Here is a 114,163-nt window from a genome sequence, read left to right on the forward strand (position 1 = left end):
ACCAGCCGCCGGATCAGAGCCCAATCCTCCACTGAGATCACCCATCCAATCTGTCTGGGTGGCCTCGTTTTCAAGCGTCGCTATGGCCTCGTTTTCGAGCGTCGTCGACACCCCGAGGCACGCCCTATCTGGGCGAAGTGCCGCACCGTGACCCCGGCAAGCACGGCGAGCAGCCACCAAGTCAAACGGCTCCATGGTGCTCCCATCGAGGCGTTACCTGCGCGACCGGTACTCGATTGGTAGGCACCGATGCCTGGGGAAAGGGTGGCAGTATCACCGATCCCGAGCATGGGGGAGGACCGCCTGCGCTTGGGGCGTGTGCCCCGGTTGTGCTCCCACGCTGGTACGGCCTGCAGTGGATGCAGTCAGGTCGCGCCGCGTGAAGCACGGCTCAACGAGTGCCAGGTCGCTATGGGCCCTTCGCAATGAGAAGGCCAGGGTTCGAATCCCCTCAGCTCCGCCAACGGGCACCTTGTCGGACCTGCGCAAGCGTTGCAGGGTGGACAGGGTGTCTTGCTATGTGACGTTCGGGCTTGTGCCCCCATGTGGCTCCCGCGCATGCGCGCACTCCATGCAGTGGTTTGCCCTTCTCACTCTGGGTCGACGCTCGGGATTCTGGGTGCGGTGATTTGTGCCTTGGAGTTGAGAGGAGTGGTCTTCGCCGGAGATGTCAGTCGCGCCGACCGCGGATCGAGTGACGGCAGGAGGGGCTGGATTGGGGTGAAGTCGATGTAGCGGAGGGTGAACGCGCTCTTCCATTCGTCGTGGCATGGCACGGTGCCAACAAGGTCGTCGATGGCGGCGTACATCAGCCTCTCCTGCTCGGACCCGTGCACGGCTACGGCCTTGGTGGCTCGTGCTGCCGCGTGATCAGAGCGGCAGCACGAGGACTACGCCCGTGCCCTCTGTGCAACTACCCCTCCCTCCATAGACCTCGAGCGAAAAGGCTGGCAAGCCGCCTTTCGGTGACGCTCCTAGGCTCCGCGCCTGCCGCTCCTGTGGAACGTCGGTTCCAGGGCTGCGGTCTACGTGGGACCGTCACTGGAGATTGATATCATGCTCCCTGCCCCGACAGCTTCGTTGCCGCGGCCTTCCTGGCCGGGGGCGTGACGGCCGTTGCTCTGGGCACCTCGCGCTTTCCGCACTTGAAAACAATGCCTGTTGCCTACCGCGGTCGGTGCGAGCTCGGGCTGCGATGTCCGGGTCGATCTTTCCTATCGGTGTTAAGGCGCCAGCCGAGCTGCGGGTCGGTGGGTTGGTCAGCCGCACAATGGGCACGCACCTCTTCGTCGTACTTGCCAAACTCGCCAAGGGGCTGGCCTGCGCGACGGGGTGAGCTGGCCCCAGTCCCCGACCGGCAACGGGGAGCTGCCGCGGACGGCGTCCATCGGACGCCGTCGGCCGTTGCCGGACCATAGCAGCGGGGTATCCGGCCCCGCATGCCTTGTTGCCCAGTCACCGACACCCAGACAATCAGGTACCGCACCCTGGGTTAGCGAGCGCCTGGGCTGGCGGTCACCGTGCGGTGCGCACCTGAACAGGCACGGGCGCGTCAACTTCGGTCGCGCCGAGCGTTCCGTGGAGCACGTCGACGACCGCTTTGATGGTTCCGTCCGCGTCCCGCTCGTGCCGGTAGGTGCCCCACCCGCGACCGTGAGCCCAAAAACACGAGAACTCCTCCGTGTCGAACTTCGGTTCAAACTTCACCCGGGCGCGGCCCAGGTCGGCGCTGAACCCGAGCATGCCTGTGATAAGACCCCAACTCGCCAAGGACCTGCTGTAGTGGTGCCCCGCCTCGTTCTCGCTCCACGGGTTTCGCCGGAATCCGTCCTGCCGGGAACGGACCGCGTCGACGATGGTGACTGCGTCGGTGACCTCCCCTTCGTAGATGAGGCTGGCCGCGACCTGGTACTCCACCCCCGTCCACACCTCGTCGCTGTATCCGAACGGGAACCGGGGCCGGCCGCCGTCGGGCCATGAGCACAGAACCAGGCCTGGTTCGTCGTTCAGGGCGTAGACCCGCTGCACCGTGTGCACGTCCTCCATCGCATCCACGAAGTTGTGTCGTCGGATCGTCCTCAGCGCCGCCCGCACGTGCTCCCGGGGAAGGATGTGCCCCAGACCGGCGACGTGGGCCATGAACTGGCCAAGGAGCTGGTCGGAGTGGATTCCCGGACCGAACTGATAGCGGTACTCGTCCGGGTCGTCGATGCGCTGCTCGTAGAACGAGCCATTCCAGCAAGTGCCGTCCAGGTTGGCCGCCGACGTCTCGGCCAGTTCCCGGTACTTCTGCGCAGCACTGTCGTCATCGACACCGTCAGCGATGTCCGCGCACGCGCGAAGGGCCGCCACCATCAGACTGCCCATCATCCCGTTCGGGCCGTAGAACTCGATGTCGTAGGTGTTGCTCTGCTGAGTGTCGGGGACAAGGTCACCGTTGGAGTCCCAGTAGTTCAGCGAGTACTGCATCGCCTTCTGCACGGCTGGCCACAACTCACGCACCCAAGCGGTGTCACCCGTCAGACGCCACTCTCGACAGACCCTGATGATGGCGCCGAGCTGCCCGTCGGCGGCCGGCACCATCTGCCAGCGCTCATCGTCCAGGGACTGCCGGGACCGGAACGGCAAGGATCCGTCGTCGCCGATCTCGGTCCTGAACTCTAGGTCGCGCATTGTCATCTCGAGCTGTGGGAACAGGAACGCAACGGTCTGCGCGTAGTTCCAGACGTGGTTGACGTTGCCGAGGCCGCAGCCGACGTAGTTCCGCACGCCCTCCCACCCGTAGAAGTTGCCATCCTCGAGCCAGAAGCAGGTGTGACTGCGCAACACGGTGATGTTGTCGGCCACCGCTTCTAGGACAGAGGCGGGCAAGCTTGACTCGTACAGCGCGTGCGTGAATGCGCGGCTCTTGGACTCCAACTGCGGAAGGTCGCCTACAAGGTGCTGGAGGACGTCCCACGCGTCCGTGTAGTGCGTGGCGTAGTGGTTCCGGATGAGGTCGTACCCTCCGGTCCGGTGACGCTCCAGGTCCGCGTCGACCTCGACCCAGCCCTTTGGCCGGTTCGGGTAGAACCACGTCAGGGCGAACTCGAACGTCTCGGTGCACCCGGCCGCTAGCACCTGGCGCGAGTCGACCGATCCGACCTTTTCGCGCAGCCGCAGGTAGCTGAAATCCAGATGGTTGGCTAGTTCCGAGCCGACGCCGGACTCGTCGACGGCGATCTCGGCGATACGCCCGCCGCTGGCCAAAGTGTTCCAGAAGTCCTGGGCGCTGTCCGTCCACTGACCCAGGACCCACGTGGGTCGGGCTGTGACGTCCTCGCCCGTCGCAGCGATAGCCATGCTGCCGAAGCCCTCATGGTTCTCGGGCAGATCGCTCGTGAAGTAGATCCCGGTTACACCGTCACCGTCTCGGCGTTCGTTGGTCACTTCACCGGCAAGCTTGAGGTTTCCGAAGACGTCCTCACCCTGGTACCCGGTGGCATTGGCGAAGGACCCGATCACCGAGACGTCAAGCTCCTCGTCGGTGAGATTGGTGACCCGATATCGAATGATTGCCCCAGGGATGGCGGAGGCGGGTGCATCTCCGGGAATGAAGGGAGTGAACGCCTCCATCGTTACCCTTAGCGGGAGGCCCGGCTCGGACAGTTCAACCGTCGCGAACGGGTAGGTCGCGCGCAGGCTTGAGTCGGTGAACCGGGGGAGGCCCGCGAGGTCACCGTTGAAGTACCCGTGCGACAGCGCGTGCGGTGCGGTCAGCTGGGACTCCAGGACGCGGATGACAGGGTCCGTGCCGGGGGCCTGGGCGCGCAGGGCGAAGAACGAGAACGGCAGACGGTTACCTTTGCCCGGCCAGTTGAAGATCTCCCAGTCGCGCAGTTCGGCCCTGGCGCCGACGGAGACATTTCCGGTGCCAATCCCGCCGAGCAGGAACGCGGCCTGCGCCGCCTCGCGCGAATAGGAGCGCGTGGGCTGTGGCAACGGCGAGTGCGTGGCGCCATCGTTGCTACGGATCGTCATGAGGTGTTCGCCTTTCGTCACGGAACGGAGCGTGCGGTGTCGGTGGTTCGCGGTTGCAGCTGCAGGGGCCGGACAACGGGTTCCGCTGTTGCGGGCCCGGTGAAGCGGAGCGTCCCGGCATGCCCTGGCGCGGTAGCGGGTACGCGGTAGGCGCCGTAGCCGGCCGCGGAGAAGACTTCGACGATGTCGCCGTCCAGCAGGACGGTGACATCTGCGCCGTCGGTGGGGACGGGTAAGGTTTCATCCTTGCCGAAACCTGGTCGCGAGATCACCAGGGCGCCCGAGTGGGCGTCGAGGTCGAGGAAGGCGCGCTCGTGGTCACCGTCCAGCATGCTGATGTGCCCGGACTCCGCCGTGGACATCTGCAGGTGGACGGCGGCGCCTTCCCAATCGTAGGAGGTGCCCTGCGGGGATGCGTGACCGGTCTGGACCGGTCCTCGTAGTGCGTCCACGTCCGGGTGTGGGCGCAGCACCAGATTCCCAGCCACGTCGAACTCAACGACGGCTGCCACCGAGTGCGCCCCGGCACGTTGCACGAGGCGTTCGTTGTTGCGCGGCTCCTCCCGAAGCCACGACATAACGCATCGCATGCCGTTGCGGTCTTGGAACGCTGCCATGGCGTATGCCGACTCTCCGTGCGTGAGCCGTTGCCAGCGTCGTGGGGTGAAGCGCGAGCCGTCGTAGTCCCCGGTGGCCGCGACGACGTGGTACAGCTCGTCGTCCTCCCAGACGGAGATCAGTAGCACCCACTGGTCATCCAGGCGAAACAGCTGCGGGCACTCCCACAGAGTTCCGGTCCAGACCTCGTCCGCTCGGGTGCTGCGTCGGGCGCACAGGATGCCGTCGTAGGTCCACTCACGAAGGTCGGCGGAGTGGTAGTGCAAAGCTGCGGCCGTTCCGTCAGCAAGGGCGGCGCCCATCAGCATGCCCCAATCACCTTCGTCGCGGCGGAAGATGAACGGGTCGCGATAGGAGGTCGCCTGCACCCCCGGCGGCGGGCCGGCAATGAGGACATCTGAGGGCAAGCTCTTCCATCGGCCCGGGCACGACTCATCGACGGTCGCGTGCGCGACCTGCCCGATAGCCCAGTTACCTCCGCCGACACGGGTGTAGAAAAGCTCAGGGGCATCGCCGTCGTAGACGACGCTGCCGGACCAGCACCCCACCTCGAACGGTTCGGGAACCAGGGCCATAGGCTGCTCCGTCCAGTGGACGAGGTCGGGAGAGGTGGCTCGTCCCCAGTGGCAGTTCGGTCCCCAGACAACCTGTCCAGGCACAGCCTGGTAGTACAGGTGGTAGGTGCCGTTGTGCCACCCGATGCCGAAGGGGTCGTTGATCCAGCCTTCCTGCGCGGTGAAGTGGACCGCGGGCCGGTTGCGCGCTCCTGGCACAGCGTCAGCGCCCGTCACTGGAACCGCCGGCGGATGTCAGCGGCATGCTCAGTGTTCGCCCGTGCCTCAGCTCTGGAGCGTTCAGCGCGTTGGTTGGCCCGGGCGCGCATGCGCTCCTGGTAGGTCTCGAAGCGGTCAGCGGCTGCGCGGGTTCGCTCCTGGACTTCGGCGGACATGTCCTGTGGTGCCGCAACTGGAGCCGGTGCCGGTGAGGTCGACGGTCGGTGCGGAAGCCGCTGAGCAAGCGGTGCGATGTCCTGCGGCGGTGACGGCAGGGTCTGGTACCAGTACGCGGTTGCAGCCCAGTCGTCGGAGAGGTGGTTGGCGTGCCCGTGTTCGATGGACACCTTGATCCGGGAGGAGAAGCGGACCGGGTCGACGACGTGTTGGCGGTAGGTGACGGAGTATCCGGGCACGTCACTCTCATGCACGATCGTGCCGTGGTAGGCGTAGGCGTTCTTCTGCATGCCCCACGCGTGGTTGAAGTAGTCCTCGGTTCCGGTGCCGTGCAGGCTCGGGGGCCACGTGTCGTCGTCGATGAAGATCATGTCGTCGCCCTCGCCCCACCAGCTGCCTTGTCGGTGGTGCACCGACAGGTTGCAGCCGATGTAGTGGCCCGAGCCGGTCGTCTCCAGGAGAACGAAGTTGCCCTCGTCGCTCAGGTGCGCCACGTTCGTCTCGGGGCTGTTCGTCTGCAGCTGCGGGCCCCACCCGTCGCAGGGGTCGCTGCGCGTCCACCGGGCATGGAAGTACACCGTGTGCTCGGGCAGTTGCTGCCGGAACAGCTCATAGTCGATGTAGAAGTACATCGTCAGGGGCAGGTCGTTCTCGTTGACGATCTCGACCTTGGCTCGTCGGTTGAACGGCATGGGGACCCAGCAGTTCAAGGCGGCGCTGCCACCGAAGATCAACGACTCCTCAGGCTTGGCGGAGACGGTGAACAGGGCGGAGCTGTAGCTGTTCGGCAGACAATGGCCGATGCCGAAGAAGTCGCCGAGGGGGACGAGTACGGCCGGGTTCGGCTCGTCGTCCCAGGTGATGCGCAGGAGCACCTTGCGGTAGTAGTCCGGGTCGGGCTGCTCCCAGTTCAGGCCGAGGGCGTTGTGGATCTCGAGCACGGGAGCCGTCTGCTCGGTGTCCTCGGGCTGCAGCAGCCCGGGCCCGAGCACTTGGCGGCAGAACTGCGTGGTCCAGATGTGGGTGAGCTGGCCCGGACCCTCGAGGTCGGCAAGGACCCGCGTCTCCCCAGGGCCGATCGTCCAGTTGTCCTGGTTGCGTCCGCGCTGGTCCCAACTGGAGACGCGGGCGGTCCGAGCGTCCTGTCGTCTGGTCAGGGATGACAGTGGTGAGTCCATTAGGTGAGCCTCCGTGGGCAGTGTGGGTGGGCATGGCAGAGGAACGCTTCACATGACGGGGGAACCGATGACATGCGTGTGAGGTGTGGCCAGGCTGGTGGGGGCCGCGCTATCCCTTCACGGCCGAGCTGGTAAGGCCGGCGATGATCCAGCGCTGGGCGATGAGGTACACGATGAAGGCCGGGACGACGGCAAAGGTGGTGGCGGCCATGATGACGTTGATCTGGCCGGTGCTGAACGGGCCGCGCATGAGCACCAGCGCAAGGGGCAGCGTGGCGGAGTCCTGACTGTTCAGGAAGATGGATGGTGCGAAGTAGGCGTTCCAACTCGTCAGAAAGGTCAAGATCCCCAGCGCGCTGAGTCCGTTCTTCACCAGGGGTAGGGCCACCGCTCGGTAGATCGTCCACTCGTTTGCGCCGTCGACCTTTGCGGCCTCGAAAAGTTCCCTAGGCACCGACAGGAAGAACTGGCGCATGAGGAAGACGCCGAACGCGCCGGTGACCTGGGGCAGGATCAGGCTCCATGGGGTGTTGATCAGGTGCAGGTTGCGCATGATGAGGAACAGCGGGATGACTGTCACCTGGATCGGGACCATGAGCGCCGCCAACAGCAGGACGAACAGACCGTTGCGTCCGGGGAAGCGCAGGTGCGCGAACGCGTACCCGGCCATGGGCGCTGTGATCAACATGCCAAGAGTCGTGATGGCTGCGATGAAGGCGCTGTTCCACAGGTTCCGAAGCAGCGGTAGCGGTCCATTGATCGCGTCGGTGAAGTTTTGCCAGTGGAACTCCTTGGGGTACCAGTCCGGCGGCAGGTCGTACGCGTGCTGTGCGCTCTTGAGCGCGGTCACGAGCATGTACGCGAACGGGGCGAGCATGCCGACGGTCCCCAGAGCCAAGAGGACGACGCACACCACAGTGGCAGTGGGCGGGCGACGGCGCCGGCGCAGCAGCCGCGCGGTGGGCATGGAGCGGTCGGTCCTGGTGAGGGTGGTCTCACTCATAGTGCACCCACGATCTTCTGAGACGGAACTGGATGAGCGTGGCCGTCAGAATCACGACGAACAGGGTCATCGCGATGGCGGAGGCATATCCGATCTGGAAGTCGGAGAACGCACGTTCGGCCAGGTACATCACGACGCTGCGCGTGGAATCTCCTGGTCCCCCGTTGGTCAGGACGATGACCGATTCGTAGATCTGGAACGCGCCGATGACGGTGATGGTGACGTTGAAGAAGATCGCCTGGGAGATCATCGGCATGATGATCTTGCGGAACGTGGTGATGGGGCCTGCCCCGTCGATCTGCGCGGCCTCCTCCAACTCGGCGGGCACGTCCTGCAAGGCCGCGACGAAGATGAGCATGGCCAGCCCCAGGTTCCTCCACACGTCGACGACGACGACCGTCCATCGCGACAGGGACGTGCTGTTCAGCCAGCTCTGCGGCCCGACCCCTACCTGTCCGAGGTAGTAGTTGACCAGCCCTGTGTCGTGCTGGAACAGGGCCTGCCAGATGAGGGAGATGTAGACCAGCGACACCAGGGAGGGGAAGAAGTAGACCGACCGGAAGATCAGGGTGAGGAAGTGAGGCATGCGCTGGTGCAGGAGCACCGCCAGCACGAGCGCGAACCCGTTGATGAGAACGACGGCGGCAACGACGTAGAGGACGGTGTTGAGGTAGACCGCGTGGAGTCGGGCGTCCGTCAGGAGGCGGCGGTAGTTCGCCAGTCCCGCGAACTGGGGCGAAGTCAGCACGTCGTAGCGGGTGAAGCTGAAGTACGCCACCGCGATCAGTGGGCCGAGGACGAAGACGATGAACCCGAGCAGCGAGGGAGCGACGAACAGGTATCCAGCGCGGGCCTCCCTGTGCCTGCGCCGGTCGCCCGCACCGGCGGCCACAGCGGCCGCCGGTGCGGTCAGTCGAGCGTCAGCCATTCTGCGAGGCCGTCGCTTTCACTTCGTCGTTGGCCTGCTTCAGCGCCTTTTCGACATCACCGCTGGCGTACACCGAGGTCATGGCCTTCTGGAACGCGGTGTCGAGCGCGGCGAAGAAGGTTGGCGCCGCAACGGGCTTGGCGTGGTCGATCTGGTTGTAGAACAGCTCAGCGTGCGGCTTGCCCTGGGTGAACGCTTCAGACTTCTGCGCCGTGTTCGTGGTCGGGTTGGATGACCCTCCGGCGGCCCAAAGCTTCTGGGTGTCCTGACTGGCGAGCTCCTTGAGCAGCTCCCATGCCAGGTCCTTGTTCTTGGAACCGGAGTACATGCCGAAGCCTGCGGCGCCGAACACGTTCGTCTGCGACTTGTTGCCCGGCATCGGCAGGACGTCGTACTTGAACGATGGGTTCTTGGCCAAGCTTGCGGCCAAGTTCGCCGGGGCTGCAGTCATCGCGATCTGGCCGGCCTGGAACAGCGACGTCGGGTCTCCACCGGTGGGGTTCGGCGCCACCTTCTCCTTGAACACCAGGTCCGAGATGAAGCGGATCGCATCAACGGTGCCTGGGTCATCGAGAGTGGGGCTCTTGAGGTCCGCCGATGCCGTCGAGGCGTTGTTGGAGTAGATCCAGGGCATGTACGCGAACGTGTACGTCGGGATGCCGAACCCGTAGACCTTCTTACCGCCCGAGGTCCTGGTCAGCTTCCTGGCGATGGTCAGGAAGTCCTCCCGGGTCCAGTTGTCGGCGGGCCTGTTGATGCCGGCCTGCTTGAACAGCTCGGGGTTGTAGTACACGAGCATCGTGTTCCAGTTGTTCGGGAGCAGGTAGGTCTGCCCGTCCTTGGAGAAGCCCTCGATCAGAGCAGGGCTGACGTCATCCAGGAGGCTTTTCACCGACGAGTCCTGGCTGGTGTAGTTGGTCAGCGGCTGAAACAGCTTCTTGTTGAGGCCGTACTCCACACCCTCAGTGGCGATGTTGATGATGTCCGGGGCGTCGCCTGAGGCGATCGAGGACTGGATCTTGTTGATGTAGTCGCCCCAGTTGACGACCTGGGACATGTTGTCCTTGACCTGCACGTTCGGATACTTCTTGTGGAAACGCGCGATCGCGTCGTTGTAGATCTTCTCGTCGCCGGGGTTGCCCCAGTTGGCGATCGACAGGGTTGCCTTGGTGTTCGAGGGCGGGGCCGAGTACTTGCCGCTCGCTCCGGAGGAGGCACCCTCGGTGCCGCTGTCGCAAGCAGCCAGCAGGACCGACACGGACGCGGCAACTGCCGCCGCGGTGACGCGGGAGGTGAGATGCACTTTCGTCTCCTTTGACGATGGTTCGGGGAGTGTCGACGCCCGCGTCCGGGCGACGTTGAAGAGGGGCGGCAGGGAAACTAAGGCTGGTGGGCCGGTCCTGTGCCAAATGCTTTTGTCTTATGCCGAGAGTGAAGCAGGCGCTTCGCCGAGACGTCAAGACCTTCGGCAAGATCGGGCGAGTCTGGCGTACACTATCGCTACCGTTACAGGCATTTACGAGCAACTAGATCCAAGGGCGGGCGCAGGTGGCGGTGCTGCCTCAGGTTGCCTTCACTGAGGGCTCTGTTGACAGCGCTAGCGGGACGGTTCTACGTTTGCCAAACAGTTTTGTCCCTCTGCGCGATGTGCGTCTGGAGGAGTCCCCGACGACAGGCATGCCATGCCCCCTAACAAGCCCACGATCCGCGATGTCGCCCACGAAGCCGGCGTTTCGGTGACGACTGTGTCCCATGCGCTGAACGGGGTGAAGACCGCGCGCATCAAGGACGAGACGCGCCAGCGGGTCGAAGCCGCCGCGCAGCGGTTGGGTTACTCGCCCAACGGCCTGGCACGTGGATTGCGGCGACAGCGCTCCCAGACCTTGGCATTCCTCAGCGACCGGATCGTGACCACCCCGTATGCGGGGCAGATCATTCTGGGCGCACAGGAGAAGGCGTCGGAGCTCGGGTGGGTCGTCACGCTGTACTCAACGGGAGAGAATCCTGATGTCGAGCGGCGTGAGGTGCGCACTCTGCTGAAGAACCAGGTCGACGGTGTCTTGTACGGCGCGTGGTACCACCGGCAGGTGACCATGCCCGCTGGCCTCTCCGTGCTGCCGGTCGTGCTCGTCGACTGCATCACAGCGGACGGTTCCTTGTCCTCAGTGGTCCCCGACGAGTACGGGAGCGGCCTGGGTGCTGTGCAGGAGCTCATCGACCATGGCCATCGCGAAATTGGGTTCGTGACCAATGTCGACGACATCCCTGCCACCCGCGGACGTTTGCAGGGCTATCGCGACGCCCTCCAGGCAGCTGGGATCCGATACCGACCGAGCCTGGTCGTGGCCGACGAGTCCGAGACTCTCGGCGGTTATCGCACCGGTCTCAGGCTCCTGACCCAGCGACGCCGCCCTACTGCCATATTCGCCTACAACGACCGCATGGCGATGGGTGTATACCGGGCCGCGTACGAGCTGAACATCAGCATCCCCCGGGAACTCTCCGTCGTGAGCATCGACAACCAGGACATCATCGCCGATGGGCTGTACCCAGGACTGACGACGCTTGCCCTGCCCCACTATGCGATGGGTGCGTGGGCCGTCCACCACTTGATCGGTCGACTGCTTGCCGGCGAGAAGGGTGAGCCTGAACCGCCGGTGGAGCACGTCATCCTGCCCTGTCCCATCGTGCGGCGCGGCTCCGTCGCTGCTCCAGTTTGCGGGAACTGATGGCAGGGGTCCGAAGTGCGTCCCAGCCGCCCTGCATCCCTGACGGGGAGCGCTGGCCGGGAACGTCTTCGCCGCGGTCGGCCACTATGAAAGATGTCGCCGAGCTCGCCGGGGTGAGTATCAAGACGGTCTCCCGCGTGGCCAACAGCGAGGGTCCAGTGACCCCTGCAACACGGGCCAAGGTCCAGTCCGTGATGGACGTGCTGGGCTTTGAGCGCAACGAGCATGCGGCGGCCCTGGGCAGAACGCGACGGAGGGGGTGAGTTGTCGGCGGTCGGCTGCTTGTGGTGTCGTGAGGCATTGATCACCGTCGTGGAGGAGCCCCGCCGGACAGCGCGTCGAGCACGTCCGCTGGAGCCCTGCCAACGTGGCCACCGGTCTGGCGCGTCTGCGTCGTTGAGGGAGACTTGCACTCGAGCGATATGCCCAGCGCGGCCCTGGTTGGCCCCGAACACGCGGCGCCCAATCTGGGCGGTACGACGCTCGTGCACCGTGACTTCGCATGGTGGCCGCGACCGGCGTAGTCCTCACCTTCAGGCAGATTCGAACTCGCGTTGACTAGTGAGCCTCAGCGGCGGCAACCGGGACTTCATCGGTGTTGTCCAGCGCCTGGCTGGAGGAGCGCAGCTGGTAGGGAACGGAGGTGACCATGACCCCGGGCTGGTACAGCAGACGGCCCTTGAGGCGCAGGGCGCTTTGGTTGTGGAGCAGGTGTTCCCACCAGTGCCCCACGACGTATTCGGGGATGAAGACGGTGATCACGTCTCGGGGGCTTTCTCGCCGGATGTGGCCGATGTACTCAAGGACGGGGCGGGTGACCTCCCGGAACGGGGAGGCGACGATCGTCAGCGGGATGTCCAACCCGCGGTAGTCCCAGTCGGCTCGCAGCTTCCGCTCGTCGTCCTGGTCAACGGCCACCGTCAACGCGATCAGGTGTGAGGGCCTGGTGGCCTTTGCGTACGCGAGGGCGCGAATGGTGGGTGCGTGCAGCTTGGAGACCAGGACAATGGCGTGGTTGCGGCTCGGAAGCATGACGCCGCCCGGTGCGGGTTGCAGTTCGAGCTCGACCGCGTCGTAGTGGCGGCGGATCGCCCGCATGAGCAGGAAGATGGCCACCATTGCCGCGATGGCCAGATAGGCACCGGCGAGGAACTTGTAGCGCACGACGATCACCAGGACCAGGGCCGTCACCGCCGCGCCGGTGCCGTTGATGAGCTGGGAGCGGTGGATGGCGCGCCGGCGTGCCGGGTCGCCGGTCCTGCCGAGCTCGCCTCGCCAGTGTCGGACCATGCCGGCCTGGGAGAGGGTGAAGGAGGTGAAGACGCCGACGATGTAGAGCTGGATGAGCTTGTCGATGTTGGCGTCGAAGCCGATGATCAGGACGATCGAGACTCCGGCCAGCAGGATGATGCCGTTGCTGAAAGCAAGGCGGTCTCCACGGTTGTGCAGCTGGTGGGGCAGGAAGCGGTCCTTCGCCAGGATCGAGGCCAAGGTCGGGAAGCCGTTGAAGGCGGTGTTCGCCGCCAGCACGAGGATCCCGGCCGTAGCCGTCTGAAAGGCATAGAACAAAACGCCCCGTCCCCAGATGGCATCGGCGATCTGGCTGATCACCGACGGATTCCCGTCATGGTACGCCCGGGCGTGCGTGGCCAGCGCCAGCGCTGTGATCCCGGAGAACATGGTGATTGCCAGGGCGCCCATGATCAGGAGGGTGGTGGCCGCATTCTTGCTCTTGGGCTTCTTGAAGGCGGGGACACCGTTGCTGATGGCTTCCACCCCGGTCAGTGCAGTACAGCCCGACGCGAACGCGCGCAGGCACAGTAGGAGCGTGAAGATCCCTCCGACCTGAGCGGTGTGCTTCAGCTGTAGGTGCGCGCTGGAGGCTTCAGGGATGGCGCTGTTTACCGCGCGGTAGGCGCCGGTGGCCAGCAGCAGCAGGGTCAGCCCCACGAACGCGTAGGTCGGGAACGCGAACGCGGTGCCCGACTCCTTCACGCCCCGCAGGTTGATCAGCGCCAGGAGGGCCACGAAGCCGACGGAGAGCTCCACGGCATACGGGGCCAGGGACGGTAGCGCGGAGATGATGGCCACCACGCCAGAGACGACTGATACCGCGACCGTCATCACGTAGTCGACCAACAGGGCGGCGGCCGCGGTCAGCGATGCGCTCTGTCCAAGATTCTCCTTGCTCACCACATAGGCGCCGCCGCCGTTGGGGTAGGCGTAGCAGGTCTGCCGGTAGGAGGCGACGACCACCGCCAGTAGCAGTGCCACGGCAACTGAGATCGGCGCCGCCAGGCCCAAGAAGGCTGCCGCGCCCGCCGTGCCAAGGACCAGCACGATCTGTTCGGTGGCGTACGCGACCGAGGAAATCGGATCCGAGCAGAAGACCGGCAGCGCAAGCTTCTTGGGCAGCAGCGTCTCCCCGAGCCGGTGGCTGGCCATCGCACGACCTATGAACAACCTCTTCAGAGACTCGGTAGTCCCAGACACGGTTTCCTCGGATCTGTCGCTGGCGCCTTGAGCTCGCCCGGGTGGTGGTCGTCACTACTGACTGGTCTGGACTCACGGGCCTGGCGCCAACCGAGTACGAGCTCGCTCGCGTCCGTCCACCAGCAGCACGGCGCTTCTGAAGACCCCTTCGGCATCGGCCACCCAACAGTCGAGGGCCAACCGCTGCACGGCGCACACGGCTGTCGTTGAGTGCCGCAGCGTGTCCGACTCAAACCGCACGTGGGCACCGGGGGCAAGGCTGCCCACCCCGAACGCCAAGCCCCAACATGTGGCGTGCAATCTCCCCAGGGCAGTGAGGGAGGAGATTCCCTCGACAACCGGGCGATGAGTCAGACTGAGCAAGAAAGACCGGGTCGAGTCGGAAGGGCTGTAGGCCTGCAAGAACACCATGTCGTGGTCCTCGACAGCCTGGACAACAAGTCCGGCCGACGTCAGGGCGACGCCGTGGCCAAGCCGCTGTGCCGCCTGAACCGAAACCCCGACGTGAATACGCTGACCGCTCACGGCGTCAGCCTGCCGCAGCCTGGACGCCTCGATAGGACCCTTAACGCATCCTTAGCGGCGCACCGTCGGATCTTGACGCCCCTCTAGCGACTGCTCCATGGGCTCGCGCACCGGGCCGGGCGCACCGGTGAGCCACACCCAGGGACGCGGATGGTCATCGATTGCGCCTGCATGGGAGGATCCTCGACTTGTGACTGAGAATCCCGACGACTCCCGCAGGGGATGGGTTCCGCTGGCTCTTGGCGCCCTCGGCGTGGTCTTCGGCGACATCGGCACAAGCCCGCTGTATGCGGTGCAGACCGTCTTCTCCATCGACCACAACATGGTCAAGCCCACGCCCGGCGACGTCTACGGCGTGATCTCGCTGGTCTTCTGGTCGATCACGCTCGTGGTGTCGGTGAAGTATGTGGTCTTCATCTTGAGGGCCGACAACGACGGCGAGGGCGGCGTCATGGCGTTGGCGGCTCTGGCGCGCGGGGCGGTCCGGCCTGGTGGCAGGCGGTTCGGGCTCGTCATGTTGCTCGGGGTCCTGGGGGCTTCCCTGTTCTACGGCGACAGCGTCATCACGCCGGCGATCTCCGTGATGTCAGCGATCGAGGGCCTCTCGGTCGCCACACCCGAACTGGACCACCTCGTGGTGCCGATCGGCGCCGTCATCATCGCGGTCCTGTTCGGCGTCCAGCGCTTCGGCACGCACCTGGTGGGCAGGTTCTTCGGCCCCATCATGGTGCTGTGGTTTGCCGTGCTCGCGGTACTGGGAGGCGCGCAGGTGGCGCGTGACCCGGCCATCGTGCGCGGGCTGTCACCCCACTACGCCGTGCTCTTCGTGGCGGAACACCGGGTCACCGCATTCGTCGCCATGGGCGCCGTCGTCCTGGCGATCACCGGGGCAGAGGCCCTGTACGCCGACATGGGGCACTTCGGAGCTGGGCCCATCCGGCGCGCCTGGTTCCTGATGGTGTTTCCTGCTCTGACGCTCAACTACCTAGGCCAGGGCGCACTCATCCTCAAGGACCCCGGCACGGCGGCGAACCCGTTCTTCCGCCTGGCCCCCGATGTCCTCGTGATCCCCCTGGTCGTGCTGGCGACGATTGCCACGGTCATCGCCTCCCAGGCGGTCATCTCCGGCGCCTACTCGGTCTCCCGTCAGGCCGAACGTCTGGGCTACCTACCGCGCTTGACGGTGCGCCACACCTCCACGCGTGAGCGTGGACAGATCTACATCGCGGCCGTCAACTGGTCCCTTTTCGTCGGCGTGATGCTGCTGCTCGTGCTGTTCCGTTCCGCCGAGCATCTGGCGACGGCCTACGGCCTGGCCGTGACGGGCACCTTCCTGATCACCACGACGCTCTTCCTCATCTATGCCGAGTCGGCATGGGGGTGGGGGCGGGGCCGGCTCGTACTGCTGGGCGTGCCCTTGGCAGTGCTGGAGCTGACCTACTTCGGCGCCAACCTCACCAAGGTCACCCACGGCGGCTGGTTGCCGCTGCTGATCGCCCTCGTCGTTGCGACGGTAATGCTCACCTGGCAGCGCGGCCGCACCCTCGTCACTGACCGACGCACCGACATGGAAGGCCCCTTGGAGCCCTTCGTTGACTGGCTGCACGGGGACCCGGTCGACAAGGTGACCGGGACGGCTGTCTTCCTGCACCCGAACAAGGACTCGACCCCGCTGGCGTTGCGGGAGAACGCAACGTTCAACCACGTCATCCACGAGAACGTGCTGATCGTGACCACCACGTCCGAGAACGTTCCCCACGTCCGTGACGAGGATCGCGTCGAGCTGGACCACCTCGGCGACCCCTACGACGCGATCACCCACCTGACCTTGCGGTTCGGCTTCCAGGAGGACCAGGACGTCCCCGCTGCACTCGGCGTGGCCCGCGACCAGGGCATCATCGACATCGACCCGGACACGGTCTACTACTTCCTCTCACGCATCAGCCTGCAGCGGGGGCCCGGCCGCGAGATGAGCCCCTGGCGCAAGCGGGTGTTCCTGGGCCTGGCGCACAATGCCGCCTCGCCGATCGAGTACTTCCGCCTGCCCGAGGACCGGACCGTTGCCATGGGCGCCGCCGTCGTCCTCTAGGGAGATGCTGCGGACGCTCTGGCCCGCCTCATGGCCAGGGCTGAGCCGACCTGGTCGGCGGGCGGCACCGCAACTCGCGGCTGTTTCGCTCCATTCGCGCGTCGCCCTCGCCGACGCCGCGCAGGCCTTGACCTTGACGCGGGGTCAGCCCTGCAGGCTAGGTCTGGAGGCAGCACAGCCTCCGCATGGAACGGGCCCGCGGGGGCTTCACCGGGAGGCAGGCTGAGATGGCCGAGAAGTGGGTCGAGCTGGTCACCGGATCGCTCGAGCAGAAGATGCAGGACCGTCAGTACGTCGCCCGGATCGATGCGCTCCTCGAGCCGTACGCCGGCGTCCTGGAGGCTCTGCAGCGGTCGTTGGTGTATTTCGGCGGCGTCACCGACGGCGAAACTGTTGTCAAGATGTTCGGCGACTTCACCGACGCGTGGGAGCAGCGAGCCGCAGCCGACCGGACGCCGATCCGTGCGATCGTCGGGGACGAACGGGTCGAGTTCGGCCAGAGGGTTGCCGACGGGTGGGGCGGCAAGCAGTGGATCGACAAGGGGCGCGCTCAGCTGACCGGGGCGATCGAGGGCGCGGAGCGGAAGGTGCGGTCATGACTCTTGACCCAGCCATCCACGTGCAGGGCGTGGAGAAGTCCTTCAAGGACGTGCACGTCCTGCGCGCGGTCGACTTCGATGTCGCGCGGGGCAGCATTTTCGCCCTCCTCGGCTCCAATGGCGCCGGCAAGACGACCCTCATCCGGATCCTCTCGACGCTGCTCAAGGCAGACGCCGGGTCGGCCGTGGTCCACGGCTACGACGTGGCGACGCAGGCCGCCGAGGTGCGCGAGTCGATCAGTCTCACCGGGCAGTTCGCCGCGGTCGACGAGATCCTCACCGGGCGGGAGAACCTGGTGCTCATTGCCAAGCTGCGGCACCTGGCGGACCGCGGCGGCACCGCCGACGCCCTCCTGGCCAGGGTCTCGCTAACCGACGGGGGGGGCCGCCGGGTGTCGACGTACTCGGGCGGGATGCGTCGCCGGCTGGACATCGCGATGAGCCTGATCGGCGGCCCCCCGGTGATCTTCCTCGACGAGCCGACCACTGGTCTGGACCCTCAGGCGCGGCTCCAGGTGTGGGCGGCCGTCCGGGAGCTAGCCGCCGGCGGCACGACGGTGCTGCTCACCACGCAGTACCTCGACGAGGCGGAGGCGCTGGCTGACCGCATCGCGATCCTCCACCAGGGCCGGATCCTGGTGAACGGCACGCTCACGGAGCTCAAACGGCTCCTCCCGCCCGCCAAGGTCGAGTACGTCGAGAAGCAGCCGACCCTCGAAGACGTCTTCCTCGCGGTGATCGGTCGGAGCGCTACGGCCGTCCCCGACGGCGCGGACCTGTGAGGAGCCAGTCATGAACAAGCACTTGTTCGGCGACACCGCCACCCTGTTGGGCCGGTCCCTGCGTCACATCCTGCGCAGCCCGGACACCATCATCACGACCGCGATCACGCCGATCGCCATGCTGCTGCTTTTCGTCTACGTCTTCGGCGGCGCGATCGACACCGGAGACGTCAAGTACGTGAACTACCTCTTGCCCGGGATCCTGCTCATCACGGTCGCGTCGGGGATCGCCTACACCGCGTACCGGTTGTTCCTGGACCTGCAGGGTGGCATCTTCGAGAGGTTCCAGTCGATGTCGATCGCACGCTCGGCGGTGCTGTGGGGGCACGTGCTGACCTCGGTGGTGGCTAACTTCGCCTCCCTCGCACTCGTCGTCCTGGTCGCCCTGCTGATGGGTTTCCGCTCTAGCGCCGGCGTGCTCACGTGGCTCGGGGTCGCCGGGATTCTCGCCCTCTTCACGCTAGCGCTCACCTGGCTCGCCGTGATCGCGGGCCTCGCGGCGAAGTCCACCGACGGTGCGGGCGGGTTCGCCTACCCGATCATCTTCCTGCCGTTCATCAGCTCTGCGTTCGTGCCGACCGACAGGATGCCGGGCCCGGTGCGCTGGTTCGCCGAGCACCAGCCCGTCACGTCGATCGTCAACACGATCCGCAACCTGTACGCCGAGCAGGCGGTCGGCAACGACATATGGGCCGCGCTGGCCTGGTGCGTCGGCGTCCTGGTCCTCGCCTATGGCATCGCGATGATGGTCTACCGCCGCAAGATCTCCTGACCATGCAGGCTGGAGGCATGCTCACCATTGGACAGCTGGCGTCGTACGCCGGAGTCACCATCCGGGCGGTCCGGCACTATCACGCCAAGGGACTGCTGCCGGAGCCGGGACGCGACAGCTCCGGCTATCGGTCGTACGACGCCGGCGCGGTCGTCCGGCTCATCCGGATCAGAACGCTGGCCGAGGCCGGCGTGCCCCTGGCCCGGGTACAGGCGCTGCTCGACGCCGACCCGGAGACCTTCGCGGCCGCGCTCCAGGAGATCGACCGGCGGCTGCGCAGCGAGATCCGCGAGCTGCAGGACCACCGCCGCCGGATCGCCCAGCTGGGCGGCGGCGACACGCTGGCGGTCCCGAAGGAGGTGACCGACTACCTCGAGCTCGTGCGTCGCATCGGTGCCCCGGACCAGTTGGTCGAGGCCGAGCGGGACGCCTGGATCCTCATCGCGGCCCGGTATCCGGAGCAGATCCCGTACTTCATGGCCGACAAGCGGGCACAGCTCGAGGACCCCAGGACCGTCCGGTTCTACCGGCTCATCGGCGGTCTGCTCAGCAGCCGCGCCGAGGACCACGAGCCACTCCTTCGAGAGATGGCCGACCTGCTCGTCGAACTCTTCGAGGAGGCGGACCAAAACGGCCAGCTCGACCGCCAGGACGAGCACATGGACGACCCGGCATTCGTGCAGCTGCTCGACTCGATGGCCGGCAACCACCCGGTTGTCCCCCGGCTGCGCGAACTGCTCGCCGAGCGTGGCTGGGCCGGCTGGACCCGGGTCGAGCGAGCGTGACCCCACCGTGGTGGGTTTCCCGGGCCCAGGTCCGGCCGGTCTAACCAACCCCGGCGCAAACCCACGGGGAACCCGACCCCGCGGTGGGCCGGGGACGCTCACATCTCCAAGTACATGCGTCGTGGACGCTTACCAAAAGCAGTAGCCTCCACTGCCGGATGGCCCGCGGATCGGGCCGCCGATCCGCGGCCTAACGACTCCACCCGTACAGCAGCTGGTCCAACCGCGTCGTGTAGGCCAGCGTGCGGTGGTCTGTGCGCATCTCCCGACGCCTAACGCTCACGGAGCCCAGCGACGCCACACCCGACCACGCGCTGGCCGTAGCGGCCGTGGACCGGCGCAAGGGCCTGGCAAAGCCATTCGGCCCGTTCGGTCGAGATGTCACGCCACCGGGCTAGTGCTGACCACTGCGAGCTTCGAGCACGGACTGGCGCGGCTGTCGCCGAACCGGTCATTGCGCGCCGCGATCCAGGACGTCCGGCGCGAGTGCTCGATACCAAGCCCGCCAGACTGGCTTACCGAGGAATAACCGCAACTGAGCTCTCGCAAGTGGAACGCGGTCGTGGTCGCAGTCAATTCGGGAGGACCTGTCAGCATCCTCGTCGTTGGCCGTTCGCCCAAGTTAACGATCGTCGTGCTAGCTCTAACGTCGACGGAGTCGCTGGCGAGATCGACCCTCTGGCGGGACTCGAACCTCGTGGAGGAGGGTGGTATGCCAACGGCGCCGGAATCGTTCAGTTTCTGCAGCGCCGTCCACAACCCATACAACGTTTCAGATCAGCAACGGGGAAGGACCGCCCATGGGCTGTGCGAATCCGGGACTTTGTGCTCTAGTCGGGCCCTGCCAGCCACGTACCGTGAAGGGATACCGCGCAGCGGTGCGCTCCAGGGAGGCGCCATGAACGTGAACCAGGTCGTGGCTGTGAGGCTCGGGGCGAGTCCTCCTCATTACCTCTCATGGGGTGTCGTCCAGATCTCCGTGGCGAACTTGGTGGTGATCGGGTTCATCATCGTGTTGTTCGTGGCCGCGATCCTCGTGCCATTCCCGATGTCGAGGCGTCGGCCATGAGCGGCATGGTGCCACGGCGGGACACGGTGGATCGCACATGGACCGGCCGCCTGCGCGAACGCGGGGTGCGGGCGTTCCCGCCGGAGGAGCTGATGCCCTCGGAACAACCGGAGTACGTGGTGTCCTGGATCTACGTGTTCGGGGTCGCGACGCTGGCCGCACTCGTGTTCATCATCGCCAGCGGCCTTGCCCTCACTGTCATGGGGCCGCAGTGGTACCACATGTCCTCGCTGGGACGGTTCGTCAACAGCGTTCACCTGTGGTCGGTGGAGCTGTTCTTCGTCTTCATGGTGGTGCACCTGTGGGGCAAGTTCTGGATGGCGGCCTGGCGGGGCGGGCGCGCTCTGACGTGGATGACCGGCGTGCTGTCGTTCCTCGCCTCGATCGGCGCCGCCTTCACCGGCTACCTCGTGCAGACCAACTTCGACTCCCAGTGGATCTCCTCGGAGGCCAAGGACGGCCTGAACTCGGTCGGCATCGGCGCCTGGTTCAACGTCACCAACGTCGGCCAGATGCTGCTGTGGCACGTCGCGCTCCTTCCCCTGGTCGTCGGCGTGATCGTGGTGCTGCACGTCCTGCTGGTGCGCAGGCGGGGGGTCGTACCCCCGATCGAGGCTTCCCCCGATGCCGTGGCCGCGGCCACAGACCCCGCGAACGAGGGGTCGTCATGACCGGCCGAGCCGACGAGCTCGCGGCCCAGCCCTGGGCCGGGCGCAAGCGCGAGTACGACCTCGTCAAGGAGTTCGTCATCGCCGTGGTCGTCGTAGGAGCCATGGTCCTGGCCCTGGCCGCGGTGTTCGGGTCACCCGACGAGCCAGGCCTGACGCTGCAGGGCTGGGCCAAGCAGGCGCCCAGCGACTTTGTCGCAACAGCGACAGCCGAGCTCGCCGGCACCAGCCCCAGCGCCGGCTACGGGCCGCCCTACAACTCCACGCCGGACGCAGCGCAGAAACTGGGTTCCCTCAGCCCCCAGCAAGCCGCAGGCGTGCGGATCCCCGTGGACTCCGCCAACGAGTTCGTGGTGACGCCGCTGTCAACCCTGCCAGCGAGCCCCGTGTTGTCCACGGCGCTGACCCGCTGGCGCGGAGCATCGCCCGGCCAGCGGGCCTCCTGGGCCACGGCATACGGGAACGCACTGGCCACGGCGGCCGACGGGAACCCGGCCAAGGTCACATCAGGTGATTACGGTCCCGTGCCGACGATGAGCGCGAGCCTGCTGGAGATGGCCAGTTCCGGCGCCCTCCAGGGCGTGATCCAGGGGGAGCCGGGCTTCTACGACACCGACTACACAGGGTCGATCCTCTTCCTCGGTGATGGCACCTACCTGGAGGACCACGCCGTGGCACAGCACCTCAGTGGCGACCAGTGGGGGATGATGAACGAGACCGGCAACTACCCAGGACAGTCCTGGCTGTGGCTGTACACGTTCTGGTACCAGATCGAGCCTTTCAAGTCCTCACCGAACGCCGACGCGCTGGTCTGGGCGCTGATGATGGTGCTGAGCCTGGGCTTCCTGCTCGTCCCCTTCCTGCCCGGCATCCGGTCGCTGCCCCGATGGATCCCCGTGCACCGGATCATCTGGCGCGACTACTACCGCACTCACTCCTCCCGGCGTTAGATCGAAAGGCTGGGCGGCACAAGGACTGGTCGAAGGCCCGACGGGCTACATCTTCACCGCCCCGAGGCAATGAACGGAGTCTGGTCATGACCTCACCACAGGAGCAGAAACCCTCCACTGGCAATCTGGCTGAGCTGTCAGAGACCGACTGCAGGGACCTCCTGGCACAACACACCGTCGGCCGGGTCGGTTTCGTGGCTGCCGAGGGCCCGCAGATCTTGCCAGTGACCTATCAATACCGCACCGGTAGCGTGATCTTCCGCACCTCCCGGTATGGCCCCCTGGCCGGGCTCGCCCGACGCACGCCTGTCGCCTTCGAGATCGACGGCATCGATGAGCAGGACAAGTCGGGCTGGAGTGTTCTCGTCCTCGGATTCGCTGAAGCGATCGCTCACGACCACTTGCTCACGTCGGCCTGGGAGACCGGACCGGTGCCCTGGGCGGACGGCGTTCGCAACCTTTTCATTGAGATCAAGCCGCGCAAGATCAGCGGCCGCTCGGTCCGGTCAGCCGCCCGCCACTGACACTCGCCGACACTGCGTGACCGTAGCCCGACCCCACCGCAGCCTCAATTGAAGGACCCTTGTGGTATCGCCACTGGACGCCGACGAAGAAAGCGTCGCTGGGGCCCTCGGCTAGCAATCGTTGGTCCTTGCGTTCGCGACCGACAGATCCGGGGGCATCCATGCTTGCATCATTCTGGGCGAAAAGCAGCGGCTTCCGGCATCGACCATCTGCACCACTGCCATGAAGGCGGGTGCCAACGCAGACCCTCGATGTCCATTCAGGTGCCCGTCTTCGCCACCGTGAGCAGGACCGCGGAGTCCTCAAGAGCCTCAAGGGAATGCCGGGCGGGCGGGATGATGAGCAGGTCGCCGGGGGATCCCTCCCACGAGTGTCCGTCGCCATTGAGGCGAACTCGCCCGAGCAGGACGTGCACCGTGGCTTCTCCGGGATTCTCGTGCCTACGGGTTGGCAAGCACCTGCGCTACGTCCCAGAAGACGTGCTCGCGTGGGTGGACAGCTGCAAGCAGTGCGCGTCCTGAGAACCCGATATGGCTAGACAACCGCTGCCCTGGCATCGTGGGTGCGGATCCGCTTCGTTCCCGGCCCCAACACCCGCAAAGGGAGACCGACGTCTTGGCGTGCTCGCGCCCAGTACCGCGACTTCGACGGAGTGACGCGCCTCGTCGAGACCCGAGCGAGAAGCAAGACCGAGGCGGAGGCCAACCTGCTTCAGAGACTGCGTGCACGTACGGCCGTCCGGCACGGCGGCACACTACGCTCGGTCGACCGGTTCTCCACGGCCGCGGACCTATGGATGGGTCGGGTCTCGGACATGGTGGCTGATGGCCGCAGATCCCCTGGGACCCTCGACACCTATCGTCGCCAGCTGGACAACCACGTGCTGCCCGCCTTGGGGGAGGTGCGCCTGGGAGAGATCTCGACCCCACTCGTGGACAGCGTGATCCGCACGATCAAGACCAAGGTCAGTCCCGCGACGGCCAAGTCGTCCCGCAGCGTCATCTCGGGCGTGCTTGGTCTCGCGGTGAGGCACGGTGCCATGGCGTCGAACCACGTCCGGGACGCGGAGCGCCTCGAGGTCAAGCCGCGGCGCCGGCCGCGGGCCCTTGACCGGTCGGAGCGCGACGCCTGCTTCGAGGCGTTGGCCGCCAACCCCAAGGCAGTCAGGGCAGATCTTCCGGACCTGACCTTGTTCATGCTCTCGACTGGCGTCCGGATCGGTGAGGCCCTGGGGGGCTGTGGCAGGAGGTGGACCTCGATCGCGGTGAGGTCGAGATCAGTCGACAGGTGATCCGCGTTAAGGGCAGGGGCCTTGTCTGGGCAGCCACCAAGTCAAGCGCGGGAGAGCGGGTGCTCAGGCTCCCGGAAACGTGCCTCGACATGCTGAGGGCACGTGCCGCACACGGTATACGCGACCACGAACCGATCTTCTGCGACGCGCTGGGCGGCCACCGCGACCCCAGCAATGTGCGACGCGAGCTCCGGGAGGCCCGCTTCGCCCGTCGGCAGCAGGCACGGCGAGACCTGGGGATCGAGCTGGCCAAGGCGCGCAGAGCCGTCCGCCTCACTCAGCGCGACGCCGCGTCCCAACTGGGCTGGCCGCGGACCCGGATCGGTCTGGTCGAGACGGGGCGTGTCCGCGTCGACCGGACCGACGTCGCCACGCTCTTGGACCACTACGCAGTCCCGGCAGTACGTCGGCAGGCCATCGTGGACCTCGCGGAGGTTGCGGCCGCCCCGGTCGACGCTGACGCGCTGTCCTGGATCACGTCCCACAACTTCCGCAAGACGACCGCCACCATCCTCGACGAGGCGGGCCAGTCGGCTCGGGCGATTGCCCACCAGCTCGGTCACGCTCGCCCCTCGATGACCCAGGACGTCTACATGGGCCGCGGCCCCACAAACCCGGGTGCGGCGGAGGCCATCCAGCGAGCCATGGGCGCAGGCCGCCGGCCCAAAACCGGGCCATAAACCGTGACTAATAGGCCTGAGCGAGAGCGACGAAACCGGTGACCTGGAGTTATGGTGCGCCATCAGGGACTCGAACCCCGAACCCGCTGATTAAGAGTCAGCTGCTCTGCCAATTGAGCTAATGGCGCGCGAGGGGAGAGATTAGCAGCAGGCGGCCAAGGGGGTGAAATCGGCCCGCCACCTCAGTCTTCTGTCCCATCTCCCGGGTCTCGCCCGCCTCGTGCCATCGCGACGAGCGCGGTGCCTGCCGCGAGGGCCAGCGCCGCCACCCCTACGGCCAGAGCCACCCGGGTGGTGGCGCCGTCGTTCGTCCCTGACGCACCCGCCACTTTCACCTGGCGCTGGCTGGTGGGCGCGGTGGTGGGCGCCGTGGTGGAAGGGTCGAGCGGCGTCATGGTGGGCGTTGCGGACCCCGAGGCGGAGCCGGCCGGCGCCGGGAGGGTGAGGGTGAAGTGCGAGGTGTCGGACACCGGGTGGCCGTCGTCGCTGACCACGTGGAAGGCCACGGTGTACTCGCCGGAGGGCAGGTTCGCCGTGAGGACCTGTGTCACCGTGTCCCCGACAACCTCCGGCCGACCGCTCTCGACCTGTCCCGAGGGGCCGGTGACCGTGACGGTGGCGAAGCTCTTGCTGACCGTCTCGTCGAAGACCAGGACCACCTGTCCTGGAGGTGCGTCCAGCTGCGCGCCATCCGCCGGGGTGACCTGCTTCAGCGCCGCGTGCGCGTCTGCGGTCGCGGCGGCCACGATGGTGGCGAGCACCCCCAGCACGAGGCCCAGGATGGCGACCCACACAGTGATGCGGATCGTCCTTCGCTTGGCTGTCGAGTCGATGAACACGCGTCAATCCTGCCCCAGCGCTGCAACGAAGGCGAAGGCCCCCGACCACGAGCGTTCGGAGGCCTTCTGCTGGGGTGAGTGACGGGACTCGAACCCGCGACATCCGCGACCACAACGCGGCGCTCTACCAGCTGAGCTACACCCACCATGCAACACGACCGGACGGTGCCGGTCGCGCGAGCGACGCCAATAGTACCTGCTCGGTCCCGGTGGTCGTGACCACCTCGCCGGTCAGGCGGGTCGACACGCTCACCACCGCGCCAGACTGAAAGAGACTCAGTCCGGGTCGATGACGTGTCGGGCGGCGATGCCCTTGGCAGTGTCGCTGTCCGGCCCTGGCGGCGGCACGAACACCGCCTCGCGGTAGTACCTCAGCTCCGCGATGGACTCGCGGATGTCCGCCAAGGCGCGGTGGCCACCGGACTTCTTGGGCGAGTTGAAGTACACCTTGGGGTACCACCGGCGGGACAGCTCCTTGATCGAGGAGACGTCGATGATCCGGTAGTGGAGGTGCGCCTCGAGCTCCGGCATGTCGCGGGCGAGGAACCCGCGGTCCGTGGCGACCGTGTTGCCGCCGAGCGGTGCCTTCCGCGCTTCGGGGACCCACTGCCGGATGTAGCTGAGCACCTGCTCCTGCGCCTCGGGCATCGTGGTGCCGTCTGCCAGCTCCTCGAGCAGGCCTGAGGTCGTGTGCATGCCGCGCACGAAGTCTTCCATCTGCCCAAGCGCCTCGTCCGACGGTTTGATGACGAGATCGACCCCGTCGCCGAGCTGGTTGAGCTCGAAGTCCGTCACGAGCGCCGCGACCTCGATGAGCGCGTCGCGCTCCAACGACAGGCCGGTCATCTCGCAGTCGATCCAGACGATTCGGTCGTTGAGGGAACGGTCGGTAGGCGTCTGGGTCACCGGGACACCCTATGCGTTGCCTCCGACACGCGGTCTGCCTGCGGCTCGACTAGCCTGCCGGTCATGACGTGGGCCCAGGACCAGCGGAACGTCGCAGGCGCAGGTCGGGCGAGGGTGCGCAGCTGGTTGCTCGGCGGGATGATCGTCGTGGGCTTCGGCCTCGCCGCGGTCATGCTCGCCGCCTACTACGGTGCCACGCTCGGCCTGGTCACGACCCTGCTGGCGCTCGTCCTCGCCGCTATCCCACTCGGCATCGTCATCCCGACCTTCCTGTGGCTCGACCGCTTCGAGGCGGAGCCGACGCGCTACCTCGTGGTCGCGTTCCTCTGGGGCGCCCTCGTGGCGGCCCTCCTGGCGGGCATCTTCAACACCGGAGCGAACATCGCCTTCCAGTCGGCGACGGGGGCCACCGACGCCGCGATGGCGGCGACCGCCGTCTTCTCGGCACCGCTGGTGGAGGAGTTCTGCAAGGGCCTGCTCGTCGTCCTGGTACTGCTGTTCCGCCGCCGAGAGTTCGACGGGATCATCGATGGGATGGTCTACGCCGGGATCGTGGCCGCCGGCTTCGCCTTCACCGAGAACATCCAGTACCTCGGGATGGCCTACTCGCAGGGTGGCGACCAGGCGCTGACGGGGACCTTCATCTCCCGCTGTCTGTTCACCCCGTTCGCACATCCGCTGTTCACCGTGCTGACGGGCATCGGGGTCGGCATCGCCGCGACCACCCGTAGCCGTGTGCTCAAGGTCCTGGCGCCGTTGTGCGGGTACCTGCTCGCGGCGATGTCGCATGCGGTCTGGAACCTCGGCGCCGTGACGGGAGGGGCCGGACTGCTCACCGTGTACGTCGTGGTGGAGCTGCCCGTCTTCATCGCCTTCGTGGCGTTCGTCGTCTGGGCCCGGCGTCGAGAGGGTCGGCTCATCGGCCGGTTCCTGAGCCCGTACGCAGACGCAGGCTGGCTGTCTCCGAACGAGGTCCGCATGCTCTCGACCATGGCCGGGCGCCGGTCGGCGCGCGTCTGGGCCCGGTCCGTCGGCGGCAGGCGGGCGCTGCGGTCCATGCGGCAGTTCCAGGACTGTGCGAGCGAGCTGGCTCTGCTCCGTGCGCGGATGCAGCACAGTGCCGGGGACGACCAGGCCCTGACGACCGAGCGGCAGCTCCTCGACTCGCTCAGCGCGGGCCGCCGCGAGCTGCTCGGCGTCTACTAGCGTGCAGCCGTGCGCACTCTCGATCTCGCCTCGTCGCTCGGTCCCGACCTCGTAGCCCTCAGACGGCGGCTGCACCAAGTCCCAGAGGTGGGCCTCGACCTCCCCCTGACTCAGGGACTGGTCCTCGACGCCCTCGCCGACCTCGACCTGGAGGTCATCCGGGGGGAGGGCCTGTCGTCCGTGGTGGCGGTGCTTCGGGGCCGGGGTGCCGACCGCTCCGTCGGGGACCCTCCGGTGGTGCTGTTGCGGGGAGACATGGATGCGCTGCCCGTGACCGAGGACCTCCCCCTGGACTTCGCCTCTCGTCACGAGGGGAGGATGCACGCCTGCGGGCATGACCTCCATGTCGCCGGGCTCGTCGGGGCAGCGCGGATCCTGCACGAGCTGCGCGACGAGCTGACCGGGGACGTCGTGTTCATGTTCCAGCCGGGGGAGGAGGGGCCGGGTGGGGCGGAGCCGATGATCGACGAAGGACTGCTCGAGGTCGCCGGCCGGCGGGTGGACGCGGCGTACGCCCTGCACGTGTACTCCGCCCAGCATCCGCTGGGCGTGTGGTTCGGTCGGCCCGGGCCTCTGATGGCGGCGGCCGACGAGGTGAAGGTCCGCGTGGTGGGGGCCGGAGGCCACGGCTCCCAGCCGTTCCGCGCCAAGGACCCCATCCCCGTGGCCTGCGAGATCGTCCTGGCGCTGCAGACCCTGGTGACCCGCGGCTTCGACGTGTTCGACCCCGTCGTGATCACGGTCGGGAAGTTCGTCGGCGGAACCAAGGACAACATCATCCCGGACGACGCCGTGTTCGAGGCGACGGTGCGCAGCCTGTCGGAGGAGTCGCGCGCCGAGGTGAGCCGGCGCATCGAGCTGCTCGCCACGCAGATCGCCGCAGGACACGGGCTGACGGCCGAGGTCGAACATCTGCGCGGGTACCCGGTGACCATGAACGACGAGGCGGAGTACGCCTTCGCCAAGGACACGATCGTCGACCTCTTCGGGGCGGAACGGTATGCGCACCAACGCGACCCGGAGATGGGGTCCGAGGACTTCTCCTTCGTCGGCCAGAAGGTGCCCAGCGCCTACGTCAACCTCAGCGCCTGCCCGGTCCCGGACTTCGAGACCGCTCCGGACAACCACTCGCCACGGGCTGACTTCGACGACTCCGTGGTGCCGGACGCCGCGGCCCTCCTGGCCGAGCTGGCGCTGCGCCGACTGCGCACGCTCGGTGGTGTGCCAGCGTCTGCCTAGAATTGCGCGGACGCCTCCATAGCTCAGCTGGATAGAGCAAGAGCCTTCTAATCTCTAGGTCGCAGGTTCGAGTCCTGCTGGGGGCACGCTGCTGCGGGCACGCGGCTGGGGCGCGCTGTTGGTGCGCCTTGCTGGGGGCACCCCCCGGGTATGGCTTCGCGCCTCACGTGGTGAAGCCCGGGGTCGATGCCGGACGACGCTGTCGGTCTCGACCCCGGGCCGTGAGGGCTCACCTGCAGAAGACCTCCACGCGGTACGTGGTGTCGTCGCCGGCGTTCCAGTCGGCCACGGTGACAGCGATGCTGTACCGGCCGTTACCGCTGCGGTAGCTCGTACCGTCCGGACCCGTGACGGAGTCGATGGTGCAGCCGGTCTGGTTGGCCACGTCGATGCTGTGCGTGCCCGGCTCCGCGGACTCGACGTGCGCCTCGTTGTAGGCCAGGACAGCCGGGTTGTACTCGGAGAACTTCACGTTGGAAGCGCCGACGGTGTCGGTCCAGCCGGCGGCCATGCCGAGGATCGCCTGCCCGTTCTTCCAGAACCGGGTGTCGATCTCCACGACGGCGTTGGCCTTGACCTTGAAGTTGTCCGTCTTGCTGTAGCGCGGGACGAAGCATCCGGTCTTGGCGGCGTTCTTGCAGTCGAGCCGCGACGTGGGCGTCACCCAGACCTTGTACACCCCGCCGGGGTTCGGCGTGTCGTTGAACGGATACAGCTGCACGGTGATGCCCAAGTCCTCGGCGTCCGTGCCCGTGGCGTGGCGGCAGGCGCCACTGGGGGCCACGCTCTGGATGACCCCTGAGGCGTCGACCGTGAACTGGCGGCAGGCCAGAGCGTCGGTGGACAGCAGGGTTCTCCCGTTCGGGTTCGTCACCTGGAACGTGTAGATGTCGGCAGGCAGGCCGGCCGCGCTGGCCGGTGCGTTGATGCCCGGACCGCCGTTGAGGTAGACGTCCTGCTTGTTCAGGTAGTGGTTGAGGTTGACGGGCGCGCCGGTGACGTCGGTGGTGAAGATGGCGCCCGAGAGCTGCCCCCCTGCGGGGCCCGCGTTGGCTGTCGGCGCGAGCACGACGAGGGCAAGCGGCAGCGCGGCTGCGGCTGCCAGAAGTTTGCGCATGGATGAGCCCCTTCTCGAGATGACATGCCCGCCGAGTGCCGAGCACATCAACGCTAGGAGCGGGCGCCCCCCAGTGGATCGCCTCATCCGACTAGGACGAACGGCCACCGTTCACCTCGCGTTGCCTCCCGCAAAGCGCGTATGGCGGTGCTTGCGACCGAAGGTCGGCGACACAGTCGCGCCCTTCACGTCAGTGCTTCGAGGCCCCCAGCTCCAGCACGGCCATCGGCTCGTAGCGCGCACGGCCGTGGCCGGGGCGGGTGTGCGAGGCGAAGAGCGTCACCTCGGAGGCGTCCCAGTCAGGCCCCTCGTAGGACTCGAGGACCCGCAGCCAGCGCGTCGCCTCGAACGGTCGGCGAGACCGGGCCAGGGTGAGATGGGGCACGAACGGGCCACCGGCCGGTGCGCCTCCCGCGCGCGCGCAGGCCAGCCGGACCGCACGCGACAGTGCGGCCAGGGACTGCAGCGACTCGGAATCCCCCTGGACGCCCACCCACGTCACCCGCGCCTCGTAGGGACTGGGGAAGGCACCGCCACCCTTGCACTGAAGGACCGCCGGCTCCCGGCCGGCGACGGCGCCGGCCACACCCTCGAGGACGTCCTCCACGGCGCCGTCCGGCACCTGTGCCATGAAGGCCAGCGTGACGTGCCACAGGGACGAGTCCGTCCAGCGCAGGTCGGGGCCGGCATCGCGACGCGGCTCGAGGAACGCCTCCAGGTCGTCCAGGGCGTCGGCCGGGGGGACCAGGGCGGCAAACATGCGCATCGGCCCATTGTCGACCGGTGCGCCGCTAGATTTGTCCCGAGCGAAGGGGGTCCCCATGCCGACACTCGGGCGGGAGTCGTCCGTGGGCCGGACGTGGTTCGTCACGGTGCGTCTCGTGGAGGTCGCCGCGGCTCTGATGCTGGCGGGTGCGATGTACGAGTCATGGCTGTTCACCTCCACCTACCCCGGCACGTACGACACCAACGGCGAGCTTGACACGAGCCCGTCGCTCGCCGAGCGCGCCACCATGTTTGCGGCGTACGGCTCCGGCGGCGCACCGTTGCGGCTGCTCGTGGTCGTCCTTCTCGTGTTCGTGGTCCTGGCCGTGCTGCACCTGGGCCACCCCGACAACCCGGGAGTGCTGCGCTGGGAGCTGGCGACCGTATGGGGCTCCACCGCGGCAGCAGACGCGGTACTGCTGGCAGCCAGCGCAGTGGGACTGCTGCGCGGCAACCCCAGCGACCCCGGCTCGTACGGTGGGGTGGGGCAGGGGCCAACTCTGGTCCAGCAGCTGCTGAGCACCCTGGCGACGCCACTCGCGACCGCGGTGCTCCTCGCCGCGGCCGGCCTGTGGTGGGCTCGGCTCCGGTCGGAGGGGGAGGCGACAGAGGAGGGGGAGGCGACAGGTGGGGCCGGAGAGGAGCCGTTGACCGAGCGTCCACGACAGGGGGCGGCCCAGCCGCCGGTCGCGGTGCCGGCGCACCGCCCCCGGCAGGTGGTCCTCGACGGCGTCCGAGTCGAAGACGTGGAGCACATCGAGGCGGTGGAGCGGCTGCGTCCTCGGGCGCAGGACGGCGACGACGGGGGCAGCTCGAGCGGCTATGACGACTACCTGAGGCGGTTCTAGCCTGCTCCGGTCCGTGGCGCTGCTGATCCTTGGGCCTTGGGGTTCGGAGGTTCCGTTCTCAGCTGCCGGTCGGGGTCTGTCGCGCGGGCTGCGCTGCATGTCTTTGGTTACGCTTGCCCCGTGATCTCGAGGGACGACGCCATGTCGATGCTGGGCGCCGTCACGACCCTTCGTGACCGGGTCGCCGAGACAGGTCTGCCGCTCGACGTCCCGGACGTGGGTGCCGGTCGTGCCACTCGCACCGCGCTGCTGACGCAGCTGGACGACTACGTCATCCCGCGGCTCCGGTCCTTGGACGCGCCGCTCCTGGCGGTGGTCGGCGGTTCCACCGGGGCCGGGAAGTCCACGTTGGTCAACTCGATCGTGGATGCTGAGGTGAGTCGCTCCGGCGTGTTGCGTCCGACCACGACGACCCCCGTGCTCGTCCATCACCCCGAGGACCTGCACTGGTTTCGCGACGACAGGGTGCTGCCAGGGCTGAGCCGGGTGAGCGGAGCGGCCTCCGGCGGGGACGGTGCGGCGTCCCTGCGCCTGGTGGCCTCGAGCTCGCTGCCTCCCGGCCTGGCCCTCCTGGACGCCCCGGACATCGACTCGGTGGTCTCCGCCAACAGAGCGCTCGCGGCGCAGCTGCTCTCGGCAGCAGACCTGTGGCTCTTCGTCACCACCGCAGCGCGCTACGCCGACGCCGTGCCGTGGGAGCTCCTCCGGCAGGCGTCGGACCGCGGTACCGCGGTCGCCATCGTCCTCGACCGGGTGCCCCCCGAGGTGCTGACCGAAATCCGGAACCACCTCGCGTCCATGCTGCGCGAGCAGGGACTGTCCACCGCGCCGATCTTCGCCGTACCCGAAGCAGCCCTCACCTCGGAGGGTCGGCTGCCCGAGCAGGACGTCGCGAGGCTTCGGTCCTGGCTGACCGCCTTGGCCAGCGACGCCCGAGCCCGTGCGGTGATCGTGCGACAGACCCTCGAGGGAGCGCTCGGCTCGCTGGAGGAGCGCGCCGACGTGCTGGTGACCTCGAGCAGGCAGCAGGCCGCCGCGCTCACCGCGCTGGGCGACGTGGCAGAGGTGGCGTACCGGGACGCCCTCCTGCACGTGGAGCACGGCATCACGGACGGCACCCTGCTGCGGGGCGAGGTTCTCGCCCGGTGGCAGGAGTATGTCGGGACGGGCGAGTTCTTCAAGCAGGTCGAGTCGGCGGTGTCCAAGGTGCGTGACCGCGTCACCGCCGCCATCAAGGGCACCCCGCCGCCGGCCACCGGGGACCTCGGCGAGGCGCTTCAGTCGGGGGTCGCAGCACTTCTCGCAGCGCAGGGCCAGGGGGCCGCTGCCACGGTCGCGAGGCAGTGGAGACAGCTGGCGGGGGGCGACGCCGTGCTTCAGGCGAACCCGGGTCTGGGGAAGGCGTCGCCCGACCTCACGGCGCGGATCGAACGTCTCGTTCGCGACTGGCAGACGGGGGTCCTCGACCTCGTCCGCAGCGAGGGCAAGGACCGGCGCACCACCGCCCGCGTCGCCGCCTACGGGCTCAACGGCATCGGCGTCATCCTCATGCTCGTCGCCTTCGCGCACACCGGCGGACTGATCGGGGCCGAGGTCGGGATCGCCGGTGGCACAGCGGTGCTCGCCCAGAAGGTTCTCGAGGCCATCTTCGGCGACCAGGCCGTCCGTGAGATGGCAGCCAAGGCTCGCACCCGTCTCCTGGAGCACGCCGCCGCGCTCTACGCCGAGGAGCAGCTCCGCTACGACGAGGCGCTCGACCGTGTGGCGGTCAAGGCGGAGCAGGCCGAGCGCTTGGCGCATGCCGCCGCAGCGGTGAAGGCGGCACGATGAGCCCGTTGAGGATGGGCAGCAAGCAGGTCAAGGCCCTCAGCGGGCAGGAGCTGGCCGAGCGGTCGGGGGCCCTCCGCGAGGCTCTGCGGCTCGGAGGAGCCCAGCTCGACCCTGCCTCTGTCCGCGCCGCCGGCGTAGTCATCGACAAGGTGGAGGAGCGCACGTCCAGGCTCGGAAGCCACACGGTGGTCGCGCTGGCAGGGGCAACCGGTTCCGGCAAGTCGAGCCTCTTCAACGCCCTGGTCGGGAGCCCGGTCGCCACTGTGGGAGCACGACGTCCGACGACGTCGCGCCCGGTGGCCGCCGTCTGGGGCGACCAGGATGCCACCGAGCTCCTGGACTGGTTGTCGGTGTCCCAGCGCCACCACGTGGACGGTGCGGCGGGTGGTGTCGACGGCGACGGCCCGGGGGCTGGCTCCGGCGTGGCTCCGGCTGCGCTGGGCGACGGGGCCGCGGGACGCCTTGACGGCCTCGTCCTCCTCGACCTCCCGGACTTCGACTCCCGCGTCGAGGCGAACCGGGTCGAGGCCCAGCGGATCCTGGAGCTGGTGGACGTGTTCGTCTGGGTCACCGACCCGCAGAAGTATGCCGACGCGCGGCTCCACGACGACTACCTGAAAGCCCTGTCGACGCACGACGCCGTCACCGTCGTCGTCCTGAACCAGGCCGACCGGCTGACCGATGGGGATGCCGCGCAGATCCGGCAGGACCTCGCCCGGCTGACCGCAGCCGACGGGATCCCCCGGGTGCAGGTCATCGCGACGTCCGCCGTCAGCGGACGGGGCGTCGAGGACCTGCGCTTCAGGCTGGCCACCGCCGTCTCCGCGCAGAACGCCGCGCAGCACCGCCTTGCAGCGGACATCCGGGCGACCGCGGCGCGGCTGCGCGGCGACGTCGCGCCGACGGAGCCGACTCTTTCCGAACGGGTGGACGCCGAGCTGGTCGAGGCTTTGTCGCGTGCTGCGGGCATCCCCACCGTCGTGGCGGCGGTGGAGCGCGACTACCGCAACCAGGCGTGGGGCCGGACCGGCTGGCCCTTCACGCGCTGGGTACGCGGTCTGCGCCCGGACCCCATGAAGCGACTGCGGCTCAACAGCGGCGACGCCGTCGCCGAGAAGCTCTCCCTGACGGCCGGCGATGTGCGGACCGTGCTCGGTAGGTCGTCGTTGCCGCCGCCCACCCCTGCCGCGCGGGCATCGGTCGACCTTGCCACCCGCAAGGTCGGAGACGAGGCCGCTGAAGGACTGCCTCCACGCTGGGCCGAGGCTGTCGCCGACGCGGCCACCCCGCCCGGCCCCGAGCTGGCCGACGCCCTCGACCAGGCGGTGGTCGGGACCTCGTTGAGGGTGCGGGCGCCGTTCTGGTGGCGCGCCTTCGGCCTGGTCCAGCTGGTCTTGGCGGCCGCCGCGGTCGGGGGGTTCCTCTGGCTCACGGTGCTGTTCGTCCTCGGCTGGATGTCACTGCACGTGGGAGACGCCCCGAGCGTGGGTCACGTACCCATCCCGCTGCTGCTGTTCGCCGGGGGGCTGCTCCTCGGACTGCTGCTGGCCTGGTTGGCACGCGCCCTCGCCCGCGTGGGGGCGCGCCGGCGGGGCCAGCGGATCCGTAAGCGCCTCGTCGGCGCGGTGACCGCCGTGGCGGTGGAGCAGATCGTCGAGCCGGTCGGTGCCGTGCTCGAGCGACACCGCTCCACGCGCAGCGCCCTCGACCGCGCCGCTGCCTGAGCCCGGGACCGAGCCGCTGCCTGGGCCCCGGACCGAGCCCGTAGGGGTCCCGGGGTGATCGCCGTGCTCCCACTTCTGTCCACAGCCTTCGCTGCGGTGCGCGGGTGCCCACAGCTGCGTGAGCCGATCGGTCGTGATGATGGTCGTCGCCTGCAGTCTGGCTGCTGTCCCACCCTGGGACCGAACAGATTGAGGTGAGCGATGTGAACGAGATCTACACGACGGTTCAAGGCCGGCTCGTGGCGCCGCCCGAGTCCCGGGTCACGCGCGGCGGGGTGCCCTTCACGGCCTTCCGCCTGGCGTCGACCGTCCGCCGGCCCAACCCGCAGACCAAGGAGTACGAGGACGGTCCGACCAACTTCTTCAGCGTCACGGCCTTCCGCAGCCTGGGAGCGAACGTGGCAGGTTCGCTGAAGAAGGGCGACCCGGTCATCGTGTACGGCCGGATGAGGGTGAACCAGTGGATGCGCAAGGACGACACCCCTGCGACCTCCGTCGAGATCGACGCGTACAGCGTCGGTCACGACCTCACGTGGGGGACCACCGAGCTGGTCAAGGTGTCGAGGGCGCAGACCGACCGGTCCGACCGGTTGTCGGACGACGCCGTGCAGTCCGTCCATGCCGGATTCGAAGAGTACGACGACCCCGATGGTCCGCAGGCCGAGCCTGACATCGCACCCCGCGGCACGGCGCGAGGTCGGCCGACCCGAGGTGGCCGCACCGGTGCCATGGACGCCGACACCGATGACTACACGGTGCTCTCCGAGCCCTCCGGTCTCGTGTCCGTGGAACAGGGCGAACAGGCGCCCATCGCGGTCTGACGCGGATTCGGGCCTGGGGGCGGTGGCCGTTAGCCTTGCCCCCATGCCCGAGTTCATCTACGTCATGTCGAAAGCCCGCAAGGCGCACGGCGACAAGGTCATCCTCGATGACGTCACCATCTCCTTCTACCCTGGCGCGAAGATCGGCGTGGTCGGTCCCAACGGGGCGGGCAAGTCCTCGGTGCTGAAGATCATGGCCGGGCTCGACCAGCCGTCGAACGGAGAAGCACGGCTCACCCCTGGCTACAGCGTCGGCATCCTCATGCAGGAGCCGGAGCTGAACGAGTCCAAGACCGTTCTGGGCAACGTCGAAGAGGGTGCGGGGGAGATCAAGGCGAAGCTGGACCGCTACAACGCCATCTCCGCCGAGATGGCGGAGCCGGACGCCGACTTCGAGGCCCTGATGGACGAGATGGGCAAGCTGCAGGAAGCCATCGACGCCGCCGACGCCTGGGACCTCGACTCGCAGCTGGAACAGGCCATGGACGCCCTGCGGTGCCCGCCCCCGGACGCCGACGTCACCGTGCTGTCCGGTGGTGAGCGTCGCCGCGTCGCCCTGTGCAAGCTCCTGCTGCAGAAGCCCGACCTGCTGCTCCTCGACGAGCCGACCAACCATCTGGACGCCGAGTCCGTCCTGTGGCTCGAGCAGCACCTCGCCGCGTACCACGGTGCCGTGGTCGCCGTGACCCACGACCGGTACTTCATGGACAACGTCGCCCAGTGGATCCTCGAGCTGGACCGTGGCCGCGCGTACCCGTACGAGGGCAACTACTCAACCTACCTGGAGAAGAAGCACGCGCGGCTGGAGGTCCAGGGCAAGAAGGACGCCAAGCTGGCCAAGCGGCTGGCCGAGGAGCTGGAGTGGGTGCGCTCCAACGCCAAGGGGCGGCAGGTCAAGTCGAAGGCGCGTCTCGCCCGGTACGAGGAGATGGCGGCTGAGGCCGAGCGCACCCGCAAGCTCGACTTCGACGAGATCGCCATCCCGCCCGGCCCACGACTGGGTGGCCAGGTCATCGAGGTCAAGGAGCTGCGCAAGGGCTTCGGTGACCGCGTGCTCATCGACAACCTCTCCTTCACCCTGCCCCGCAACGGCATCGTGGGCGTCATCGGCCCCAACGGCGTGGGCAAGACGACCCTGTTCAAGACGATCGTGGGGCTCGAGGAGCCGGACGCCGGGGTGGTCAAGGTGGGGGAGACCGTGAAGATCTCCTACGTGGACCAGAACCGCGGGGGCATCGACCCGAACAAGAACCTCTGGGAGGTCGTCTCCGACGGTCTGGACCACCTCCAGGTCGGCAACGTCGAGATTCCCTCACGCGCCTACGTCTCCCAGTTCGGCTTCAAGGGCCCGGACCAGCAGAAGAAGGCAGGGGTCCTCTCCGGCGGCGAGCGCAACCGGCTCAACCTCGCCCTGACGCTGAAGCAGGGAGGCAACCTCCTCCTGCTCGACGAGCCCACCAACGACCTGGACGTCGAGACCCTGGGCTCTCTGGAGAACGCGCTGCTGGCGTTCCCCGGCTGCGCCGTCGTCATCAGCCACGACCGCTGGTTCCTCGACCGGGTGGCCACGCACATCCTTGCGTACGAGGGGGACGAGCAGAACCCCAGCCGCTGGTACTGGTTCGAGGGCAACTTCGACAGCTACGAGGCCAACAAGCTGGAACGCCTCGGCGCGGACGCCGCACGCCCGCACCGCGTCACCTACCGGAAGCTGACGCGCGACTGACCTCGAAGCATCCGCGCCGGGCCAGAGGCGTCCTTGTGCATGGGCGAAGCTTCTGCGCACGATGGCCTCATGCGCCTCGGCCTGCAGGTCCCTTACTTCAGCTGGCCCGGTGCGCCGGAGTCCATCGGGCCGACGTTCGGGCGCATCGCCCGCAACGCCGAGGACGCGGGGTTGGCAAGCCTGTGGGTGATGGACCACTTCTTCCAGATCCACGTGATCGGGCCGCCGGAGCTCGACATGGTCGAGGGCTACACCGCCCTCGCCTTCGCCGCGGGACAGACGAGCCGTATCGAGCTCGGCACGCTGGTCACCGGGGTGACCTACCGGCATCCAGGCCTGCTGGCCAAGACGGTGACGAGCCTGGACGTGCTGTCGGGTGGCCGGGCCTGGCTGGGAATCGGGGCAGCGTGGAACGAGGAGGAGCACCGCGGTCTCGGGGTGCCCTATCCCTCCACCCGCGAGCGCTTCGAGCGCCTCGAGGAGACGCTGCAGATCTGCCTTCAGATGTGGGCCGGTGACCAGAGCCCGTACCGCGGCCAGCACTACCGGCTCGAGCGGCCGCTGAACGTGCCGCAGAGCCTGCGGCGGCCCCATCCGCCGATCCTCATCGGTGGGGGCGGGGAGAAGAGGACCCTGCGGCTGGTCGCCCAGTACGCCGACGCCTGCAACCTCTTCGACACCGGCGTGGGGCCCGAGGGCCTGCCCCGCAAGCTGGACGTGCTCCGCGAGCACTGCGAGGCAGTGGGCCGCGACTACCAGGAGATCGAGAAGACCGTGCTGGCCCGGGTCACCCTAGGCGCGTCAGGTGCCACGGCACCGTCCGGAGAGCCCACCGCCACGGTGACCGAGACGGTCGAGCGCTTCGGTCGCCTGAGCGACGCGGGCATCGACACCGTCATCCTCGGCATGGGCAACGACACGGACGACGCCGCGTACGAGCTGCTTGCCGACGTGGTCCGACAGGTCCGGGACCTCAAGGCCGCGGGTCGCTGAGAGACGGCGTGGGTCGCTGAGCGAGGCCGCGGGTCCCTGGGCGAGGCCCCGGGTCGTTGCGCACGCCCGCGGGCGCTGGTCAGCCCGCGCGCACCAGGCGAAGGCCGAGGTCCGCATACGCGGCGCCGATGGCGGCGGGTGTGCGCCGGATCTCGGGGTCGTACCACCGGGCGACGTCGACCGCCATCGACATCAGCGCAAGGGTGGTGTCCGGCACGTCCTCGACGCTGAACTCACCGCTTGCCACGCCGTCGGTGACCACCTGACGGACCACGCCGTCGATCTCCTTGCGCAGTGCCAGAACCGCGTCCCGGTGCTCGGGGGTCAGGTTGGCGAACTCGTACTGGACGATGCGTGCGACCCTGAAGTGCTCCGCGTGCCAGCGGGCGAAGGTCCCCATGATGGCCCGCAGGGCGTCGGTCGGGGTGCCGGCGCCGGCGGCCGCCCCCACCAGCAGGTCGCGGGCGACCTCGTGCCCCTCACGGCTGACCTGGTAGAGCAGCTCCTCCTTGGAGGAGAAGTGCACGTAGACCCCGGCCGGCGACAGTCCGGCTCGTGAGGCGATGTCTCGGGTGGTCGTCGCGTGGAAGCCGCGGTCGGCGAAGGCCTCCGCCGCCGCCTCCAGCAGACGGTGCGCGGTATCCGGGACGCCGCCGTCCGCCGGACTTGGCGTGGGGGAGTCCACCGGGCGCGCAGGGCTCGACATGGTTGACAGCATGCCCTATCCGTCGGAGACTAAGCAAGCGCTCACTTACCTGGAGGAAGCATGCCCCGCAACATCTACGGTCCCGACCACGAGGCCTTCCGTCGCTCCGTCCGGGAGTTCGTCGAGAGGTCCCTGAAGCCGCGTGCCGAGCAGATGCTCGAGGTGAAGTCGATCGACCGGGACATCTGGAAGGAAGCCGGCAAGCAGGGGCTGTTCGGGCTCGACATACCGGAGGAGTTCGGCGGCGCCGGAGCGCAGGACTACAGGTTCAACGCGGTGGCCGCAGAGGAGATCGCCGGCTTCAACTTCGCGGTCTCGTCCTGCTTCGGCATCCACTCCGACGTATGCCCGCCCTACGTCGTCGACCTCGGCACCCGGGAACAGAAGGAGCGCTGGCTGCCCGGCATGGCGAACGGTGAGCTGATCTGTGCGATCGCCATGACCGAGCCGTCCGGTGGCTCCGACCTCGCCGCGCTGAGGACCACCGCCGTGCGGGACGGTGACGGGTGGCTGGTCAACGGGTCGAAGACGTTCATCACCAATGGCTACCAGGCCGACCTGGTGATCGTCGCGGCCCGGACGGACCCTGCCAAGGGCGCCAAGGGCATCACCCTCTTCATGGTGGAAGCCGGCATGGAGGGCTTCAGCCGCGGCCGCAAGCTCGACAAGGTGGGACAGGAGGAGTCGGACACCGCCGAGCTGTTCTTCGACAACGTCCGTGTCCCCGACGCCAACCGGCTGGGCGAGGAGGGCATGGGCTTCATCGCGATGATGCAGCGTCTGCCGCAGGAGCGGGTCGGCGCGGCGGTGGCCAACACGGCACACGCCTTCCAGATGCTGCGCGAGACCATCGACTACACCAAGGAGCGCAAGGCGTTCGGCCAGCCCATCGGCTCCTTCCAGCACAACAAGTTCAAGCTCGCCGAGCTTCAGACCCGCCTCGAGGTCACCCAGGCCTACGTCGACGACTGCGTCAGCGCCCACGCCGAGCACAGGCTCACCCCGGTGGACGCTGCGAAGGCCAAGTGGTTCAGCGCCCAGACGCAGAACGACGTGCTGGACGAGTGCGTTCAGCTCTACGGCGGCTACGGCTTCATGAACGAGTACCGGGTGGCCCGCGCCTGGCGGGACGCGCGGGTGTCGAAGATCTGGGCCGGGTCGAACGAGATCATGAAGGAGCTCATCGGCCGCGACCTGGGCCTCTGAGGTGGGTGTCCACGACGGGTCCGTCGCCGTCGTCACCGGAGCCTCACGGGGGATCGGCTTCGGCATCGCCCAGCGGCTCGTCGCCGAGGGGGCCCGCGTCGTCGTCACGGCCCGCAAGCCGCAGGCCCTGGCGGAGGCCGTCGACCGGCTGGGCGGCGAGCACGTGGCCCTCGGCATCGCCGGGCACGCTGCGGACGAGGCGCACCAGGACGAGGTGATCCATGCCGCGCGCGAGCGGTTCGGTGGCCTGGACCTCCTCGTGAACAACGCCGGCATCAACCCGGCATACGGGCCCATGGTCGAGACGGAGCTGGCCGTCGCCCGCAAGATCCTGGACGTCAATGTCGTGTCCGCGTTCTCGTGGACCCGCAAGGCCGTCGCAGCCGGCCTCGGGACCGAGCCGACGCCCGGGGCGGTGGTCAACGTGGCCTCCATCGCCGGTCTGGGCGCCACCGGGTCCCTCGGCTGGTACGCGGTGAGCAAGGCCGCGCTGATCCACCTCACCGTCGAGCTCGCCTACCAGCTGGCTCCACGGGTGCGCGTGAACGCCGTGGCTCCCGCCGTCGTCAAGACGCAGTTCGCCCAGGCCCTCTACGAAGGCCGGGAGGACGCGGTGGCGGCCGCCTACCCGCTCAAGCGGCTGGGGTCCGCGCAGGACATCGCCGGAGGCGTCTCGTTCCTGTTGTCGCGGGACGCCGCGTGGGTCACCGGCCAGACCCTGGTGGTCGACGGAGGGGTCACTCTCGGCGGCGCACTGTGACACTGGACCTTTCAGGTCGTGGGGTCGTCGTCACGGGCGCGGGGCGGGGGATCGGCGCGGCATACGCCAAGGCCTTCGCCGAGCGTGGCGCGCGCGTCGTCGTGAACGACCTCGACGCGGCCAGCGCGCGGGCCACTGCGGCGGCACTCGGCGCGGTCGCGGTGCCGGGTGACGCCGCCAGCGAGTCCGGCGTGAGCGCGCTCCTGGAGCAGGCCCGGCTGCACCTGGGGCAGGTCGACATGTTCTGCGCGAACGCGGGAGTCGCCCGGGGCGGCAGCGAGGCGGTGGACGAGAAGGCCTGGGAGCTCTCCTGGAAGGTGAACGTAATGGCGCACGTGCGGGCTGCCCGCGAGCTGGTGCCGCAATGGCTCGCGCGGGGCCACGGGACGTTCGTGTCCACGGCCTCTGCGGCCGGCCTGCTGTCGATTCCGGGTGCCGCGCCGTACGCCGTGACGAAGCATGCTGCCGTCGCCTTCGCCGAGTGGCTCTCCATCACATACGGAGACAAGGGAGTTCGGGTCCATGTGGTCTGCCCGCAGGGCGTGCGGACCGACATGCTGAAGGCGTCCGGTGCTGCCGGCCGTGCCCTCATGGAGCCCGGCGCGGTGGACCCACAGGACGTCGCCACTGCGCTTCTCGCTGCGATGGACGACGGGCGCTTCCTCGTCCTGCCGCATCCTGAGGTGGCCCAGCTGTACGCCCGGCGCGCAGCTGAGCCCGACCGGTGGCTCTCCGGGATGCGCAAGATGGCCGCGGCGCTGCCCGAAGACACCATGGGTACGGACTGAGGACGAGCACGACGAGGGGTCGCCCGGGGTTGGTCGTTCTGCGGCGTACGGTGAGCACATGCCTGCCGCCCGCAGTCAGGAGCTGCCGAGCTGGATGAGGTCCGGCTTCACGCTGCCGAACCGGCTGTACGACGCGGGTCTCGGGTGGCTCCTCGGCCGTCGCTTCCTGCGGCTCCACCACACCGGGCGACGCAGCGGCCGTACGTTCCAGGTCGTCCTGGAGGTCGTGCGGTACGACCGGCGCTCGGGGGAGGCCACCGTCATCTCCGGCTTCGGGCGCGACGCCGACTGGTTCCGCAACGTCGTCGCAGGGGGACCGGTCGCCGTGGACTTCGGCCATGGCCCGCGCCCGGCCGTGTACCGCGTGCTGGACCGCGATGAGGCGCAGAGGGCCTACGCCAGCTACGAGGGGCGCAACGTCCTCATCGGACCACTGGTCCGGTGGACGCTCACGAAGCTCCTGGGCTGGCGCTACGACGGGTCACCGGAGGCCCGCCGCCGCATGGTGGAAGAGCTTCCTCTGGTCGCCGTGCGCCCCGCGCTCCCCGACCAGACTCACGATTTTGTGCGTGTCGACCCCTTCCGGGCGTCCGACACGCACAAAACGTGAGTTCGGTCGGGAAGGGAGAGCGTCGGCGCCGGTCGGGAAGGGAGAGCGTCGGCGCCGGTCGGGACGAGTGCGTCGGCGCCGGTGGGGAAGGAGGGTCGGGGGGGTCAGTCCTGCGGACCGCCGGCGACGTAGATCACCTGACCGGATACGAAACCGGCCTCGGGCGAGCACAGGAAGGAGATGGTGGCCGCGATGTCCTCCGGCTGCCCGACGCGCTGCACAGGGATCTGGGATGCGGCGTGCGAGAGGAAGTCATCGAACGAGACCCCCAGGCGCTCGGCGGTCATCCGCGTCATCTCGGTCTGCACGAAGCCGGGCGCCACCGCGTTCGCCGTCACGCCGAACCTGCCCAGCTCGATCGCCAGCGTCTTGGTGAACCCCTGCAGCCCCGCCTTGGCCGCCGAGTAGTTCACCTGCCCGCGGTTGCCTTGGGCGGAAGTGGAGGAGAGGTTCACGATGCGTCCGAACTTCTCCGCGGTCATGTGGCCCTGCACGGCGCGGCTCATCAGGAAGGCGCCGCGCAGGTGCACGTGGATGACCGAGTCCCAGTCGTCCTCGGTCATCTTGAAGAGCAGGTTGTCGCGCGTGATGCCGGCGTTGTTCACCAGGATCGTCGGCGCGCCCAGCTCCGCTACGACTCGTGACACCGCGGCCTCGACCTGGTCCGCCCGGGCGACGTCGACCGCCGCGGCCATGGCGCGGCCGCCGGCGGCGGTGACGGTCTCCACCGTGCCCGCGCAGGCCACCTCGTCGAGGTCGAGCACTGCGACGGCATGCCCGTCGGCGGCCAGCCGTATGGCCGTGGCGGCGCCGATGCCGCGGGCGGCGCCGGTCACGATGGCAACGCGCTGGGTGCTCATGGTTCCTCCGGTGGGTGGTGTGGGCCGGGCGGCCACGGGGTATGGGGCGGGCGGACTCCCGGGGAGTCTACTAAGCGCCCGCTTACCCTTGGCAGAGGGGCGCTGGTCAGCGGTCACCCCGTCGCTCCGGCACAATGGCATCACCTGAGGTCAACGACGCCCTCGCTCACACGCCGCACGTACGCGGCACCAATCTGAAGGCGACACATGGACATCTGGCCCGGCAGCTCCTACCCCCTGGGAGCGTCGTACGACGGCACCGGCGTGAACTTCGCCCTCTTCTCCGAAGTGGCCGAGCGCGTCGAGCTGTGCCTCATCGACGACGAGGGCGTGGAGACGCGGTACGTCCTGCCCGAGGTCGACGGCTTCGTCTGGCACGGCTACCTTCCTGGCGTCCAGCCCGGACAGCGCTACGGCTACCGGGTACACGGGCCGTACGACCCCGCACAGGGTCATCGGTGCAACCCCAACAAGCTGCTGCTCGACCCGTACGCCAAGGCGATCGACGGGATGGCCGACGGTGACCAGTCGCTGTTCTCGTACACCTTCGGCGATCCCAGCAACGACCCTGCGAAGCTGAACACCGAAGACAGCCTGGGCCACACGATGCTGTCGGTCGTCATCAACCCGTTCTTCGACTGGGGCCAGGACAGGTCGCCCCGGCGCCAGTACCACGAGACGGTCATCTACGAGGCCCACGTGAAGGGGCTCACCGAGCTGCACCCCGAGATCCCGGAGGAGATCCGGGGCACCTATGCCGGGATCGCGCACCCCGTCGCGATCCAGCACCTGCAGGAGCTCGGCGTCACGGCCATCGAGCTCATGCCGGTCCACCAGTTCGTCAACGACTTCACCCTTCGGGACAAGGGGCTGAGCAACTACTGGGGCTACAACACGATCGGCTTCCTCGCGCCGCACAACGGCTACGCGGCATACGGCACCCGGGGCGAGCAGGTCGCCGAGTTCAAGGGCATGGTGAAGGCGCTCCACGAGGCGGGCATCGAGGTCATCCTCGACGTCGTGTACAACCACACCGCAGAAGGCAACGAGCTCGGCCCGACACTGTGCTTCCGAGGGATCGACAACGCCGCGTACTACCGGCTCGTGGACGGCGACGCGGCCCACTACTACGACACCACGGGGACGGGCAACAGCCTGCTCATGCGTCACCCCCACGTCCTGCAGCTCATCATGGACTCGCTGCGGTACTGGGTCACCGAGATGCACGTGGACGGGTTCCGGTTCGACCTCGCCGCGACGCTGGCGCGCCAGTTCCACGAGGTGGACAAGCTGTCGGCGTTCTTCGACCTGGTCCAGCAGGACCCGGTGGTGAGCCAGGTGAAGCTCATCGCCGAGCCCTGGGACGTCGGCGACGGTGGCTACCAGGTCGGCAACTTCCCGCCGCTGTGGACGGAGTGGAACGGCAAGTACCGGGACACCGTCCGGGACTTCTGGCGTGGTGACTCGGCGACCCTCGGCGAGTTCGCCTCCCGCATCACCGGGTCGAGCGACCTCTACGAGCACAACGGTCGCAAACCCATCGCGTCCATCAACTTCGTGACGGCCCATGACGGGTTCACCCTGCGCGACCTGGTGTCGTACAACGAGAAGCACAACGAGGCCAACGGCGAGGGCAACAACGACGGTGAGAGCCACAACCGGTCCTGGAACTGCGGCGTGGAGGGACCGAGCGACGACCCGGCCGTGAACGAGCTACGGCAGCGGCAGCAGCGCAACTTCCTGACCACCCTCCTGCTCTCGCAGGGGGTGCCGATGATCCTGCACGGCGACGAGCTGGGACGCACCCAGCTCGGCAACAACAACGGCTACTGCCAGGACAACTCCCTCACCTGGGTCGACTGGGACCTGGACCAGGAGCAGTACAACCTGCTGGCCTTCACCCAGCGGCTCATGGAGCTGCGGCGCGAGCACCCGGTGTTCCGGCGCCGCCGGTTCTTCGGTGGCTCGGCGAACCATGGCGGTGAGAGCGAGGTCGGCGACATCGCCTGGTTCGAGCCGAGCGGCCACCACATGGACGAGTCGTCCTGGGACAACGGGTTCGCCAAGTCGATGATGGTGTTCCTCAACGGCCAGGCCATCCCCGAGCCGGACACCCGCGGGCTGCCGATCGTCGACGACCATTTCCTGATCCTCTTCAACGGGGCGGACCAGGCGATCGACTTCGTGCTCCCGGACTCTGACTACGGGGACTCGTGGTCGCCCGAGATCGACACTGCCGCCGAGGGTGAGCTGGACGACGCCGAGCTCAAGCCCTTCGACAGCATCACGGCCGAGGCACGCAGCGTCATCGTCCTGCGCTGTGCCCGTCCGGCGCCTGCAGGTGTCCCGGCCGGGGCCGCCACGCGCCGATGAGCCAGGCACGCACCGAGGAGGCGCCCGCCCAGGGACCCGTCGTGCCCACGGGTACCTACCGGCTGCAGATCCAGCCGGCGTTCACCTTCGACGAGGCCGCGGAGCAGGCCCGGTACCTCGTCGACCTCGGGGTCTCGCACGCCTACCTGTCGCCGGTCCTCCAGCCCGCGCCCGGCTCCACCCACGGGTATGACGTCGTCGACCACGAACGCTTCAACGAGGAGGCCGGTGGGTCCGCCGGGTTCGAGCGGCTGTCCCGGACGCTGTCGTCGCACGGCCTGCGTCTGGTCGTCGACGTCGTCCCGAACCACATGACGACGCCCACGCCGGCGTGGCTCAACCGGCAGTGGTGGGACCTTCTTCGCCGCGGCCGGGAGTCCGAGTTCGCCCACTGGTTCGATGTCGACTGGGACGCCGAGGACGGCCACGTGCTCATGCCGGTGCTCGGCGGTCCGCTCGACGCCGCCATCGCGGCCGGCGAGCTGGAGGTCAGCCGGGGCGGCCGCCCCGCCGGGGACGAGGCGGTCCTGCGGTACTTCGACCACGAGCTACCGCTCCGGCCAGGCACCGAGGGGCTGGACCTGCCAGACCTCGTGGCGGCGCAGCACTACCGGCTGTGCGACTGGCGGGAGGGTGCCACGCGGCTGAACTACCGGCGCTTCTTCGACGTCACGTCGCTCGTCGCGGTGAAGGTCGAGGACAAGTCGGTCTTCGAGGCCACCCACCGGCTGCTGCTCGAGGCGTTTCGCGCGAACCTCCTCGACGGCTTCCGCATCGACCATCCCGACGGGCTGGCTGACCCCGCCGGCTACCTCGCGGACCTCGCCGACGCGACCGACGGTGCCTGGGTCGTGGTGGAGAAGATCCTCGAGGGGCACGAGGAGCTGCCGCGCTACTGGCGCTGCGCCGGCACCACCGGCTACGACACGCTGCAACGGGTCGGCGGCGTGTTCGTCGACCCCCGTGGTGAGGAGCCGCTGACCGAGCTGCTCGCAAGGCTGGTGGGCCGTCGTGAAGACGTAACGGACCTGGCCCTGGAGGCCAAGCAACAGGTGGTCGAGTCCGTCCAGGCGGCCGAGGTGAACCGGTTGATGCGGCTGGTCGCGCGGGTCCTTCCTGGACACGACCAGGGATCGCTGCGCCGTGCCGTGGGTGCGCTGCTCGTGGCGATGGACCGCTACCGGGCGTACCTGGGGCCGGGTGGGCCGGAGGACGAGCGCGAGGAGCGGGAGCAGGAGCAGGTCCTCGCCGACGCGCAGGCCCGTGCCCTCCGGCTGGTGCCCGAGGCCGACCACCTCAGCGTTCACCTCGTCACCGAGCTGGCCAGAGGCGGGCGACTGCCCGAGGCGAGCGCCGACTCGGGGGACGCCCGGCTGGAGTTCGTCGTGCGGTTCCAGCAGACCTGTGGACCCGTCATGGCCAAGGGCATCGAGGACACGACGTTCTACCGCTACGCCCGGCTGATCTCCCTCAACGAGGTGGGTGGTGACCCCGCCGAGGTCGGCACGGCGCCGGACGAGCTGCACCATTTCGCCGCCCGGCAGCTGGCTGCCTGGCCGGCCACGATGACCACGCTCTCGACGCACGACACCAAGCGCTCCGAGGACGTCCGCGCGCGCCTCGCGGTGCTGTCCGAGCTGCCGGAGCAGTGGAGCTCCTGGCTGGCCCAGGGACGGGACCTCACCGCCCCTCACCGTGGCGCGGGGCTGGACGCGTCCACCGAGTACCTGCTCTGGCAGACCGCGGTGGGAGCGTGGCCGCTCGACGAGGAGCGGCTGCAGGCGTACGCGACCAAGGCGGTCCGGGAGGCGAAGCGGCATACGTCCTGGACCGATCCGGACGAGTCCTACGAGGGCCAGGTCGCGACGTTCGTCCGGGCTCTGACCACCGATCCGGCAGTACGGGCCCACCTGCAGGCCTGGGCGGAACGCACCCAGCGGGCCTGGCGCGCGAACGTGCTCGGCCAGAAGCTGCTGCAGCTGCTGATGCCAGGGGTTCCGGACGTGTACCAGGGGACCGAGCTCGTAGACCTCTCGCTCGTGGACCCGGACAACCGCCGGGCCGTCGACTACGACGCTCGGCGGCGGCGCCTGGCGCGCCTCGACGACGGGAACCTTCCCGCCGACCTGGACGACGAGAAGCTCCTCGTGACGTCCCGCGCCCTCCGGTTGCGGCGTGAGCATCCGCAGTGGTTCACCGGGGCGGGGGCGATCTACTCCGCTGTGGCGACGTCGGACGAGCACGCACTGGCGTTCGCCCGAGGGGACGAGGACGGTCCGCAGGTCGTGGCGGTGCTGACCCGGCTCAGCGAAGACCTCGCGGTGCAGGGCGGGTGGCTCGAAGGTTTCGTCGAGCTGCCACCGGGGCACTGGCAGGACCTGCTGACCGGACGAGCCGTCGTGGCGGCGCAGGGACGCCCGGGCAACGTGCGACTCTCCGACCTCCTGGCCGACCTCCCGGTCGCCCTGCTGCTCCGAGGGGACGGGAGCCCGAGAGATGAGGAGACCGGAGGCGATGACAACACCTGAGGCGATGACAACACCTGAGGCGGCCTCGCGCCCCACCGGTCCGGAGCTGACCGTCTGGGCTCCGGAGGCCAGCACGGTCGAGGTCGAGTGGACCCTCGCGGGCCGTCCCGGCGGGCGTGAGCCCATGCTTCCCACCAGCGGCGGGTGGTGGGCCTGGCAGTCGCCCCGGCTGGACCGGGAGCCCGCGGTCGACCCCTGGCTCGACTACGCCTTCGTGGTCGACGGCGGGGAGCCCACGCCCGACCCTCGTACGGCCTGGCAGCCGCACGGCGTGCACAGCTCGAGCCGGTGGTTCGACGCTGGACAGCACGAGTGGCACGACGCGTCGTGGGCGGGCCCGCAGCAGGGGCAGGGCATCCACGGCGCGGTCCTCTACGAGCTGCACGTGGGGACGTTCACCCCGGAGGGCACGCTCGACGCCGCACAGCGACGGCTGGGACACCTCGTCGAACTGGGGGTCGACGTGGTCGAGCTGATGCCGGTCGCGGCGTGGCCGGGTCGGTGGAACTGGGGTTATGACGGTGTCGCCCCGTGGGCGGTGGACGACCAGTACGGCGGGCCGGCGGCCTTGCAACGGTTCGTCGACGCCTGTCACGAGCAGGGGCTCGGCGTCTGTCTGGACGTCGTGTACAACCACCTCGGCCCGACCGGCAACTACCTGTCGCGCTTCGGTCCCTACTTCTCGGCCGCGCACCACACGCCCTGGGGGGACGGCGTCAACCTGGACGGCCCCGGAAGTGGGGAGGTCCGGCGCTGGATCGTCGACAACGCGCTGCGGTGGTTCCGGGAGTTCCATGTCGACGCGCTGCGTCTCGACGCCGTCCACGAGCTCCATGACAGCTCGGCCCCGCATGTGCTGGCGCAGCTGGCCGACGAGGTCGCGGACCTCGGTGCGCAGCTGCGACGTCCTCTGGGACTCATCGCCGAGAGCGACCTCAACAACCCCCGTACCGTCACCCCCACGGCGGGCGGCGGGCTCGGCATGGACGCCCAGTGGGACGACGACATCCACCACGCGCTCCACGTCGTGCTCACCGGCGAGACGCAGGGCTACTACGGTGACTTCGCGGGTCACAACCGCACCCTGCCTGACGGCGGCCCCCTCGCGGTCCTCGCCAAGACGCTGACGAAGGCGTTCCTGCACGACGGGGCCTGGTCCAGCTTCCGGGAGCAGGAGTGGGGCGCGTCGGTGGACCGCGAGAAGGTCGACGCGCGCCGGTTCCTCGCCTACCTCCAGACGCACGACCAGGTGGGCAACCGGGCGGTCGGGGACCGGATCTCGGCGCTGGTGCCGCCGGCTCGGCAGGCGGTGGGCGCGGCGTTGTACCTCACCTCCGCGTACACGCCGATGGTCTTCATGGGGGAGGAGTGGGCGGCCACGACACCGTTCCAGTTCTTCACCGACTTCGAGGAGGCGGAGCTCGCAAAGGCCGTCACCGAAGGCCGGCGGCGTGAGTTCGCCTCCCACGGGATGAGCTGGGACGACGTGCCGGACCCCCAGGACGAGGCCACGTTCCGCCGCTCCCAGCTCGACTGGGCGCAGGCGCACGAGGGTGAGCATGCCCGTGTGCTGCAGTGGTACCGGGAGCTGGTGGCCCTGCGCCGCAGCGAGCCCGAGCTGACCGACGGGCGTCTGGACCTCGTGGACGTCTCCTTCGACGAGGACGACCAGTGGCTGGTCATGGCCCGCGGCAGCCTTCGCACCGTCGTGAACCTCTCGGAGTCGACGGCGACGGTGCCGCTGGACCGGGTGCCGACCGAGGTCCTGCTCAGCTGGTCAGGGTCGGGCACTGAGCTGGCGGACGAAGGGGTGCGCCTGCCACCGGGCACCGCGGCGGTGGTCCGGGTCCGTCCCACTGCGTGAGCCGTACGCGGCTCACGACCCCTTGACGCGCACCATGCCCTCCTGCGCCACGGTGGCCACCAGCGTGCCGTCGGCCGAGAACATCCGGCCGAGGGCCAGACCGCGGCCACCGGAGGCCGACGGCGACTCCTGCGTGTAGAGCAGCCAGTCGTCGGCGCGGACCGGCCGATGGAACCACATCGCGTGGTCGAGGCTCGCGGGCCGGAGCCTACGGTCGGTCCAGGCGAGCCCGTGCCGACGCAGCACCGCCTCGAGCAACGTGTAGTCCGAGGAGTACGCCAGCACGGCGGCATGGACCAGCGGGTCGTCGGGCAGCGCGCCGACGGCCTTCAGCCACACGCTCTGCCGGGAGGTCAGCTCCGGACCGGGCGCCGAGAAGATGTTGCCCTCCACATGGCGATGCTCCACGGGACGGTTGAGCACGTGACGGGCGCCGGGGTGGTCCACGCCGCCGAAGAGGTCCTGCAGCGATGGCAGCTCGGACGGGCCGGGGACGACCGGCATGGGGTCCTGGTGGTCGAGCCCTCCGGCGACCTCCTGGAAGGACGTGATCATGGACAGGATCGGCACTCCGTCCTGGATGGCGTGGACCCGCCGCGTGGAGAACGACCTGCCGTCCCTCATCCGCTCGACCGCGAAGCGGATCGGCTGCGTGTCGTCCCCGGGACGCATGAAGTACCCGTGCAGCGAGTGGATGAACCGGTTGCCGCCACCATCGATGTCGGCCACCGTCCGCCCCGCGGCGATGATGCACTGCGCCAGTACCTGTCCGCCGAACACGCGGCCGTGCGGCATCTTCTGGCTCCGGCCGAGGAACACAGACGCGCCGGACTCACCGAAGTCGGCCCGGTCGCCGACGCCTTCGACCGTGATGCGCGCAGTCCCGAGCTCCTCGAGGGCCAGGGTGTCGAGCAGGTCGGCGAGCGGGTCGGGGACGATGCTGTGCGGGGCGGTCACCAGGAGACCCTAGCGGGCGCGCCACGGGGCGCGTCGCTGGTCCCCGAGGCCGGCTCAGGCCACCAGGGGCGACGAGCGGTGCTGTGCCGGCCTGTCTGAGCCGAGGTCCTCCCAGGCCGCGGCGACGCGTCGCACAGCCTCGCGAAGGAGCTCCGGTGGGTGCGCCGCGAAGGGAACCCGCAGGAACCTCTCCAGACCCCCCTCGACCGCGAACTGCGCCCCGGGGGCGAGCACGACGCCTCTGCGGTCCGCGGCCACGGTGAGCGGCGTCGACACCTCGTTGGGAAGCTCGGCCCAGATGGACAGACCTCCCGCGGGCGGCTGGAAGGACCACTGCGGCAGCTGTGCGCGCAGCTCCGCGGCCAGAGTGTCGCGGGCCGCGACCATCCCGGTCCGGCGTGCGGCGAGGAGCTCGTTGCGGTGGCTCAGCAGGTCCAGCAGGACCAGCTGCTCCAGCACGGGGCTGCCCAGGTCGAGACTGAGCCGGGCCGTGACGAGGGCCGGCATGAGGTCTCGGGGCGCACGAAGCCACCCCACCCGCAGCCCACCCCAGAACGACTTGCTGGCACCGCCGAGGGTGATGCTGCGGCCATGATGGGCTGCCATCGGCGCCGGCATCGCCGCGTCGCCGTCGTGAGACAGGTCGACCATGGTCTCGTCCACCACGGAGACCGTGTGCGTGCCGGAGAGGGCTCTGCCGAGGCGCGCGCGCTGCGCGTCGCCCATCAGGGCGCCGGTCGGGTTGTGGAAGTCGGGGATGAGGTACGCCGCCCGTGGGGCGGTCTGGCGCAGGGTGGCCTCGGCGGCGGAGCTGTCCCAGCCGTCCCGCTGCATGGGCAGGGCCACCGGCCGGGCACCGCAGTGACGCAGGGTGTCGATCGCGTTGGGGTACGTCGGGCTCTCGAGGAGGACCCGGTCACCGGGAGAGAGCAGGGCCCTGCCCGCGACCGCGAGTCCCGCCAGCGCACCGCTGGTCACCATCAGCTGGTCCGGGTCGGTGGGCAGGCCTCTCGCGGTGTAGCCCTGGGCGAGCGCCTCCCGGAGCTCCGGCAGCCCCAAGGGGTGGTACCCGGTGCCCGAGAGGTAGCCAGGCAGGGCCAGCAGGGCGCGCTCGTAGGCTGCCATGGTCCCGGGCGGTGCGGGCATCGACGCGCACGTCAGGTCGATGACGTCTCCTTCGGCGCGGTCCAGCCCGCGCTGGAGTGCCGCACCCTGCCGTCGTCCGGCCGGCGTCCCGGGAAGCGTCGCGACGCTGCCGGACCCCTGACGAGAGCTCAGGTACCCGCGGTCCTCGAGCTCGGCGTAGGCCCGGGTGACCGTCGTCCGGCTGACGCCCAGCGCTGTGGTCAGCTCCCGCTGGCTGGGTAGGCGGGTGCCGGCGGGGAGGCGGCCGTCGGCGATGAGGAGCCGGAGTGCGTCGGCCAGTCCTCGGTAGGCCGGTGTGACTCCTAGCGCAGCGCCCAGCATGGGAACCAGACGGGCCGCGCTGATGCTTCGGGGAGCCATGCAGGCCACTTTTGCACAACTGGCTATAGAAAAGAAGGCCATTGCTGGCCAATGATGACCGGCATGACGAGAACCGGCTTGACCGTCCTGACCCCACTGCAGCAGCTGCGGGCGGGTCGCACTGGCCGCCGCCTGGTCCAGCTGTTCGTAGGGCTCACGCTGTATGGCGTGTCGATGGCGATGATGCTGCGTGCGGGCCTCGGCCTCGACCCGTGGGACGTCTTCCACTACGGCGTCGCCACGCATCTGCCGCTGAGCTTCGGCACGGTGGTCATCATCGTGGGGGCTCTGGTGCTCCTGCTGTGGATCCCGTTGCGGCAGTGGCCGGGTCTGGGCACGGTGGCGAACGTCTTCGTCATCGGCCTGGCCACGGACGCCGCGCTCGCAGTGCTCACCGCACCGACCTCGCTGCCGCTGCGGGTCGTCCTCCTGGGCGCCGGGATCGTCCTCAACGGGCTGGCGGGCGCCCTCTACATCGGCAGCCAGTTCGGGCCCGGGCCTCGCGACGGCCTCATGACGGGACTGGTCCGGCGGACCGGTCGAAGCCTGCGACTGGTGCGGACCTCCCTCGAGCTGACTGTGCTCGCGGTCGGCTTCGCCCTCGGCGGCACGGTCGGCATCGGAACCATCCTCTACGCGCTGCTGATCGGCCCGACCGTCCAGGTGTTCCTCCCGCTCTTCACGGTCCCCCTCCCAGATCCGGAGCAGGCCCGTCACGAGCTCGGCAGGGCGAGCGGTACCCGACACCCACGCCGGCTCGGTGCGGCGCCCCGGTCACGCCTCCAGAGCCAGGACGAAGGGCAGCACGGCGCCGGCGCCGGCCAGCCGCAGCGCCTGGGCAGCGACGGTCAGCGTCCACCGCGACGAGGCGAGGTCGTCCACGAGCAGCACGGGCCCGTGCAGGCGGCCGAGTGCTGAGACCTGCGCCGGAGTGGCGCACAGCCGTCCCCAGACTCCTGCCAGCCTGAAGGCGCTGTTCCCGCCCGGCTCTCCGGTCGGCCCGCCATGCACGAGGTCCAGCGAACCGAGCCACTCCAGGCGGCCGAGCTCGGCGAGCCCACGCCCCAGCGACTCGACGAGCAGGGGTCTGGAGCGCGAGGGGACCGAGGCGACCGCCACCGGCCGGTCCTGCCAGTCCCAGTCGCGAAGGATCGGGATGCAGGCCCGCACCAGCTCGTCGGCCGCCGGAGCGTCGTCGGCCCGCAGGAGGGCCCGCAGCTGCTGCCCCCAGCCCAGGTCGGTGAGCCGTGCGACGGCACGCCCCGGACGCATCGCCTCGCCCGGGTCGATGCGACCCTTCACCGGCACGCCGAGCCGTTCCATGCCGGGAGGCCACTGGGCCCGGGGCTCGAGCTCGACCCCGACGCGGTCGAGCCGGACCCTCGCCGAGCTCACCGCGGTGTCGGGCACGGTCGTCGGGAACCAGACCCCCGCGCACGAGTCACATCTCCCGCACGGGGCGGCGGACGGGTCGTCGAGGGACTCCTGCAGGAAGGCCATCCGGCATTGGGACGTCTGCTCGTAGGCGAGCATGAGCTCCTGCTCGCGGAGGCGGGCAGCACTCACGCGGGCGTAGCGCTCGGCGTCGTACGTCCAGGGCTGTCCGGTGGACGCCCAGCCGCCGGCAACCCGCTGGACGGCGCCGTCCACGTCGAGCACCTTGAGGAGCAGCTCCAGGCGCGTGCGGCGGATGTCGACCACCGACTCGAGGACCGCCGTCGACAGGGGCTTGGCGGACGAGGCAAGCGCTGTCAGCACCGCGTCCGCCTGCTCCTGCCGCGGCATCGACGAGGAGGCGAAGTAGGCCCAGACGTCCTTGTCCTCCGGTCCGGGCAGGAGCAGCACGTCAGCGTGCTCCGTGGCGCGCCCGGCGCGCCCCACCTGCTGGTAGTAGGCGACGGGTGAGGAGGGCGCGCCCAGGTGCAGGACGAAGCCGAGGTCCGGCTTGTCGAACCCCATGCCGAGGGCCGAGGTCGCCACCAGAGCCTTCACCTGGTTGTCGCGCAGCATGGCCTCGAGGCGCTCCCGGTCGGCCGGGTCTGTTCGACCGGTGTAGGCGCGGACCTCATGCCCGGCCTCGCGCAGGGCTGCCGCGATGTCCTCAGCGCCGGAGACCGTGAGGGTGTACACGATGCCGCTGCCCGGCAGCGTCCCCAGATGGGCGAGGAGCCACGCGAGCCGCTGTTCGGGGGACGTCAGGCGCATGACTCCCAGCCGCAGTGAGCCGCGGGCCAAGCCGCCGCGCAAGGTCAGGACGTCGTGTCCACCCGTTCCGAGCTGCTCGACAACGTCCGTGACGACGCGCGCGTTGGCAGTGGCAGTGGTGGCGAGCACCGGGGTCCCGGCCGGCAGGGTCGTCAGCAGGTCACAAATGCGGCGGTAGTCGGGCCGGAAGTCGTGCCCCCAGTCCGACACGCAGTGCGCCTCGTCCACCACGAGCAGCCCACAGCGGCGAGCCAGGTCGGGCAGCTGTTCGTCACGGAAGCGTGGGTTGTTCAGCCGCTCCGGGCTGACCAGCAGGACGTCCACCTCGTCCGCTGCCAGCGCGGCGGAGACCAGGCCCCAGTCCTGGGCGTTGGCCGAGTTCATCGTCACTGCACGGATGCCCGCGCGCTCGGCGGCCGCGACCTGGTCCCGCATCAGCGCCAGGAGCGGCGAGACGATGACGGTCGGCCCGAACCCGGCGGCCCGGCGCAGAGCGGTGGCGACGAAGTAGACGGCGGACTTGCCCCAGCCGGTCCGTTGCACGACCAGCACCCGGCGCTGCTCTCCGACGAGGGCAGCCACCGCGTCGAGCTGGCCGTCGCGGAAGTCGGCGGCGTCGGCACCGACCAGCCTCCGGAGCACCTGGGTGGCCTGGGCGCGCAGGTCGAGGGCGGCGGTCGTCTCCATGACGCACACCGTATGCCGCCGTGCCGACAGCCCTGCCAGGATGGGCCCATGCCAGAGGAGCAGCGCTACGGTCCGAGCACCCGCTACCGCGTCAACGTACCGCTGCGCTGGAGCGACATGGACGCCTACGGCCACGTGAACAACGTGCAGTTCCTCCGGCTGCTGGAGGACGCACGGGTCATCGGGTTCGACGAGTGGTTCGGGCAGGACCGGTCGGTGCTGTCCGAAGGGATCCTCGTGGCCCGTCACGAGATCGAGTACCTGGCGCCCCTGCAGTTCCGTGTGCCGCCGATCGTCGTGGAGATGTGGGCGACGCGGATCGGCGGGGCCGGCTTCGACCTGGCCTACGAGGTGCGCGAGCGCGCCGGAGAAGGCAGTGCGCAGAGCGCGGTGCCGACCGGTGGTGACACCCTCTACGCGCGGGCCGAGACGACGCTGGTCCTCTACGACTTCGCCACCTCCACGCCACGACGCATGGACCCGACTCTGCGGTCCCGACTCGAGGCCCACGCCGGCGAGCCGGTGCCGTTCCGGTGGCGGCGGCGCTGATGCGCCTCACCCTTCCCGATGCCCAGACCACCGAGGACCTGAGGACGTACGTCGCGCGCGCCCGTTCGGCCGACGAGGAGGGCGCCATCCGGCTGCAGGCGTCCGGTACGACGTTGGCGGCGTATGTCGGCATCCTCCCCGGCATGGGGCTGATGGCGCAGGGCGCGGTGGTGGGCCTGCGCACCATGCGTCTGGCCGACCCGGCCGAGGTCGACGTGACGGTGTCGCTGGCGGCAGTGGCGGACCGCCTCGCGCGCGGGGGTGGGACGGCGCTGGAGCTTCCGCCGCTGCCGGTGCGGGTGGGGTGGGCGGCCGTGGCCCCGCCGCGCAGTGGCTGGGAGCGGGTAGGTGCCCTCAGCGCCCAGGACGTCGTCGCCGTGGCGCGGGCGGGTATCGCGGAGGTCGCAGCGGGGACGCCGGACGACGCCGGAGCACAGGCGGTCGCCGCACTGCGCCGCCGGGTCTGGAGCCGTTCGACGACGACGACACCACCGATCCCGGCCGGAGGTGCCTTCGCCGCCTACGTCCTGGGCTTCACCGGCTCATCCGGCTCAGCTGGTGAACCGGCCTCACCCGGCCAGGTCGTCACCGTGTGGGCGCACGGCCGATGGACGCGGTTGACCACTGCGGCCGGTCATGTCCTGATGCGCTGACCCGCGACGGTCACCAGGGCCGCCACGACGCTCAGGCCGAGCCACATCGCGACGAACACGGGGGCGTCGTGCCCTGCGGTGGTGTGCAGCGTCGCGAAGACGGCCCCCGCCGCCGCGATCCCGATCACGGAGCCGAGGACGTCGGACAGCTGCAGCGACGACGATGTGGAGCCGTGGTCGGCGGGCACCGACAGGAGCAGCGAGATGACGGACAGGCTGGCGGTACCCAGACCCATGCCGAGGCCGCAGGCGACGAGGCTCAGCGCGGTGAGGTACGGGTTCCAGCCCAGGTGCGTGACGGCCACGATGGAAAGCAGCCCGCAGGTGAGCAGCAGGCCTCCCACCGACACCAGATGGTAGCGCCGGCCGGCCCAGCGGTCCTGTCCCTGCACCCACGATCCGGCCGACCACCCCAGCGACCCCACCGCCAGGATGGCTCCCGCCGCTCGCAGCGACAGCCCTCGCTCGTTGACGAGCATGAGTGGCACGTACGTGACCGTGCCGAAGAAGGAGCAGGTGAGCAGGAACCGGGCCAGCATCACCGAGGGCAGGCCCCTTCGCATGACCCACGTACCGGCCGGCAGCAGGAGCGGCGCGACGACAGCCACGCCGGCGACGCCGGTCAGGGCCACCACCGTCCGCACCGACAGGCGGAGCTCCAGGTCGTGGGTGCCCCACTGGACCGCCCCCGCCGACGCCGAGATCAGGACGCCCAGCCAGGCCGCGCGGACATGCTGGCGCCGGGTGCGGCCCGGCTCCTCCACGACCTTGCTCGCGGCGGCGATCTGCGTCCGCCGGGCGAGCACCGCCGCCAGCGCAACCACCACGGGGACCACGACCATCCAGAAGACCCAGCGCCACGACCACGTCGTGGTGACCCAGGCCGCGACCGGGGGACCCAGCAGCGAGGGCAGCACCCACGCCGCCGAGATGACGCTGAAGACCTTGGGCCGCAACGGTTCCGGGTAGGCTCGACCCACCACGACGTACGCCGCCACGATGATGAGTCCGGCCCCCAGTCCCGCGACCGCGCGGCCGAGGAGGAACGGCGAGAACCCCGTCGCCGAACCGCAGCCCGCACAGCCGACGGCGAAGAGCAGCTGCCCGGTGTAGAGCGACGGCAGGGGGCCCGACCGGTCGCACCAGACGCCCGCGAGCACGATGCCGAGCAGCTGCGTCGTGAGCATCACCGAGAACGCGAGCCCGTAGGACCGCACGGCGTCCAGCTCCCGCGCGGCGTCCGGCATCGCCGTCGACACCGCCATGCCCTCGAAGGCGATGACCGTGATGAGCGCCACGAGGGCCAAGGACATCAACAGGTATGCCGGCTGGAACACGCCGAGCCGCTGGTCGTCCACCTCCGGGACGCCCGCGGGAGGGCGAGGCTGGGCAGTGGTCACTGGGTCAAGGGTAGGGGAGCCGGGTACCAGCGCCGAGGGCGGCGGGGTCGCCTCGGCGCCACCCGACGTCAGACGTCGGACTGCTTGGCGACGGTGGCCGCGGCCCGCCGCGTCGCGCCTCTGGGCACCGTCGACACGAGGTCGTCGAGGAAGCCGTAGCGGCGCAGCACCGAGCGGGTGGCCGCGCTGCCGTCCACCCGCGCCTGGGCCCGGTGCCACCAGTCCGCGATGTCGCCCCAGCCGGGGGCGGCCAGCGAGCCGCCGAACTCCTGCACCGCCAGCGCAGAGCAGAGAGCGGCGAAGTTGAGCCGGTCGGCGAGCGGCCATCCGGCCAGGGTGCCCATGGTGACTGCGGCGTCGAAGACGTCTCCGGCCCCGGTGGGGTCGATCGCGTTGACACGCAGGGCCGGGACGCTGACCTCCTCGCCGGTGGTGTTGTCGATGGCGAGGGCGCCGTCGTCGCCGTTCGTCACGACCGCCAGCGGAACGAGGTCGGCGAGTGCATAGAGCGCGTCCTGTGCCGACTCCGTCCGGGTGTACGCCATCGCCTCCACGGCGTTGGGCAGGAACCCGTGGCAGTGCTCGAGCTGGTCCAGCACCGCGCGGGGCCACGTCCCGGACTCGTCCCAGCCGACGTCTGCGAAGAGCAGCGCACCCGTGGCCCTGGCCCGCTCGGCCCACTCGCGCTCCTCGTCACCAGCACCCAGCGGGTGCTGTGCGCTGAGCTCGAGCAGCACCGCCCGGGCACGCGGTGGGGTCCCGATCATGGCGGACGCCGCCTGGGGGGCGGCATGGCCGTGGGTCACCATCCGCCGGTCCCGGTTCACCGAGATCGACACCGTGACCGGTGAGTGCCAGCCCGGGTAGCGGCGCGACCGGGACAGGTCCACCCCCTCCTGCTCCTCCAGGGTGCGCCAGCAGAACTCGCCGTAGTCGTCGTCGCTGAAGGCCGCCCCGAGGGAGGTGTGCAGCCCGAGCCGGGAGGCGGCGACGGCGAGGTTCGCGATCCCTCCGGGACATGACCCCATCCCCTCCGCCCACACCTCGGTGCCGTTCTTCGGCAGCCGCGAGAGCCCTGTGAAGATGATGTCGAGGAACACCATGCCGTGCAGGAAGACGTCGACGTCCGGGTCGTCCAGCGCGCGCAGGTGCGCGAGCGGGTCGAACGCCGGGGCCGTCACGTCGTCATCGTGGCGTGGCCGGCAGGGCACCGCAAGGCCGTCCGGCGTTGCTACGTTGCTCGGGTGACGACGGTGCACTCCCACGACGTGGCTGACGAGGACCAGTGGTGAAGCTCGCCATCCTCGGGGGAGGAGGTTTCCGGGTCCCGCTGGTGTACGGGGCCCTGCTGAGCGACGGGAAGGGGCCGGGTGTCGACGAGGTATGGCTGTACGACACCGACGGGTCCCGGCTGCGCGCTGTCGGCGCGGTGCTCGACCAGCAGACGGCCGGCCGGCGGGGCGCTCCTTCGGTCCGGGCCACCATGGACCTCGATGAGGCGCTGGCCGGAGCGCACTTCGTCTTCTCGGCCATCCGGGTCGGCGGCCTGCACGGCAGGACGGTCGACGAGCGGGTCGCCCTCGACCTCGGCGTGCTGGGCCAGGAGACGACGGGGCCAGGGGGGCTCGCCTACGGGCTGCGCACGGTACCGGCCGCACTGGCCATCGCCGAGCGCGCCCGGCGCGTTGCCCCGGACGCCTGGTTCATCAACTTCACCAACCCTGCCGGACTCGTCACCGAGGCGATGCAGGCGGTCCTCGGTGACCGCGTGGTCGGCATCTGCGACTCGCCGATCGCGCTGGCGCGCAGGGCTGCTCGCACGTTGGGCCTTCCCCCGGAGGGGACCACGATCGACTACGTCGGCCTGAACCATCTGGGCTGGCTGCGGGGCCTGGAGCACGAGGGGGTCGACCGGCTCCCCGCCCTGCTCGCCGACGCAGAGCTGCTGGGCGGCATGGAAGAGGGACGGCTGTTCGGCGCCCCGTGGCTGCAGTCGCTGGGCTCCGTCCCGAACGAGTACCTCTACTACTACTACTTCACCCGGGAGGCGCTCGGCGGCATCGCGGCGGCCGGCCAGACCCGCGGTGAGTATCTGCGCGACCAGCAGGCGGCGTTCTACGAGACCGTGGCCCGGGAGCCGGAGCAGGCGCTCGCGCACTGGCGGCGGGTGCGCGAGGAACGGGACGCCAGCTACATGCGCGAGGCGCGCACCGAGGGGGAACAACGTGATGCCTTGGACGTCTCGGGCGGTGGCTACGAGGGCGTGGCGCTCGCGCTCATGGCGGCGCTCGCAGGCGGGTCGCCCGACACAATGATCCTCAACGTGCGCAACGCGGGCGCCGTCGCGGGCCTGCCCGTGGACGCCGTCGTGGAGGTGCCCTGCAGCGTCGATGCCGCGGGGGCCGTGGCGCTGCCGGTCGCCCCGGTGGAGGGTCACCAGCTGGGGCTCATGCAGCAGGTGAAGGCCGTCGAGCGGCTGGTGATCGAGGCCGTCGTGGACCACTCGGAGACAGCGGCGCTCAAGGCGTTCGCGCTGCACCCGCTCGTGGACTCCGTGACGACCGCTCGGCAGCTCCTGCACGGCTACCGGAGCCGGTCGCCGGAGGTCGAGGCTGTGTTCAGGGGCTGAGCCGGGCTCAGGCCACCGGCCGCAGGGGCACCCCGCGCTTCGCGAGCACATCGGCCAGGGTGTCGATGCGGTCCGAGACGATCCCGTCGACGCCGAGGTCGAGCAGCCGGTTCATCTCGTCCGCGTCGTCGATGGTCCATACGTGGACGTGCTTGCCGAGGGCGTGCGCGCGCTCGACCAGCGCGGGAGAGGCGAGGTCCAGCCGCCGACCGGCGAGGAGCTGGCCCGCGGGGACCTGCAGGACGGGGGCCGGCGAGCGCAGCCACGAGGCGAGCCGTGACGGCGTGAAGCGCAGTGTGCCGATCTCCGCCGGACCGGCCGCAGTCGCGACCATCGGGCCCAGCAGCCGCCGGACCGCCCGAAGCCGGCGGTCCGAGAAGGAGCCGACGCAGACCCGGTCCTGCGCGCGATGGGACCGGACGACTGCCGCGAGCGGCTCGATGGCCCCCGCTGCCTTGACGTCGATGTTGAACCGGGTGTCCGGGAACTCCTCGAGCAGGTCCGAGAGCAGAGGCACGGGCTCGCGGCCGCTGATCCTGGCCTGCTGCACCGTGCTCCACGAGAGGTCCGCGATCCGGCCGCGCTGGTCGGTGACCCGGTCCAGCCTGCGGTCGTGGAACGCCAGCAGCCGGCCGTCGGCGGTGGCGTGGACGTCGGTCTCCAGGTACCGGTACCCCATGGCCACCGCGAGGCGGAACGCCGCCATGGAGTTCTCCAGCCCAAGGTTCTCGGTGACCTTGGCCCCACCACGATGCGCGAGGCCGATGGGCGTCCGGCTGTCGAAGTAGGCGAAGTCGGCTGCTCTCACGGTCCCAGTCTGCCCCGAGACCGGGACCGTGAGGGATGCTAGACGGCCGCCCAGACCGTGGTGTCCGTGGGAACCTCGTCTTCCCCCGTCAGCGGGCCTGAGGCCACCAGGACCTCCGCCCCCGGCGGCAGGCGCACCGGCTCCTCACCGAGGTTGGTCAGCAGCAGGGTGCGTTCGCCACGACCGGTGTTGAGCAGCGCCACGACGTCGTCCGGGAGACCCTCCAGGAGCTGGAGCCCACCGGAGCCGAGGGCGCGCTCGCGCCGCAGCCGCAGCACCTGCCGGTAGAGCTCGAGGGTGGAGCCGTCGACGCCGTCCTGCTGGTCCACGGCGTACTCGCCGTAGATCGGCGGTTGGGGCAGCCACGTCTGCCCCGAGGGGCCGAAACCGAACGACGGGGCATCCTTCTTCCACGGGATCGGGACCCGGCAGCCGTCTCGGCCGACCTCCTCGCCGTTGCTGCGCAGGAAGGTCGGGTCCTGTCGGTACTGGGCCTCCAGGTCGGTGGAGTCCGGCAGGCCGAGCTCCTCGCCCTGGTAGATGTACGCGCTGCCCGGGAGGCCGAGCATGAGGAGGGTGGCTGCCCGGGCGCGGCGCAGGCCCAGCTCGCGGTCGGGCTGGGGGTCCTGCGCGCTGATGCCGTTGGGGCGGCGCTGACCGACGGGGAGACCGAGCCGCGAGGCGTGGCGCACCACGTCGTGGTTCGACAGCACCCAGGTGCTGGGGGCGCCGACGCTGTCCGCCGCCTTCAGCGACGAGTCGATCACCTCGCGCAGGTCCTCGGCCCGCCACTGCGCCTGGAGGAAGTCGAAGTTGAACGCCTGGTGCATCTCGTCGGGTCGCACATACCGGACTGCGCGCTCCTGCGGCCGCACCCATGCCTCGGCGCACAGGATGCGGTCCGGCTTTCCATAGCTGTCCAGGACCTTGCGCCACGAGCGGTAGACCTCGTGGACGCCGTCCTGGTCCCACATCGGCGGCATGGGGGCCCCCGGCCTCACCTCGCCGTCGAGGATGTGCAGCTCGGCGTCGTAGTTCGGCAGGCCTGCCTCTTTGACGAGCCCATGGGCGACGTCCACGCGGAAGCCGTCGATCCCCCGGTCCAGCCAGAACCTCAGGATCGCCTCGAACTCCTCGCGGACCTCGGCGTTGTCCCAGTTGAAGTCCGGCTGCTTGACGTCGAACAGGTGCAGGTACCACTGGCCCGGTGTGCCGTCGGCCTCCGTCACGCGCGTCCAGCCCTGGCCGCCGAAGACGGAGTGCCAGTCGTTCGGCGGCTCGCTGCCGTCCGGGCCGCGGCCGTCACGGAAGATGTACCTGTTCCGCTCGCGGCTTCCGGGACCGGCGGCCAGGGCGGCCTGGAACCACGGGTGCTCGTCGGAGCTGTGGTTGGGCACGAGGTCGACGATCACCTTGAGCCCGAGCTCGTGTGCCTTCGCCACCAAGGCGTCCGCATCCTCCAGCGTCCCGAACAGCGGGTCGATGTCGCGGTAGTCAGCGACGTCGTACCCGGCATCCGCCTGAGGGGACCGGTAGAACGGGCTGAGCCACACCGCGTCGACCCCCAGAGCCTGCAGGTACGGGAGCCGCTGCGTCACACCGGGCAGGTCGCCGACGCCGTCCCCGTCGCCGTCGGCCCAGGACCGCGGGTAGATCTGGTAGATCACCGCATGACGCCACCAGGTGGCGTCCTCGGTGGCGGCGGGGTGGATGAGCTGGCTGGAGAGCGTGTCGGTCACGAGTACCAATGCTGACGCATGCGTGGCCGTCGCGAAAACCGAGATCCGCCCGTCTTGCTGGGTGAACGCGGTGATGCGGGTGCGCTCACTACTCGTCGAAGGAGTTCACCATGCTGTGCGCCGCGCGGTCCAGGTAGTCGCGGAGCAGCAGGTCGTGGGCCGGTGCCAGGTTCAGGCTGTCGACGGCCGCCATCATGTGGTGCAGCCAGCGGTCTCGCTGTGCAGGGGTGACCTTGAACGGATGGTGCCGCATCCGCAGCCGGGGATGGCCCCGCTGCTGGGAGTACGTCGTCGGCCCGCCCCAGTACTGCTCCAGGAACAGGCGCAGCCGCTCCTCCGCCGGGCGCAGGTCCTCCTCGGGGTACAGCGCTCGCAGGGCGGCGTCGCCTGACACGCCGCGGTAGAACTCCGCCACGAGCCTGCGGAAGGTGTCGTGTCCGCCGACCTCCTCGTAGAAGGTGACGGGTCGTCCGGGTGAGGTCATACGCCCGCCACCGGTCCGAACGGCATGATCGCGGGACCCTTCACGCCGTGCTCGTCGAACGCCGCCTTGACCCGTTCCCGGATCTCGCGCGAGACGCCCAGCTCCTGCTGAGGTGCTGTCTTCGCCAGCACTCGGATCGTCATCACCGAGCCGGTCATCGACTCCACTCCCATCACCTGCGGCTCCTCGAGCAGCTTGTCCTTCCACTGCGGCGACTCGTCCAGCTCCTGCACCACGGTACGGATGATCGGCAGGACCCGCTCGAGCGACTCGGAGTAGGCGACCGGGATGTCGACGGTCGCCGTCGCCCAGCCCTGGCTCCTGTTGCCGATCCTCACGATCTCGCCGTTGCGGATGTACCAGATGACGCCCTGGCCGTCGCGCAGCCTCGTCACCCGCAGGGTGACCTCCTCCACCGTGCCGATGGCCTCTCCGGTGTCCACGACGTCGCCGACCCCGTACTGGTCCTCGAGGATCATGAAGATCCCGGACAGGAAGTCCTTGACCAGGCTCTGGGCTCCGAAGCCCAGTGCGACCCCGCCGACTCCCGCGGAGGCGAGCAGGGGCGCGAGCGGGATATCGAAGACCGCCATCACCGTGAGGATGGTGATGAGCGCGATCACGAACGTCACGATGCTGCGCAGCAGGGAGGCCATCGTCAGGGTGCGTTGCCGATGTCGCTCGTGCAGCGCGCCGGCGGCCTGCGCCAGCACCCGCCCGGCCCGGCTCGCCTGCCCCCCGCGACGAGCGTCCGAGCGTGCCAGCGTCACCGTGACGACCCGCCCGATGGAACGCAGCAGCACCCACCGCAGCACCAGCGCGGCCGCCACGCTGATGACGACCATCAGCGGCCGTCCGGTGAACCAGCTCCACACGGCCTGGGGCGTCAGCTCCGCGACCGCACGCAGAAGTGCCTCAGGCATCGGCATCCCGGGCTTGGGCTCGCAGCGCGCGGGCCACGCCGTCGCGGTTCTCGGCGACGAGCCGGACGAGGCCGGCAGGAGCGTCGTGATGCGTGGCCAGCCACTGCTCGGAGGCGTCGAGCAGCTCCTGGTCGGCCAGCACGCTCGGGTAGAAGGTGGTCAGCACGACCTCCGCGATCGCGTGCGTCCGCGACTCCCAGAGGCTGACGAGGCAGTCGTGGTACCGCGCGACGAAGGGGCGCAGCACCTGCGGGTCGGTGGCTCGACCGAAACCCTGGCCGATCGCCTCGATGATGGTGTTGGGCAGGCCTTCGCCCTCGACGGCCTCGCGCCAGGCAGCCTCCTTGCGCTCCGGCGTAGGCATGACAGCCAGCGCCTTGGCGGCCCGCTCGCGTCCGGTCAGGGTGTTGTCCCGTTCCTGTTCGGCCGCGATCTCCTGCTCCGTGGCTGCGCCGACCGCCGCCATCGCCGTGAGCAGCGTCCACCGCATCTCGGTGTCGATGGCCAGACCCGGCAGCTCCTGCGTCCCGTCGAACAGGCCACGCAGGTATGCAGCGTCCGCACCGCCGCGCTGCAGGGCGGCGTACGTGGTGACGAGCTGGAGCTGGGCGTCGCTGCCGGGCTCCGCGGCCGCGGCCAGGTCCCGGAGTGCGGCGACCGCGGACTCCAGGGTGGCCTCACGGTGCTGCGGTGCGACATAGACCTGAAGGGTGGTCTGGAGCTGGCCGAGGGTGGTACGCAGCATGGTGGAGTTGGTCTCACCCGGCAGGGTCGCCAGGACCAGGCTGACGAAGTCGCGGCCAGACATCTCGGCGTCGCGGGTCATGTCCCAGGCGGCGCCGAGGACGAGTGCGCGGGGCAGGCTGCTCTGGAAACCGCGCGGGTGCGCCAGCGCCGTGCCGAGCGAGCGCTCGTCCAGCCGGATCTTGGCGTACGCGAGGTCGTCGTCGTTGACCAGCACCAGGTCGGGCATCTCGCGTCCGACGAGCTCCGGCAGCGCAGTGCTGCTGCCCTCGACGTCGAGCTCCAGGCGGTCGGTCCGGACCAGGGAGCCGTCCTGTACCCGGTACAGGCCGACGGCGAGCCGGTGCGGACGCAGCGTCGCGTACGCCGGTGCGTGGGTCTGCTCGATGACCGCGGAGGAGACCAGGCCCCGGTCGTCCGTCTCGATGAGGGGACGCAGGGTGTTCACGCCGGCCGTCTCCAGCCACAGCTTCGACCAGGTGCCGAGGTCGCGTCCGGAGGTCTCCTCCAGCTCACCCAGCAGGTCCTGGAGGGTGGTGTTCCCCCACGCGTGCTTGGCGAAGTAGGAGCGAAGGCCCGCGACGAAGGGCTCGCGCCCCACGTAGGCCACCAGCTGCTTGAGGACCGAGGCGCCCTTGGCGTAGGTGATGCCGTCGAAGTTGACCTCGACGTCCTCCAGGTCGCGGATCGGCGCGACGATGGGGTGCGTGGAGGAGAGCTGGTCCTGCCGGTAGGCCCACGCCTTCTCCGAGATGCCGAAGGTGGTCCACGCGGACTCCCACTGCGTGGCCTCCGCCTGGCACGTGGTGGAGGCCCACTCAGCGAAGGACTCGTTGAGCCACAGGTCGTTCCACCACTTCATCGTCACCAGGTTGCCGAACCACATGTGCGCCAGCTCGTGCAGCAGGGTCAGCGCCCGGCGCTCGACGAGAGCCTCGGTGACCTTCGCGCGAAAGACGTACACCTCGTTGATGGTGACGGCGCCGGCGTTCTCCATCGCGCCCATGTTGTACTCGGGCGTGAAGAGCTGGTCGTACTTCTCGAACGGGTACTCGCAGTCGAACTCGCTCTCGAAGAAGGCGAACCCGCGCTTGGTGGCGTCGAAGATGTTGTCCGCGTCCAGGTGCTCGAGCATCGACCGCCGGCAGAAGATGCCCAGCGGGACGGTCCCACGGCGCGTGATCACCTCGTCGCGCACCACCGCGTACGGGCCGGCCACCAGGGCGGTGATGTAGCTGGACATCCGCGGGGTCGGCGCGAAGTCCCATCTGCTCACCCCGTCCCGCACGACCGTCGGCTCAGGCGTGGGCGAGTTGGACACCACCTGCCAGTGCGAGGGCGCCGTGACGGTGAACGCATAGCTCGCCTTGAGGTCGGGCTGCTCGAACACCGCGAACATCCGGCGTGAGTCCGCGACCTCGAACTGGGAGTAGAGGTAGACCTCGTCGTCGACCGGGTCGACGAACCGGTGCAGCCCCTCGCCCGTGTTCATGTAGGCGGCCGTCGCCTCGATCGTCAGAGTGTTGTGCTCGGCCAGGTCCGGCAGGCTGACCCGCACCCCGTCGAAGTGTTCGGCCGGGTCGAGCGACCGGCCGTTCAGGGTGATGGAGCCCACCGACGGAGCAATCAGGTCGATGAAGGTGTCGTCGCCGGGTCTGCCGCTGGCGAAGGTGACGGTCGTGGTGCTCGCGAACGTGGTGTCGCTCGTCGTGAGGTCGAGGGCCACGTCGTAGTGGTCGACGGTGATCGCGGCGGCACGGGTCACGGCCTCGTCGCGGGTCAGGTTCTTGCCGGGCACGGAGCTCTCCTGGGTGAGGTCGAGTCGGTTCTGCGCAAATCCTCGCACGACCCACCGACCAGCCGACTGGTTGGCCGCCTCGGCGAGGGCAGTGGCAGGATTGGTGACGTGAGCCCGACAGCACCCGAAGAGTCCCGTTCCCGCGCAGAGTTCTGGTTCGACCCGTTGTGTCCCTGGGCGTGGATGACGTCGCGCTGGATGATGGAGGTCGAGAAGGTCAGGCCCGTGGACGTGACATGGTCCGTGATGAGCCTGTCCGTCCTCAACGAGGGTCGGGAGCTGCCCGAGCAGTACCGCGAGCTCATGGACCGGGGGTGGGGACCGGTGCGCGTGGTCGTGGCCGCAGCCGAGCAGTACGGCGACAAGGTGGTGAAGCCGCTCTACGACGCGATGGGCACCCGGATCCACCTCGGTGGTGAGAGGGACCTCGCCACAGTCGTCGCGGGCGCCCTCGACGAGGTGGGGCTCGACGCGGACCTGGCCAGGTTCCTCGAGCTCGACGACCACGACGACCTCCTGCGCGCCAGCCACCAGCGCGCCATCGACCTCGTCGGCGACGAGGTGGGCACCCCCGTGATCGCCGTCAACGGCCAGGCCTTCTTCGGGCCGGTCGTCAGCCCGGCCCCCAAGGGTGAGGCAGCCGGAAAGCTCTGGGACGGCTGCGTCCTCGTCGCCGGGACGCCCGGGTTCTTCGAGCTGAAGCGCAGCCGCACCGTCGGCCCGATCTTCGACTGACCGCGACAGCCCAAGGAGCCCGACGCATGCGCGTTCACATCGGCGGCGACCACGCCGCCTACGACCTGTTGGGCGAGCTGGTCTCCTTCCTCGAGGCGCAGGGGCACGACGTGACGAACCACGGACCGCACGTGCTGGACGCCGAGGACGACTACCCGGTTTTCGTGCTCCGGGCCGCGGAGGCCGTGGCGGCGGACCCGGAGTCCCTCGGCGTCGTGCTGGGCGGCTCGGGCAACGGTGAGCAGATGGCAGCCAACAAGGTGAAGGGCATCCGGGCCGCCCTGTGCTACAACGTCGAGCTGGCCTCACTCGCCCGTGAGCACAACAACGCGCAGGTCATCTCCATCGGCGCCCGGATGACCTCCGTGCAGGACGCCAGGGAGATGGTGGCCGCCTTCCTGGAGACGCCGTTCTCCCGCGCGCCGCGACACCAGCGCAGGATCAGCATGGTCGAGAGCTACGAGCAGGAGGGTCGGCTGCCCGACCTCCCGTGATGCGGGAAATCCCTTTTCCCGTCCAGCGCGAGCACTACGCTGAACGGAGGTCGCAAAGGGGGCGACCCGTCCAGTAGACACCCGTCCAGCAGACGCACGGGTGCCGTGCTCCCACCATGCCGAAGGATCTGGCCACGTGATCGTCGACAGGACGGTGTTCTCCCGCCGCTCCCTGATGACCCGCGTCCAGCGGTCGCGGACGCGCTGGACCCGGTGGACCCTGCCGACCACCGTGGCGGGCATCATCGCCGTGAACACGGCGCTCTGCTGGGCGATGGTGCAGTGGCCGCTGTGGGTGCCGTTCTCCGCGTTCATCCCCGTCGCGGTGCTGGCCGGCCTGTTCCTGCCACCGCGGATCCTGGCGGCGCTGGACGCCTGCATCCTCATCGCCGCGGCGTACGTCGTGGTGGACCGTGACAGGATGCCTGCGCTGTACGCGGCATACGGCGTGCTCGTCATCGTGATGATCATCATGTTCTGGGTCGCCGCCTCCCGCGCCCGGCTCGGCGTCCAGGGCAACCTCGGCGAGACCATGCTGGTCGACCTCCGCGACCGGCTGCGTACCCAGGGGGAGCTCCCCGAGCTACCCAGGGGCTGGGGCGCAGAGCTGGCGGTGCTGTCGGCGTACGGAGACTCGTTCTCGGGAGACTTCCTCGTCACCAGCAGGTCGGACGACATCCTCGAGGTTGCCCTGGTGGACGTGTCTGGCAAGGGGATCGCGGCCGGTACGCGGTCCCTGCTCCTGTCCGGTGCCTTCGGTGGGCTGCTGGGGTCGATGGCCGTGGACCGCTTCCTCCCCGCGGCGAACTCGTACCTGCTGCGACAGCACTGGGACGAGGGGTTCGCCACCGCGGCCCACGCGATGATCGACCTCGACAGCGGAGAGTTCAGCCTGGGGTCGGCCGGGCACCCGCCGGCCGTCCGGTTCGCGGCCGGGTCGGGGCGGTGGGAGGTGCTCGAGGGAGACGAAGGACCAGTGCTGGGCGTGACGGAGGGCCTGGCCTTTCCCCGGATGCGTGGGCGGCTGGGGCGCGGGGATGCTCTGCTGCTCTACACCGACGGTGTCATCGAGGTGCGCAACCGCGACCTGCGTGACGGCATCGACCGCATGCTCGGGACGGCTGAGCAGATGATCGGCCGTGGCTTCGAGGGCATGGCCGCGAAGATGTGCGCGGCCGCGCGGGCCGGTGAGACCGACGACCGTGCCGCCGTCCTGATCTGGCGTACCTAGCTGAGCTGCCGTACCGCGCTGGTCCGGCGTTGCCCGCTGCTTCCGGCTAGCTCGCCGTCTGCCGGGTCGCGGTCCGCCGGCCGATGTCGGCGCACTCGACGCAGATCGACTCCGAGATGACGCCCAGGCGCATCAGCCAGCCGAACACGATGCAGCCGACGCAGATGCCGGCGAGCGACTCCAGGGCCGGGAACACGACCATCACCACTGCGATCACCAGCACCGGAGTGCTCGTCCCCAGGAGCCAGAGCGCCGTCGCGACGACCGTGAGCGCCGCGCCGACGGCGGACGCGAACCGCTTCGGCGGGCCTGCGGTGTACCTGGGCCCGACGTTCAGCCGAGGACGGACGAAGCGCTGCACGAGGAGAGCGAAGGGACTGGCGGACGGCCCCCAGCCGCTGCGCAGCAGGAAGTCCACTGCCAGCACCGGGTACAGCCACCACTGGTGCGCGGCCAGCGCCACGACGGCCACCACGAGCACCACGGCGGCGACGAGACGCACCGAGATGTCGTCGACGATGTTCGGGAAGCGGGAGATGCGCATACACACATTATGGGTCACATAATGACGTGTTATCCACGGGATGTGGCATCGACCCTCAGCCGCAGCGCCGCATACCCTTGGCCGGTGGGCGTGGAGGCGCAGTTCAAGGGCCAGGTGCGCTCGTACAACGCCCGGCGAGGCCGGCTGTCGCCCCTGACGGTCGAGCGCCTGGAGACCCTTGGCCCTCGTCACAGCATCCCCGACGGGCCGCTCGACCCGGCGGTGGCCTTCGGGCGCCGGGCGCCCGTGGTGCTGGAGGTCGGCTGCGGCCACGGCGCCGCAGCCATCGCCTATGCCTGCGCCCATCCACAGCACGACGTCCTCGCCGTGGACGTCTTCACCCCTGCGTTGGCGCGGATGCTGGCGGAAGCGCAACGCCGGGGGCTCTCCAACCTCTGGATGCACCGCGGCGACGCCGTCCAGCTGCTGCAGGACCGCATCGCGCCCGCGTCCCTGCGCGCGGTGCACCTGTTCTTCCCCGACCCGTGGCCGAAGGCCAAGCACAGCAAGCGGCGGTTCCTTGCCCCGCACACCGTCGACCTGCTCGCCTCGAGCCTGGAGCGCGGCGGGCACCTCCTCGTCGCCACGGACCATGACCGGTATGCCGCGCACGCCAGGTCGGTGCTCACGGCGGACGGGCGGTTCACCGTCACCGGGGGGGAGCGACCCCCCTGGCGACCGCGGGACGGCTTCGAGGCCAAGGGCCTGGCCGCCGGGCGTCGGGTGAGCGAGCTCCGGGCGCAGCTCACGACTACGCCGGACGACGAACGAAGCCCCGCACCGAGAGGTGCGGGGCCCTTTCCGAGCGGGTGACGAGAATCGAACTCGCGTAGCTAGTTTGGAAGACTAGGGCTCTACCATTGAGCTACACCCGCGTGGGTCGGTGATGCCCCTTGTCGGGGCGGCCGATCCGAGGGGCTAGCCTAATGCCCGCGATCGCGTGGGCCGAAATCGGCTCGCCGTCCGCGGGGTATGGCGCAGGTTGGTAGCGCGTCCGCTTTGGGAGCGGAAGGCCGCCGGTTCAAATCCGGCTACCCCGACGAGAGACCAAGCAGGCAGGGGGCTCTCACGGCTCAGAGCCCGTACTCCTCGAGCAGCCGCAGCCAGATCTCGCTCATCGTCGGGTATGACGGCACCGCGTGCCACAGGGTGGCCAGGGGAACCTTCCCCACGATGGCGACCGTGGCCGGATGCAGGAGGTCGGCGACGTCCTGGCCGACGAAGGTGGCGCCCACCAGCACCCCCGCGTCCTCGTCCACGACGATGCGCGCCTGACCCTGGTAGCCCTCGGCCTGAAGGCCTGGTCCAGCCGCGGCGTCCATCGGGATGTCCACCACCCTTACGGTGAGCCCACGGTCCCGGGCCTGCTGCTCGGTGAGGCCGGTGGAGGCGATCTCGGGGTCGGTGAAGACCACCTGCGGAGGCCCGAGGGCGGTGGCCCAGGGCCGCATCCGTTCGCCGTCCATCGCTGCGCCCTTCGCCCGCGCCCCGACGCGGTCCCCACAGGCCCTCGCCTGGTACTTGCCCATGTGGGTGAGCAGCGCCTGGCCGTTGACGTCCCCGACGGCGTACAGCCAGGGAGTGTCCCCGGACGGTCCCTGCACCTCCATGTCGTCGTTCACCACGACGTACCCTCGGTCGTCGGTCCGGCCCCCGACCGACTCCAGGCCTAGCCTGCCGGTCCCGGGGTCGCGGCCCGTCGCCACGAGCAGCTCGTCGACGACCACGGTCGAGGCGTCGGCCAGCTCCAGGGTGACGCCGACCGCGCCATCGCGAGACACCCGCGTCACCTGGGCCCCGGTGCGTAGGTCCACCCCGTCGCGACGCAGCGCCTTGGCGACGGCCTGGCCGGCGAACTCCTCGTTGCGGGAGAGCAGGCCGTCGGCCCGTACGAGCACGGTCACCTCGGACCCGAGCGCCGCGAACACCTGTGCCATCTCGCATGCCACCACCCCGCCGCCGATGACCCCCAGCCGCTCGGGGATGCGACGGGTGGTGGCCGCCTCGCGGTTGGTCCACGGCTCGGCCTCGCGCAGGCCCGGGGTGTCAGGGACGAACGGCTCGCTGCCCGTTGCCAGCACGACGGCGTGCCGGGCGGCGACCCGACGGCCGTCGACCTCCACCAGGCGCTCGCCGAGCAGGCGTGCGGTGCCGCGCAGCAGCGTGATCCCGACGTGGTCCAGCCACCCGACCTGGCCGCTGTCGTCCAGCCCGTTGATCCACGTGTCGCGGCGGTCCAGGACCCCGACCGGGTCCACCGTTGCTCCCACGGAGCCCTGGACCCGTTGGGACGCCCTCGTGGCGTGGATCGGCCGGAGCAGGGCCTTGGTGGGGGAGCAGGCATAGAAGCTGCACTCGCCGCCGACGAGGTGCTTCTCGATGATCGCCACGCTCAGTCCGGCCTTGCGCGCGCGGTCGGCCGCGTTCTCCCCGACCGGGCCGGCCCCCACCACCACGACATCGAACTCGAGAGGCTGGGCAGCGGGCGTCGTGGGGTCCATCCCCCCAACCTAGGGCGCCGCGCACGACGGCGGCCCCGTACCGAGGTCCGGGGCCGCCGTGGTGAAGCGGGGTCTCCCTGACGGCAGGCGTCAGGAGGTGGACGTCAGAACGCGCTCGTGCCGTTGGGCGTGCCCAGGCCGGTGGGCCCGTCCCAGCCCGACTTCGCGGTACACCACGAGGCGCACGTGCCGTTGCTGCCCGACGTGACGTCGAACAGGCCGCCGCTGGCGGCGTACGGGAGGGTGTTCGCGTAGCCGGCCGTGTTGCCGCTGAGGGCGTAGACGGCTGCCACGATCGGCGCCGACAGGCTGGTCCCGCCGTACTGCGCCCAGGACGAGGACGTCTTGGTGGTCGGCGCGTACGTCGCGAGGCCGGTGTTGGGGTCGGCGACAGCCGAGACGTCCGCCATGGCCCGCCCGGAGCAGCTGGTCATGGCGGCGGTCTGGCCGGTCGGGGCGGCGTTCAGGGTGGTGCACCCGGACCCTGCGCCGTTCCAGACCGACTCCGACCAGCCGCGGCTGTTGGAGTCCCTGACGAGCGAAGTGCCGCCGACGGCGGTGACGTAGTGCGAGGACGCGGGGAAGCTGCCGCCCTGGTAGCCGTTGTCTCCGGTGGAGGCGGTCACCGCGAACCCGGGGTGGTTGTAGTAGCTCCCGTAGGTACTGTCCGACAGGTCGCCGCCGCCGTAGCTGTTGGAGATGGCCACGACCCCGGGCTGGCTGGCAGCGGTGTTCACGCCGGCCCCGAGGTTGGCGATGCTGGCGCTGGAGGCCTGGACGAGAAGGATCTTGCAGTCAGGGCAGGTGGCGGAGACCGCATCGAGGTCCAGCGCCTGCTCCCCGGCCCAGCCCACGTCGAACCGAGGCAGGGCGGTGCCGCCGCTCTGGTTCACGATCCGCAGGCAGCCGTTGGCCGTCGTGCAGGCCGGAAGTCCCCACTGCGACCGGTACACGCCGAGGTCGCGCTCGGCGTTGGGGTAGCCGTAGGCGTCGACGATGGCGACGGTGCGTCCACCGGAGGACAGCCGGGCCACCTTGTAGGCGTCCTGGATGTCGGAGGGCGTCTTGCCGGAGATCGCGTGGGGCGAGACGGGCTGGCCGGCCGGGTTCACGGCGCGGCCGCTGTCGTCGACCAGCTTGAGCGACCTGCAGGCCGCGACCTCGGGCGAGGACGGAGTCGCACACAGACGCGCTGCGTGGGCGCGGGGTGAGGGCGATGCGGATGCGGTGGTGACCGCTGTCGTGACGAGCCCCAGGGATGCCGAGGCAGCGAGCGCGACGGAGAGGATCTGCTTGCGCATGCGTAGTGTCTCCTGACCGGTGGAAAACGGGGGGCCGGTGCCGCCCGCGGTCGAAGAACATCGGAAAGAGCCGCTGGTCAGCAATACTTTTCGTCCCACTTCGGGCCCTTATGCGAAGAATTGGCAGAGGCGCGGAAAAGCCTTGACGAAAAGTCATGACGGATGTCATGGGTAAACGGCCCGCAGATGTGTCCCGCGGGGCTGCAGTGACGTGCGGACGCAAGGCCGCTGGCTGTCGCCGGGATGGGCCCGGCTCGAGTTCGGGGCGCCTGTCCCCAACGGCTACGATTGGCCCTGGGCCCGGTCGCCGGCTCGGCCCTCCACGGGGCCTTCGGCGTTAGCCGTTCCACCGTCCCTCCCAACGATCCTGGAGTTCCCGCAGTGAAGAGTGCCGTCGAGACCCTCAACCCGACCCGGGTCAAGCTGACCGTCGAGGTCCCCTTCGAGGAGCTCAAGCCGAGCCTCGACGCGGCATACGCGACGATCGGCAACCAGATCCAGGTGCCGGGCTTCCGCAAGGGAAAGGTCCCCAGCCGCATCATCGACCAGCGCGTCGGCCGGGGAGCGGTGCTGCAGGAGGCCGTCAACGAGGCCCTGCCGCAGTTCTACGGCCAGGCCGTGGAGGAGAACCACGTGCGGCCGATCGGCCAGCCCGAGGTCGACGTGACGGAGGTGCCAGCGGAGGAGGGCCAGGAGCTGAAGTTCACGGTGGAGGTGGACGTCCGCCCGGAGGTCACCCTGCCCGAGGACTTCAGCACCATCACGGTCGAGGTCGACGAGGCCAAGGCGTCCCCCGAGGACGTGGAGGAGCGCCTCGTCTCGCTGCAGGAGCGGTTCGGCACGCTCAAGGGCGTCGAGCGTCCGGTGCAGACCGGTGACTTCGTGTCCATCGACCTCGACGCCCGGATCGGTGAGGAGCAGATCGACTCCGTCACCGGTGTGTCGTACGAGGTGGGGTCGGCGAACATGCTCGACGGTCTCGACGAGGCGCTGGTCGGCATGTCGGCGCAGGAGACCAAGCGCTTCACCGCGCCACTGGCCGGCGGCGACCACGAGGGCGAGGAGGCCGACGTCACCGTGACGGTGCAGTCGGTGAAGGAGCGCGAGCTTCCGGCCCTCGACGACGACTTCGCCCAGCTCGCCTCCGAGTTCGACACGCTGCGCGAGCTCCGCGAGGACGTCACCAAGCAGGCAGAGCGCGCCAAGAGGTTCGAGCAGGGCGTCCAGGCTCGCGACAAGGTGCTCGAGCACCTCCTGGAGACGGTCGACATCCCCGTGCCGGACAGCGTCGTCGAGGCCGAGGTCCACGCCCACCTCGAGGGCGAGAACCGGCTCGAGGACGACGAGCACCGTGCAGAGGTTGACGAGAGCACGCGCAAGGCGCTGCGTGCTCAGTTCCTGCTCGACGCCATCGCCGAGAAGACCGAGGTGAAGGTCGAGCAGCCCGAGCTCATCGAGTACCTCGTCATGTCGGCCCAGCAGTACGGCATGGACGCCAACCAGTTCGCCCAGGCCATCGACCAGCAGGGACAGGTTCCGGCGATGGTGGCCGAGGTGGCCCGCCGCAAGGCGTTGGCCGCGGTCCTCGAGCAGGCGCGGGTGGTCGACACCCAGGGCACCGAGATCGACCTCAACGACGTGACGGCGACGGACATCGCGTCCGAGCTCGTCGGAGGCGCCGAGGACGAGCACGCGGGCCACGACCACGACTGAGCACGGTCAGCACGGCCAAACGTATGCCGCGCACCCCAACGGGGGGCGCGGCGTACGTCATAAGGGTGACCCGCATCCGGGCCCTGAGCCCGATCATGAGCCATGGACATCACGTCATTCCACCGCCTGCGTAGGGCGGTGCAGGAGAGCTCGCGGCCTGCGGCGTCGCAGGACGTGGCGATGGTGGAGCAGACCCTGTCGCACGGCCTGGTCGCCAGTGGCCTCTTCGCCGAGGTCGAGCTGGGGACCACGCAGGACCCGGACCAGCTCGTCATCGGGCTGTGCCGCTGCACGGACGGCGTCCTGCCCTGGGAGGCGGGGATGGGGGTCCAGAGCCTGTGGAGCCGCCTCGCGGCGCACCACCAGTGGGAGGCCCACCATGTCGGCGCCACGGACTCACTCATGGAGTTCGAAGGTGCCCTGACCGTGGACAGCAGCGGCCACTACCTGACCGTGCACCTCGTGGCCGAACCCGCCGTCCCTGCCGGGCTGGAGCAACAGCGCCGGTCCGCGACCGCACCCTCCGCCGCGCTCGGGAGCTGAGGGAGCGCACGGGGGGCTGACGACGGCAGAGCGTCACCGTACGGCCGCGGTGGTCGTCCCCACTCGCAGGTCCGTGCCCTGCTCCTCGTCGGCGGGCCTGCGCCCTTCCAGCAGCTCTCGTAGCAGCGCTCCGAGCCGGCGGCCCTTGGCCTCACCGTGCTGGTCCATCGTCGTCAGGACGCCGGGAAACCATGGCAGCTCCACCCCGTCGAAACCCGTCACGCTGAGGTCCTGCGGCACCCGTAGCCCCAGGTCGCCCGCGGCCCGGACCACTCCCATGGCGAGCAGGTCGGACTGCGCCACGATCGCGGTGGGGCGCTCGCCGCCGTGGTCGAGCAGCAGCCGAGCCGCTGTGGCGCCCTGCTCCACGTCGGGCAGAGAGGTCTGAACCATCAGCTGGTGCTTGCCGAAGACGTCGCGGAACCCGAGGGCCCGGTCGCGGCTGTCGAGGAACACCGCCGCGTCCAGCTGGCTGGGGGTAACGGGGCCGGTGGTGCCCTCCGGCCCCAGCGGCATGAGCAGGTGTGCCACGCGGCGATGGCCGAGCCCCTGCAGGTAGCGGCTCACGGCCGCGCTGGCCCCGCGGTTGTCCACGCCGAGGTTCACCACCCGGGGGTCCGCCGGGGAGCCGTCGGCCAGCATGGGGATGCCGCGCGCCGCAAGGTGGTCCACGGCAGGGTTCTCCCTGGGCCCGCAGAGCAGGAAGGCCACCGCGTCAAGGGCTGACGCGGACAGGTGCGGCAGCACGCGCTCAGGGCTGCCCGCGGACTGAGCGATGAGCAGCATCCCGGCCGGGATCTCGTCGAGGACCTGCGAGAGTCCGTCCAGCACGCTCACGGCGAACGGGTCGCGGAAGGCGTGCAGCAGCCTGCCCTCCACCACGACCCCAACCACCCCGGACCTGCCCTGACGCAGTGATGACGCCAACGGGTCAGGGCCGGCATACCCGAGGCGCTGCGCTGCCGCCAGCACCCTCCCCACCGTCTCCTGCGCCACTGGGCCTTTGCCGCTGAACGCGAGGGAGGCGGTCGAGGTCGACACCCCTGCTGCCTGCGCCACTGCCCGAAGGGTGACGCGGGTTTGACGCGTCCCTGCCATGAGGGGAGACTATCGAATCGATTCGACCCATACCAAGGAACCGAGACCGACGCCCGTGCCGAGCCAGACCCCCGCCGCCGACCGCCAGCAGGTCCTCGCCGCCCGCAACGCCGTCTTCGTCGTCTTCGCACTGGCAGGCGTGGCGTTCGCGGCCTTCGCCTCCCGGATCGCGGACAGCAAGGCAGAGCTCGGGCTCAGCGCCGGGCAGCTCGGGCTGACCCTCTTCGCCGCGTCGGCCGGTTCCCTGACTGCGCTGCCGTCGGCAGGCCGGGTGGCGGCCCGGATCGGCGCGGCGCGCACCATTCTGACCGGCATGGCCGTGAGCTTCGCCGCGCTGCTCGTGGTCGCGTGGGCCGTCGATGTCGCGCAGTCCCGCTGGGTGATGGCCGCCGGCCTGTACTTCCTCGGCATGGGCGTCGGCCTGTGGGACGTCGCCATGAACCTCGAGGGCGCGGCTGTCGAGCGGCTGCTCGGTAAGACGGTCATGCCGCGGTTCCACGCCGCCTTCTCCGGCGGCACCGTGCTGAGCGCGCTCGTCGGGGCTGTCATGTCGTGGGGCGGCGTTCCCCTGCTGGCGCACCTCGCCGGGGCGGTGGTCGTGTCCGGGGCGCTGGGGCTGTGGGCGCTCCGGTCCTTCCTGCCGCGCGACGTCGAGGTCTCGGGACCGACCACCGCGCAGACCGCGACGCCGGGGGACGCTGCTCGCCCGCGGTCCGCCTGGCTGGAGCCCCGGACCCTGATGATCGGTCTCGTCGTGCTCGCGGCCGCCTTCACCGAGGGGACGGCGAACGACTGGGTGGCCGTAGGGTTCGTCGAGGGCCACGGGCTCCCCGCCTGGGCCGGGGTCCTCGCCTTCGCCTCCTTCCTGTCGTTCATGACGGTGGGCCGGCTGGTCGGCACGGGGCTCCTCGACCGCTACGGGCGGGTGCCGGTGCTCCGGGGCACCTTCGCGATGGCCGCTGCCGGCTCCCTGATGGTCATCTTCGGGCCCGCGTGGCTCGCCTACCTCGGGACGGCCGTCTGGGGCGTGGGCGCGTCGCTGGGGTTCCCCGTGGGCATGAGTGCCTCGGCGGACGACCCGGCGCGCGCGGCCGCGCGGATGTCGGTCGTGGCCACGGTCGGCTACACCGCGTTCATCGCCGGACCGCCGCTGCTCGGCTTCCTCGGCGACCACTTCACCGTGCTCAAGGCACTCCTGGCCGTCACGGTCATGGTGCTGCTGGCCCTGCTCGTCATCCCGGCCACCCGCGAGCCCGCGCGCAGCCCGGTGCCGGCGGAGGCCGCGGCGCGCTCCTGACCCACGTCGACGCCTGGGAGCCGCCGCTGCGCTCAGGGCGAACACGGCCCTGGTCGGGGACTTCGGGCCGCCACCTCCGCGTTAGGGTCACTGACAAGCACGAACCTCTAGCGATGGAGACATGGTGAGCACGCCACAAGAGATCGTCGCCGCCGACGAGCGGCCGCAGGGTGGTCTCGACGACCACATTTACAACCGTCTCCTCAAGGAGCGGATCATCTTCCTGGGATCCGACGTCCGCGACGACAACGCCAACGCGATCTGCGCACAGCTGCTGCTGCTCGCCGCCGAGGACCCCGGCAAGGACATCTGGCTGTACATCAACTCGCCGGGCGGGTCCATCTCCGCCGGCATGGCGATCTACGACACGATGAAGTGGATCCCGAACGACGTGGCGACGGTGGCCATGGGGATGGCGGCCTCGATGGGCCAGTTCCTGCTCTCCGCCGGCACCCACGGCAAGCGGTACGCGACTCCGCACGCCCGCGTGATGATGCACCAGCCCTCCGGTGGCATCGGCGGCACGGCCTCCGACATCAAGATCCAGGCCGAGCAGATGCTCTTCGTGAAGAAGCAGATGGCCGAGCTGATCGCGCAGCACACGGGCCAGCCGCTCGAGCAGATCGAGAAGGACTCCGACCGCGACCGGTGGTTCAGTGCCGAGGAGGCCCGCGACTACGGCTTCGTCGACCACGTGTTCAGCAGCGCCGCGCAGGCCGGTGGACGCACTGGCGCCGACGACGACAACCCGGTCACCGGGGACAAGTGAGGGATCGACAGATGAACTTCAAGGCCAACCCCCGGGGCGCCGGACTCCAGGTCCCGGCGGTCTACAGCCCGGCCAGCCGCTACATCCTCCCGCAGTTCGAGGAGCGCACCTCCTACGGCATGAAGCGGCTCGACCCCTATACCAAGCTCTTCGAGGACCGCATCATCTTCCTCGGCGTGCAGGTGGACGACGCCTCCGCGGACGACGTCATCGCCCAGCTCATCGTGCTGGAGTCGCAGGACCCGGACCGCGACATCCTGATGTACATCAACAGCCCCGGCGGCTCGTTCACGGCGATGACGGCGATCTACGACACCATGCAGTACATCCGCCCGGACGTGCAGACGTTCGTGGTGGGGCAGGCTGCCTCGGCGGCGGCCGTGCTGCTCTCCGCCGGCGCCAAGGGCAAGCGCTTCGCGCTGCCGAACTCGCGGATCCTCATCCACCAGCCGGCCCTGGCCGGCGGTGACTACGGCCAAGCCTCGGACATCGAGATCCAGGCGAACGAGGTGCTGCGGATGCGGAGCTGGCTGGAGGACACGTGGGCCGAGCACTCGGGGCGCACCCCGGAGCAGGTCCGCAACGACATCGAGCGCGACAAGATCCTGTCGGCGGCGGAGGCCAAGGAGTACGGCCTCATCGACGAGGTGCTCGCCTCGCGCAAGGCCTCCGCGGAGGACTGACCCCGCACTGCGCCCGGCACCCGAACCGGCCGCCACCGGCACCCCGTCGCCCTTGTCCGCCCTGAGCGGACAAGGGCGACGAACTGCCGACTCGACGGTTTCAATGGAGCCAAGGACGCGCCCCGCGCTGTAGCGTCGGAGCGTTGCTGTTCCGGATGGCCAGCACGGCACAGGAAGACGGAGGACTTCGCGTGGCACGCATGGGAGAGAGCGGCGACCTGCTGAAGTGCTCGTTCTGCGGCAAGAGCCAGAAGCAGGTCAAGAAGCTCATCGCCGGTCCGGGTGTCTACATCTGCGACGAGTGCATCGACCTGTGCAACGAGATCATCGAGGAGGAGCTCGCCGAGTCCTCCGAGCTCGGGCTCGACGAGCTGCCCAAGCCGCGCGACATCTTCGACTTCCTGGAGAACTACGTCATCGGCCAGGACGTCGCCAAGCGAGCCCTCGCAGTAGCCGTCTACAACCACTACAAGCGCATCCAGGCGGGCGAGGCGACCGGGAAGAAGGACGCCGAGTCCGTCGACATCGCGAAGTCCAACATCCTGCTCATCGGCCCGACGGGCTGTGGCAAGACCTACCTCGCCCAGACGCTCGCGCGGATGCTCAACGTGCCGTTCGCGATCGCCGACGCCACCGCGTTGACGGAAGCCGGCTACGTGGGGGAGGACGTGGAGAACATCCTCCTCAAGCTCATCCAGGCCGCCGACTACGACGTCAAGAAGGCCGAGACCGGGATCATCTACATCGACGAGGTCGACAAGATCGCCCGCAAGAGCGAGAACCCCTCGATCACCCGCGACGTCTCGGGGGAGGGCGTGCAGCAGGCCCTGCTGAAGATCCTCGAAGGCACGACCGCGAGCGTGCCGCCGCAGGGCGGGCGCAAGCACCCGCACCAGGAGTTCATCCAGATCGACACGACGAACGTCCTGTTCATCGTCGGAGGCGCGTTCGCCGGTCTCGAGAAGCTCATCGAGTCGCGCAACGGCAAGAAGGGCCTCGGCTTCGGCTCCGAGCTGCACACCCCGAAGGACCTCGCGGACTCGATCCACGAGGTGATGCCCGAGGACCTCATGAAGTTCGGGCTGATCCCCGAGTTCATCGGCCGGCTCCCCGTCATCACGACCGTCAGCCCGCTGGACCGCCAGTCGCTCGTCACCATCCTGTCCGAGCCGCGCAACGCCCTGGTCAAGCAGTACAAGAAGATGTTCGAGATCGACGGGGTCGAGCTGGAGTTCACGCAGGATGCGCTGGAGGCGATCGCCGACCAGGCGCTCAACCGCGGCACCGGGGCTCGCGGGCTGCGCGCGATCATGGAGGAGGTGCTCATGCCGGTCATGTTCGACGTGCCGAGCGACGACGGCATCTCCCGCGTCGTGGTCACCCGCGAGGTCGTGAAGGACAACGTGCTCCCCACGATCGTGCGCCGCGACGAGGAGCCGAAGCGCACCCGCAAGCGCTCGGCCTGACGCGCGCCGTCACCGCCGGAAACGCTCAGCTCAGCACGCTCAGCTCAGCACCGTCAGCTTCTTGGCTCCCGGGACAGCAGCCACACCGCCGCGGTGAGGATCGCCGTCCCGGCGATCGCGGCATACGTGAACGAGACCCTGCCCGCGACGCCCTGCTGCGCCGTCACGGCCGTCACCGCCCACACCGGTACGACGAACAGGGCTGCGAGACTCGCGCGACGTAGCCATCGGCGCACCGTCCCGGCCGCCAGGGCCGCACCGGGCGGCAGGCTCGCCGCCAGGCTGGCGCTGAGGTGCACGGCCAGCACCAGCCACGCTGCCACGAGCACCCACCCCCACCCCGAGACCGTGAAGGTGGTGACGGTGGGCAGCGGCACGGCCACCAGCCAGTGCAGGACGTGGCCGCCCACCAGCACACCCACGACGGGCGAGTCGGGCACGGCGCAGGCGTAGGCGGTGAGCCCGACGACGACCACTACGGCTACGACCACCGGATGGCCCGAGCGCAGGACGGTCAGCAAGAGCAGCCCCAGCGACGACGCCGCGAGCAGCGCACGCACTGCGACCTGAGAGCGGGCCATCATCTCGTCACCACGCGGGGCGAGCGAGAGCGGCGGCCAAGGTCGCGAAGCACCAGGTCCAGGGTTCCGGGGCCGGCCCACGGCACGACCGGCACACCCGCATCCCGGGCACGGGTCATCTCCCGGCTCCGCTCCATCAGCCGCAGCCGCCACGCCAGACGGGCCAGCTCGGGCCGCTGCACCGCCGAGCCGGCCAGCTGTTCGAGCCGGCCGGCCTCGAGGTCCGGGCCGGCCAGGTCGGGCGGCAGGGTGTCGACCGTGACGACGGCGACGCCTCGCCGCGAGAGGGCCAGCGCGTGGGCCAGCACCTGCGGCGAGATGGCAGGGGTCAGGACCACGGCCAGGGTCCCCGCCCAGACGTGGTGCCGCAGCTGGGTCCTCAGTCTCTTCTCGTCGCTCACCGTACCGTCGGCGACAGTGACGCGGGCCAGCACGTCGAGCAGCCGCCGCAGGTGGTTCCCGCCCGCAGCCGCTCGCACCTGAGGCAGGTCCCGCGCTCCGAGCACCAGCAGCCCCACGCGGTCGCCGGCCCGCAGGTAGTGCTCGGCGATGGCTCCCGCGGCCCGGACAGCGTTGTCCAGGCTGCTGCTGGCACCGCCGACGCCCTCGCTGCGCCCGAGGTCGTGCATGGCGTCGACCAGTAGCAGGATCTCGCTGTCCTGGTCCGCGTGCGTGGCGGTGACGTGCAGGGCACCGGTGCGCACCGACACCGGCCAGTGCACCCGACGCAGACGGTCCCCGAACCGGAAGGGGCGGATCTGGTCGAGCTCGCCGCCCTCTCCCTGGTGGTGCGAGCGGTTCTGCCCCACCAGCCCGTCCGGCCTCGGCACCGGCACGCGCGCGGTGAACCGGTCCGGCAGAGGCACGGTCGGCACTGCGGGCAGCGAGACGGGCTCCGGCTCCCAGCGGTAGGCGCCGAGCGGGCCGGTGAGGGCGACGGTCGCGGGACCCAGCACCCGGTGACCCCAGCGGGTGCTCTGGCAGACGACCTCGAGCCGCAGCGGTTCTCGCGGCTCGGCACCGGGACCGGGACGAGGACTGCCACCGAACGAGCCCGCGACCGAGCGGGAGCCCGGTGTGTAGAGCGTGTACGGCGTGGCCAGCAGGGAGACCCCCGCCTCCTCCACCCCCTCGGCGGCGTCCACCGTGGCGAGCCAGCGCGTGGCCTGGCCCTCCCGCAGGACCGGGTGCTGGACCCGTGCTCGCACCACCGGTGACGACGAAGGCCGACGGACCGTCGACCACACGGCCACCACGAGCAGCGGCGAGCCGAGCACGAGCGCGTCGGGACGGCGCAGCAGCACCGACAGCCCCACGGACGCGAGCCCCAGCAGGAGCGCCCGGACATGCGCCGGGGTCACCCGCCACCGCGCCTGCAGGTCTGTTCCGGCCGCGCTCACGGCCGCTCGAAGCCCGTGCGCGGACCCGCCGTCATCGCCGCAGCGGGCGTCGGGACAGACCCCAGGACGCTGTCGACCACGCTGGCCGCGGACACGTCGTTCATCCAGAGCTCGGGGCGCACCGTCACCCGGTGGTCCAGGGCGGCGTGGGCCACCTCCTTGACGTCCTCGGGCACGACGTAGTCGCGACCGCGGAGCACGGCATACGCCCTGGACGTCAGGAGCAGCGCCAGCGAGCCGCGCGGCGAGGCTCCCATGAGCAGGCTCTGGTGGCTGCGCGTCGCCGCCACGAGGCGCACGCAGTACTGGCCTACGGCCTCGTCCACCGTCACCGTCTCCACCGCCTGCTGCATCTCCAGCAGGCCGGCCGCGTCGGTCACCCGGCCGACCTCCTGGGCCTCCTGTCGACGAGCCATCCGCCGCTGCAGCACCTCCCACTCCTGCTGAGCGGAGGGGTAGCCGAAGCTGACCCGCAGGAGGAACCTGTCCAGCTGCGCCTCGGGGAGCGGGTAGGTGCCCTCGTACTCCACAGGGTTGGCGGTGGCGAGCACGTGGAAAGGCCGCGGGAGGGCGAACGTCTCGCCCTCCACGGTCACCTGGCCCTCCTGCATGGCCTCGAGCAGCGCCGACTGCGTCTTGGGCGGCGTGCGGTTGATCTCGTCGGCGAGCAGCAGACCGGTGAACAGGGGGCCGTTGCGGAACGTGAACTCGTGGCTTCGCTGGTCGTAGAGGAACGAGCCGGTGAGGTCGCTCGGCAGCAGGTCCGGGGTGAACTGGGCACGGGCGAAGTCCAGCCCCAGCGCCTGGGCGAACGAGCGCGCGGCCAGCGTCTTGCCGAGCCCCGGGAAGTCCTCCATCAGCACATGTCCTCCGGCCAGGACGCCGCTCAGGACGATCTCGAGGCTGCGCCGCTTGCCTACGACGGCACGCTCCACCTCGGTGAGGATGTCGGCTGCGCGGGCGGAGACCTGGTCGAGGGTCAGGGGCACTTAGAGCTCCTCCAGTCTGGTGACGAGGCGTGCCAGCCGGTCGGCCGCCACGGGGCTGGTCGGGGGTTGCCCGAGGTAGGCGGTCAGGTCCGGCCCCAGTGCGCTCGTGGCCCCGTCCGGGTCCTGGTCCGCCTCGATGCCGCGGCGGTCGCGCAGGCGCTCGTGGGCCAGGCCGGCCAGGACGGCGTGCAGCCTGGCGGCGGAGTCCGCGTCGCCCTCGGCGCAGCGGTGCAGGTCGCCTGCGAGCCGGTCGACGCGGGAGTCGACCCCCCGGGGCGGGGTCGTGGGCGCGAACCGGTTGGACCAGTCGGTGGGGCGCTGGCTCTGCCAGAGCCACTGGGCCAGCAGGGCGAACGAGGCGACGAGCGCCAGGCAGGCCAGCAGCAGCCCGACGCCGGCCAGAGCCGGAACGGTGACGGCCGCCGTCCCGACGAGGACTGCCACGACGGCGCTGGTCATGAGCTGCTGGGCGGCCGAGAGGCGTGCGAGGCGCTGTCTCATGCTGCGGTCACCGTCCCGTGCCCACGGTGCTGGAGCTGGCGCGACGTCGGGCCTGCGACCTCAGGTCGTCCTGCACCAGCCGTAAAGCCTGCGCCGCCTCGGTTCGCATGCTCTCCTCGACCGGATGTCGCGAGAAGCGCGCCTCGCGGTAGAGCTCGGCCAGCCGGTCCAGCGGCTCACGGCGTACGGCGTACGCACCGAGCACCGCTGTGACCAGCTCGGCCGCCGTGCGCGCGTCATCCGCGCCCACCCCGGTGGACCGGACCGCCTCCTCCAGGGCGAGCCATGCGGCGATGACGGCGTTCGCCGGCGTGCCGTGCGCCAGCAGGGCCTCGGACTCCCGGGCTCGTTCGAGCAGCGTCTCGGGCAGGACCTCGGAGAACGCCGTCTCGCTCCGCGGACCGCCGCGGGCGAACCACCGCTCGAGGAGCGCGCGTGCCACGACGACGAGCACGGCAAGGACCACGACGGCGAGGAGCAGCTTCATCACCCAGTCGACCACGTCGACGACGAACGGGTTCGTGGCCCGGGGCCCTGTCCCGCGGGCGCCGTGCGCCGTGGGGTCGGGGCCGGTCGCGTACTCCTGCCCGGGCGCCTTCGCCTCGACGCCGGAGAAGGCGGGCGTGGTGAGGAAGCGCACCGGACCGGCAGCCGACGCCCAGGCGGAGAGCAGCAGCACGGCAGCAGTCCCCGCGGCCAGCGCTGCTCCTCCACGTCTCACGGTCACCCACCCTAGGGACGACCCGCCCGGTCCGCGCGCAGCTCGTGCCGATCGCGCACGATTCGTGACCGCGATGAGTTCTGGGGCCGGCGGAGGTCTCTCTTCTGTAGGCACTACCAGTTCTGTCGGCACTGTCGGCACTGTCACCCTGTCGGTCCCGCGTGCCAGGCTGGGACTCACTGCCGGCAGACCGACCCAGGAGGACACGATGACGCAGGTGCGCGACCGCAGGGGGCTCGAAACGGCCGACGATGTCACGTCCGAAGTCCCGGACTTCCCGGAGGCCACCGACGGCTTCCGTCGCGAGCTGACGGCCCACTGCTACCGCATGACTGGGTCGATCCACGACGCGGAGGACCTCGTCCAGGAGACGTACCTGCGTGCCTGGCGCGCCTACGCCGCCTTCGAGGGTCGCTCGTCGGTGAGGACCTGGCTCTACCGGATCGCGACGAACGTCTGCCTCACCGCGCTCGAAGGCAAGGACCGGCGGCCGCTGCCCACCGGTCTGGGCGCGCCCGCGAGCGACCCCGGGGAGGCGGTCATCGAGTCAGCCGAGGTGTCGTGGCTGGAGCCTGCGCCAGACCCACTGCTGGCCGCAGAGGCCACCGACCCGGCGACCATCGTGGCTCAACGCGAGAGCATCCGGCTGGCGTTCGTCGCAGCCCTGCAGCACCTGCCTGCCCGCCAGCGCGCGGTCCTCATCCTGCGCGACGTGCTCCGGTGGAAGGCCTCGGAGGTGGCGCAGGCGCTGGAGAGCAGCGAGGCAGCGGTGAACAGTGCGCTCCAGCGCGCCCACGCGCAGCTGGCCAAGGCCAACGTCACGCAGGACAGCGTGGACACCGACCTCGACGCGGCGCAGCAGGTCCTGCTGGACCGGTATGTGAAGGCCTTCTGGGAGAAGGACATCTCGGCCATCGTGTCGATGCTGACTCGGGACGCGGTGTGGGAGATGCCGCCGTTCACGGGGTGGTACCTGGGCGCCCACAACATCGGCCGGCTGATCGACACGCAGTGCCCCGGCGGACAGCACGACATGCCGATGGTGACGACCAGGGCGAACGGCCAGCCGGCGTTCGGCCTGTACATGCGCCAGGCGGACGGCACGTTCGAGCCGTTCCACCTGCAGGTCCTGACCCTCGACGGCACGCGCGTCAGCCACGTCGCGGCGTTCTTCGACCCGGCCCTGTTCGCCACCTTCGGTCTGCCGGCGTCCCTGCCGGCCGACTACGGCCGCGAGACGTGAGGCGGCGATGACGTCGGCCCCCGGGCCAGCGGCGTGGCAGAACCCGACGGCGTGGCAGGGGGGGCCGGCCGCCGAGCTGCTCGACCGGGCAGTGGCATACACAGCCGGCTGCCTGGCGCTGGTCGGCGACGGGACCGCCGGCCTGGACCGCCGGACGCCGTGCCGGGGGTGGACGCTGAAGGACCTGCTGCTGCACCTCGACGACTCCCTGGCTGCCCTCACCGAGGCCGCCGGTGCGCCGGTGCTGTCCCTGGTTCCCGTACCAAGGCCGGCGGAACCGGGGGTCCTGCTGTCTGGCCTGCGACAACGCGCCTGTGCGCTGGTGGCGCAGTGGATGCGGCCCGCGAGCCCGGTCGTGCGGCTGGGGTCGGCGACCCTGTCCCGGGAGACCCTCGGCGCCGTGGGCGCCCTCGAGATCACGCTGCACGGGTGGGACGTGGCCGAGACCGTGGGCCTGCCCCGGCCCATCCCGGCAACGCTCGCGATGGACCTGTGGCCCGTCGCCCGTGACCACATCACCGAGGACGACCGTCCGACACGGTTCGGCCGACCGCTGGGCGTGGGCGACGCAGACCCCCCGGCGGTGCGACTGCTGGCTCACGCCGGGCGGCGTGCCCTGTAGACGGTCAAGGCGAACAGGTCCTTCCTGCTGTGGGCCTGCTCGGGATGCTGGACGCGCACCGGCGGCACCGGACAGGATGGGGTCATGTCCTCGGGTTTCCGGCTGCGCAGCGGCGACCTCGGCCCCATCCAGCAGAGCCCGGTGACCTGCGGCTCCGCGTGCCTGACCGTGGCTCGCATGCTGGTGAACCCCGCCTTCGCGCGCTGGATCGTCAGGGGCGAGGGACCGCGGGGCGACGCTCCCGCCGGGGCAAGCGAGCAGGAGCGCTTCGCGGCGTACGAGCGCGTCGTCATGGCTCGCACCAACGGCCTGTTCGGGGCGGGTCGGCGCCTCAACCTTCCCTGGCCCCACGCCCTCGGCACCCCGCCGTGGGGCGCGCGGAAGGAGCTGGAGTTCGGCGCAGCACGGCGGGGCACCGACTACCAGCTCCGGGTCGTGCGCCACCTCACGACCCGCGGCCTGCGCGAGGCGCACTCCCGGCTCGTCGAGGTCGTCGGCGACGGGGAGCCGGCCCTGCTCTACCTCGGCAGCGCGACGCTGCCCCGGCATGTAGCGCTCGTGCTGCCCGGCGACGGCGACCGGGTGCTGGACGTGTACGACCCCGCCACCGGACAGGTGACCCTGCTGGACCAGGAGCGGTTCGCCTCCAGGGAGTTGCGGGTCGCAGGGTGGAACGTCCCGTGGATCACGGTGCAGCCCAACGGCCTCCGCAAGGCTCACGCGTTCGGCTTCGCCACCGGGATCAGCTCTGCGTCGCGCACCTCGGGCATCTCTGCCTCGGCATAGTCCAGCGCTCCGGTGATCCGGCCGGCAGCGCGCAGGTCCGCCTCCGCGTGCCGGACCAGCTCGGCCCACGGCGCGGGCCCGGCCAGCACCATGGAGGCGACCTCGGCCCGCATGCCGACCTTGGCCTCCGACTTGGTCCTGCGGATCCCGGCCAAGGCCTCCCCGACGGCCGTCAGCAGGGCCGCGTCCCCGCCACGCCCGGCGGGGACGTCGGCGCTGCCCGGCCACGGCGCCCGGTGAACCGAGCCCTCGTGCCACCACGACCACACCTCCTCGGTGACGTACGGCAGCAGCGGTGCGAAAAGCCGGAGCAGGACGTCGAGCGCGATCCGCAGCGCGGCGCGGGCCGAGGCCGCCGCGGCGTCGCCGCGACCGCCGTACGCCCGGTCCTTGACCAGCTCGAGGTAGTCGTCGCAGAAGGTCCAGAAGAAGGTCTCGGTCACCTCCAGGGCTCGCGTGTGGTCCCAGGCCTCGAAGCCGGCGGTCGCCTTGTCGACGACCTCGGCTAGCCCGGCAAGCATCGCCTGGTCCAGCGGTTCGGTGACCGCGTGGGCAAGGTCGCCCTCGACGTCTCCGAACGAGAGCGCGAACTTCGTGGCGTTGAGGATCTTGATGGCCAGCCGGCGGCCGACCTTCATCTGGCCCGTGTCGTACGCCGCGTCCGAGCCGAGCCGCCCGCTCGCCGCCCAGTAGCGCACGGCATCGGCGCAGTGCTCCTTCACGACGTCCTCAGGCGTCACGACGTTGCCCTTGGACTTGCTCATCTTCTTGCGGTCCGGGTCGAGGATCCAGCCCGACAGCGCTGCATGTCGCCATGGGACCGAGTCGAACTCGAAGTGCGCCCGCACGATCGTCGAGAACAGCCACGTCCGGATGATGTCGTGGGCCTGTGGCCGCACGTCCATCGGGAAGACGCGCGCGAAGAGGTCCGGGTCGCCGCGCCAGCCGCCGGCGATCTCCGGCGTCAGGGACGAGGTGGCCCAGGTGTCCATCACGTCCGGGTCCCCGACGAAGCCGCCGGCCTGGCCGCGCTGGGACTCCTCGTAGCCGTCGGGCGCCTCGGCCGCGGGGTCGACGGGGAGCTGGTCCTCAGAGGGGACCAGTGGCTTGTCGTAGACCGGGTCGCCGGACTCGTCCACCGGGTACCAGACCGGGATGGGGACCCCGAAGAAGCGCTGCCTGGAGACGAGCCAGTCGCCGTTGAGGCCGCTGACCCAGTTCTCGTACCGGGAGCTCATGAACGACGGGTGGAACTCGACCTCCCGCCCGCGCTCGAGCAGCTCGGCGTTGAGGTCGGCGTCGCGGCCGCCGTTGCGGATGTACCACTGGCGCGACGTGACGATCTCGAGCGGCTTCTCGCCGCGCTCGTAGAAGTTCGCCTTGCGCTGCGTGGGCACCGGATCACCCTCGAGGTCGCCGGACTCGCGGAGCGCGGCCACGACGGCCTCGCGGGCGCTGAACGTCGTCTTGCCGGCCAGCTCCTGGTCGAACAGGCGCCGGCCGGAGCCGGTGGGGATCCACTCCGGGACCTCCTGCTGCAGCCGCCCGGTACGCGTGATGACCGACCTCGTGGGCAGCCGCAGCTCCCGCCACCACAGCACGTCCGTCAGGTCGCCGAAGGTGCAGCACATCGCGATCCCGGCGCCCTTGTCCGGCTCGGCGGCCGGGTGGGCGAGCACGGGGACCTCGACGCCGAACAGTGGCGAGCGCACCGTGGTCCCGAACAGCCCGGCATACCGCTCGTCGTCGGGGTGCGCGATGAGCGCCACCACTGCCGGGATCAGCTCCGGCCGGGTGGTCTCGATGAACACCGGCGCGGCGTCCTGGCTCGTGGGATGGAAGGCGACGCGGTGGTAGGCGCCGGGGTAGTCGCGTGCCTCCAGCTCGGCCTGGGCCACCGCCGTCTGGAAGGTGACGTCCCACAGGCCAGGCGCCTGGGACTGGTACGCCTCCCCGCGGGCGAGGTTGCGCAGGAACGCCTGCTGGGCCGTCGCACGAGAGTGGTCGTCGATCGTGCGGTAGCTGATGTCCCAGTCGAAGGAGAACCCCATCCGCCGGAACAGCGACTCGAACGCGGCCTCGTCCCGCACGGTGAGCTCGTCGCAGAGCTCGATGAAGTTGGCCCGCGAGATCGGCTGCTGGTCGGCGGCCTTGAGGCTCCGGACGTCTCCGGCGTGGGGTGGCTGGTAGCCCTCGACGAACGGCAAGGAGGCGTCGCCGCGCACACCGTAGAAGTTCTGGACCCGCTTCTCCGTGGGCAGGCCGTTGTCGTCCCAGCCGATCGGGTAGAACACCTCGAACCCGGCCATCCGCTTGTAGCGGGCCATGCAGTCCGTGTGGGTGTACGAGAACACGTGGCCCATGTGCAAGGAGCCCGACGCGGTGGGTGGAGGGGTGTCGATCGAGAAGACCTGCTCGCGCGTCTTCGAACGGTCGAACCGGAACGTCCCCTCCCGCTGCCAGACCTCGGCCCACTTGTCCTCCAGGCCGTCGATGGAGGGCTTGTCGGGGATGGTGGCGGCGCCAGGCGTGGAGGGTCCGTCGGTCATGGCGTGAATCTTCCCATCCCGGGTCGTGAGCCCGCACACCACCGGGCGGGCACGCCGAGGCGCGCCCCCTAGGGTTGGCGCATGGAACCCGTCTACACCCCCGTCATCGGGTTCGCCCGTCTGCTGTTCGCGGCCCAGGGGCTCAAGCTCACGATCAGGGGCACCGAGAACGTGCCGCGCCCCGGTGGAGCCGTCATGGCCGTCAACCACACAGGCTACTTCGACTTCACGTATGCCGGGCTGGCCGGGGTCAAGGCCGGCCGGCTGGTGCGGTTCATGGCGAAGAAGTCCATCTGGTCCAACCCGGTGGCCCGGCCGCTCATGACGGGCATGCACCACATCCCCGTCGACCGGGAGGCAGGACAGGGCTCGTTCGACGCCGCGCTCGAGGCCTTGCGACGTGGTGAGATCGTGGGTGTCTTCCCCGAGGCCACCATCTCGCGCTCCTTCGAGCTGAAGGCCTTCAAGTCCGGCGCCGTACGCCTCGCGCAGGACGCCGGGGTGCCGGTCCTGCCGGTGACCATCTGGGGCTCCCAGCGCGTCTGGACCAAGGGCCAGCCACGCCGGATGGGGCGCCACGGCATCCCGATCTTCATCACGGTGGGTGCGCCGATCGCCGTGGACAGCCACGAGAACGCCAACGAGGCGACGCAGCGGGTTCGTGCGGCGATGGAGGCACAGCTGCACGCCGACCAGGCCACGTACCCCTCGTGGCCGGAGGCGGAGCGTCACCTCCTGCCGGTACGGCTGGGCGGCACTGCGCCGACGCGCGAGGAGGCCGACGCCCTCGACCTGGCCGACAGCAGGCGCCGCGCGACCCGTCCCGCGGGACGGGGCTGAGCGGTCCGGCGCCTACGCCACCTAGAGCGCGTGGCCCAGGTGGGCGAGGGCCTGGCGCAGCAGCACGCCGTGGCCGCCGTCCATCTCGGCCAGCAGCGAGGGCTCGCCGGCCTCCTGAGGGCTGAGCCAGGCCAGGTCGAGGGCGTCCTGCTGGGGGTGGCAGTCGCCGGCCACCGGGACGACGAAGGCGAGCGAGACGGCGTGCTGGCGAGGGTCGTGGAACGGCGTGACGCCGGGGGTGGGGAAGTACTCGGCCACGGTGAACGGCTGGGGGCTCGCCGGGATCTGGGGGAGCGCCATCGGGCCGAGGTCCTTCTCGAGGTGACGGATGAGCGCGTCACGGACCCGCTCGTGGTAGAGCACCCGCCCCGAGACCAGCTCCCGGTTGATCCGGCCGTCCGAGGCCCGCAGCAGCAGGCCCACCGCCGTCAGGGCGCCACGCTCGTCGACCCGGACGGGCACTGCGTCCACGTAGAGGATCGGCAACCGCTCGCGGGCGGCGTCGAGCTCCTCGTGGGTCAGCCAGGACTCGCTGCGTTCGAGGTCGAGGGGGCTCATGGCGTCGTTTCTACCAGTCGGCCCAGCACGGCAACACGGCTGCCCGGTCAGTCGTGCCCCGTCAGTCGTGCCCCGTCAGTCGTGCCGGGTCAGGCGTCCCCGGTCAGTCGTGCCCCGTCAGTCGTGCCCGGTCAGCCGCCTACGACCAGTACACGCGGCCGGGGTTGAGGATTCCCCGCGGGTCGAAGAGCGCCTTGAGGGACCGCTGGCGCTCCAGCGAGGCGCAGCCCACCTCCTGCGGCAGCCACCGAGCCTTGAGCGAGCCGACACCGTGCTCGCCGGTGATCGTCCCGCCCATCGACAGGGCCACCTTGACGAGGTCGCCGAACGCCTCCTCGGCGCGGTGCCTGCTGGCCTCGTCCGCCGGGTCGTAGAAGAAGGACGGGTGCAGGTTCCCATCTCCACCGTGGCCGGACATCGAGATCTCGACCCCGGTGCGGGCGGAGATCTCGTGCCCCGCGGCGATGAGCCGGGTCAGATCGCCCACCGGGACGCACAGGTCCTCGATGAAGTGGGTGCCCTTGGCCACCAGCCCGTGGTGCAACGCCCGCCGGCCGGCGAGCAGGGCGTCGCTCTCCTGAGCGTCGTCGGCGACCGCCACCTCGGTCGCCCCTGCGTCGGTGAGGACCGCGGCATACCGCTGGACGTCCTCCGCCGTGTGGCCGGGCCGGTCGGACTGCACGATGAGCGCGGCGGCGCAGCCGGCCGGGAAGCCGAAGTCGGCGATCGACTGGACGGCGGCGATGGAGGTCGCGTCGAGGAGCTCGAGCAGGCTCGGGCGGTGGCGGTCTCGTCGCAGCCGGAGGATGGCCTCGCTCGCTTCGCCGAGGGTGGCGAAGGTGGCCAGGACGGTCAGCGCGGGGTCCGGTGCCGGTAGTAGCCTGAGCGTTGCCTCGGTGACGACGCCCAGGGTCCCCTCCGAGCCGACGAAGAGACCGGTGAGGTCCAGGCCTGCGACTCCCTTGGCCGTGCGGCGCCCGGTGCGCATCACCTCACCGCCGGCCAGCACGACCTCGAGGCCGCGGACGTAGTCCGCGGTGACGCCGTACTTGACGCAGCACAGCCCACCGGCGTTGGTGGCGACGTTCCCGCCGATGGTGCAGAACGCCGACGAGGCGGGGTCGGGCGGGTAGAAGAGCCCCTGCGCGGCGGCCGCCGCCTTGACGTCCGCGGTCACCATGCCGGGGGACACGACGGCCAGACACTCGACCGGGTCCACGTCGAGCAGCGAACGGAGACGTTCGAGGCTCAGCACGATCCCGCCCTCCACGGCAACCGCACCGCCGGCGAGCCCGCTGCGAGCGCCTTGGGGTACGACCGGCGTACCCGTGTGGTGCGCGTAGGTCAGGACCTCCACGACGTCGTCGAGGTCTCGGGCGCGCACCACCTCGAAGTGGTCCGGGGCCGCGACACCGACCGACTCGTCGACAGCGTAGGTGGCCTTCACCTCCGGTTCGGTCACGGCACGGGCGGTGAGCGAGGAGGGCAGCGTCACCCCTCTAGGGTATGCCGCGTGGCCGGCGCGTCCGTGAAGGTGACCTCGCTGTCGAACGCGGCCCGCCGAGCGGCGCGCCGCAGGGTGGCCAGGATGGGCCGCGCTGTCGCGGCGACCAGGACGGCGTTCGTCAGGGCCCGCCCCACGTCCCACCACAGCGAGGTGGCGAGGGAGAAGACGAGGAAGCGGCGCAGGTTCTCGGCCGGTCCGGCGCCTGGGACGAAGGACAGGTCACCGCCCAGACCTGTGGAGAAGGGCCAGAAGGAGAAGTTGAGGGCCACGCCGTAGAGGAGGCCGGCCAGCGCTCCGTACCCGCACAGCAGGGGCACCTCCCATCGTCGCGGCATGCGAGGCAGCAGGCCGGCTCCGAGGCCCACCCAGGCCGCGCCCAGCATCTGGTACGGCAGCCACGGTCCTACGCCGCCTGTGACCAGCGCCGAGGCGAACAGCGTCGTCGCGCCCAGGACGAACCCGAAGCCGGGGCCGAACACCCGGCCACCCAGGATGAGGAGGAAGAACACCGTCTCCAGCCCGGCGGTCCCGGCACCCAGGGGCCGCAGGGCGGCCCCGACAGCGGAGAGCACGCCGAGCATCGCGATGGCCTTGACGTCCAGACCGCCCTCGCTGATCTCGAAGAGCACGACGGCCATCAGCAGGGGGAGCAGGAGCGCGAAGACCAGCGGGGCGTCAGTGCCGCTACCGAGCCGGGAGCCGGCCCCCGCGAGCAGGGGCCAGCCGAATGCCAGCAGACCGGCGACGGAGACGAGGACCAGAGCCGCGGTCGAGCGCGGGCGCAGGGCGATGGCGCGTCGGGAGCCGGGGGCCGTCGAGCCGGAGGTCGTCGAGCCGGAGATCGTCGAGCCGGAGGTCGTCGAGTCGGACGTCATGGCCGCCGCCCTACCGCAGCCTGCATAGCGCGCCGTACCTGTTCCACGGTGAGCAGGCGATGCGGCGCGACCACCTTGGCGACCTGCGGTGCGAAGGCCGGGGAGTCGCACAGGACCTCCGCCGTCGCCCCGTCGGCCACCACCCGACCCTCGGCGAGGACCACGACGCGGTCGGCTGCCACGGCCGCGAACTCCACGTCGTGGGTCGCCACCAGGACCGTTCGCCGGTCGTCGGCCAACGCCGCGAGGAGGACCCGGAGCGCCCGTTTCGCCGCGTAGTCCAACCCCCTGGTCGGCTCGTCGAGCAGCAGGACGGCCGGCGCGGGGGTGAGCTGGACCGAGAGCACCAGCGCGAGTCGCTGGCCCTCCGAGAGGTCGCGTGGATGGCGGTCGTCGGGCAGGCCCGGCGCCAGGCGGTCGAGGTAGCCACGGCAGGTGCCGTCCGGCGCGCCGGACTCACGGTCCGCCTGCCGGCACTCCGCACCGACCGACTCCCGGTACAGCAGGTCGGCGGCGCTCTGCGGCACAAGGCCCACCACCCCACGCCGCGACGAGGGCGGGAGGGTGGCAGGGTCGGTTGCCCTCGTCAGGCCCGCGGTGACCTCGACGGCCCCCCCGCTGCGTGGGCCGGAGCCCTGAAGCGCCCACAGCAAGGAGGACTTCCCGGAGCCGTTGCGGCCCATCAGAGCCACCACCTCCCCGCTCGCCAACGCCAGGTCCACCCCAGCCACCGCGGTCAGGGCCCCATGCCGGACCTGCACGCCGGTTCCGCGAAGCAGGATCGACCGTGTGGTCGCACTTCCGGTCGGGCCCACCACGGGGTTCCGCCCCGGCGCGACGTCGTCCAGCGCCTCGCGCAGCGTCACGCCGGCACGCCGGCCGTCGCGGATGGTCAGGGGCAGGGGGGACCAGCCGGCCCACCTGCCGAGCTCGACGAGGGGCGGCGCCAGTGGGAGGGTCGCGAGGACGTCGCCGGGCCTCCCCCAGGAGACCGTGCCCTCGCCGTCGACGGACACCAGCCGGTCCGCCATCCCGATGACGCGTTCCAGCCGGTGCTCCGAGAGCACGACAGTGAGCCCCAGGTCGTGCACCAGGCGTGACACCGTGGCGAGCACCTCCTCCGCGCCGACCGGGTCGAGCGCGGAGGTCGGCTCGTCCAGCACGACGAGCCGCGGGCCGGCGGTGAGGACCGACCCGATGGCCACCCGCTGCTGCTGACCACCCGAGAGGTCCGCCAGTGGCGCTCGCCGCAGGTCCGCGATCCCGAGGAGGTCCAGCACCTCTTCGACCCGACGACGCATCACCGGCGCCGGCAGGGCGAGCTGCTCCAGCGTGTAGGCGAGCTCCTCCTCGACCGTGTCGGTCACGAACCCGGCAGCCGGGTCCTGGCCCACCACGCCCACCAGGGCGGCGAGGTCGCGGGGCTTGTGGGTCCGCGTGTCGAGCCCGCACACGGTGACCCGGCCGGACAGGTGACCGCCGGTGAAGTGCGGGACCGTGCCGTTGACGGTCCCGAGCAGCGTGGACTTCCCTGCGCCGGTGGGTCCCGCCACAAGCACGAGCTCTCCCTCCTCGACGACCAGCGACGCCGCACGGAGCGCCGGCCGGCTCTGCCCGGCATACCGGACAGTCACGTTCTCGAGGGCGAGGCAGGGCTCGTGCGGTGACGTCATGCGGCGGCGCCACGGCGAGCGACGGGCGGCGGCGGCGCGAGCAGGGCCGGAGCCGCGCCGACAGCCAGGGCCAGGACGCCGGGCCAGGGGAGCGCCGGCCAGCCGAGCGGCTCCAGGGGCAGGCTGATGCTGGTCGGCTGATGAGCCGCCAGGACGACCATGAGGGTGCCGGCGGCCACTCCGGACCCGGCCACCGCCCACTCCGGTCCTGCCCAGGCGTCCGGACGGTAGACGGTTCGGTGCACGCCCCGTCCACCGACGTGCAGGCCCAGCGCGCACAGCACCAGCCCTGCCGCGAGCAGGGGCCACCCGGCGATGCCGGTGCTCGTCTGGTCCAGGACGGCGTACAGGCCTAGAGCGGCACCGAGCAGGCCCGTCAGCGTGAGGAAGGCCGTGAGCCGCCGCGTGGCGGGGCGCTGCGCCGCACGGCGACCGTAGCCGCGCGAGTCCATGGCCGAGGCGAGCAGCAGCGAGCGGTCGAGCGTGTCCTGCAGGACCGGTAGGGCGATGCGACCGACCGTTCGCAGGCCGCCCCCCTGCTCTCCCCGGAGGGCTCTCGCCCGACGCACGCGCAGCACGCTCTCCGCGAGCTGAGGCGCGACGCTGACCGAGATCACGACCGCCGTACCGATCTCGTGGAGGGCGCTGGGCAGCGTCCGCAGGAGGCGCTTGGGGTTGGCCAGGGCGTTCGCCGCTCCGATACAGACGATGAGTGTGGCCAGCCGAAGGCCTTCCGCCGCGGCAGCGAGCAGGCCCTCGAGGTACAGCGGGCCCAGCAGGGTGATGCCGGGCAGGTGGACCCCTGGCAGGGCGAGCAGCCGTATGGTGCCGGCCTTCTGGCCGACCAGCACGTGCAGGACCACCCGCATCAGGACGACGGCAGAACCGAGGGCGAGGTACAGGCGGAACGCCCGTGCCCACGGTGAGCTGCCCCGCTTGGCGACCACCACCATCCCGGTCACGCTCACCGTGAGGAGCAGCAACAGCGGGTTGGTGGTGCGGGACGCCGCGACCGCCATGCCGATGGCCCACGCCCACCAGCCGACCGGGTGCAGGTCGCGGGGCAGGACCGAGCCTGCGAGACGCATCGGGCTATCCCGCGCTCCGCCGGCGCACCGCCAGGTACGCGGCGGTTGCGGCGACGGCGCCGACCAGGCCCAGGCCGGCGAGGAGCGAGGTCGGTGACCCGCCCGACGAGGTCGCGGCCGTGCGGCCGGCAGCCGGGGCCTGGTCCGGGCTGAGGGGAGCCGCGGAGACCCTCGTCCCGGTCGTGGAGGTGGCCGACGTAGTGGACGCAGCGCTCGTGGGTCGAGCCGAGCCGCGGGTCGCCTTGGCGGTCGCGCCGGTACGGGCCGGACCGCGTGTCGTCGTGCCGGGGGCGCGCGACGGGGCAGTCCCCGGGCTGCGGGGCGTCCCTGCACCCGACGAGGACGGGCTAGCGGCCGGGCCGGTCCTGCGCGACGACGGCCGGGTGGCAGGCGTCGAGGGCGTCGCGCTGCGCCTGGGGGTCGCGGTCAGGGTCGCAGTCGGGCTCCGGGTCGTCGGCGTGGTGGCCGCCCTCGCCGGTGGTGGCGTGCTCGGTGGCGCGCCGGCGCCGAACGCGAAGCCGAGCACGGTGCCGGGCGCCGGGTCGTAGTCGGCCACGCCCGAGCCGCTGTAGGTCCACGACCCACCCCGGGAAGCGTGGAAGAAGGCCCAGTAGGCGCTCGCCGGAGGCATCCGCTGACACGGGTCGCTGGCCGGGGCGCCGTTGATGCGGCACACCACCGTTCCGGGGTACTGCACCGGGCTGGTCACCGTAGCGACCGCCCGAAGGGCCGACATGGCCGACGAGGGGTCACCCCCTGCGCAGGACGTGGTGGAGGTGGACCCGTAGTCCACCACCACGGTGACGCCGGCAGTTCCCGAGCACGCTGATGCGTGCGCCGCGCCACCCGGCAGGGCGAGGCCACCGATCACCACGAGACCGGCCGCGGCGGTGAGCCGTGCGAGGGCCGCCATCAGGCGTGCGCGCCCTTGCGCCGGGCCAGGACGGTCGCCACGAGTCCCCCCAGGAGCAGCAGGGTGCCGAGCAGGACCAGGCCTGAGACCTCCGCACCGGTGAACGCCAGGCTGCCAGGAGCCGCGGAGGCCGCTGGGACCGAGGCTGGGTCACTGCGTTGGTCACTGGCTGCGTCGCCTGTGCCGGCGCTACCAGCGGGCTGCCCGCTCGTACTCGAGGCGGTGGTGGTAGCCGTGGTGGTGGTCGTCGTGGTCGTCGTGGTCGTCGGCTGGCAGCTGAGGGTGGGTGCCGTGGCGGCTGCCCCTTCGGCGGACACGGTGAGCAGGGACCCGCCGGCCAGGCCGAGCGTGGCCTGCGGGGTGGCGCGAAGCGTACGGTCCAGCAGGCCCTGGTCACCGGGCTTCGTCCTCGCGAGGGAGAAGTCGGCAGCGGTGAACGCGATGCCCCCGCGCAGGCGAGCCGCGAAGCGGCAGTCGAACTGGAGGCTCGCGAGGAAGGACTGGGCGCGCTTCTGCTGAGCCGCCCAACCCGCCGCTGCGAAGGCCTGGGCCGCCACGCCGGTGGTGTTGGCGTTCGCCGCGGGAGCGGTGGGGTCCGCGTTGCCGATGCCGCCGTCGGCGCGCTGGTGCGTCGACAGGTAGGTGAGGGCCTTGACCGTGAGGGCGTCGTCCGCACCGCGCAGGCCCACCAGCACCTGGGTCGCGAACGCCGTGGCGTCCGGGTCGCTCGCGCAGGCGCCACCTTTGGGCCCGAGGTCGCCACGGAAGCCGTCGTCGGCGCACTGCTGGTCGAGGAGGAACTGGGCGGCCGCGCCGGGCACGGAGCCGGTGGCACGGCCGAGCGCGATGAGGTCGAGCGACTGGCCGATGGTGTTGGAGTAGTCGCCGTACGCCGACTTGTCCGAGAACCGGCCGTCGGGGCCCAGCAGCCCCTGCAGCCTGCTGACCAGGTCCTGACCGCCGAACTGCGTCGGGTCGCCACCCTGAGCGACGACTCCCAGGACGAGCTTGCCGAGCGGGCCCGCGTAGGTCTCGGGGCTGGACGGGTTCTTCGCGCCCGGGTCGCCGACGTACGCGTTGACGTGGGCGGCGAGGTAGTCCGTCGCCGCGTCCGCCTCGTCCAGACCTACGCCCGCCCCGTCAAGACCCAGGACGGCGTCGATGGTGTTGCCGCCGTCGAAGAAGGTCGAGCCCGGGTAGGTGTAGCGGTCGCCGCGGGCGGCCAGCGTGCGCGCGATGAACCCGCCGGCGTATGCCGCCTGGACGGAGGGCCTTGCGGCCACGCGGGCCGACTGGCGGGCGGGCAGGTGCGCGAACGGAACCTGCGTGCCCGTCGCCAACGCCCTGCTCGCCGTGCTTTCGTGCGTCCCGGGCGACGTGCCGGTGCCCGCTGCCGCCGTCGCTCGGTCCGAGCGCGTCGTCGGCGCGGCCCCCGTCGTGACGGGCGTGGTGCTGACGGGCGTCGTGCTGGTCGGCGTGGTGGTGGGCGTGGTGGTGGGCGTGGTGGTGCTGGGCGTGCTGGTCACGGCGGTGGTCGTCGTGCGTGTGGGTGCGGGCGAGGTCCCGGCCGCGAGCGCGGCGCCGGGCGCCGCGAGCGCCGCGCCGACGGCCAGCGCGAGGACGGCGGCCGGACGGGCGCGTCGGATGGTGTGGTGCATGGTGCCTCTCAGAGCGAGCGGTGTCGCGACGGTGGCACCGGGACCAGAGAAAGACGAAACCCCCGGGAGCTGCACGCAGTGCAGTCTCGGGGGGCGGCTCGGACTGGTGTCCGGGCTCCGCCCCGCGTACCTCGACGGAAATGGAGCCGCTCCGCGTCCCAGGCAGTCCGGCTCGCCGCCAGGAAGGCGGCCTACGGTTGCGGGTCAGCGCCGGAGTTGGACCGGCTTCCCCTGGGTGCGCGTCGTGGTGCTACCCGAAGGCAGCGGTGCTCACCCTACACCGCGTCAGGGCGGCACTCGCCGGTCGAAGGGCTGTTCCGGTTAGACTTCCGTCACAGGCACAGACCCGGCTATCACCGGTGAGCCTCCGGAAGAACGGATCCGCCGCCGACGGGTCTCAGTAGAACCGGACGGGTGGGTCCGTCATCGCCCGGGGCAAGAGCGGTCGTCCGCGCGACAAGCTGGTCGTGGCGCTGGGCGGCAAGCGAGGTGGTACCGCGGTGCCGTCGGGAGGTCCGGCGACGTCGTCCTCGTGCAGGTGCACGCGAGCGATGTGAGGACTGCCGACACCATGACCTATCCCAAGGTCTCCTGCGACGCAACCGCCTTGACCCCCGGGTCGTCCCGTGAGCCGGTCGGCGTACCGTCCGCGCCAAGCTTTCCCGCGATCGAGGAGCGGGTCCTGCGGTACTGGGACGAGGACGGCACCTTCCTCGCCTCCGTGGAGAACCGGTCGGCCGGGCAGGACGGCGACAACGAGTTCGTCTTCTACGACGGCCCCCCGTTCGCGAACGGGCTGCCGCACTACGGCCATCTCCTGACCGGGTACGTCAAGGACCTCATCCCGCGCTACCAGACCATGCGGGGACGCCGGGTGGAGCGCCGGTTCGGCTGGGACACCCACGGCCTTCCCGCCGAGCTCGAGGCCATGAGCCAGCTGGGCATCAAGACGAAGGACGAGATCCTCGAGCTGGGCATCGAGGAGTTCAACGCCAAGTGCCGGGAGTCGGTCCTGAAGTACACCGACGAGTGGCGCGAGTACGTCACGCGCCAGGCACGCTGGGTCGACTTCGACCACGACTACAAGACGCTCAACCCCGACTACATGGAGAGCGTCATCTGGGCGTTCAAGGCGTTGTACGACAAGGGCTACGTCTACGAGGGCTTCCGTGTGCTGCCCTACTGCTGGAACGACCAGACGCCCCTGTCCAACCACGAGCTCCGGATGGACGACGACGTCTACCAGATGCGTCAGGACCCCGCCGTCACGGTGGGCCTGCGTCTGGAGACCGGCGAGCTGGCGCTGGTCTGGACGACGACGCCCTGGACGCTGCCGTCCAACCTGGCCGTGATGGTGCACCCGGACATCGAGTACGTGGTGGTCGAGACGGACCTTCCGACCGGTCGGCTCGAGCGATACCTGATCGGCGCCGAGCGGCTCCGGGCGTACGCACGGGACCTGTTCGGTGATGCCAAGGCCGACGTGGAGTCCTTCGTCGTCGAGAGGCTGACCGGCCGCGACCTGTTGGGACGGTCGTACACGCCGCCCTTCTCCTACTACGTCGGGCACGAGAACGCACACCGGGTGGTGGAGGCCGACTTCGTGACGACCGGCGACGGCACCGGGCTGGTGCACAGCGCCGGCGCGTTCGGTGAGGACGACAAGATCGTCACGGACCGCGAAGGTATCGAGCCGGTCATGCCGGTCGGCGCTGACGGTCGCTTCACCTTCCCCGTGGCCCAGTACGAGGGCATGCTCGTGTTCGACGCCAACCTGCCGATCATGGACGACCTGAAGGCCGCCACCCGCGGCGAGCCCTCCCACGGGGCCGTGACCGACGGCACCGTGCTGCTGCGGCGCGAGACCTACGACCACTCCTACCCGCACTGCTGGCGCTGCCGCCAACCGCTCATCTACAAGGCTGTGTCGAGCTGGTTCGTGGAGGTCACGAAGGTCAAAGAGCGGATGTTGGAGCTCAACGAGCAGATCGAGTGGGTTCCGGACCACATCAAGCACGGGCAGTTCGGCAAATGGCTGGAGAACGCCCGCGACTGGTCGATCTCCCGCAACCGGTTCTGGGGCAGCCCTATCCCCGTGTGGAAGTCGGACAACCCCGAGTATCCCCGCGTGGACGTGTACGGGTCCTTCGAGCAGCTGGAGCGCGACTTCGGCGTCACCGTCGACGACCTGCACCGGCCGTTCATCGACCGGCTGACCCGGCCGAACCCGGACGACCCGACAGGGCGGTCGACCATGCGTCGGGTCGAGGACGTGCTGGACGTCTGGTTCGACTCCGGGTCGATGTCCTTCGCGCAGGTGCACTACCCGTTCGAGAACGCCGACTGGTTCGAGCACCACTTCCCTGGTGACTTCATCGTCGAGTACATCGGCCAGACGCGCGGCTGGTTCTACACGCTCCACGTCCTGGCAACGGCGCTGTTCGACCGGCCGGCCTTCTCTGCGTGCGTGTCCCACGGCATCGTCCTGGGCTCCGACGGGCAGAAGATGTCCAAGTCGCTGCGCAACTATCCGGACGTGCGCGACGTCTTCGACCGGGACGGCGCGGACGCGATGCGCTGGTTCCTGATGTCCTCGCCCATCCTGCGGGGCGGGAACCTCGTGGTGACCGAGCAGGGAATTCGCGACGGCGTCCGGCAGGTCATCATCCCGCTGTGGAACACCTGGTACTTCTTCTCGCTGTACGCCAACGCCTTCCGGGGCGGTGAGGGGTACGACGCGAAGTGGTCGACGGCCTCGACGGACCGGCTGGACCAGTACCTCCTCGCCAAGCTGGGGCAGTTCGTGCAGGACATGCAGGACCAGCTCGACGTGTACGAGGTGGCAGCTGCGTGTGACACCACACGCAGCTTCCTCGACGTGCTGACCAACTGGTACGTTCGCCGGTCTCGCGAGCGCTTCTGGGACACGGGCGGCGGGTCTGGTGCGGAGCAGGCCTTCGACACGCTGTACACGGCGCTCGAGGTCGTATGCCGCGTTGCCGCGCCGTTGCTGCCGCTGACCACCGAGGAGATCTGGCGTGGCCTTACCGGGGGCCGGTCGGTGCACCTGACGGACTGGCCCGTGGCCTCTGACCTTCCCTCGGACGACGCTCTGGTGGCGGGGATGGACCGCGCCCGCGAGATCTGCTCCGTGGCCTCGTCACTGCGCAAGGCGAACGGCCTGCGGGTCCGGCTCCCGCTGCGGGACCTCACGGTGGTGGCCGCAGACGCAGCGGGGCTGAGACCTTTCGGGCCGATCGTGGCGGACGAGGTCAACGTCCGGACAGTCACGCTACGGGACATCAGCGACGCCAGCGAGGCCGACTTCGGCGTGTCCCAACGGCTCACCGTGAACGCCCGGGCCGCCGGCCCGCGCCTCGGTCGGGACGTGCAGCAGGTCATCAAGGGCAGCAAGTCAGGCGACTGGTCAGTGGCGGAGGACGGGACCGTGACCGCCGGTGGGCTCACGCTCGTAGCAGGCGAGTACACGCTGGAGACGGTCGTCGACGCAGAGAAGGAGACCGGTTCCCGGGCCACAGCCATGCTGCCGGGCGGCGGCTTCGTCGTGCTCGACACGGAGGTCACCCCGGAGCTGGCCCAGGAGGGCCTCGCCCGAGACATCGTGCGCGCGGTGCAGCAAGCGCGCCGCGACGCCGGCCTTCAGGTATCGGACAGGATCTCTCTCACGGTGACCGGGTCACAGGCGGTCTGGGAAGCCACCGTTGCGCACCAGAGCCTGATCGTGGAGGAGACCCTCGCGACGCAGTTCGGGTCGGCGCCGCAGCTCGAGGCGCTGCCTCAGCGTTCCGACGTCACGGAGACGACCGTAGGCGACGGCGAACCGGTGCGTATCAAGGTGATGCGGCTCTGAGTGACGGGGCTCTGAGCCTGCGTTCTCGCGCAGACACCAGCCGTAGGGGAACGCCGTCGGCGGAGCCCGCAGCGATCTCCGTGCCGCCATAGCCGTCCTGGACGAACTCGACGTCTCTCGCACGCATCGGCCCGCCCGCGGGACTGGGATAAGGCGCTGCCTCGTTGCTCGCTCGCGTCTCGGCCTGGCTCGGTCCACGGAGGTCTGCCCCGACTGGTTGGCACACGGGTACTCCGTAGCGGTTGGTGAAGATCAGCCCTGCAGGGTCGACGGGGTCGCCGCTGACGGAGTAGTCGCCGCGGTGGTGGGCGTCGTGGTGGAAGGGGCACAGGCTGAGCTGGCGGTCGTAGTCGGTGGCCCCGCCGTCAGCCCAGTGGTCGAGATGGTGCACCTCGACGAACCTCGTTGCTCCACAGCCTGGGAACCGGCAGCCGCGGTCGCGGTCCTCGATGAGCCGGCGAGTGCGCAACGGGACGATCCGCTGTCCGCGACCCACGCTGACCGGACGTCCGCCGGCCTCCCACAAGGGCTGCGCCGTGCCGTCACACGTGAAGCGGCCGGCAAGGGCCGGGGTGATCGCGCCTCCTCCACCGACCCAGGCGCCGTCCGTGCTGAGATGGACATAGACGCGATAGCGGGCGGCCCGGCCTGCCGACTGCACGGATGCAAGGGAGCGGGCGGCGACTTCGGCCAAGCCGTCCGCAAACGAGGGAGCGGCACCAGCGTGACCGCCCTCAGCGCCAGCGCTGTCGGCGTGGACGGCCGGGAACAGGGCGTCTCTGGCTTCTTTCACCGCCTGCTCGACCAGTGCGCCGACGTCGGCAGGCGCGGAGTAGCGGAGGTGGAAGCGGCCCACCTCGTCGTAGTGCATCGCCAGGTCTGGCTTGGCACCTGCTCGCTCCGCTCGGCGCCGGTCCTCGGCCTCTCGCAAGGCGGTCAGTGGGTCGGTGGCCCCGTCCGAGGGAGTGGCATTGGGTGGCGTCCCAGGCTCGAGGAAGACGGACCTGGACAGGGCGCGACGCAGCTGCGGAACGGTCGTGTGGCGGGCGAACCTCGCCAGGCCCGCCTGGTGGTCCGCCCGAGCGTGTCGAGCGAGGACGGCCGCCTGGTCGACGGACAGCTCGCCGGCAGCCAGCGCGGTCGCAGCGTCGGGAAGCTCGCCTCTTCGTCGTGCGATGCCGACGACGTCGGAGGCTCGGGACGGCGAGAGGCCTGCTCGGACCACCAGCCAGTGCTCGACGGACCTGAACCCGCCGTCGCCCCAGTGGCCACCTTCGATCAGCTGCACCGCGACGTCGACGAGGTCGGAATGGGCGCGGTTCAGCACGCCGGCCACCCGGCTCGCCCGTTCCCAGAGCTCCTGGGTGGTCGCTTCGTGAGCGACTGCGGCTGTGGCCAGGGACATACCGGAATCGTACGTATGTTCGAACGCCGGTAGCAAGGTCAAGGGGAAACCGACTTTTCACACCGCCGCGCCTCAGTTAAGGCTCGCTGGGCGCGAACCATGCCGGACCGGCCGGCGGACGCTGCCGACCCAGCTCCGTTCTGCCGGCGGCGGAGGCCGTGCGTGGGCTGGTGGATGATGGACCCCATGCCCCCCGCACCCGATGCCGCCCAGCGTGAAGCCGCGCGCACCCTCGAGGTCACCAAGCGGATGCGCCACGCCGAGGAGGCGATCCTCGCGCGCGCCCCCGAGCACGACCTTCAGCCCAGCCTGGACCGGATCCAGGCAGTCATGGAGCTCCTGGGCGACCCGCAGCGCACCTTCCCGGTCATCCACCTCACGGGCACCAACGGCAAGACGTCCACGACCCGGATCATCGAGTCTCTGCTGCGCGAGCTCGGCCTGAAGACCGGGCGTTTCACGTCGCCCCATCTGCACACCATGAGGGAGCGCATCGCGTTTTCCGGCCAGCCGATCAGCGCCGAGCGCTTCCTCGACGCGTACGAGGAGGTGCTGCCGTTCGTGGAGATGGTCGACGCCAGGTCGGTCGCCGACGGCGGACCGCCGATGACCTACTTCGAGGTCCTCGTGGCCGTTGCGTACGCAGCCTTCGCCGACGCTCCGGTGGACGTCGCCATCGTCGAGGTGGGGCTCGGCGGCAGTTGGGACGCCACGAACGTCGCGGACGGCACGGTGGCCGTCGTCACGCCGATCGCGTTGGACCACCAGCACTTCCTGGGCGACGACGTGGAGTCGATCGCCACCGAGAAGTCGGGAATCGTCAAGCCGGACGCGGTCGCCGTCGTAGGGGTGCAGGAGCCGGAGGTCGCCCAGATCCTTGCCGAGCGCGCCCACCAGGTGGGCGCGCGGATCGCCTTCGAGGGCAACGACTTCGGCCTCCTGACGCGTGAGGTCGCGGTCGGTGGGCAGCAGCTGTCGGTCCGCGGCCTCGGCGGCGACTACGAGGAGCTGGTCCTGCCCCTCCACGGCGCCCACCAGGCGCACAACGCCGCCCTGGCGATCGCGGCTGTCGAGGCGTTCCTCGGGGGCGGCGAGCAGCGCCTGGACCCGGAGGTCGTGCGGGCCGGGCTTGCCGCGGCCGCGTCTCCGGGGCGTCTGGAGATCGTGCGGCGGTCGCCGACGGTGATCGTCGACGCCGCCCACAACCCGGCAGGGGCGCTCGCCCTGCGCACCGCGCTGGAGGACTCCTTCACCTTCGCCCGCGTCATCGGGGTCCTGGCCATCCTCAAGGACAAGGACGCCACGGAGATGCTCGAGATCCTCGAACCGGTGCTCGACCATGTCGTGGTGTCACGGACGACGTCCCCCCGTGCGATGCGTCCGGACGAGCTGGGCGAGCTCGCCACCGACATCTTCGGCGAGGAGCGGGTCACGGTGGTGGCGGACCTGCCCGACGCCTTGGACCTCGCGGCCGGGATGGCGGACGAGGGTGGTCTGGGGGGCGGTGTGCTGGCAACGGGGTCGGTGACCACGGCCGCAGAGGTACGGATGCTTCTCGGGACCACCGAGGTCTAGCGGCGCAGCGCCTCAGCCCTCAGCGGCTCACCGCCTCAGCCCTCAGCGGCTCAACGCCTCAGCCCTCAGCGGCTCACCGCCTCAGCCCTCAGCGGCTCACCGCCTCAGCCCTCAGCGGCTCAACGCCTCAGCCCTCAGCGGCTCAACGCCTCAGCGCTTGCCGAGCTTGCTGATGTCGAGGTGCTCCTTGGCGTCCGACTTGGCCTGCTTGTCGGCCCGCTTCTCCTTCAGGCTCTTCCCGGCCTTCTTGGACAGGTGCTGTCGCGGTGACTTGTCGCTCATGGCTGCGTCCCCTTGTTCGGAAGCCCCGATGGCTCCAGCACCGACGGTACCCGCGTGGCGCCCCACGGCATACCCTCAGGTCATGTTCGGCAAGCTGATCATCCTCATCATCGTGGTGGCCGTCGCCTTCTGGCTCCTCACCAGGTTCCGCGACTCGGGCCGGGGGCGCCGGTGAGGGGGGTGGTCCTGTACGGCGCCCTCGGCAAGTTCACCTGGCGGATGCTCGCAACCGTGCTGGCCGGGCAGGGGGTCGTCGTCTTCCTTGGCGCCCTCGTCGCGCGCGGCCTGGCGGACGCCCAAGGGCATGACAGCGGGACGGCCCTGCTCTGGGTGGGGACCGCCCTGGCCGTTCTGTGCTTCCTGGCCGCCGGCCTCATGCGTCGGAGCTGGGGGGTGACGCTCGGATGGCTCATCCAGGTGGCGACGTTCGCCTCGGCGGCCGTCGTCCCGGCCATGCTCGGCGTCGGTCTGATCTTCCTGGTCCTGTGGGTCGGGTCGCTCGTGGTCTGCCGCAGGGTGGAGGACCAGGTGGCTGCTCGGCAGGGGTCCGGCGCGCCTGGGTAGGCTGACCGGCGTGACGACGCAGACGGAACGGTCCCTGGTCCTGGTCAAGCCCGACGGGTTCTCGCGTGGCCTCACCGGAGAGGTGCTCCGCCGCGTGGAGGCGAAGGGTTACACCATCGCCGCGCTCGCCGTGACGACCCCGACCCGCAAACAGCTGGCGGAGCACTATGCCGAGCACGAGGGGAAGCCGTTCTACGAGCCGCTCGTCGACTTCATGTCCAGTGGACCGGTGGCCGCCGTCGTCATCGAGGGCCACCGCTGCATCGAGGGCTTCCGCGCACTGGCGGGCGCCACCGACCCGACGGCCGCGCTGCCGGGCACCATCCGAGGGGACCTTGGCCGGGACTGGGGTCTGAAGGTCCAGCAGAACATCGTGCACGGCTCGGACTCCGCGGATTCCGCCACCCGCGAGATCGGGATCTGGTTCCCTGAGCTGTGACGCTCAGGCGGTCTCGATCTCGTCGAGGCCGCTGATCACGACCTCCAGGAGCGCCGCCAGCTCACCGCGCTCCTTCGACGTCAGCCGGGCCAGGGTGTCCGACTCCACCACGTTCGCCTCGCGGACCGCGCTCTCGAACAGCTCCCATCCCTGCTCCGTGAGCTCGACGAGCACCCTGGTGCGGTTCGCCGGGTCGGGGGACCGGCGCACGAGGCCCCGCCCGGCCATCCGGTCCAGCCGATGGGTCATCGAGGACGCCGCGACGTTGGTCACGTCGGCGAGGCGGGTGGGCGTGACCGGTTCGTCGCCGGCGGTCGCCAGATGCGCCAGCACCGACCACTCGCCGTGGGTGAGGCCGAGGTCGGCCAGCTGACGGCGGTACCACTGGTCCAGCTTGCGGGTCAGCGAGAACACCGCGGTGATGACCCTCTGCACGGACTCCTCGCCGCCGGCGGCCACGTAGGCAGCCACGGCATCGCGGTACTGCTGCTGGACGCTGGAGGCCCGTCGTGCCGACATGGCGCCATCCTCGCATGTTAGTGTTTCGAAGTCGAAATATTCGAAACCGAAGAAACGTTGTCCTTCCCATGCGCGCCCGCCTGCTCATCATCGCCTCCGCCGTTGCCATGCTCGGCTGGGGCACCGTCCTGCCGTACCAGTACGCCTACGCGGCCACCACCCGCGGGTGGGGCGCAGTGCTGGCCGCGGCGGCGTCCAGCCTCTTCTCCGTGGGCGCGCTGCTCGCCGCCCCCCTCGGGGGACGACTCGCCGACCGGGTGTCACCTGTCGCGGTGGCTGTCGGGGCCAAGGCCGTGGCCGCCGCAGGTGCAGCGTCGCTGATCTGGGCCGACGCGCCGCAGACCTTCCTGATGGGGATGTTCGTCTTCGGGCTCGGCATCACCGCAGCAGGCCCGGCGCAGTCCGTCCTCGTACTTCGCTGGGTCGGCGGCACCGACCGGCGGCGCGTGTTCGCCTGGCAGTTCACCGGGCAGGCCCTCGGGATGGCCGTGGGCGCGTTCGCCGCGGGGTATGTCGTGCGCCTGGACCGCGCGGACGGCATGTGGCCCGCCTTCGCCGCGGCTGCCGCGGGCTTCGTCCTGTCCGCGCTCCTTCTCCTGGTGGCCGGTGTCCTGCGGCGCGAACCCGTGCGCCGTGAAGCCGCGTTGCCAGAGCTGGACCAGGAGCCGTCCGCCGTGCCGGAGAGCCTCGTCGGCCACGGCGGAGCGCGGGAGGCACTGCGGGCCATCTGGGCCGTACCAGCGCTGCGGTGGACCGCGCTGGTGACGGTCACGCTGGCGCTGGGGTTCTACGCCCAGTTCGAGTCCGGCCTGCCGGCGTACGCCCTCACAGTGCTCGACGTCCACGAGACGACCATCGGGCTCGCAGCGGCGGTGAACTGCGTGGTGATCATCGTCCTGCAGATGCTCGTCGTGCGGCTCACCGCCCGGCGCGACGGGGCGACCCTGCTCATGGGAGTAGGGGTCGTCTGGACCATCTCCTGGCTCGTGCTGGCCGCGGCCGCCTTGGCCCCGGAGCTCGCAGCGACGCTCTTCGTGACCACCTTCGGGGTCTTCGCCGTAGGTGAGACGATGTACGCGCCGGTGCTGAACCCGCTCACCGCGGCTCTGGCGCCGTCCGGGCTGGTGGGGACGACCCTCGGAGTCTTCACCGCCCTGCAGACCGGGTTCTCCGCCGTCGGCCCGCTCGTCGCCGGGGTGATCCTCGGTGCCGGCCTCGGTGGGCTGTTCGTCGGCGTCCACATCGTCGTCAGCGTGGTGGCCGTGTTCGGCGCCTGGCGCCTGCGAGCCGTTCTGCGAGCCCATCGCTCCGCCGTGGGCCGTCCTGTGCGCACCGCCCTGGCGGCCTGAGCATCGCCGGCCCACGACACCGACCACAACACGCCGCGCGGCAGCCGGGACTCGTGCCAGGTCCCGCGTAGCATCACCGCCGTGAGCGCTGGCTGGGGCTGGAGGACGTTGGGTCGTGACCTCGCCATCGACCTCGGCACCGCGAACACGCTGGTCTACGAGCGTGGACGTGGCGTGGTGCTCGACGAGCCGTCCGTAGTGGCCGTGCAGGCGGGAACGAACCAGCTCGTGGCGGCGGGAAGCCGGGCGAAGGAGATGCTCGGCAGGACCCCTGGCCACGTGCAGGCCGTGCGCCCGTTGCAGGACGGCGTCATCTCCGACGCGGACGTCACGGAACGCATGCTGCGCTACTTCGTCGACCAGGTCCGTCCGTCACGGCTCGTCCGGCCCCGCATGGTGGTGTGCGTACCCAGCGAGGTGACCGGCGTCGAGCGCCGGGCGCTGGAGGAGGCTGCCGTGCGGTCCGGGGCCCGGCGGGTCTACGTCATCGAGGAACCGATGGCGGCCGCGATCGGCGCCGGCCTTCCGGTACACGAGACCTCGGCCTCCATGGTCGTGGACATCGGCGGGGGCACGACCGACGTGGCGGTGATCAGCCTCGGCGGCATCGTCACCTCGCGTTCGGTGCGCGTGGGAGGGGACGAGATCGACGAGGCCGTCATGGCTTTCGTCAAGAGCGAGTACAGCCTGCTGCTCGGTGAGCGCAGCGCCGAGGACATCAAGATCGCGGCCGGCTCGGCGTTCCCCCTTCGCGAGGAGACCAGCACGCGCATCCGCGGCAGGGACCTCGTGACAGGCCTGCCCAAGACCGTGACGATCTCGAGCCCGCAGGTGCGCCGCGCGATCGAGGCGCCGGTGCTCCAGATCGTCGAGCTCGTCCGCGCGACCCTCGACGTCTGTCCGCCCGAGCTGGCCGGTGACATCCTCGACAACGGCATCACCCTCACTGGCGGCGGCGCCCTGCTCCGTGGGCTCGACGAGCGGTTGCGGCACGAGCTGGGTGTCCCGGTCGCAGTGGCGGACGACCCGCTTCGGGCCGTGGTCCGCGGGTCGGGCCGGTGCGTCGAGGAGTTCAGCACGCTGCAGCGCGTGCTCGTCGACACCCGTCGCTACTGACGATGTCCTCACCGTCCTCGTCGTCCCACCGCCGTCTCCTCGTCCTCCTGGTCGCGGTCACGCTGGTGGTTCTGGCGCTCGACGTCGCAGGAAGCAGGGCCCCCTTGCGAGTGCGGGCGCTGGGGGGAGCGGTCTTCGGTCCGATCGAGCGCCTCGTGGCCTCCTCCCGGGAAGGCGACACCGTGGCGCGAGCGGGCGCGGTCCGCACCGCGACCGACGCAGACCTGCGAACAGCGGACGACGCGGCTGTCGCCGGCGTTGCGGCGCTAAGGAAGGCGCCGGAGACCACCGGCCGAAGGTTCGTGGCCGCCCGCGTCGTGGCGCTCGGACGGCAGGGCGCTGCGGGACCAGAACGGCTCACCATCGACGCGGGTTCCCGGGACCGAGTCCGCGTCGGGGCCGGCGTGGTCTCGGCCGACGGGGTCGTGGGTCGCGTCGTCTCCGTCTCGCCCTGGACTGCCGACGTGCTCCTGCTCGGCGCACCGGGACTGCAGGTCGCGGTAAGGGTGGGGTCGGCAGGCACCTTGGGGGCGGTCGGTCCCGAGCGAGCTTCGCACCCCGGCGCGGCAGGCCTGCAGCTCAGCCTCGTCCAGCTAGCGCCGGTCTCGGCCGGCGACATCGTCACCACGCTCGGGAGCATCGGTGGTGCGCCGTTCGAGCCAGGGCTGCGCGTCGGGACCGTGCGGCAGCTGGACACGCGAGCCGGTTCCCTGGTGCCCGCCGGCACCGTGACGCCGTCGGTCGATGTCGCCCGCCTGGACGTCGTCGGGGTCCTGCTCCCGCGGACACGCACGACGCCGCGACCGGCCGCCACCGGTGGTGGCTGAGGAGTGCGGACCCCGACCCGCTCTGGGCTCCTGCGACTTCTGCTCCTCGTGGCGACGGTGGTGCTGTCCGGCACGGTGACGGCCCGGACGGCACGCCTCTCCCCGGACCTCGTCATGCCCGTCGTGGTAGCCGCCGCGCTGTGGTCCGGTCCCACCCGGGGGGCTCTGTTCGGGCTGGGCGCCGGCTGGGTGGTGGACCTCGTCCCGCCGGGCGCGTCGACCCTGGGGAGCAGCGCGCTGCTCTACGCGGCCTGCGGCCTCGTGGCGGGGGCAGGGCGCCGTGAAGGCAGCAGCCCGTGGGCCTGGCTCGCAGTGGTGGGTGCCGCAGCGAGCGCCGTGGGGTCGTTGGGACGGGCCCTCGTCGCCCTGGGCTCCGGGGCGCCCCTCCTCCCGGTCGAGCTGGCCGGCACGCTGCTCCTGACGTGCGTCCTGTGCGCCGTCGCCGTACCGCCCCTGCTCCGCGTCGAGCACGCGCTGGCCCGACGGCGTACGACGTGACGTGGTTCCGCGGACGACCTCGGCGGGGTCGCCGGGTCCCGCTCCTGTGCCTGCTCGCCGTCAGCCTGATGGGCACCCTCCTGGCCCGCCTCGGTGAGGTCCAGCTGGGTGACCACGCCGAATACCAGCGGGTCGCGCAGACCGCGAACACCCGCACCGTCGCCGTACCCGCGCTCCGCGGCCGGATCCTCGACCGGCACGGAGTGCCGTTGGTGGACAACGGCACTCGCACCGTCGTCACGGTGCAACGACACACGCTGGCCGACGCGCCGGACGGCGGCCGTGCTCTCGTCGCCCGGCTGGCCTCCACCCTCGGGCTGTCCTTCGACCAGCTCTGGGGACGGACCTTCCCGTGCGGGACAGCCGGTGCGCCGCCCGCGCCGATCTGCTGGGCGGGGTCCGCATATGTCCCGCTGCCCCTGACCGCAGACGCCGACCCCCGGCGCGCGCTCGGCCTGCTGGAGCGGCCGGACCTGTTCCCCGGCGTGGAGGTGTCCGCCGAACCCGTCCGTGCCTACCCGATGCAGGCCACAGCAAAGGCAGCGCACGTGCTGGGCTACCTCGGCCGCCCGACCGCCGAGGAGGTGGCCTCGTCTGACGGTCGGATCGGCGACCTCGACCTGGTGGGCCGCTCGGGCCTGGAGCAGGAGTACGACGCGCAGCTGCGGGGTGTGCCGGGGTCGACCACCGTCGCCCTCGACCCGCGGGGCGTCGCCATCGCCGAGCTGGCCCACACCGACCCCGTTCGCGGCCGGGACCTCGTCACCAACCTGGACCTGCGGGTGCAGTCGGCCACCGAGGCTGCGCTGTCCGCCGCAGCGGCCGCCGCCCGCCGGACCGGCCACCGAGCCGACTCCGGTGCCGCGGTGGTCCTCGACGTCCGCACCGGTGCCGTGCTGGCAGCCGCCAGCTACCCGACCTACGACCCTCAGGTCTGGACGGGCGGGATCAGCGCGAAGGCGCTGTCCGCCCTCACCGACCCACGGGCAGGCACCCCGCTGGTCTCCCGGGTCATCGCCGGGACGTTCGCGCCGGCCTCGACGTTCAAGGTGGTGAGCCTCCCGGCGGCCATCACCGCCGGCAACCCCCTGGGGGGCACCTACGACTGCTCCTCGAGCTACACGATCGGCAACCGCCGGTTCGCCAACTTCGAGTCGAAGGCCTACGGACGCATCGGTCTCCGGCGGGCCGTCGTCGTCTCGTGCGACACGATCTTCTACGACTTCGCCTACCGGTCGTGGCTCGCTCAGGGCGGCCTCGCCGCGAAGGGCGACGGCGGGGACCCGTTCGTGGCCATGGCGCGGTCGTTCGGACTGGGCGCCCGCACCGGCATCGACCTCCCCGGGGAGCAGGCGGGACGGGTTGCGGACCGTCGCTGGAGACGGGCCACCTGG

The 114,163-nt window shown here is 70.2% G+C and carries 100 protein-coding genes, 5 tRNA genes, 1 pseudogene and 1 riboswitch (1 of these 107 cut by a window edge); of the genes and pseudogenes, 59 read left to right on the forward strand and 47 right to left on the reverse strand.

The features are described from left to right. Positions 1–590 precede the first annotated feature (590 nt). The 7 genes from PHA84_RS07805 to PHA84_RS07835 form a co-directional block, all read right to left on the reverse strand. Positions 591–809: a hypothetical protein gene (locus PHA84_RS07805; protein ID WP_270887542.1), complete on the reverse strand. Its 219-nt coding sequence runs from the start codon at positions 807–809 to the stop codon at positions 591–593. A gap of 706 nt (positions 810–1,515) precedes the next feature. Beyond that, positions 1,516–4,020 (reverse strand): GH116 family glycosyl-hydrolase, encoded by a 2,505-nt coding sequence (locus PHA84_RS07810; protein WP_270887543.1) that lies wholly within the window; start codon positions 4,018–4,020, stop codon positions 1,516–1,518. Between the two features lie 17 nt (positions 4,021–4,037). Beyond that, a complete protein-coding gene (locus PHA84_RS07815; RefSeq protein ID WP_270887544.1) occupies positions 4,038–5,429 on the reverse strand; it encodes a glycoside hydrolase family 32 protein in 1,392 nt (463 codons plus the stop codon). Beyond that, on the reverse strand, positions 5,426–6,766 hold the full coding sequence (locus tag PHA84_RS07820; protein WP_270887545.1) for a DUF2961 domain-containing protein: 1,341 nt from the start codon (positions 6,764–6,766) through the stop codon (positions 5,426–5,428). Before PHA84_RS07820 ends, PHA84_RS07815 begins: the two co-directional genes overlap by 4 nt. A 109-nt stretch (positions 6,767–6,875) precedes the next feature. Continuing rightward, on the reverse strand, positions 6,876–7,769 hold the full coding sequence (locus tag PHA84_RS07825; protein ID WP_270887546.1) for a carbohydrate ABC transporter permease: 894 nt from the start codon (positions 7,767–7,769) through the stop codon (positions 6,876–6,878). Next, complete coding sequence (locus tag PHA84_RS07830) at positions 7,762–8,697, reverse strand: carbohydrate ABC transporter permease (protein ID WP_270887547.1); 936 nt, start codon at positions 8,695–8,697, stop codon at positions 7,762–7,764. Before PHA84_RS07830 ends, PHA84_RS07825 begins: the two co-directional genes overlap by 8 nt. Then, entirely contained in the window at positions 8,690–10,000 is a 1,311-nt protein-coding gene (locus tag PHA84_RS07835) for an ABC transporter substrate-binding protein (protein ID WP_270887548.1), read from the reverse strand. Before PHA84_RS07835 ends, PHA84_RS07830 begins: the two co-directional genes overlap by 8 nt. Positions 10,001–10,379: 379 nt before the next feature. On the opposite strand from PHA84_RS07835, the gene PHA84_RS07840 reads away from it, so the two are divergent. Then, entirely contained in the window at positions 10,380–11,426 is a 1,047-nt protein-coding gene (locus PHA84_RS07840; protein ID WP_270887549.1) for a LacI family DNA-binding transcriptional regulator, read from the forward strand. Between the two features lie 86 nt (positions 11,427–11,512). Next, positions 11,513–11,689 carry a LacI family DNA-binding transcriptional regulator gene (locus tag PHA84_RS07845; protein ID WP_270887550.1) on the forward strand — a complete coding sequence of 59 codons (177 nt, stop codon included), beginning with the start codon at positions 11,513–11,515 and terminating at the stop codon, positions 11,687–11,689. 295 nt (positions 11,690–11,984) lie between these two features. Here the strand turns inward: PHA84_RS07845 and PHA84_RS07850 are convergent, their stop codons facing one another. Beyond that, entirely contained in the window at positions 11,985–13,871 is a 1,887-nt protein-coding gene (locus tag PHA84_RS07850; protein WP_270887551.1) for an APC family permease, read from the reverse strand. A gap of 763 nt (positions 13,872–14,634) precedes the next feature. Between PHA84_RS07850 and PHA84_RS07855 the strand changes: the two genes are divergently transcribed. The 9 genes from PHA84_RS07855 to PHA84_RS07895 all read left to right on the forward strand — a co-directional run bounded on the left by PHA84_RS07855 (position 14,635) and on the right by PHA84_RS07895 (position 22,682). Further along, positions 14,635–16,533, forward strand: a complete 1,899-nt coding sequence (locus tag PHA84_RS07855) for a potassium transporter Kup (protein ID WP_270887552.1) — start codon at positions 14,635–14,637, stop codon at positions 16,531–16,533. A gap of 185 nt (positions 16,534–16,718) precedes the next feature. Continuing rightward, the gene (locus PHA84_RS07860) at positions 16,719–17,132 is read left to right on the forward strand and encodes a DUF1048 domain-containing protein (protein WP_442952852.1); all 414 of its coding nucleotides are present in this window, start codon (positions 16,719–16,721) and stop codon (positions 17,130–17,132) included. Further along, positions 17,129–17,914, forward strand: coding sequence for an ABC transporter ATP-binding protein (locus tag PHA84_RS07865; RefSeq protein ID WP_270887553.1), 786 nt, complete (start codon positions 17,129–17,131; stop codon positions 17,912–17,914). Before PHA84_RS07860 ends, PHA84_RS07865 begins: the two co-directional genes overlap by 4 nt. 10 nt (positions 17,915–17,924) lie before the next feature. Continuing rightward, entirely contained in the window at positions 17,925–18,686 is a 762-nt protein-coding gene (locus PHA84_RS07870) for an ABC transporter permease (protein WP_270887554.1), read from the forward strand. Positions 18,687–18,703: 17 nt separating this feature from the next. Further along, complete coding sequence (locus PHA84_RS07875; RefSeq protein WP_270887555.1) at positions 18,704–19,471, forward strand: MerR family transcriptional regulator; 768 nt, start codon at positions 18,704–18,706, stop codon at positions 19,469–19,471. An 898-nt stretch (positions 19,472–20,369) separates the two neighbouring features. Next, positions 20,370–20,540: a hypothetical protein gene (locus tag PHA84_RS07880; RefSeq protein WP_270887556.1), complete on the forward strand. Its 171-nt coding sequence runs from the start codon at positions 20,370–20,372 to the stop codon at positions 20,538–20,540. Next, the gene (locus PHA84_RS07885) at positions 20,537–21,211 is read left to right on the forward strand and encodes a cytochrome b N-terminal domain-containing protein (protein ID WP_270887557.1); all 675 of its coding nucleotides are present in this window, start codon (positions 20,537–20,539) and stop codon (positions 21,209–21,211) included. Before PHA84_RS07880 ends, PHA84_RS07885 begins: the two co-directional genes overlap by 4 nt. Beyond that, positions 21,208–22,158, forward strand: coding sequence for a hypothetical protein (locus tag PHA84_RS07890; RefSeq protein WP_270887558.1), 951 nt, complete (start codon positions 21,208–21,210; stop codon positions 22,156–22,158). The genes PHA84_RS07885 and PHA84_RS07890 overlap by 4 nt, the downstream gene beginning before the upstream one ends. An 86-nt stretch (positions 22,159–22,244) precedes the next feature. Beyond that, positions 22,245–22,682 (forward strand): pyridoxamine 5'-phosphate oxidase family protein, encoded by a 438-nt coding sequence (locus tag PHA84_RS07895; protein ID WP_270887559.1) that lies wholly within the window; start codon positions 22,245–22,247, stop codon positions 22,680–22,682. Between the two features lie 260 nt (positions 22,683–22,942). On the opposite strand, the gene PHA84_RS07900 is transcribed toward PHA84_RS07895, so the two are convergent. Continuing rightward, positions 22,943–23,137 carry a cupin domain-containing protein gene (locus PHA84_RS07900; RefSeq protein WP_442952853.1) on the reverse strand — a complete coding sequence of 65 codons (195 nt, stop codon included), beginning with the start codon at positions 23,135–23,137 and terminating at the stop codon, positions 22,943–22,945. Positions 23,138–23,335: 198 nt separating this feature from the next. Here PHA84_RS07900 and PHA84_RS07905 point away from each other — a divergent pair, with 198 nt between their 5' ends. Then, positions 23,336–23,974, forward strand: coding sequence for a phage integrase central domain-containing protein (locus PHA84_RS07905; protein WP_270887560.1), 639 nt, complete (start codon positions 23,336–23,338; stop codon positions 23,972–23,974). Between the two features lie 89 nt (positions 23,975–24,063). Further along, positions 24,064–24,654 (forward strand): helix-turn-helix domain-containing protein, encoded by a 591-nt coding sequence (locus tag PHA84_RS07910; RefSeq protein ID WP_270887561.1) that lies wholly within the window; start codon positions 24,064–24,066, stop codon positions 24,652–24,654. Positions 24,655–24,706: 52 nt separating this feature from the next. Here PHA84_RS07910 and PHA84_RS07915 read toward each other — a convergent pair. From PHA84_RS07915 to orn, 4 genes are all read right to left on the reverse strand, one after another. Next, positions 24,707–24,782 (reverse strand) — tRNA-Lys (locus PHA84_RS07915). Positions 24,783–24,836: 54 nt separating this feature from the next. Next, positions 24,837–25,493: a copper resistance CopC family protein gene (locus tag PHA84_RS07920; protein WP_270887562.1), complete on the reverse strand. Its 657-nt coding sequence runs from the start codon at positions 25,491–25,493 to the stop codon at positions 24,837–24,839. A 70-nt stretch (positions 25,494–25,563) separates the two neighbouring features. Continuing rightward, positions 25,564–25,639, reverse strand: a tRNA-His gene (locus PHA84_RS07925). A gap of 130 nt (positions 25,640–25,769) precedes the next feature. After that, a complete protein-coding gene (gene orn, locus PHA84_RS07930) occupies positions 25,770–26,399 on the reverse strand; it encodes an oligoribonuclease (protein WP_270887563.1) in 630 nt (209 codons plus the stop codon). 63 nt (positions 26,400–26,462) lie between these two features. Here orn and PHA84_RS07935 point away from each other — a divergent pair, with 63 nt between their 5' ends. The 3 genes from PHA84_RS07935 (at position 26,463) to PHA84_RS07945 (ending at position 28,930) form a co-directional block, all read left to right on the forward strand. Then, positions 26,463–27,605 (forward strand): PrsW family intramembrane metalloprotease, encoded by a 1,143-nt coding sequence (locus PHA84_RS07935; protein ID WP_270887564.1) that lies wholly within the window; start codon positions 26,463–26,465, stop codon positions 27,603–27,605. Positions 27,606–27,614: 9 nt separating this feature from the next. After that, on the forward strand, positions 27,615–28,844 hold the full coding sequence (locus PHA84_RS07940) for a M20 metallopeptidase family protein (RefSeq protein ID WP_270887565.1): 1,230 nt from the start codon (positions 27,615–27,617) through the stop codon (positions 28,842–28,844). Positions 28,845–28,856: 12 nt separating this feature from the next. Beyond that, positions 28,857–28,930: transfer RNA gene (locus PHA84_RS07945), tRNA-Arg, on the forward strand. Between the two features lie 143 nt (positions 28,931–29,073). Here the strand turns inward: PHA84_RS07945 and PHA84_RS07950 are convergent. Together PHA84_RS07950 and thpR are read right to left on the reverse strand one after the other, a co-directional pair. Beyond that, positions 29,074–29,961, reverse strand: coding sequence for a hypothetical protein (locus PHA84_RS07950; RefSeq protein ID WP_270887566.1), 888 nt, complete (start codon positions 29,959–29,961; stop codon positions 29,074–29,076). Between the two features lie 190 nt (positions 29,962–30,151). Next, positions 30,152–30,727 carry an RNA 2',3'-cyclic phosphodiesterase gene (thpR, locus tag PHA84_RS07955; RefSeq protein ID WP_270887567.1) on the reverse strand — a complete coding sequence of 192 codons (576 nt, stop codon included), beginning with the start codon at positions 30,725–30,727 and terminating at the stop codon, positions 30,152–30,154. A gap of 55 nt (positions 30,728–30,782) precedes the next feature. Here thpR and PHA84_RS07960 point away from each other — a divergent pair, with 55 nt between their 5' ends. From PHA84_RS07960 to PHA84_RS07985, 6 genes are all read left to right on the forward strand, one after another. Next, on the forward strand, positions 30,783–31,574 hold the full coding sequence (locus PHA84_RS07960; RefSeq protein WP_270887568.1) for a hypothetical protein: 792 nt from the start codon (positions 30,783–30,785) through the stop codon (positions 31,572–31,574). Between the two features lie 120 nt (positions 31,575–31,694). Continuing rightward, the gene (locus tag PHA84_RS07965) at positions 31,695–33,404 is read left to right on the forward strand and encodes a dynamin family protein (RefSeq protein WP_442952854.1); all 1,710 of its coding nucleotides are present in this window, start codon (positions 31,695–31,697) and stop codon (positions 33,402–33,404) included. Further along, positions 33,401–35,128, forward strand: coding sequence for a GTPase (locus PHA84_RS07970; RefSeq protein WP_270887569.1), 1,728 nt, complete (start codon positions 33,401–33,403; stop codon positions 35,126–35,128). Before PHA84_RS07965 ends, PHA84_RS07970 begins: the two co-directional genes overlap by 4 nt. Before the next feature lie 203 nt (positions 35,129–35,331). Continuing rightward, a complete protein-coding gene (locus tag PHA84_RS07975) occupies positions 35,332–35,949 on the forward strand; it encodes a single-stranded DNA-binding protein (protein ID WP_270887570.1) in 618 nt (205 codons plus the stop codon). A 43-nt stretch (positions 35,950–35,992) separates the two neighbouring features. After that, on the forward strand, positions 35,993–37,675 hold the full coding sequence (gene ettA / locus PHA84_RS07980) for an energy-dependent translational throttle protein EttA (RefSeq protein ID WP_270887571.1): 1,683 nt from the start codon (positions 35,993–35,995) through the stop codon (positions 37,673–37,675). A 69-nt stretch (positions 37,676–37,744) separates the two neighbouring features. Further along, on the forward strand, positions 37,745–38,668 hold the full coding sequence (locus PHA84_RS07985; RefSeq protein WP_270887572.1) for an LLM class F420-dependent oxidoreductase: 924 nt from the start codon (positions 37,745–37,747) through the stop codon (positions 38,666–38,668). Between the two features lie 79 nt (positions 38,669–38,747). Here the strand turns inward: PHA84_RS07985 and PHA84_RS07990 are convergent, their stop codons facing one another. Further along, positions 38,748–39,374 carry a TetR/AcrR family transcriptional regulator gene (locus PHA84_RS07990; protein WP_270887573.1) on the reverse strand — a complete coding sequence of 209 codons (627 nt, stop codon included), beginning with the start codon at positions 39,372–39,374 and terminating at the stop codon, positions 38,748–38,750. 60 nt (positions 39,375–39,434) lie between these two features. On the opposite strand from PHA84_RS07990, the gene PHA84_RS07995 reads away from it, so the two are divergent. Genes PHA84_RS07995 through PHA84_RS08010 form a run of 4 tightly spaced genes read left to right on the forward strand, consistent with a single transcriptional unit; the run spans position 39,435 to position 42,738 of the window. Continuing rightward, positions 39,435–40,580 carry an acyl-CoA dehydrogenase family protein gene (locus PHA84_RS07995; protein WP_270887574.1) on the forward strand — a complete coding sequence of 382 codons (1,146 nt, stop codon included), beginning with the start codon at positions 39,435–39,437 and terminating at the stop codon, positions 40,578–40,580. 1 nt (position 40,581) lies between these two features. Further along, positions 40,582–41,340, forward strand: coding sequence for an SDR family oxidoreductase (locus PHA84_RS08000; protein ID WP_270887575.1), 759 nt, complete (start codon positions 40,582–40,584; stop codon positions 41,338–41,340). Beyond that, complete coding sequence (locus tag PHA84_RS08005) at positions 41,337–42,128, forward strand: SDR family NAD(P)-dependent oxidoreductase (protein WP_270887576.1); 792 nt, start codon at positions 41,337–41,339, stop codon at positions 42,126–42,128. The genes PHA84_RS08000 and PHA84_RS08005 overlap by 4 nt, the downstream gene beginning before the upstream one ends. Positions 42,129–42,186: 58 nt before the next feature. Beyond that, complete coding sequence (locus PHA84_RS08010) at positions 42,187–42,738, forward strand: nitroreductase family deazaflavin-dependent oxidoreductase (protein WP_270887577.1); 552 nt, start codon at positions 42,187–42,189, stop codon at positions 42,736–42,738. 104 nt (positions 42,739–42,842) lie between these two features. On the opposite strand, the gene fabG is transcribed toward PHA84_RS08010, so the two are convergent. Further along, positions 42,843–43,598: a 3-oxoacyl-ACP reductase FabG gene (gene fabG / locus PHA84_RS08015; protein ID WP_270887578.1), complete on the reverse strand. Its 756-nt coding sequence runs from the start codon at positions 43,596–43,598 to the stop codon at positions 42,843–42,845. A 207-nt stretch (positions 43,599–43,805) separates the two neighbouring features. Here fabG and glgX point away from each other — a divergent pair, with 207 nt between their 5' ends. Genes glgX through treZ form a run of 3 tightly spaced genes read left to right on the forward strand, consistent with a single transcriptional unit; the run spans position 43,806 to position 50,363 of the window. Then, positions 43,806–45,971, forward strand: a complete 2,166-nt coding sequence (gene glgX / locus PHA84_RS08020) for a glycogen debranching protein GlgX (protein ID WP_270887579.1) — start codon at positions 43,806–43,808, stop codon at positions 45,969–45,971. Beyond that, positions 45,968–48,499, forward strand: a complete 2,532-nt coding sequence (gene treY, locus PHA84_RS08025) for a malto-oligosyltrehalose synthase (RefSeq protein WP_270887580.1) — start codon at positions 45,968–45,970, stop codon at positions 48,497–48,499. The genes glgX and treY overlap by 4 nt, the downstream gene beginning before the upstream one ends. After that, complete coding sequence (gene treZ, locus PHA84_RS08030) at positions 48,486–50,363, forward strand: malto-oligosyltrehalose trehalohydrolase (RefSeq protein WP_270887581.1); 1,878 nt, start codon at positions 48,486–48,488, stop codon at positions 50,361–50,363. The genes treY and treZ overlap by 14 nt, the downstream gene beginning before the upstream one ends. Positions 50,364–50,375: 12 nt before the next feature. Here treZ and PHA84_RS08035 read toward each other — a convergent pair whose 3' ends face one another. Together PHA84_RS08035 and yczR are read right to left on the reverse strand one after the other, a co-directional pair. Then, positions 50,376–51,320: an acyl-CoA thioesterase gene (locus PHA84_RS08035; protein WP_270887582.1), complete on the reverse strand. Its 945-nt coding sequence runs from the start codon at positions 51,318–51,320 to the stop codon at positions 50,376–50,378. 54 nt (positions 51,321–51,374) lie between these two features. Further along, positions 51,375–52,826 carry a MocR-like transcription factor YczR gene (gene yczR, locus PHA84_RS08040; RefSeq protein ID WP_270887583.1) on the reverse strand — a complete coding sequence of 484 codons (1,452 nt, stop codon included), beginning with the start codon at positions 52,824–52,826 and terminating at the stop codon, positions 51,375–51,377. A gap of 183 nt (positions 52,827–53,009) precedes the next feature. Between yczR and PHA84_RS20780 the strand changes: the two are divergent. Then, positions 53,010–53,441: pseudogene (locus tag PHA84_RS20780) on the forward strand (YczE/YyaS/YitT family protein); the annotation flags it as partial. Between the two features lie 159 nt (positions 53,442–53,600). Here the strand turns inward: PHA84_RS20780 and PHA84_RS08050 are convergent. Further along, entirely contained in the window at positions 53,601–55,718 is a 2,118-nt protein-coding gene (locus tag PHA84_RS08050; RefSeq protein ID WP_270887584.1) for a RecQ family ATP-dependent DNA helicase, read from the reverse strand. A gap of 48 nt (positions 55,719–55,766) precedes the next feature. On the opposite strand from PHA84_RS08050, the gene PHA84_RS08055 reads away from it, so the two are divergent. Together PHA84_RS08055 and PHA84_RS08060 are read left to right on the forward strand one after the other, a co-directional pair. After that, positions 55,767–56,267 (forward strand): acyl-CoA thioesterase, encoded by a 501-nt coding sequence (locus tag PHA84_RS08055; protein ID WP_270887585.1) that lies wholly within the window; start codon positions 55,767–55,769, stop codon positions 56,265–56,267. After that, positions 56,267–56,920 (forward strand): hypothetical protein, encoded by a 654-nt coding sequence (locus tag PHA84_RS08060; protein WP_270887586.1) that lies wholly within the window; start codon positions 56,267–56,269, stop codon positions 56,918–56,920. The genes PHA84_RS08055 and PHA84_RS08060 overlap by 1 nt, the downstream gene beginning before the upstream one ends. Here PHA84_RS08060 and PHA84_RS08065 read toward each other — a convergent pair. Continuing rightward, positions 56,902–58,320, reverse strand: coding sequence for an MFS transporter (locus PHA84_RS08065; protein ID WP_270887587.1), 1,419 nt, complete (start codon positions 58,318–58,320; stop codon positions 56,902–56,904). The genes PHA84_RS08060 and PHA84_RS08065 overlap by 19 nt on opposite strands. Positions 58,321–58,388: 68 nt before the next feature. Beyond that, entirely contained in the window at positions 58,389–59,501 is a 1,113-nt protein-coding gene (locus tag PHA84_RS08070) for a carbohydrate kinase family protein (RefSeq protein ID WP_270887588.1), read from the reverse strand. Between the two features lie 107 nt (positions 59,502–59,608). Between PHA84_RS08070 and PHA84_RS08075 the strand changes: the two genes are divergently transcribed. Next, positions 59,609–60,949 (forward strand): 6-phospho-beta-glucosidase, encoded by a 1,341-nt coding sequence (locus tag PHA84_RS08075; protein ID WP_270887589.1) that lies wholly within the window; start codon positions 59,609–59,611, stop codon positions 60,947–60,949. A 7-nt stretch (positions 60,950–60,956) separates the two neighbouring features. On the opposite strand, the gene PHA84_RS08080 is transcribed toward PHA84_RS08075, so the two are convergent. The 5 genes from PHA84_RS08080 to pepN all read right to left on the reverse strand — a co-directional run bounded on the left by PHA84_RS08080 (position 60,957) and on the right by pepN (position 67,445). Continuing rightward, complete coding sequence (locus PHA84_RS08080; RefSeq protein ID WP_270887590.1) at positions 60,957–61,757, reverse strand: glycerophosphodiester phosphodiesterase family protein; 801 nt, start codon at positions 61,755–61,757, stop codon at positions 60,957–60,959. A gap of 38 nt (positions 61,758–61,795) precedes the next feature. Further along, complete coding sequence (locus PHA84_RS08085) at positions 61,796–63,496, reverse strand: glycoside hydrolase family 13 protein (protein ID WP_270887591.1); 1,701 nt, start codon at positions 63,494–63,496, stop codon at positions 61,796–61,798. Between the two features lie 88 nt (positions 63,497–63,584). Further along, positions 63,585–63,980 (reverse strand): globin, encoded by a 396-nt coding sequence (locus tag PHA84_RS08090; RefSeq protein ID WP_270887592.1) that lies wholly within the window; start codon positions 63,978–63,980, stop codon positions 63,585–63,587. Next, on the reverse strand, positions 63,977–64,903 hold the full coding sequence (locus tag PHA84_RS08095) for a mechanosensitive ion channel family protein (RefSeq protein ID WP_270887593.1): 927 nt from the start codon (positions 64,901–64,903) through the stop codon (positions 63,977–63,979). The genes PHA84_RS08090 and PHA84_RS08095 overlap by 4 nt, the downstream gene beginning before the upstream one ends. Then, a complete protein-coding gene (gene pepN, locus PHA84_RS08100; protein WP_270887594.1) occupies positions 64,896–67,445 on the reverse strand; it encodes an aminopeptidase N in 2,550 nt (849 codons plus the stop codon). The genes PHA84_RS08095 and pepN overlap by 8 nt, the downstream gene beginning before the upstream one ends. A gap of 108 nt (positions 67,446–67,553) precedes the next feature. On the opposite strand from pepN, the gene PHA84_RS08105 reads away from it, so the two are divergent. The 3 genes from PHA84_RS08105 to PHA84_RS08115 all read left to right on the forward strand — a co-directional run bounded on the left by PHA84_RS08105 (position 67,554) and on the right by PHA84_RS08115 (position 69,905). Next, positions 67,554–68,180, forward strand: coding sequence for a mycothiol-dependent nitroreductase Rv2466c family protein (locus PHA84_RS08105; RefSeq protein WP_442952855.1), 627 nt, complete (start codon positions 67,554–67,556; stop codon positions 68,178–68,180). A gap of 26 nt (positions 68,181–68,206) precedes the next feature. Then, complete coding sequence (locus tag PHA84_RS08110) at positions 68,207–68,674, forward strand: ribose-5-phosphate isomerase (RefSeq protein ID WP_270887595.1); 468 nt, start codon at positions 68,207–68,209, stop codon at positions 68,672–68,674. A gap of 136 nt (positions 68,675–68,810) precedes the next feature. After that, positions 68,811–69,905: a PP2C family protein-serine/threonine phosphatase gene (locus tag PHA84_RS08115; protein ID WP_270887596.1), complete on the forward strand. Its 1,095-nt coding sequence runs from the start codon at positions 68,811–68,813 to the stop codon at positions 69,903–69,905. 46 nt (positions 69,906–69,951) lie between these two features. Here the strand turns inward: PHA84_RS08115 and PHA84_RS08120 are convergent, their stop codons facing one another. Continuing rightward, positions 69,952–70,449 carry a DUF4395 domain-containing protein gene (locus PHA84_RS08120; protein ID WP_270887597.1) on the reverse strand — a complete coding sequence of 166 codons (498 nt, stop codon included), beginning with the start codon at positions 70,447–70,449 and terminating at the stop codon, positions 69,952–69,954. Positions 70,450–70,491: 42 nt separating this feature from the next. On the opposite strand from PHA84_RS08120, the gene trmB reads away from it, so the two are divergent. Continuing rightward, positions 70,492–71,262, forward strand: a complete 771-nt coding sequence (trmB, locus tag PHA84_RS08125; RefSeq protein ID WP_270887598.1) for a tRNA (guanosine(46)-N7)-methyltransferase TrmB — start codon at positions 70,492–70,494, stop codon at positions 71,260–71,262. On the opposite strand, the gene PHA84_RS08130 is transcribed toward trmB, so the two are convergent. Then, a tRNA-Gly gene (locus PHA84_RS08130) sits at positions 71,254–71,324 on the reverse strand. The genes trmB and PHA84_RS08130 overlap by 9 nt on opposite strands. 91 nt (positions 71,325–71,415) lie before the next feature. Here PHA84_RS08130 and PHA84_RS08135 point away from each other — a divergent pair. Beyond that, a tRNA-Pro gene (locus PHA84_RS08135) sits at positions 71,416–71,489 on the forward strand. A 33-nt stretch (positions 71,490–71,522) separates the two neighbouring features. On the opposite strand, the gene PHA84_RS08140 is transcribed toward PHA84_RS08135, so the two are convergent. Both PHA84_RS08140 and PHA84_RS08145 read right to left on the reverse strand, forming a co-directional pair. Then, positions 71,523–72,950, reverse strand: a complete 1,428-nt coding sequence (locus PHA84_RS08140; protein WP_270887599.1) for a dihydrolipoyl dehydrogenase family protein — start codon at positions 72,948–72,950, stop codon at positions 71,523–71,525. A 104-nt stretch (positions 72,951–73,054) separates the two neighbouring features. After that, complete coding sequence (locus PHA84_RS08145) at positions 73,055–74,251, reverse strand: S53 family peptidase (protein ID WP_270887600.1); 1,197 nt, start codon at positions 74,249–74,251, stop codon at positions 73,055–73,057. A 381-nt stretch (positions 74,252–74,632) separates the two neighbouring features. Here PHA84_RS08145 and tig point away from each other — a divergent pair, with 381 nt between their 5' ends. Beyond that, complete coding sequence (gene tig, locus PHA84_RS08150) at positions 74,633–75,964, forward strand: trigger factor (RefSeq protein ID WP_270887601.1); 1,332 nt, start codon at positions 74,633–74,635, stop codon at positions 75,962–75,964. Between the two features lie 102 nt (positions 75,965–76,066). Then, the gene (locus tag PHA84_RS08155; RefSeq protein WP_270887602.1) at positions 76,067–76,507 is read left to right on the forward strand and encodes a hypothetical protein; all 441 of its coding nucleotides are present in this window, start codon (positions 76,067–76,069) and stop codon (positions 76,505–76,507) included. A 33-nt stretch (positions 76,508–76,540) separates the two neighbouring features. On the opposite strand, the gene PHA84_RS08160 is transcribed toward PHA84_RS08155, so the two are convergent. Next, on the reverse strand, positions 76,541–77,605 hold the full coding sequence (locus PHA84_RS08160) for a LacI family DNA-binding transcriptional regulator (RefSeq protein ID WP_270887603.1): 1,065 nt from the start codon (positions 77,603–77,605) through the stop codon (positions 76,541–76,543). Positions 77,606–77,660: 55 nt separating this feature from the next. Here PHA84_RS08160 and PHA84_RS08165 point away from each other — a divergent pair, with 55 nt between their 5' ends. The 4 genes from PHA84_RS08165 (at position 77,661) to clpX (ending at position 81,820) form a co-directional block, all read left to right on the forward strand. Then, the gene (locus PHA84_RS08165) at positions 77,661–78,902 is read left to right on the forward strand and encodes an MFS transporter (RefSeq protein WP_270887604.1); all 1,242 of its coding nucleotides are present in this window, start codon (positions 77,661–77,663) and stop codon (positions 78,900–78,902) included. Between the two features lie 121 nt (positions 78,903–79,023). Continuing rightward, positions 79,024–79,671, forward strand: a complete 648-nt coding sequence (locus PHA84_RS08170; RefSeq protein ID WP_442952856.1) for an ATP-dependent Clp protease proteolytic subunit — start codon at positions 79,024–79,026, stop codon at positions 79,669–79,671. A gap of 11 nt (positions 79,672–79,682) precedes the next feature. Further along, complete coding sequence (locus PHA84_RS08175) at positions 79,683–80,354, forward strand: ATP-dependent Clp protease proteolytic subunit (RefSeq protein WP_270887606.1); 672 nt, start codon at positions 79,683–79,685, stop codon at positions 80,352–80,354. Between the two features lie 191 nt (positions 80,355–80,545). Next, positions 80,546–81,820 (forward strand): ATP-dependent Clp protease ATP-binding subunit ClpX, encoded by a 1,275-nt coding sequence (gene clpX / locus PHA84_RS08180; RefSeq protein WP_270887607.1) that lies wholly within the window; start codon positions 80,546–80,548, stop codon positions 81,818–81,820. A gap of 53 nt (positions 81,821–81,873) precedes the next feature. On the opposite strand, the gene PHA84_RS08185 is transcribed toward clpX, so the two are convergent. Genes PHA84_RS08185 through PHA84_RS08205 form a run of 5 tightly spaced genes read right to left on the reverse strand, consistent with a single transcriptional unit; the run spans position 81,874 to position 86,012 of the window. Beyond that, the gene (locus PHA84_RS08185; protein ID WP_270887608.1) at positions 81,874–82,401 is read right to left on the reverse strand and encodes a hypothetical protein; all 528 of its coding nucleotides are present in this window, start codon (positions 82,399–82,401) and stop codon (positions 81,874–81,876) included. Next, positions 82,401–83,801: a DUF58 domain-containing protein gene (locus PHA84_RS08190; RefSeq protein ID WP_270887609.1), complete on the reverse strand. Its 1,401-nt coding sequence runs from the start codon at positions 83,799–83,801 to the stop codon at positions 82,401–82,403. The genes PHA84_RS08185 and PHA84_RS08190 overlap by 1 nt, the downstream gene beginning before the upstream one ends. Continuing rightward, positions 83,798–84,790, reverse strand: coding sequence for an AAA family ATPase (locus PHA84_RS08195; protein ID WP_270887610.1), 993 nt, complete (start codon positions 84,788–84,790; stop codon positions 83,798–83,800). The genes PHA84_RS08190 and PHA84_RS08195 overlap by 4 nt, the downstream gene beginning before the upstream one ends. Further along, positions 84,791–85,291: a hypothetical protein gene (locus PHA84_RS08200; protein WP_270887611.1), complete on the reverse strand. Its 501-nt coding sequence runs from the start codon at positions 85,289–85,291 to the stop codon at positions 84,791–84,793. It lies immediately after the preceding gene. A gap of 7 nt (positions 85,292–85,298) precedes the next feature. Beyond that, on the reverse strand, positions 85,299–86,012 hold the full coding sequence (locus tag PHA84_RS08205; protein ID WP_270887612.1) for a DUF4129 domain-containing protein: 714 nt from the start codon (positions 86,010–86,012) through the stop codon (positions 85,299–85,301). Between the two features lie 208 nt (positions 86,013–86,220). Between PHA84_RS08205 and PHA84_RS08210 the strand changes: the two genes are divergently transcribed. The 3 genes from PHA84_RS08210 (at position 86,221) to PHA84_RS08220 (ending at position 88,663) form a co-directional block, all read left to right on the forward strand. After that, a complete protein-coding gene (locus PHA84_RS08210) occupies positions 86,221–87,255 on the forward strand; it encodes a sigma-70 family RNA polymerase sigma factor (RefSeq protein ID WP_270887613.1) in 1,035 nt (344 codons plus the stop codon). A gap of 7 nt (positions 87,256–87,262) precedes the next feature. After that, positions 87,263–87,877 (forward strand): maleylpyruvate isomerase N-terminal domain-containing protein, encoded by a 615-nt coding sequence (locus PHA84_RS08215; RefSeq protein ID WP_270887614.1) that lies wholly within the window; start codon positions 87,263–87,265, stop codon positions 87,875–87,877. Between the two features lie 84 nt (positions 87,878–87,961). Continuing rightward, positions 87,962–88,663 carry a hypothetical protein gene (locus PHA84_RS08220; RefSeq protein WP_270887615.1) on the forward strand — a complete coding sequence of 234 codons (702 nt, stop codon included), beginning with the start codon at positions 87,962–87,964 and terminating at the stop codon, positions 88,661–88,663. Here the strand turns inward: PHA84_RS08220 and valS are convergent. Next, positions 88,594–91,212 (reverse strand): valine--tRNA ligase, encoded by a 2,619-nt coding sequence (gene valS, locus PHA84_RS08225; protein WP_270887616.1) that lies wholly within the window; start codon positions 91,210–91,212, stop codon positions 88,594–88,596. The two genes, PHA84_RS08220 and valS, sit on opposite strands and share 70 nt — an antisense overlap. 81 nt (positions 91,213–91,293) lie before the next feature. Between valS and PHA84_RS08230 the strand changes: the two genes are divergently transcribed. Then, positions 91,294–92,052 carry a lysophospholipid acyltransferase family protein gene (locus PHA84_RS08230; RefSeq protein WP_270887617.1) on the forward strand — a complete coding sequence of 253 codons (759 nt, stop codon included), beginning with the start codon at positions 91,294–91,296 and terminating at the stop codon, positions 92,050–92,052. Positions 92,053–92,073: 21 nt separating this feature from the next. Here PHA84_RS08230 and PHA84_RS08235 read toward each other — a convergent pair whose 3' ends face one another. From PHA84_RS08235 to PHA84_RS08255, 5 genes are all read right to left on the reverse strand, one after another. After that, entirely contained in the window at positions 92,074–92,610 is a 537-nt protein-coding gene (locus PHA84_RS08235; RefSeq protein ID WP_270887618.1) for an NUDIX hydrolase family protein, read from the reverse strand. Between the two features lie 139 nt (positions 92,611–92,749). Further along, positions 92,750–94,105, reverse strand: coding sequence for an FAD-binding oxidoreductase (locus PHA84_RS08240; protein WP_270887619.1), 1,356 nt, complete (start codon positions 94,103–94,105; stop codon positions 92,750–92,752). After that, positions 94,102–94,992: an ECF transporter S component gene (locus PHA84_RS08245; RefSeq protein ID WP_270887620.1), complete on the reverse strand. Its 891-nt coding sequence runs from the start codon at positions 94,990–94,992 to the stop codon at positions 94,102–94,104. Before PHA84_RS08245 ends, PHA84_RS08240 begins: the two co-directional genes overlap by 4 nt. Next, positions 94,989–96,665, reverse strand: coding sequence for an ABC transporter ATP-binding protein (locus PHA84_RS08250; protein ID WP_270887621.1), 1,677 nt, complete (start codon positions 96,663–96,665; stop codon positions 94,989–94,991). The genes PHA84_RS08245 and PHA84_RS08250 overlap by 4 nt, the downstream gene beginning before the upstream one ends. After that, positions 96,662–97,753 (reverse strand): CbiQ family ECF transporter T component, encoded by a 1,092-nt coding sequence (locus tag PHA84_RS08255; protein ID WP_270887622.1) that lies wholly within the window; start codon positions 97,751–97,753, stop codon positions 96,662–96,664. The genes PHA84_RS08250 and PHA84_RS08255 overlap by 4 nt, the downstream gene beginning before the upstream one ends. 119 nt (positions 97,754–97,872) lie before the next feature. On the opposite strand from PHA84_RS08255, the gene PHA84_RS08260 reads away from it, so the two are divergent. After that, complete coding sequence (locus PHA84_RS08260; RefSeq protein WP_270887623.1) at positions 97,873–98,301, forward strand: hypothetical protein; 429 nt, start codon at positions 97,873–97,875, stop codon at positions 98,299–98,301. Between the two features lie 117 nt (positions 98,302–98,418). Further along, positions 98,419–98,541, forward strand: coding sequence for a hypothetical protein (locus tag PHA84_RS08265; RefSeq protein ID WP_270887624.1), 123 nt, complete (start codon positions 98,419–98,421; stop codon positions 98,539–98,541). 124 nt (positions 98,542–98,665) lie between these two features. Here the strand turns inward: PHA84_RS08265 and PHA84_RS08270 are convergent, their stop codons facing one another. Then, positions 98,666–100,324, reverse strand: coding sequence for a hypothetical protein (locus PHA84_RS08270; RefSeq protein WP_270887625.1), 1,659 nt, complete (start codon positions 100,322–100,324; stop codon positions 98,666–98,668). A 105-nt stretch (positions 100,325–100,429) separates the two neighbouring features. Further along, a riboswitch (cobalamin riboswitch) is annotated at positions 100,430–100,555 on the reverse strand. A gap of 340 nt (positions 100,556–100,895) precedes the next feature. Here PHA84_RS08270 and ileS point away from each other — a divergent pair. Next, positions 100,896–104,195, forward strand: coding sequence for an isoleucine--tRNA ligase (gene ileS, locus PHA84_RS08275; RefSeq protein WP_270887626.1), 3,300 nt, complete (start codon positions 100,896–100,898; stop codon positions 104,193–104,195). Here the strand turns inward: ileS and PHA84_RS08280 are convergent. Beyond that, complete coding sequence (locus PHA84_RS08280; protein WP_270887627.1) at positions 104,176–105,600, reverse strand: HNH endonuclease signature motif containing protein; 1,425 nt, start codon at positions 105,598–105,600, stop codon at positions 104,176–104,178. The two genes, ileS and PHA84_RS08280, sit on opposite strands and share 20 nt — an antisense overlap. Positions 105,601–105,786: 186 nt before the next feature. Here PHA84_RS08280 and PHA84_RS08285 point away from each other — a divergent pair, with 186 nt between their 5' ends. Next, the gene (locus PHA84_RS08285; RefSeq protein WP_270887628.1) at positions 105,787–107,175 is read left to right on the forward strand and encodes a bifunctional folylpolyglutamate synthase/dihydrofolate synthase; all 1,389 of its coding nucleotides are present in this window, start codon (positions 105,787–105,789) and stop codon (positions 107,173–107,175) included. A 150-nt stretch (positions 107,176–107,325) separates the two neighbouring features. On the opposite strand, the gene PHA84_RS08290 is transcribed toward PHA84_RS08285, so the two are convergent. Continuing rightward, positions 107,326–107,457, reverse strand: a complete 132-nt coding sequence (locus PHA84_RS08290; RefSeq protein WP_270887629.1) for a hypothetical protein — start codon at positions 107,455–107,457, stop codon at positions 107,326–107,328. A gap of 171 nt (positions 107,458–107,628) precedes the next feature. Between PHA84_RS08290 and PHA84_RS08295 the strand changes: the two genes are divergently transcribed. Both PHA84_RS08295 and ndk read left to right on the forward strand, forming a co-directional pair. Continuing rightward, on the forward strand, positions 107,629–108,021 hold the full coding sequence (locus tag PHA84_RS08295) for a DUF4233 domain-containing protein (RefSeq protein ID WP_270887630.1): 393 nt from the start codon (positions 107,629–107,631) through the stop codon (positions 108,019–108,021). 10 nt (positions 108,022–108,031) lie between these two features. Next, complete coding sequence (gene ndk / locus PHA84_RS08300) at positions 108,032–108,460, forward strand: nucleoside-diphosphate kinase (protein ID WP_270887631.1); 429 nt, start codon at positions 108,032–108,034, stop codon at positions 108,458–108,460. A 3-nt stretch (positions 108,461–108,463) separates the two neighbouring features. Here the strand turns inward: ndk and PHA84_RS08305 are convergent, their stop codons facing one another. Continuing rightward, positions 108,464–108,979 carry a MarR family winged helix-turn-helix transcriptional regulator gene (locus PHA84_RS08305; RefSeq protein ID WP_270887632.1) on the reverse strand — a complete coding sequence of 172 codons (516 nt, stop codon included), beginning with the start codon at positions 108,977–108,979 and terminating at the stop codon, positions 108,464–108,466. A gap of 68 nt (positions 108,980–109,047) precedes the next feature. On the opposite strand from PHA84_RS08305, the gene PHA84_RS08310 reads away from it, so the two are divergent. The 5 genes from PHA84_RS08310 to mrdA form a co-directional block, all read left to right on the forward strand. After that, positions 109,048–110,328, forward strand: coding sequence for an MFS transporter (locus tag PHA84_RS08310; protein WP_270887633.1), 1,281 nt, complete (start codon positions 109,048–109,050; stop codon positions 110,326–110,328). Between the two features lie 81 nt (positions 110,329–110,409). Continuing rightward, positions 110,410–111,444, forward strand: coding sequence for a rod shape-determining protein (locus tag PHA84_RS08315; RefSeq protein WP_270887634.1), 1,035 nt, complete (start codon positions 110,410–110,412; stop codon positions 111,442–111,444). A 2-nt stretch (positions 111,445–111,446) separates the two neighbouring features. Beyond that, a complete protein-coding gene (locus tag PHA84_RS08320; RefSeq protein ID WP_270887635.1) occupies positions 111,447–112,271 on the forward strand; it encodes a rod shape-determining protein MreC in 825 nt (274 codons plus the stop codon). Between the two features lie 3 nt (positions 112,272–112,274). Further along, positions 112,275–112,769 (forward strand): rod shape-determining protein MreD, encoded by a 495-nt coding sequence (locus PHA84_RS08325; protein ID WP_270887636.1) that lies wholly within the window; start codon positions 112,275–112,277, stop codon positions 112,767–112,769. After that, positions 112,766–114,163 carry the 5' portion of a penicillin-binding protein 2 gene (mrdA, locus tag PHA84_RS08330; protein ID WP_270887637.1) on the forward strand. It continues 612 nt past the right edge of the window, so only the first 1,398 of its 2,010 coding nucleotides appear in the window; it begins with the start codon at positions 112,766–112,768; its stop codon lies off the right edge, out of view. Before PHA84_RS08325 ends, mrdA begins: the two co-directional genes overlap by 4 nt.

The organism is Pedococcus sp. 5OH_020 (assembly GCF_027812955.1).
Lineage (GTDB): Bacteria > Actinomycetota > Actinomycetes > Actinomycetales > Dermatophilaceae > Pedococcus.

Excerpts from the sequence above, each read along its gene's own strand:
- glgX (WP_270887579.1), top strand. The coding sequence starts at position 43,806 with ATGGACATCTGGCCCGGCAGCTCCTACCCCCTGGGAGCGTCGTACGAC.
- PHA84_RS08265 (WP_270887624.1), top strand. The coding sequence starts at position 98,419 with ATGCGGCACACCACCGTTCCGGGGTACTGCACCGGGCTGGTCACCGTA.
- PHA84_RS07990 (WP_270887573.1), bottom strand. The coding sequence starts at position 39,374 with ATGTCGAGCCCTGCGCGCCCGGTGGACTCCCCCACGCCAAGTCCGGCG.
- PHA84_RS08185 (WP_270887608.1), bottom strand. The coding sequence starts at position 82,401 with ATGGCCCGCTCTCAGGTCGCAGTGCGTGCGCTGCTCGCGGCGTCGTCG.
- PHA84_RS07830 (WP_270887547.1), bottom strand. The coding sequence starts at position 8,697 with ATGGCTGACGCTCGACTGACCGCACCGGCGGCCGCTGTGGCCGCCGGT.
- PHA84_RS08285 (WP_270887628.1), top strand. The coding sequence starts at position 105,787 with ATGCCCCCCGCACCCGATGCCGCCCAGCGTGAAGCCGCGCGCACCCTC.
- PHA84_RS08305 (WP_270887632.1), bottom strand. The coding sequence starts at position 108,979 with ATGTCGGCACGACGGGCCTCCAGCGTCCAGCAGCAGTACCGCGATGCC.
- treY (WP_270887580.1), top strand. The coding sequence starts at position 45,968 with ATGAGCCAGGCACGCACCGAGGAGGCGCCCGCCCAGGGACCCGTCGTG.
- PHA84_RS07820 (WP_270887545.1), bottom strand. The coding sequence starts at position 6,766 with ATGGACTCACCACTGTCATCCCTGACCAGACGACAGGACGCTCGGACC.
- ileS (WP_270887626.1), top strand. The coding sequence starts at position 100,896 with ATGACCTATCCCAAGGTCTCCTGCGACGCAACCGCCTTGACCCCCGGG.
- PHA84_RS07895 (WP_270887559.1), top strand. The coding sequence starts at position 22,245 with ATGACCTCACCACAGGAGCAGAAACCCTCCACTGGCAATCTGGCTGAG.
- PHA84_RS07910 (WP_270887561.1), top strand. The coding sequence starts at position 24,064 with ATGCTGAGGGCACGTGCCGCACACGGTATACGCGACCACGAACCGATC.
- thpR (WP_270887567.1), bottom strand. The coding sequence starts at position 30,727 with ATGCGCATGTTTGCCGCCCTGGTCCCCCCGGCCGACGCCCTGGACGAC.
- PHA84_RS07840 (WP_270887549.1), top strand. The coding sequence starts at position 10,380 with ATGCCCCCTAACAAGCCCACGATCCGCGATGTCGCCCACGAAGCCGGC.
- PHA84_RS08055 (WP_270887585.1), top strand. The coding sequence starts at position 55,767 with ATGCCAGAGGAGCAGCGCTACGGTCCGAGCACCCGCTACCGCGTCAAC.
- PHA84_RS08140 (WP_270887599.1), bottom strand. The coding sequence starts at position 72,950 with ATGGACCCCACGACGCCCGCTGCCCAGCCTCTCGAGTTCGATGTCGTG.
- PHA84_RS07805 (WP_270887542.1), bottom strand. The coding sequence starts at position 809 with ATGTACGCCGCCATCGACGACCTTGTTGGCACCGTGCCATGCCACGAC.
- PHA84_RS08060 (WP_270887586.1), top strand. The coding sequence starts at position 56,267 with ATGCGCCTCACCCTTCCCGATGCCCAGACCACCGAGGACCTGAGGACG.
- PHA84_RS08090 (WP_270887592.1), bottom strand. The coding sequence starts at position 63,980 with ATGACCTCACCCGGACGACCCGTCACCTTCTACGAGGAGGTCGGCGGA.
- PHA84_RS07885 (WP_270887557.1), top strand. The coding sequence starts at position 20,537 with ATGAGCGGCATGGTGCCACGGCGGGACACGGTGGATCGCACATGGACC.
- PHA84_RS08245 (WP_270887620.1), bottom strand. The coding sequence starts at position 94,992 with ATGACGTCCGACTCGACGACCTCCGGCTCGACGATCTCCGGCTCGACG.
- PHA84_RS08010 (WP_270887577.1), top strand. The coding sequence starts at position 42,187 with ATGCCTGCCGCCCGCAGTCAGGAGCTGCCGAGCTGGATGAGGTCCGGC.
- PHA84_RS08120 (WP_270887597.1), bottom strand. The coding sequence starts at position 70,449 with ATGCGCATCTCCCGCTTCCCGAACATCGTCGACGACATCTCGGTGCGT.
- PHA84_RS08250 (WP_270887621.1), bottom strand. The coding sequence starts at position 96,665 with ATGACGTCACCGCACGAGCCCTGCCTCGCCCTCGAGAACGTGACTGTC.
- PHA84_RS08255 (WP_270887622.1), bottom strand. The coding sequence starts at position 97,753 with ATGCGTCTCGCAGGCTCGGTCCTGCCCCGCGACCTGCACCCGGTCGGC.
- PHA84_RS07995 (WP_270887574.1), top strand. The coding sequence starts at position 39,435 with ATGCCCCGCAACATCTACGGTCCCGACCACGAGGCCTTCCGTCGCTCC.
- PHA84_RS08050 (WP_270887584.1), bottom strand. The coding sequence starts at position 55,718 with ATGGAGACGACCGCCGCCCTCGACCTGCGCGCCCAGGCCACCCAGGTG.
- PHA84_RS07960 (WP_270887568.1), top strand. The coding sequence starts at position 30,783 with ATGCCGACACTCGGGCGGGAGTCGTCCGTGGGCCGGACGTGGTTCGTC.
- fabG (WP_270887578.1), bottom strand. The coding sequence starts at position 43,598 with ATGAGCACCCAGCGCGTTGCCATCGTGACCGGCGCCGCCCGCGGCATC.
- PHA84_RS08230 (WP_270887617.1), top strand. The coding sequence starts at position 91,294 with ATGGAACCCGTCTACACCCCCGTCATCGGGTTCGCCCGTCTGCTGTTC.
- treZ (WP_270887581.1), top strand. The coding sequence starts at position 48,486 with ATGACAACACCTGAGGCGATGACAACACCTGAGGCGGCCTCGCGCCCC.
- PHA84_RS07860 (WP_442952852.1), top strand. The coding sequence starts at position 16,719 with ATGGAACGGGCCCGCGGGGGCTTCACCGGGAGGCAGGCTGAGATGGCC.
- PHA84_RS07870 (WP_270887554.1), top strand. The coding sequence starts at position 17,925 with ATGAACAAGCACTTGTTCGGCGACACCGCCACCCTGTTGGGCCGGTCC.
- PHA84_RS08310 (WP_270887633.1), top strand. The coding sequence starts at position 109,048 with ATGCGCGCCCGCCTGCTCATCATCGCCTCCGCCGTTGCCATGCTCGGC.
- PHA84_RS07875 (WP_270887555.1), top strand. The coding sequence starts at position 18,704 with ATGCTCACCATTGGACAGCTGGCGTCGTACGCCGGAGTCACCATCCGG.
- PHA84_RS07985 (WP_270887572.1), top strand. The coding sequence starts at position 37,745 with ATGCGCCTCGGCCTGCAGGTCCCTTACTTCAGCTGGCCCGGTGCGCCG.
- PHA84_RS08160 (WP_270887603.1), bottom strand. The coding sequence starts at position 77,605 with ATGGCAGGGACGCGTCAAACCCGCGTCACCCTTCGGGCAGTGGCGCAG.
- PHA84_RS07850 (WP_270887551.1), bottom strand. The coding sequence starts at position 13,871 with ATGGCCAGCCACCGGCTCGGGGAGACGCTGCTGCCCAAGAAGCTTGCG.
- PHA84_RS07825 (WP_270887546.1), bottom strand. The coding sequence starts at position 7,769 with ATGAGTGAGACCACCCTCACCAGGACCGACCGCTCCATGCCCACCGCG.
- PHA84_RS07810 (WP_270887543.1), bottom strand. The coding sequence starts at position 4,020 with ATGACGATCCGTAGCAACGATGGCGCCACGCACTCGCCGTTGCCACAG.
- PHA84_RS07845 (WP_270887550.1), top strand. The coding sequence starts at position 11,513 with ATGAAAGATGTCGCCGAGCTCGCCGGGGTGAGTATCAAGACGGTCTCC.
- PHA84_RS08210 (WP_270887613.1), top strand. The coding sequence starts at position 86,221 with ATGACGCAGGTGCGCGACCGCAGGGGGCTCGAAACGGCCGACGATGTC.
- PHA84_RS08200 (WP_270887611.1), bottom strand. The coding sequence starts at position 85,291 with ATGAGACAGCGCCTCGCACGCCTCTCGGCCGCCCAGCAGCTCATGACC.
- PHA84_RS08235 (WP_270887618.1), bottom strand. The coding sequence starts at position 92,610 with ATGAGCCCCCTCGACCTCGAACGCAGCGAGTCCTGGCTGACCCACGAG.
- PHA84_RS08175 (WP_270887606.1), top strand. The coding sequence starts at position 79,683 with ATGAACTTCAAGGCCAACCCCCGGGGCGCCGGACTCCAGGTCCCGGCG.
- PHA84_RS08110 (WP_270887595.1), top strand. The coding sequence starts at position 68,207 with ATGCGCGTTCACATCGGCGGCGACCACGCCGCCTACGACCTGTTGGGC.
- PHA84_RS07935 (WP_270887564.1), top strand. The coding sequence starts at position 26,463 with ATGACGTGGGCCCAGGACCAGCGGAACGTCGCAGGCGCAGGTCGGGCG.
- PHA84_RS07880 (WP_270887556.1), top strand. The coding sequence starts at position 20,370 with ATGAACGTGAACCAGGTCGTGGCTGTGAGGCTCGGGGCGAGTCCTCCT.
- PHA84_RS08095 (WP_270887593.1), bottom strand. The coding sequence starts at position 64,903 with ATGCCTGAGGCACTTCTGCGTGCGGTCGCGGAGCTGACGCCCCAGGCC.
- PHA84_RS08170 (WP_442952856.1), top strand. The coding sequence starts at position 79,024 with ATGGTGAGCACGCCACAAGAGATCGTCGCCGCCGACGAGCGGCCGCAG.
- PHA84_RS08220 (WP_270887615.1), top strand. The coding sequence starts at position 87,962 with ATGTCCTCGGGTTTCCGGCTGCGCAGCGGCGACCTCGGCCCCATCCAG.
- ettA (WP_270887571.1), top strand. The coding sequence starts at position 35,993 with ATGCCCGAGTTCATCTACGTCATGTCGAAAGCCCGCAAGGCGCACGGC.
- PHA84_RS08145 (WP_270887600.1), bottom strand. The coding sequence starts at position 74,251 with ATGCGCAAGCAGATCCTCTCCGTCGCGCTCGCTGCCTCGGCATCCCTG.
- PHA84_RS08290 (WP_270887629.1), bottom strand. The coding sequence starts at position 107,457 with ATGAGCGACAAGTCACCGCGACAGCACCTGTCCAAGAAGGCCGGGAAG.
- PHA84_RS08270 (WP_270887625.1), bottom strand. The coding sequence starts at position 100,324 with ATGCACCACACCATCCGACGCGCCCGTCCGGCCGCCGTCCTCGCGCTG.
- PHA84_RS08155 (WP_270887602.1), top strand. The coding sequence starts at position 76,067 with ATGGACATCACGTCATTCCACCGCCTGCGTAGGGCGGTGCAGGAGAGC.
- PHA84_RS07865 (WP_270887553.1), top strand. The coding sequence starts at position 17,129 with ATGACTCTTGACCCAGCCATCCACGTGCAGGGCGTGGAGAAGTCCTTC.
- PHA84_RS08215 (WP_270887614.1), top strand. The coding sequence starts at position 87,263 with ATGACGTCGGCCCCCGGGCCAGCGGCGTGGCAGAACCCGACGGCGTGG.
- PHA84_RS08320 (WP_270887635.1), top strand. The coding sequence starts at position 111,447 with ATGTCCTCACCGTCCTCGTCGTCCCACCGCCGTCTCCTCGTCCTCCTG.
- PHA84_RS08280 (WP_270887627.1), bottom strand. The coding sequence starts at position 105,600 with ATGTCCCTGGCCACAGCCGCAGTCGCTCACGAAGCGACCACCCAGGAG.
- PHA84_RS07970 (WP_270887569.1), top strand. The coding sequence starts at position 33,401 with ATGAGCCCGTTGAGGATGGGCAGCAAGCAGGTCAAGGCCCTCAGCGGG.
- yczR (WP_270887583.1), bottom strand. The coding sequence starts at position 52,826 with ATGGCTCCCCGAAGCATCAGCGCGGCCCGTCTGGTTCCCATGCTGGGC.
- valS (WP_270887616.1), bottom strand. The coding sequence starts at position 91,212 with ATGACCGACGGACCCTCCACGCCTGGCGCCGCCACCATCCCCGACAAG.
- PHA84_RS07950 (WP_270887566.1), bottom strand. The coding sequence starts at position 29,961 with ATGCGCAAACTTCTGGCAGCCGCAGCCGCGCTGCCGCTTGCCCTCGTC.
- PHA84_RS07890 (WP_270887558.1), top strand. The coding sequence starts at position 21,208 with ATGACCGGCCGAGCCGACGAGCTCGCGGCCCAGCCCTGGGCCGGGCGC.